Genomic DNA, 115343 nt, shown 5'->3' with positions numbered 1-115343 from the left:
CCCGTAGTATGGCCCGAGCAGGGACACGTGGAAGCTGAGCGCCGTTTCGTCAGTGAGCCAGATGCGGGCCGAGTACGCCGGGTCGCGTCCTCCCGCCAACAGGTGGAGCGACTCGTTCTGAAGGCCGTATCGATCCCCCAGGCGGCGGATCATCGCTTTCCACGTTGGATACTCCGCTCGCCCTCGGCTTGCGGCTTCCACCAGGCGGCGGTGCTCCTCCGTGTCGTCGTAGAAGGCCTCATCAGGAGGTACGTTGCTGCGATGGGTGCAACGTACGCCCCGCGGGTAGAAGTGATAGACGACGTCGAGCAGCTCGGAGCGAGTTATCATCTTCATTTCGCGAGGCGCGTCGCGGTGCCAGCCTGGAGCCACCCGAAGTTGATTCCGGCGTTCAGCTCGGATGCGTCTGCCTGCATCGGAACGACACCGAGGACGAGCGCGAGCACTGTCGCCGTTCGGATGTGCCGGCCTGTCGTCTTCATCGTCCCCTTCCTCTTCCGCGACGTGCGAACAACCTGCCGACGCAGGCCATTCTTCTGATCACGGGATCGGCGTCAAACGGAATCTAGATGAGCCATCACGCTGACCAGGGGTCGCACCGTCCAGAGCGTGCGCCAGCGGGAAGCTCCCTGCGCGGCTCCAGCCCGTGTCGACGTCCTGGCGCCAGCGGCCTGTCGCGCCGCCGCAGGAGCGCGCGACCGGCCACAGGCCCCGCGCCGCGCGATGTCGGCTGGACGCTCGATCCAGCGCGGCGCCGTGCTCAGGCAGCGGTGGCCGCGCGCTGTGACGGCCGCGCGCGGGGCGCCGCATGACGTCGCTCGGGCGGCCACGCCGCCCGCGAGCGCGGAGCCTGGCACCTGGCGGTGGCCTGCGCGCTCAGCGACGGCGACGCGTGTCAACCTGCTGGCACCGGCGTCCTGTTGACGTCGCCGTGAGAGGGCACGGACGGCCGCGCCCCCTGGGCTGCATGACGGCGCCTGGGCGGCAGCTTCCTTGCCGTCGCGACCTGTCGCCGCGCCCTGAGCAGGCGGCCTCGCTGCCCTCGCCAGCGGCGCCGCGCCTTCTGCCGGTGCACGTGGTGGCCGATACACCGCCGGCGGCAACGGAACCGATAGAGATCGCGCTGCCCAACGGCCGGGTGGTCCGTGTTGGTGAGCCTACTGCGCTGCCGGTCTGGGCGTTCCGGGGAACATGCGCTGCAAGGCGGGTCCTCCAGGCTTCCCGTTCACCGTGAGCGTCCCGTCCGCTCCGCGCACGATGGTGGGGGGCGCCACCTCGGGAAGCTCGAGCCGCCGGAACGCGGCAGGGTCCGAGCGCGGTCCGGCCTCTGGTCCGGCATACCATCCGATTTGCCCGCTCGGCAGCTTGCGTGCGACAATGACTCCATCACCGTCGGTGGGCCATTCTTCTGGCTTGTAAACACCGGTCGTCCCGTCCGGGAGCTGGACGATCACAGCCTCGGTATAGCTGTCCAGGAGCTCGCGATTTCGCCGGATCTCCGCTGCGGTCGGCGCGCGTTGGGGATCGACAGGATCGAGCTCCGGAGTGTCTCGCTCCGATCGCTCGGGGACGCTGGACGGCTCGGTCTTGCGGACGGGCGCGACGAAGGCCATGCAGATGGCCAGCTGCGCCTTGGTCGAGGCCAGCTCGGTCCGTTCGGCCCTGCAGCCTTCTCGCGTGGGCGCCGCGGCCGCGGGCGACGACGCCTCGGTGGACGACGAGGGCGATGCGCTGTCATGCGCCTCGGCGACCGATGTACCGCGCGGCATGGCGCGTCCGATGAAGACGCCGGCGATGCCGGCGAGGAGTGCGACCAGGATAGAGCTGCGCATGGTCATACAACGCCTCGCCGCTACAGCGGACACCCTGGCGGCACGGGCTGGCAATAGTCGTGATCTTGATTCGGCCACTCCTGAGGAAAAATCTCAAGATGGCAGGGCGTCAGAAAGAACGACAGATCGGCCTTGGGACAAACCTGGTTTCCATTCAGCTGCTCTTCCGTGGCGCGATTCATCACGGTGAGCTCGAACAAGAGCTCCCTGTCTCCGGCCGATATGTGGCTGCACGCGGGCGTGAACGCGATCAAATCGACGTTCTGGCAGTATGCGGCGCAACCGACCGGCGGGTCGGTGTAACAGAAGGGCTTACTCGAAGATGGAAGCGGCTCCCCGTTTGTCGGGGTGCATTTCTTTGCCCCAATCGAGCACAGAGCAAACACGAGCACCACCATGGTGTGCAAGACCGATCGTTTCATGGACTCTCCTTGGAGGTCAAGCCCAGGTCACGCGGCTCGTACGTTTCGCGACGAGCGGCAAGGCTTGGCCCTGCGCGGCTCGCTGTCGTCGGCAGGCAGCAAGGCTGCGTCTGCGCACGACGCGCGCACCTCGGTCACCGCGTTCTTAGGAATACATCCGGATCTCACGTATTCCGGATGTGGCGACCATCTTCTCGACACAGCGCGGCGTCAACATGTAATTTAGAGCACAGCTTACGTCCGTACGAGACGATCGTCGGATCCACGCCAACGGCGCGGGGAAACGAGCTTTCCAGCAGGGCCACGGGGGGCGTCGCGGCTCGACGGCAGGGAGCGGGAGCCAAACCCAAGGCATCGAGCCCGGCAACCATCTCTGGCGCTGCAGCCCCAGCGCCCCCTGACCCGCGCAGGTGTCCGCGGGAGCCGCCACGGAAGCCGCGGTCAGCCGGTCATGATCGGAGGCAAGTGCCCGCTGCGTAACCTGGCGGGCGGCAGCAGGGGCTGGCGGCCACCAGGCGGCTACCCTCGCGAGCGTGCCGGAGCCAGGCCTCGGCGGCTTGCCTTGGGCCTCGTCGCTTGATCGGCGGGGGCGGATGGGGCAGGAGGCGGGGATGCGGCGGCGCGGCGGCGGCCGGCGCCGTTAGTGGCCTGGCCGTTCTGCTCGCGCTCGGCGCGGAGGCGCTCGAGGAGGACCGAGGCGGGCTCGTCGTTCGGGTCCTGGGGGACGAGCTCGCCGCGGAAGGCCTTGGCGAGCAAGCATTGTTCTTGGAGCTTTAGGCTCTGCACAGCTTGCTCGATCGTTCGCTGGATACGTATGCTTCGCTCCAGGGCGTACCGAGCACGTCCGCTGATCACCGACTGCTCTTGTAGCGGCGCCAACGGGAATGGAAGCGGTCGAAGGCGCTCAGAAGTGAGGTGCGCGATATTGGTCGTAAGCGACGCCGCTCTACGAAATACTCCGGTGAACAAATGACTCAAAAAGACGAGCTGAGAATACTCCGTAGAGACACCAGGTCTATATGGCCTGAACCGGTGAACCGTTGCCTGAATACACAAATCCTCGTGACCCCCGTCATATACAGCACTCTGCCCGACCAACTCTGGACTTTGCCCCTCACTCAGGATGATATCCCCAGGCTTAAGGCGATAAATGGCCAGCTCATCGTCATTGAACGGCATACGAAGGACATCGGAGAGGTCTAGCCGATCCCGTTTTACGTTCGCAACACGAACATACGGTCTCAGTACACGCCCATCCTCACCCTCGACATACTCTGGAGCACGTCGCCTGCCGAGCAGCAGATGTCCGACGGTCTCAATCGTCGTCCAGCACCAGCCCTCGGGCAATTCCGGCAGCTCGCTCGCATCTAACGGCTCCGGCTCCTCGTACTTCTCCTTCCACCGATCGTCGCCCGGCACCTTCCCCTTCGCCCGCATCTTGGCGAGCTCCGCCTCCTCCCAGCGCTGGCGCCGCTCGGCGCGGATCCGCTTGAGCAGCTCCTCGGCCGGCTCCACGTCGGGGTTCTTCTCCCGCCAGTCTGCCGTGAGATCGCCGCGGAAGGCGGCTGCGAGCACGGACTGCCGGAAGCGATCGAGGAGCGGGGGGATGGCGTCGAGCGCCTCCTTGGCGCGGCGGCTCTTGGCGGTGAGCGCGCCGATCTTGGCGACAATTCGGCGTTGCTCAGCGAGCGGAGCCAGCCTCAGCGCCCAAGTGGATATGCGATCAGCGCCCAGGTGATTGATTCCGATGCCCTTACCTGCATCGGCGAACCGACCCGAACGAGCATCACTCAAGAAGTGGTAATAAATATACTCAGGCAGGGGAGCGTGAGAACGGACACGAATCAACGTATTCTGGAAGCAGGCACCCTCGATCTCCCCGTACCAGACGGCGGGTTTACCTACTTCGCTCGCGCTACCTGACGCCTCATTCAACAACACGTCACCCGGACGCAGCCGATATACCTCGAACTCCCGAGGATCGAAGTTCATCTCCTTAACGTCGGAGAGATCGAGACCGCCCCACGTGACATTTGCTGCGCGGAGATAGGGTCTAAGGTAATCTCCCGTCGCTTTATCAGGTGAGCGCTGCCTCCCGAGCCGCACTTCGGCAACTTGGCTCACGCTCACGGAGATCCAGCCGGGAGGTAGATCCGCTCTGTCGTTCACGCCTCCACCCCCAGCTCCGCCCTGAGCGCCTCCATCTCCTCCGTCGCCACCCGCAGCCTCTCCAGGATCTCCGCCGCGATTTCATCCGGCTCCGGCAAGTCATCCACGCCATGGACACTCTCGTCCTTGAGCCAGGCGATATCGAGGTTATCCCCCCGCGCCTTGATCTCCTCCCGCGTGAATCTCCGGAACCGCCCCTCCGCCCCCTGGTCCTTCCGCCGGCTCTTCCCGTACGGATCGCTCCCGAACGCCTTCTCGAACTCCGCGAAGTGCTCCTGCCCGAGCCGCGTGCGCTTGCCGAACGACGGCATGTTCGCCCGCAGGTCATACACCCACACCGCTTTGGTGTTGCCCTTGTCCTTCCGCTCCTCCCCGCGCGTGAAGAACAGCACGTTCGTCTTCACCCCCTGCGCGTAGAAGATCCCCGTCGGCAGCCGCAGGATCGTGTGCAGATCGCACTTGTCCATCAAGTCGGCCCGGATCTGCGCCCCGGTGTTCTCCTCGAACAGCACGTTGTCCGGCAGCACGACCGCCGCCCTGCCGCCCGGCTTCAGCCCGCGGTAGATGTGCTGCAGGAACGCGAGCTGCTTGTTCGAAGTCGGGTACGTGAAGTCCTTCCGCGACGGCAGCCCGCCCCCTTTCTTCGTCCCGAAGGGCGGGTTCGTCAGGATCACGTCCGCAGGCTCCAGCCGCTCGCCATCGGACGCGAGCGAGTCCCCGCGCACGAGGTTCGCCTCGATGCCGTGCAGCATCAGGTTCATCAGCGCCAGCCGGTGCGCGTCCTCCACCAGCTCGACCCCGTAGAACGCCTTCTTCCGCTGGAACTCCTGCTCTCGCTGGCTCAGCGCATACATCTTGTCATCCGCCTTGATGTACCGGTCCGCCGCGATCAGAAATCCCGCCGTCCCCGCCGCCGGGTCCTGCACCAGCTCCCCCGCCTTGGGCTGGACCAGCCGCACCATGCAGTCGATCAGCGCCCGCGGCGTGAAGTACTGCCCGGCGCCCGACTTCTTCTCGCTCGCGTTCCGCTCGAGCAGGTCCTCGTACATGTTGCCGAGGCCCTCCTCGCGCGCCGAGTACCAGTCGAGCCGCTCGATCTCCTTCACGAGCGTCTCCAGGTTCCTCGGCTGCTTGATCGACGTCTTGGCGTTGACGAAGATCGCCTGCACGCGCCCCGACGCCTCGGTGCCCAGGTGGAGCAGCGTGGCGCGGTAGAAGGTGAGTAGCCCAACCCCCGTCTTGCTGGAGAGATCGTCCCAGCGATACCCCTTGGGCAGCTCCTTCTCCGTGCCCGTCTCCTTCGCCATCTTGAGGAAGAGCAGGTACGTCAGCTCGGTCAGGTACTCGTGGTAGGTGATGCCGTCGTCCCGGAGGACGTGGCACAGGTCCCAGAGCTTGCGGACGATGTCGGCGGTGGTCATGGTCGGCGCGCCCTCCCTATCACAGTCAGCCCGCTGCCTTCTCCCAGATCGCCTCCCTCAGGTCGCCAAGCACCTTCTCGAGCTGGCCATCGAAGATCTTGTCGATCCGCTGGAAGCCGCCGTCGGCCTGGAACTGCCCGCGATCGAGCGCCGCCCGGTCCACCACCTCGTCGGCCTTGATCTGCTTGCCGATGCGCTCCAGCCAGCGGCGCTGCACCGGCGTCCACGCGCGGCTCTGGACGATCTTCGCCACGGCCCGGTCCACCCGGTCGCCGTACGGCACGAGCGGGTCGCCGAGCGCCGCCCGTCGGATGAAGCCCATGATCGACGCGGCGATGTCGGCGTTCGTCTTGTCCCGCCACGCGGTCCGCAGCACCGACTCGCTGTAGCCCGCCCCGTCGAGCGCGAGCTTGAGCTCCCGGAGCTGCTCCCGCGTCAGATCGCGCGGGCGCTGCGTGACCACGATGAGCGCCGGGTGCGTGTTGAGGTGGTCGCGGACGTAGGCAGCAAAGCTCTCCAGGTAGTCGTCCGGCCGCGGCGCGTTGCCATAGCCGCGGCCCACCTCGATCACCCGGTCGGCGTGATCCGAGACCATCAGCTGCCGGCCAACCTCGACCCTCTCGTCAAGGAACGTGACGAGGTACCCGTGCTGCGCGAAGAACGCCACCGCCGCGTCCGGCGTCCCCGCCTTGAGCTGGCGGGCGACCTCGGCCGGCGACATCCCCGCGACGTTCTCGAACCGGGCGAGGCGATCGCCCTTCAGCACCTGCCGCTTGCGCTGGAGCTTCGCGATGAGCTGCTCCAGCACCACCGCCCGCACCTCGGCGTCCTTCTGCGTCTGGAGCTCCTTCACGAGCTTCTCGAACGAGAGGCTCACGTCGTTCACCACCGGCGTCATCGAGGTGAGCCGCTCGAAGTTCTCGTGAAGCGCCACGGCGTCGAAGACGCGAAAGCTCGTCTTCTCGATCTCCGGGCAAAGACGCGTGGCCCGGCCCATCATCTGCTCGTAGAGGATGCGGCTCTTGACCTGCCGCAGGAAGACAAGGTTGCAGATCTTCGGGACGTCGACGCCGGTGGTGAGAAGATCCACGGTGACGGCCACGCTCGGGAGCCGCTCGTTCTTGAAGTGCCGGATGAGCTGGAGCGGGCGATCGACGCTCGGATGGCCAGTGATCTTGACAACCGTCCCCTCGTCGACGTCGCCGTACAGCTCGCGGAACGCCCTCTCCAGGAGCAAGACGACGAGATCGGCATGCGCGTCATTGACGCAGAAGATCAGCGTCTTGCCCGGGAGCGTCGGGTCGATGTGCCGGGCGAGCTCGGCGCACACGGCCTCGTTGAAGCTCCGGGTGATCACCTTGCTGTTGAACCCGTCGATGTCGACCTTCACCTCGTCCTTCACGTCGACGAGCTCCTCGGCCGCGGTGCGCGGGTTGAAGAGGCGCATCGTCTCGCCCTTCTTCCAGAGCATCCCTTTCTTGGCGAGCTCGGTGACGATCGATATCACCGGCTCGTAATCGACGAGGCAGCCGTCGATCACCGCCTCCCGGTACGAGTAGAGGAAGACCGGCGGGCCGAAGATGTCCTTCGTGTGCGACGCGGGCGTGGCCGTGAGGCCGATCTTCACCGCGTCGAAGTGATCGAGCACGCGCCGGTACCTGGAGACGTAATCGTCGAGGCTGCGGAAGCGCAGCTCGACGTCGCTCATCTCCTGATCGAGCGTGTACCCGCGATGGCACTCGTCGACGACGATGCAATCGTACTGGTCGACAGGCGGCACCTCGCCCTCTCTCCCCTCCTCCTCCTTCGAGGCGAGGACGCGCTTGACCATGCCCTGGATCGTCGCGACGTGGAGCTTCGTGCCCGCGTCGGGCCGCACGTCGTCGAGCCCCTTGATGTTGTAGATCTCCGCGAACGGCTGCAGGTTCTCGAGCCGCACGTCCTTCAGCGCGTCCACCGTCTGCTCCCCGAGCGCGCTCCGGTCGACGAGGAAGAGCACGCGCCGGAACCGCTGGGCCTTGATCAGCCGGTAGACGAGCCCGATGGCGGTGCGCGTCTTGCCCGTGCCCGTGGCCATCGCCACGAGGCACGCCCGCTTCCCGTCATCGATCGCCGTCTCCACGGCCCGGATGGCGCGGATCTGGTAGTCGCGCAGGTCGAGGTAGCCCGTGGGCTCGCTGTCCAGCCGGGCGTGGGCGGCCCCGATGTCCTGCTTGAAGAGCGCGACGAGCCCCTCGGGCGTGTACCAGCCCTCGAGAGCGCGCGCGAGGTTCGTTGAACGCCGCGCGTCGCGGAACCAGATGCCGCTCTTCGTCTCGATCTGCCGGAGATACGCCCGCCCGTTCGTCGCGAAGAGGAACGGCACCCGGTGCCCCTTCTCCCACGGACCGCCCGCGAACCTGGCGTCGCCCTCCAGCGTGAGGCCACGGCTGTAGCGGACCGTCTGCTGCTTGATGACGCTGGCGACGTCCACGCCCATCTTCTTCGCCTCGACCACGGCGAACGCCTCGAGCCCGACGAACAGCACATAGTCGACCGGGCCGGTCTCCGTCGGCCACTCGGCGATGGCGAGGTTCCTTCCCTTCTGCGGCCTCGTCCCCCGCCTGTAGTGAAGCGCCTCGGAGTCGGCCTCCCAGCCGGCCTTGCGGAGCTGCTCGTCGATGATCCGGCGGGTGGCGGCCTCGTCGAGCTGGATCGCCTGCGCCGCCTCGGCGGCGCGGTCGACCGTGGCCTGGAGGACGGCAGCGGGCGCCGCCGCGGCCTGCGCCTGGAGGGCGGCGAGATCGGCGGCGAGCTGCGCCTTCTGGCGCTCGTAGGCCTCGGCGTCCTTCGCCCGCCGCTGCTCCGACTCGGTGGCGAGCGCCTCCCAGAGCGCCCCGTCCTCGGCCGCCTTCCGGGCGCGCTCCTCGGCCGTGAGGCGCTTCCTTGCCTCGTCCTCGGCGGCGGCGCGGACGGCCTCGATGTCGACCTTGCTCCTGGACAGCTCGCCGCGCAGCCGCTCCAGCTCGGCGGCGAGCGCGGCGTCCTGCTTCGCCGGGTCGGGGGGCGGCACGAACGGGCCAGGGTCGAACCTCCTGTCGTTCCCGAACGAGCGCTGGAACCAGACGCCGAGCTCGCGCGCCATCTTGAGCTGGTGCAGCGCCTCGCGGTGGTCGCCGCGCAGCTCGTGGGCCGCCTTGTTGCCGGCGAGGCGCAGGTCGTGGAAGAGCTGCCGCGTCGTCGCGTCGAGCGCGCCCCTGTCGCGGAGGCGCTCGATCAGCGCGGCCTGGTTCTCCGCCGGCGACGCGTAGAGCCCGAGCCGCGCGGCGGCGCGCTGCGCCAGGATCTCGCCGAACTGCCGCAGCTTCACCAGACAGGTGATCGGGTCGTCGGCGAAGTAGCGCTCGGCCTGCGTGCCGAGGACGACCAGGCGCGGGTCGTGGCGGTCGAGGAAGACGAAGTTGGTTGAGGCAGGAGGGGGCACGGATCGGGCTCGCGCGTGGGTTGGGGGGACGGTTCCATGAAACACCAGCGCGGGGTGCCGGTGGAAGCGGAACGACACCATCCCGGACGTGATCGCGTAAGGCGCACGAACTCAGGAGCGCGCGACCGAAGGGCACCTTTCCGGACGATGTGCGCGAGGACTGACGGCAGGGGCGGTGGCGCGAGCCTGGGGTGATGCCGCGCCACGGAAGGACCGCCCGGACGCCAGGAGCGCCGGACGAGTCCCAGCAGCCCTCGTCTACTACCGGGGTGGCTCGTCACCGCGCTGAAGGCGCGAGCCTCCACGTCATGGAGGTCATCGCCTCCAGCCGGCGCCGGCGGCGGCCACACCCGGGCTCCGGCACCTCCCGGGCCTCGCCCCGAGCCAGCGCCCGCGCCGCGAGCAAACCCCTTGTTTCCCGGCCCATGTCGACAAGCTCGCGCCGATCGCTGTCGCGATCTGCCCCCGGTCCGCCCTGTCATCGGGGCCTGGAGAGCATGGACCTGAAGTTGCAATTCGGCAGGTCAGCAGGTCGGCAAATCAGCAGGTCAGCAGGTATCCACGGAACCAGAGGTGAACTCATGAGACTGACGCGCAACAGAACATCGATGACGCTCGTCTTCCTCGCGCTGCTCGCGGGCTGCGCTGCCCCCGCCGAGCCGGATCCGGCCGAGGACACGGCGGAAGAGTCGCAGTCGCTCGAGTGCGACAGGGAGTGCATCCAGGCGATGGTGAACAGGCACCTTTCGCTGATGGGAGAGATCGGGGACGAGGCCCCCTACGAGAGGTCGCTCCGGGAGCTCCGGGCCATCGGCCCGGCGGTCGTCCCTGCGGCCGTCACGGCCTACCGCACGTGGTCGCAGTCGGCCCCGCCGGACCCGGAGGAGCCGGCGCGGCCCGGCGAGATGCGGTGGCGCGCGACACACCTGCTCGGCGCCCTCGGGTTCCGCGAGGCCATCGCCTCGCTCGGCGCGATCGCCGGCTCTTCGCTCCCCGAGCCCGGCGCCGACGAGCAGCTCTTCGGGGACGAGGTCCGCATCCGCCTGCGCGCCATCGCCGGGCTCGAGAAGCTGGGCGCCACTGCCGAGCTGCGGGCGATCCACGCGCGCGGCGACCTCCTGCGCACGCCGGCGGCCGCGAGCCTCCACGCGCTCGGGATCGACGTCGGCGTCCGGTTCGTCGACATGCGGACCGCGCTCGCCGAGGACGTGGCCGACACCACCGACGCGAACCCGAACGCCGGCAGGCCGCCGCAGCCGGATACGCCCGGATCTCGCGAATTCCGTGTGACGCCCAGGAACGACACCCCGGCCATTGATCGATGAGGGAATGACCATGAGAACGACGACCAAAGCGACCCTTGCGCTCTGCCTCCTCCTTGGCCTCTCCTCCGAGGCCCGCGCCCAGACGTGCGACACCATCAGGAACACCGAGCCCGCCGTGCAAAAGAGCTTCTGGTGCACGCAGCCGTGGATCGACTTCTTCTGGGACGCGTACGACTTCGACAAGGGAGACTGGGACGGCGGCTTCGGCTGGGAGGCCGCGTGCGACCTGAAGCGACCGCTGGCGCGCACGTTCCAGGCGATCCAGCTCCTCAGCTACGCGTCGCCGAACCAGCCGACGAAGACGAACGATTTCAAGGGGAATATCCTGCGCTGGGGCGGCAACTACGCCATGCGCGAGATCGACGAGCTGGACGGGCGGTGCGGCGACGGGACGGCGCGGGCGCGGACGACCTGGGGGGTGTTCGTCGACAACCGCACCGAGCTCTTCATGCCGTTCTTCTTCAACGAGAACGTCGTCGAGCGCGCCGGGACGCTGATCCACGAGGCGCGTCACGCGGACTGGTGCGGTCACAGCGGCAACGACGGCAGCAACGCGTGCCCGGCGAAGAGCGAGTCGTGCGACGAGAAGTACCTGGACGGCTGCTCGGGGGTCGGCTCGCCGAGCGGGCGGGGCGCGGCCGGCTACCAGGTCCTGTGGCTGTGGTGGTATGCCTTCGAGGCGGACGCGGCGCACAGCTCGTCGACGATGCGGGACTTCGCGAGGGACGAGGCGAACCGGATCTTGAACACGATGTTCGACGTCGACCCGTGCTTCAACATCACGAGCAATGGCGGCAAGATCATCACGTGCTAGGAGGGCGGCGCTCGCGGGCTGCCTGTGGGGCGCGCTGTGCGCGGCGGGGTGCGCTGGTGGCCATCGCGGCTCGGACATCCCGCCGGCGCCCTGGGCGCAGCTCGAGGTGAGCCGCGGCGCCGGCGAGCAGACGGTCGTCTGGATCGACCTCGGCGGGACGTTCGAGGGGTACCAGGGGAACGCGGCGCTGCGCGGCGCGCTGGGCCCGGAGCAGATCGCGGGCCTCCGCGCGCTGTTCGGGGACGAGCGGATCGCGATCTACACGCGCGACGCGCTCCCCACCGACGGGAGCGTCGATCTCGCCGGCAGCGCCGACCGGCCTGTCTTCCGCGTGGTCGTCCGCGAGGAGAGCGCGCCGATCCAGCCGGGCTCGGAGAGGCTGTCCGCGTACTTCGCCGAGCGGTCGCAGCACGCCGAGACGGACGAGATGCTGGCGGAGGTGAAGAAGATCCTCGCCGCGGCGACCGACGCCCGTTAGCGGCACAGACCGGCGGCGTGGGCGGCCCGAGCGCCGGGCCGCGCCACGCTCGCCGGGCGCCTACGCCCCCGCCGGGCGCCTACGCCCCTGCCGGGAACCGCTCGGCCATCCACGCCTGCCACGCCGGCTCGGCGCGCTCGGCCGCGGCCCTGGCCCCGTCGCCGTACAGATAGACGCGTACCGGCAGGAAGACCTGCCCCGCCATGGGCAGCGCGAACAGGTGCGCGATGCCGGGCGCCGGCGCGTCGAGCCGGAGGAGCAGGCCCGGGTACTCGCTCGGGAAGACCTGCTCGGCGACGCCCGCGAGCGGCGGCGCGCCGGCGGCCGTGCTCACCCGCTGGCCCTCGACGGCGCCCGCGAGCCCGAGCGGGCCGACAAGCGCACTCCACGTCGCGGCGGTGGGCTGGGGCCCGGCGCCCATCAGCTGGAACGACACGCAAGGTTGGCCGCGGAAATGGGCCAGGTAGAGCCGCAGGAGGCGGAAGAAGACCGCCCAGCCCATCTCGTGGGCCTCGAACTGGTTGTCCCAGTCGTCGGTGCTCGCGAACCAGCTATGCACGACGCGCACGACGCACGTGCCGCCGGACTGCGCCTCGACGATCCACTCCGTCGCCACCGTCGGCGTGCCAGGGCCCATGTCCTCCGGGCTCTCGGCGGTGAACCGGCGCGGCGGATCCCAGGCGGTGATCTTCGCGACCGAATCCATGCTCGATCCCGGGCCGAAGTGAGAGACGGTCGTGCCGCCTTCGCGCTCCTCCACCTCGCTCGGCACGAACCACGACGAGATCCCGGGCCCTGTCGCGATGGCGGCCCACACCTCCTCGGGGCTGCCGGGGACCTCGACCTCGGCCTGTACGTGGCGGCGTCCGGATGCGTCTTTTCTCACGGGCATGTCGGCTCCTTTCGAGATACCCGTACCTAACCTTGACAACTTTTTTTGTCAATGGTCACCGTTCACCCCTTCCCCGGCGCGCCGCTGGGCCCCGCCCGGCCTCGATGCGCCGCGCCGCCGGCCCCCTGCCCTGCCGATCGGCCCGTCATCGCGGTGGGGCCCGATCCCGCCATCACCGCATCGCCCGCCGAGCCGGCACCTTGCGCCGTCAGGCCCCTCGGCAAAGCTACGAGGGAGCCCGGGTGGGCAAGGGTGATGACCGCTCCGCTCCGGGATGAATGTTGAAACAGGAGACCAGGAGGCGTTTCCGTGTGGCTTAGATCCTCGGTAGTGCTCGTGACAACGGTCCTCTGCTCGGCGTGCGCGTCCGAGCCGGCGACGATCGCAGCGGACGCGTCCGCGCAAGGCGCCTTGATGAACGACCTGGCTGCGCAGGCGAGCGAGGCGCTCGGGCGCTCCGGCGCGGTCCGTGAGATCGAGCGAGGGCCAGGGTGGGCTCGGGTTCAGATCGAGGTGCACGACGAGGCCTATCCGCTCGTCGTGGACGTCGTGGCGAGCACGCGCGCCGCGCCTTCCAGGGTTATTTACATGCTCCCCGGGGGCGGGCTGAACTTCGAGAGCAACTTCTTCACGCCGCGCGACCGGAACATCGCGCACTTCATGCGCGACCACGGTTACCTCGTCATCGGCATCTCGCCTCGGGAGGACAGCCTCGACCCAGCGTCGCCGGCGCCGGGCGACGCCGCGCTCGAGGGCTGGGGGCTCGCGAAGCGCAAGCAGGACATCCGCGACGTCATCGCCGCCGTCGACCGGTGGCTCGGGCTCCCGCACGACCTCCTCGGGCACTCGGCGGGCGGCGCGCACGCGCTCGACGTTGCCGCGACGTACACCGACGGTCCGGGCAAGGTGATGGTGCTCGACACCACCGGTCCCTATGATCCCGTCACCGAGCCGGCTTACGCCGCGAACGCGCAGGCGACGCTGGATGCGTATGCGCAGCTCCTCGCCCAGGGCCAGCTCACCATCGACTCGGCCAGCGGGCTGAGAGCGCTCCTCGCCGCGGCGGCCGACGATCCGCTGGGCGACTCCGGCGTCCCCCGCGCGATCGCCGGCGGGCCCGCCGGGACGTTCACGCGGTCCGGGCTCGTGCACTACGGGCTCATCCACACGAACCGGCTCCCGGGGCCGACCACGCCGCTGACGGGGCTGCCGCAGAACTGGTTCTACGAGCAGGGCCACCTCGCGGGGCAGTACACGTTCGCCGCGGCCCCGCAGCAGGATCGGTTCGGCCTGACCCACACGCCCCTGGCCGTGTTCGAGGACGCGCTCGACGAGCTCGGGAGCGGGCTCGTCCCCACCGCGACCATGCGCGATCTGCTCGCCGTCTGGGCCGGCGCGCCCGCGTACACCATCGACTGGAGCAACATCGACGCACAGGTGGTGTGGGTCAACACCGAGCTCGGACGGGGCGATCACCCGCGGGGCGCGCAGCTCATCGAGGAGGGCGGGAACGCCGATGTCCGCTTCAGCGTCGTCCCGGGGTACGGGCACGCCGATCCGGTGTTCGGCCAGCGCGCCCACATCGACGTCTGGCCGCTGCTGCTGGAGTAGCCGGACGCAGCGGCCCGCACGCAAGGACGCGCTCGGGGCTCCCGGTCGCATCCCCGGGGATCTTGGGCGAGCGTGACGACGGGTCGCACCCCCTCAGGAGGCATCGGCTCATCCCGGGCCCCAGGGTCAAGCCCGGGCCTGGGGAGCGCGGCGCCACGCGCGGGCGAGCATCCCGTCCGCGGCGAGGACGTCGGTCAGAACTGCTTGAAGAACTTCCACGACTCGATGGGAATCCAGTTCGGATTGCCGTCGATGTTCGTGTGCCCGCCGCCGAAGGTGCACACCCGCGTCGGATGCTCCGGATCGCAATCCTTGAAATCGTAGCAGCTGTACGCGCCGTTCGAAGTCGGGATCTCGTCCGGGATCGTGCAGCCGTTGTCTTCGGCTTTTTCGAGGGCGATGAACTTGGCCCCTTTCTTTTGAGCCTCGTTGTTCACCCAGGGGCAGGTCCCGTCGTTCATGCCCGTCATGTGCATCCAGGCGATGGGCTCATGTGTCTTCTCAGGCAACCAGATGTTGTAGTTGGCAGGGGCGATGCCCACTGCCGCACGGATCTCCGCTTGATGGTTCGTCGACAGCGAGTAGGTGATCATCCCCCCGAAGCTGAAGCCGGTCGCGAACACGCGGGTCGTGTCGTAACAGACATTTTCATTCATGAACGCCATGATGTCGTCGAACAGCGCGTGGTCCTTCTCTTGCCACGTCGCGCCGTCCGAGGAGGGGGCCACGAAGATGGCCTGCTCTCCGTCGGCCTCCAGCTGCGGCTTGAGAAAGTAGAAATCTTGCCCCTCGACGTCTTGCCAGCGGCTGCCGATCCAGTGTGAGGTGTAGAACAGCCGGTAGGGCTTGTTCATGTCGTAGTTGCGGGGCATATCGACGTAGTACACGCGATTTTGGCCCGAGCTCGAGATCGTATACTCCCTGGTCGTCAACGTGGTTGCCTTGCCGCACCCCGCGCTCGGCACAGGCGCGTTCCCCATGGGAATGGCTCCTTCGGGCCAGCCGCCCGTGCCAGCACCGCCGCTGCCGGTCGGCTCAGCCCCGCCACTCCCGCCGCTGTTGTCACCGCCGGTCCCAGCCGCGGTGGTGCCGCTGGAGGTCGCAACGCCGCTGCCGCTCGCGCTGCTGACGGAGGGCGCACCGCCGCTGCCGCTCGCGCTGCTGACGGAACCGGTCGCCGTCGATCCGCCCCCTCCGTCGTCGTTCGAGTCGGACTCGGCGGGGGCGCACGAAATCGCGACCCAGCTCGCAAGGGTGACGCAACAGGCGAGTCGGCCGAACGTTTGATCTTGCATCACAGGTCTCCTACGTACCGGGATCAGGTAAAAAGGAAACAATACGATTCGAGCGTATCCAGGGCGACTCGCCACAGCCGTCGAACAAGCGAGGGTCGTCGCGTCCTCGGCTGGATCGCTCTTGGCAAAACGCCGATCACCATCGTTCAGCGATCGCTTCCGCGACGACCGAGCGAACAGGATCGGTGTAGAAATCGACCGAACGGATCCGATTGACGAAGAGCTCGGTACTCGGGTGGACCCGAGCAAACCGAAACAAAAGGAGGGCCGTCGACCGGAATGTGAACGCTCACATGGCCGGTGTCAATTCCAATCGACCGGCCCGCGGGTATCGTCGGGCCCGAGGGAGGACATGGCTGGCAGGGCTCCCTCGGAGCGCCGCGTTAAGAGGGGTGGTCGCCGGACCGCGGCCATCGCCGGACTATCCGACCACCATCGTACTGCCAGCATGTCGTGTTGCCGCGGCCGATGCGGAACCGAGCGCGCTCCGCGTCGCGCGTCATGGAAGCGGCTTCGCGCTTGACGATCGAAACCGGCTTCGGTGAGATCGTGCGATCTTCGCCACAGGAGCCCTCATGCGCCACCGTCTCTCGGTCGTCGCCGCGTTGACCGTCGTTTCGCTCTCCCTCGGTACGAGCGCCCGCGCCGATGACGGACAGGACGAAGTCACGCTCAAGAGCGGCGGCACGATCCGGGGCACCGTCGTCTCGTCCGAGCCCGGGGTGAGCGTGAAGATCATCGAGCTGGGTGACAAGGAGGTGCGCGTCATCCCGTGGGCCCAGGTGTCGGACGTGGAGCGCGGGAAGTTCGCGCCGAAGAGCGCCACGCAGCCGGGGTCCGCGGGGCCGGGCTACGGCGCCGCACCGCCGCCGCAGCCGCTCCCGGCGCCGGCACCGACGCTCGGCGCGCCCGGCGTGGTGAGGCTGCACGTCGAGAGCCCGGAGCCCGTGCGGGTGATCGAGGAACGCTCCACGACGGTCGGCGCTTACGGCGGCTACGGCTTTGCCGTCAAGCAGTTCCGGCCCGTCTGCGTCTCGCCGTGCGACAAGGTGATCGACGGCAGCGACGGGCGCCGGTTCTCGCTCTCGCCGGAGGAGATGCCGCCGCCGGACCCGTTCTCGGTCTCGCACATGACGGGCGACGTCACGCTCCACGTCGCGCCCGGCAGCTACGGGCGCCAGACCGCGGGGATCTGGCTGACTGCCCTGGGTGCCACCGCTGCGGCCTTGGGAGGCACCTTCCTCCTCCTGGACTCCATCAGCCCATCGTACGAGTACGACGACGCGGGCAACGAGATCCCCGACGACGGTGGGGTCTCGACCCCGCTCCTCGTCACGGTCATCGGCGGCGGCGTGACGCTCGTCGGCGGCATCGTGCTGCTCGCGACCTCGGGCACGTCGGTCACGCTCGAGCAGCGCGACGGGAAGCCGCCTGCCAGGGCAGCGCAGGTCAAGCCGCGCTACTGGCTGGGCGAGTTCTGATGCGTCCGCGCCGGCTCCACGGGCTCCTCGCGCTCTCGCTCGGCGCGGGCTGCGGCCCCGGCGCGGCGCCCGCCGGCCCTCCGCGCAGCGCCGAGCAGCCCGCTGCGCCGGCGCCGCAGGCGAGGTTCACGCTCGGCGATCGCGCCATCGAGGAGGTCGTGCGCGCGGTGAGCACAGCGCGGCAGCTGTCGCCGAGGAGGCCGGTCGTCGTCGAGCGGCTCGACCATGAGCGCTTCGTGGAGCGCCTGTTCGCCGGCCGCCACGCGGAGCCTTCGCCCGAGGGGGCGCTCAGCGCCGAGGCCGCGTTTCTGCTCGGCTTCAACTTCCTCCCGCAGCCCGGAGAGCGCGGCGGGCTCTCCACCGTCGACGAGGTGCTGAAAGAGCAGGTCGTCGGCTTCTATAGCCGCAAGGCCGACAAGGTGTTCATCCCCGACGTGGCCCTCGCGTCCGCGGACGAGCTGCTCGAGCAACAGGCGGTGCTCGCACACGAGGTGCAGCACGCGCTCCAGGCGCAGGTCTTTCCGCCCCCGCCCGAGGCGAGCAGCGCGGACGAGGCGATCGCGCAGCTCGCGCTCATCGAGGGCGACGCGATGGTGGCCATGGGCGCGTGGCTCGGCGCCGAGGCCGGCGCGCCGGTGGGGCGCACGCTGCGGCGGATCGTGGAGGTGACGAGGCGCGTCCCGCTCGCGAGCGTCACGCGCGGCGAGGCGGACACCAAGCTCGACAAGGCGCTCGACCTGACGAGAAAGCGCCTCGAGTTCCCCTACCGCAGCGGGATGCTGCTGGTCACCGACGTGTATCGCGCGGGCGGCTTCCCGCTCGTCGACAGGATGTACACGCGCTTCCCGCGCAGCACCGAGCAGGTGTTGCACCCCGAAAAGTACCTCGCGGGCGAGCCCCCGCGACCGTTCGCCGATCCGCGGCCGCCGCGGGGCTACGCGCTGTCCGCCGCCGACACGCTCGGCGAGCTCGACACGCGCATCCTCCTCGAGCGCTGCGTCGACGCGGAGATCGCCGAGCGCGCGGCCGCGGGCTGGGCGGGCGATCGCTTCGGCGTGTTCGCCGGGCCGGAGCGGCGCCTCGCGACGGCGTGGATCAGCGGGTGGGACACCGAGAAGGACGCGGAGGAGCTCGAGGCGGCGCTCGGCCAGAGCGCGGCCTGCTGGCAGAAGAACGCGCTCGGGCTCGAGCAGGGCGACTACACGATCGCCGCCAGCATCACCGTCCGCCGGCAGGGCAAGCTCGTCGCGTTCGTGCGCGGCTTGCCCGAGGGCGACGGGGCAGCGCTCGCGTCGCAGCTCTTCACGCTCGCCGGGCCGGAGCCGAAGCCCACGCCGCTCACCGATCTCCTGATCCCGCCGCGCGTCCCCCTCCCCGAGCCTGAGCCGGGCCGCATCGAAGGCGACGTGTACCGCAACGGCTGGCTCGATGTCGTCGGCCGCGTGCCGCCGGGCATGCTCGGCCATGTGGGCGGCGACGTCGAGTTCGTCGTCGAGCGGCCCGACACGCTGGTGCGCGGCGGCATGTCGGTGTCCACGCGCATCACCAGCGACGCCGAGAACGACAAGACGTTCGGCGAGGTGCAGGAGTCGTTCGTCCGCGATGTCGCCGCGCTCTCCATGCACGTCGAGGCGCTCGGCGGCGGCCCGGTGACGACGGCGCTCGGCGCGGGCGTCGCACGAACGTGGCGGGTCGCCGGCACGCCGGTGGAGCTCCGGCTCGTGCTCGTCCCGATCTGCGCTGGTACCGGGTCGATCGTGTTCGTCCAGGCCTATGGCGATCCCTACGCGCGCGCCGTGCTCGACGGATGGATGGACAGCTTCCGCTGGACGAACGGGCGCAACCTCACCGCGTGTGACTTTCTCGATCCGAAGTAGCCGCCGCGTGACCGCGGAGAGGCTGCGGGCCCTCTCACTGCCTGCCGTCGAAAGGACCGATATTATGGCCGAAGATCAGAACGAAGAACGAGCGATCCAGAGCGTCATCACCCGTTCCTCCCACAACGTCGACCGGCGGCGCTGGGCCGAGGTCCGCGGCCTCTACGCGGATGTCGTCGTGAACGATTTCACGTCGATCCTCGGCGGCGAGGCGCTCCCGCAGAAGGCGGACGACATGCTGGCGGGGTGGAAGAAATTTCATGAGGCGATCGATCTCTCGCAGCACTTCCTCGGCCCTATCGACGTCGAGGTGCGCGGGGAGGAGGCTTCCGCCGAGTGCCATGTGCGCGCTTACCACCGGTCCGCGCGCGCGCCCGGCGGCGAGGAGTGGATGGTCGCGGGGCACTACCGCTATGGGCTGATAAAGCAAGCGGATGGCTGGAAGATCAAGCAGGTGACGTTCGAGTTCGCCTACCAGACAGGCAACACGAACATGTTCGCCGAAGCCGGTCAGTGATGGCCGCGAGCGCCGCCGGCGGCGCTCAGGCGGGCGGCGGCGCGCTCCCCGCGCCGAGCGTCGCGCCGCCGCCCGCGCCAGCGGCGCCGGCCGCGCCCGCTCTTGCGGCGGCCCGCCCTCGGTCACGCCGGACGGCTCCGGGGGCCCTCACGGACCGGAGCCGCCTCGAGCTTCCTCGGCCCCCTCCGGCTGAACCCTGAAGTGGCCGAGCACGGTCCAGGCGTCGAGCGCGTCGTCCTCGCTCGGCCTCGGGCCGATGTTGTGGAGGACGAGCGGGAGGCCGCGCGGGCCCTTGCGATCGCTGACGATGCCGACGTGATCCGGCGAGCACGGAGGGCACGCCTTCAAGGCCCACACGACGATATCGCCAGGCTTCCATGTGCTCAGCGCGGCCTCGTCGAACGTCGTCGGGAGCCGCGTGGCGTGGGCGCGCAGGTAGGTGAGCATCGGTCCGACGCGGCGATGATCGATGTTGCGATCGGGGCGCTCGACCGTCGTGTAGGCGGCGCGGCGCGCGAGGACGTCCTCGTGAATCATCTTCTGGAGATCGACGCCCGTGGCGCGGACGGCGCGGATGACGACATCGGTGCAGACGCCGCGATCGGGGGCCGGATCGCCGCCCGGGTAGCCGATGGCGACCCAGGCCGGGTCGTAGGTGACGCCGCGGGCGACCTCGAGGCGCGCGCGGGCGACGATGGCGTTGGAGGACGCCGCGGCGGGGGCGGGCCCGCCGAGGGGCGCTGGAGCAGGCGCGGGCGCGGAGGTCCGCCCGGGCGCGGACTTCGCCGCGGGCACGGGGGTCGGCACGAGCGCAGGCGCAGCGGCCGGCGCGACGCGGATCTCGCGGGGAGCGAGCTCTGGCGAGCTACAGGCCAGGAGGGGGACCGCGGCGACGAATGTCCAGAAGCGTGAGCTCATGACCCATCCTCGGCCGAGGAGGACGATCTGTGACATGGCAGGGCGCGACGCGGGTGCGGCGGCCTGGAGATCATCGAAGCGATCCGGGTCACGGTGGCAGCGCAGGCGTGCCTCCTCCTCTCGCGCCGCGAGACCGACGGCTACCCCGAGCTCGAGGTCGTCCTCGCCTAGAACAGCGATCACGTTGAGCGATCGAGAAATGAACCGCCAAGACGCCGAGGACGCCAAGAAGAAGACAACCTCTTGGCGTCCTTGGCGCCTCGGCGGTTCGAAATTCTGCTTACCCCTGCTTCCTGGCACGGCTCGCCCCTCTCCACAACCGGGGCGCGCCATGCATGCAGGCAAAAATCCCAGATCATGTCGAGGTTTCAATCATGGCCGCAACGTGAAGAACGTGTTTCCGGCCAACGTACGAAATCTCGCGAATCTGGGCCCTGGACTTCCAGTCCCTGCGGCTCTCCACGCGAACAAGACTGTTGAACTCGGGTCCCGGACGGCGACCCGCCCCCGAGCTACATCAATAGCATTCTGTATGAAAATTCGAAAATCCGGCTGCGCTCGATCATTGTCATTGTTCGCGAGATGAACCATCTGCTGCAGCCGACGACGAACCCCCTGATCGTAGTTCGGATAGTCGGAGAACCCATCAAACTGGTTGGGGGCGCGAATGATGTCGATCAAATTCTTCGCCCCGCGCGCCCCGAATTGAGCAGGATCGCTCGCCAATCGATTCTCCAGAACCCGCTGCATCCACATCATGCTGTCCAATGTGTCTGCTGCCACGTAGTCTGCGTGGGAAGGACCGCGAGCCTCCGACATCAACAGTCTGGCGACAGCTCCAGCTTCAGTAGCAGGATCCGGCAGCTCTATCGCAGCGTCAACCACCACCCTTAGAGTCGCCTGCACTCCGGACCGTGTGGCCGCGGTCACCGTTACAGCGCCACCACCTGATGTCGTAGCAAGCGCGCTGAGGTAAAACGAGAAATTGCCAACGGCGCGTATGCGAGGTCGGTCATCGACGCTAACCACATCAGGATCACTGCTCGTTATGCTGGGAACACCATCCGAGCGTGGAACATCGGCGATCTGGATGCTGGCCGGAGAGTTCCCTTCGGTGCTCGATATGTGAATCGTCACATCCGTAACATCTGCTCCATGTCGCCGAAAACGCATATATCACCTTCATATAGCACAAGGCCCATATCGACGCCTGTATTCGTCGGGGAGCTCGCCACCGGCGGGGTAAGGCGCGCGTCGGCTCACCGGGATGTGGGTGTGCTCGGGGAGGTAGAGCGAGGCGAAGCCGGGCGCCGCTACGGCGCGCGCCAGCGCTACGACGCCGATACCGCGATCGATGACGAAGTGGGTAATGCCGAAGCGCATAGGCTCTCTTGCCACGTCGCCGTCGCGCACAGCGCAGGGAGAGGACGCGGCGCTCCTGCGGCGCTCGCCGAGGCGCTCCGCTTCAATCCTTCAGGGCGCTCTAAGCCCCAGGCATCTTGATGCCGCGCTCGTCCATCACGGCTTTGTTGCGCGCCTCGCTCCTCGCGTACGCCGGGCGGGCCTTGACCCGCGCGGCATATCCGGTGAAGCTCGGGCGCGGCTCGAGCATCTTGAAGTCGAGCATGTACGCGATGGTGCCGCCGAAGATGACGTCGGCCATCGAGAACTCCTTGCCGAGGACGAAGTCACGGCCAGAGATGGCCGATTCCATCGTCGCGATCATGTCGTCGTAGTTGCCCCAGCCGGCGGAGCCGGCGCGGAACTCCCAGTTGCCGGCCTTGGCCATCGAGCCAGGCTCGATGACCGAGGGGGCGAAGAGCGACCAGCGGAAATAAGTGCCGCGCGCCGCGTCGTCGAGCTTCGGCGCGAGGCGGCCCGGGGCATAACGATCCGCGAGATAGAGGCCGATCGCCGCGGATTCGGTGACGACGGTGCCGCCGTCGACGAGCAAGGGCAGCTTGCCCATCGGATTGAGCTTCGTGACGTCCTCCTTCTTCTGGTCGCCGGCCATGATGTCGACGAACTTGAGCTCGTACTCGACGCCGACTTCCTCGAGCATCCACACCGTGTTGGCGGCGCGCGAAAACGGGTGGTGGTAAAGAACGATGGCCATGGTGGTGTCTCTTTCTCCGTTCGTTTCCGCCGGTCGGTCGGCGGCGCGACGGAGGCTACCAGAGGCCGGCCCCGTTGGGCGCGGCGGGACGAGCACGCGGGCCTGCGCCGCAGGCTGGGGGAACCTACCCGCGCGGCGCGCTCACCCGCCGCCGGCGCCCGGGAGGCCGCTCGCCTCGATCTGCCGGTAGATCGCGGCCAGGCGGAGCGCCCAGGCCTCGACGCCCTCGGCGCTGAGCAGGCCGTCCTGGCGGATCTCGAGGAGCACGCACGGCAGGCCGCGGGCCTCGCCGTGCACGGGGATCCCGTAATCGCCGCCCTCGCTCACGCGGTACGGCTCGTTGTCGCCGACGCAGAGCCCGGGCTCGCGCCGCAGCGCCTCGATGAACGGCCCGGCGAGCCGCCGGTCGCGCCCGTAGAGGACGGCCGCCTGCCAGGGGCGCTCCTGGCCGGGCATCGACGGCGTGAAGCTGTGGACGCTCAGGATCGCCGTGGGCTGCCGGCGATCGCGCCGCGCGTCGAGCAGCCCGGTGATCGCGTCGTGGTAAGGCCAGAAGCACTCGTCGGCCCGCGCCGCGGCCTCCGCGGCGGTGATCGCGTTGGCGGGGATGGGCACGCCGCAGCTCACCACCGGGATGGAGCTCGGCGCGCCCAGCGGCCGGTTGCAGTCGATGACGAGGCGCGAGTAGCCGGAGAGCACGAGCGGCGCGTCGAGCAGCGCGGACAGGCGGCGCGAGAGGCGCGCGGCGCCGATGTCCCAGCCGGTGTGCTCGCGGAGCGCCTCCTCCAGCAGGGAGAGCTCGGGGAGGCTCCGCGGGACCGCGTTGGAGGCGTGGTCGCAGAGCAGGACCGCGCTGGAGCGGCCGTCGGGGTTGACCACCTCGAACGCGGGCGGCTCGTCGGGCGCGAGGATGCGCAGGGCATGCGGAGGGGAGCTCATGGCGTCTCGCCGGAGACATAGCAGACCCGGGCCCGACGCCGCGCGCGCAGGGCAGGGCGCCGCGCGATCACGACGTCATGCAGGCCCGCAGCGCGAGCTTCGCGCGGTGCAGCAGGACCGCGACGTGGCCGGCGGAGATGCCGAGCGCCCGCGCCACGTCCTCCCCCGGCTGCTCCTCGAGCATGCGCAGCGTCACGACGGCCTTCTGGATCTCGCAGAGCTCCTCGACGCACGCGCGCAGGCGGACGTGCTCCTCGGCGCGCGCGATCGCCTCGTCCGTCGCCGGGGCGTCCCCCGCGGCCTCCGGGTGCGCGTCGACGTCCTCGTGCGGCCGGGCGCGGAAGTGACGGCGCCGCCGGTTGCGCGCGGCGTTGCGCACCATCGCCGCGAGCACGCCCCCCCACGCGCCCGCGTCCTCCGGGAGCCCGCCCCGCTGCGCCGCCGTCAGCAGCGTGCAGAGCCCCTCCTGCACGCAGTCGACCGCATCCTCGGGCGTCACCCCCTCCGCGCGCGCCAGCGCGGCGAGCGCCGAGCGCTCCGAGCGCACAAGGTGCGACACGTGACCCAGGATGTCGTCCGCGTCCTTGATGGCGTCCATGGTCTACGGAGGTCAGGTCTCGAGCCTCGCCCACATTACAGCGCTCGAGCGCTGTAATGGATGCCGATCTCGAGACCTGGCAAGGCATGGAGGATCGCGCCATGTCCACGAACCCTGTCCACGAGATCGACGAGCTTGGCTTCGACGCCGAGGTGCTGGAGGCCGGGGTGCCCGTCCTCGTCGAATTCACCGCCACGTGGTGCCCGCCGTGCCGCGCGCTCGCGCCCATCCTGCACCGGCTGGCCGAGGAGGGCGCGGGGCGCCTGAAGGTGGTGGCGGTCGACGGCGACCGCTTCCCGGCGCTCGCCCGCCGCTTCAACGTCCGCGCGTTCCCGACGGTCGTCGCGCTGGACGCGGGCAAGGAGGTGGCGCGCCACGTGGGGCTGACAACGAAGGAGAAGCTCCTGAAGCTGGTGGAAGGGCGAGGCGCCGCGGCGGCGCGGGGCGACCGGGCGCCCTCGCCGGCGTGACGGCGTGTCGGCCGAGCTCGATCATCTGGTGAGGCCGCGGCGGGCGCGCGCTCGGGCTCGCCCGCGGCACGCGCGGCGCGCGGGCGGCAGGGGCCGCGGGCGCGCTAGCGTCGTCCGCGGTCGCGGTCGCGCTGCGATTCGCGGTCGCGCTGCGATTCGCGGTCGCGCTGGCCGCCACGCTCGCGGTGCGTGCCGCGCTCCCGCTGCGACTCGCGCTGCTGGTCGGCGGCGGGGAAGCTGACCCTGCGCGTCGTCTGCTCGTCCCCGGAGACCTCGAACGGCCCGACCGCGAGCGGCTCGCTGACGGCCTTGCCGTTGTCGTCGAGCAGCGTGATCGTCCCGACGTAGTCATCCGCGGCGACCTGCACGCTCGTGTCGAACCGCTGGCACGGGACGACCTGCCGCGTGACCTGGTTGTTCTCGGTGTTGATGAGCACCAGCTCGACCGCCTGCGCGCCGTAGGCTTTGCACTGGTCGGCCTCGGTCCTGTCCTCGATCGCCCACTGGACGGTGACGAACCCCATCTCCTGGGGCTGCGCTTCGTCAGGCGGTGTCTCTCCCGGCTGTGTCCCGTCGGCCCCATGGTCCATGCACGCGACGAGCGTCGCTGCACAGACCGCTGCCACAGAGTAGATACTTCGCATTCCTACCTCGCTGTGCTCGGCGCAAACTGCGGCGCCGCGCTCCGCGCCAGCAACGCGGGTGCCACGCGGATCCCGCGGCGCGGCGGCGAGCTCGGCGCGCGCGGCGCGCCCGGCGCCAGCGCGGCGAGCGCGGGATCGCCCGCGATCCGGCGCCGCCGCGCGCGCCGGGCGCGGCCCGGCGGGCCGGCGGGCGCGGGGATCGAGCGACGCGCACGCGCTGCGCGGCGGCGGACGCGAGCACGGCGGATGTCGGGCGGCCGCGCGAGCGGGCCAGTCCGAACTGCCCCTCTTCCGGGAGCGGCCTCCCGTGTCGCCGCCCGCGGCGCGGCCGCAGCCGCCGCGCGGGCGGCGCGGCGCGGCCGCAGCCGCCGCACGGGCGGCGCGCACAGGAAGAGCTTGAAAACCCCGGGAAGGTTCGACATCTTCGCCGCCGGTCAGGCGCGGGCGGCGCCGCGGCGCGCCGCGAGCGTCGCGCCACACCGAAGGGCCCCCACCGTTGATGCGCACGCCCGACAACGCTCGCGACAGCCGCCGGGAGGCCGCCCTCGGCGTCGTCTACGGCGTCGCGGCGTACAGCGCCTGGGGCGTCGTCCCCGTCTTCTGGAAGCAGCTCCGCCACGTCGGCGCTGTCGAGATCCTGGCCCACCGCACGGTGTGGAGCCTGCTCGCGTTCGCGGCGCTCACGCTGGCCACGGGGCAGCTCCGCGCGCTCGTCGCGGCGCTCCGCGACCGGCGCGTCGTCGGGGCCATGGCAGCGACCGGGGCGCTCGTCTCGGCGAACTGGGTGCTCTTCATCTACGCCGTCTCGGTGGGGCGCGTGCTCGACGCGAGCCTCGGCTACTTCATCAACCCGCTGCTCAGCGTCCTGCTCGGCATGGTCTTCCTGCGCGAGCGGCTGCGCCCGGCGCAGTGGCTCGCGCTCGGCCTCGCCGCCGCGGGCGTCGCGCACCTCGCCGTGCGCGCGGGCGCCGTGCCCTGGATCGCGCTGGCCCTGGCCGGGACGTTCGGCGTCTACGGCCTGCTGCGGAAGGTCGTCGCGGTCGACGCGCTCCCTGGCTCCACCCTCGAGACCCTGTTCATCGCCCCGCTCGGCGCGGCCTACCTGGCCAGCGTCCACGCCCAGGACGCGGGCGCCATGGGCCGCGTGGACCTTCGCACCGACGTCCTCCTCGCCGCGACGGGCATCATCACCGCGCTGCCGCTCGTCTGGTTCACGAACGCGGCGCGCCGCCTGTCGCTGACCACCGTCGGCTTCCTCCAGTACCTCGCGCCGACCGGCCAGTTCCTGCTCGCCGTGCTGGTCTACGGCGAGCCGTTCACGGCCGCGCAGGCCGTGAGCTTCGCCTGCATCTGGACCGGGCTCGCCGTGTTCAGCGCCGACGCCGCGCTGCGCGCGTCGGCCGCGCGCGCCGCCTCCGCGCCGACGAGACGGTAGCCCGCCCGGAGCGACGCGGCGCCTGGCCAGGCGGGACGCGGCAAAGCGGCGCGCGCCTCGCCCGTGCGGCGCCGGCAGCATCGCGCTGCGGATCCGGTGCTCCCGGAGCAGCAACGCGGGGCGCGGCCCCCGGAAATACGAGGCTTCCGGGAGAGCGGCACGCCCGCTGCATTGCGAGCGCGCCATGCAACGACGTCAATTCTTGGGGGGCGCTGCGGCCGTCGTATCCGGAGCGTTCTTCGCGGGCAGAGCCCACGCTGCTGGGCCGAGTGTGATCCGTGTCGGCGTGCCCGGCGTGGGCGTGGGCAATCGCCCCGTCACCGGCGGCAGCTTCTTCTCCTTGCTGCACCTCCAGGGCAGCCTCGCCGAGGAGTTCAAGAAAGACGGCATCGAGGTCAAGTGGAACTTCTTCCGCGGCGCCGGCCCGGCCGTCAACGAGGCCGTCGCGAACAACCTGCTCGACATCTGGACGCACGGGCACCTGCCGTCGGTCGTCGGCCGGGCGAGCGGCTTGAAGACGCGCCTCCTGGGCAGCTCCAACCGGCGCGGCCACGCCTACCTGGTCGTGCCCTCCGACTCGCCGATCAACGGGGTCAAGGACCTGCGCGGCAAGAAGGTGGCCTTCCAGAAGGGCACGGCAACGCAGCTCTCCGCGAACCGGATCCTCGAGGGCCACGGGCTGACAGAGCGGGACATCCGCGCCATCAGCATGGACTCGTCCACGGCCAAGGCGGCGATCGCCACGAAGGACGTCGACGCGGTGTTCGGCGGCACCGACTACCTCTCGCTGCGGGACCAGGGGATCGCCAAGATCGTCTACACGACGAAGGGCGACTCGCCGACCTACCCGAGCAACACGGGCATCGTCGCGCGGGAGGACTTCATCAACGAGCATCCCGACGTCGTGCAGCGGATCATCACGCTCGCGGTCAAGTCCGCGGCGTGGCTCGCCGACGAGAAGAACCGCATCCAGGCCTTTCAGCTCTGGTCGAAGTCGGGCACGCCCTTCGCGAACTACAAGGAAGCGCAGCAGGGCGAGGACATGAAGCAGAACGCGAGCCCCCTGCTCGACGAGTACATCATCGCCCGCTACAAGGCGGCGGTGGCCGACTCGAAGAAGTTCGGCCTGATCAGGAACACCTTCGAGGTCGAGCCCTGGACCGACAGGCGCTTCCTCAACCGGGCGCTCAAGGACCTCGGCCTCGAGCGCTTCTGGGCCGAGTGGGACGCGCACGGCAAGCCGAAGGGCTGACCGCGCGGCGCCGCGGGCGCGCGGCGCGTGCGCCCCGGCCCGTCCTGCGATAGACGTGCGCTCCGGCGCGCGCCCCCGGCGGAGACGCCCCGCGCGTCGCGACCGGAGGCGAGACGATGAGCTCCGAAGACGCCGCACAGACGTTCGACATCTCGCACATCCCCCCGTGGATCGAGGGCCCCGCGGCCTGGTACGGCCCCGCGATGGCGCAGGGCGAGGGCTGGATCGAGCACCTCACGCCCGCGGAGGTCGAGGAGGTCGAGGCCGCCGTCCGCCGCTTCGCCGCGACGGGCAAGGGCCCGGCGCAGATCCGCAGCGAGGATTTCCCGCTGCCGTCGCTCGCCGCGCGCCTCCGCCGCGTGCTCGCCGAGGTGCAGGGCGGCCGCGGCTTCGCCCTGCTCCGCGGGCTGCGCGGCGCGTGGCTCGACCGCCTCGACGGCGACGGCCTCCGCGCGGCCGCGATCGCGTTCCTCGGCATCGGCAGCCACCTCGGGAGCGCGCGCTCGCAGAACGCGCGCGGGCACGTGCTCGGTCACGTGAAGGACCTCGGCCTGTCGAGCCAGGACCCGAGCGTGCGCGTCTACCAGACGCGCGAGCGGCAGACGTTCCACACCGACTCGTGCGACGTCGTGGCGCTGCTCTGCCTGCGGACCGCGCGGGCGGGCGGGCTCTCGGCGCTCGTCAGCTCGGTCACGCTGTACAACGAGATGCGGCGCGCGCGCCCGGACCTCGTCGAGGCGCTGTTCGCGCCGATCGAGACCGATCGCCGGGGCGAGGTGCCCGCGGGCGAGAGGCCGTATTTCCGTATCCCCGTGTTCAACTGGCACGCTGGGCTCCTGTCCGCGATCTACCAGCGCCAGTACATCGAGTCGGCGCGCCGCTTTCCCGACGTCCCGCCGCTCACGGCGCGTCAGGTCGAGGCGCTCGACCTGTTCGACGCCCTCGCCAACGACCCTGCGCTCCACATGACCATGGAGCTCCGCCCGGGCGACATCCAGCTCGTGCACAACCACACGCTGCTCCACGACCGGACGGCGTTCGAGGACTGGCCCGAGCCGGATCGCCGCCGGCACCTGCTCCGCCTCTGGCTCGCCCCGCCCGGCGCGCGGCCGCTGCCGCCGGTGTTCCGCGAGCGCTTCGGCGCGCTGACCCCGGGCGACCGCGGGGGCATCGTGGTGCCGGGCACCCGCCTCCACGCCCCGCTCGACGCGGCCCCGCTCGACGCGGCCCCGCTCGACGCGGCCCCGCTCGACGCGGAATGAGCGCCGGGGATCACGCGCGCGCGCCTGCCGCCAACCCGGGCAGCACGCGCGCGCCTGCCGGCGCTCAGGCGGCGTGCCCGCTGGCGCTCACGGCAGCCGGTCCGGATCCGGATATCCCCACGTGAGCTCCGGCTCGCCGAGGAACTCGGGTGTCCCGACCACCTCGATGAGCAGCTCACGCAGGTTGCGCCCCGACCTGGCGAAGGCCGCTGCCAGCGCCTCGATGCGCGGCCCGAGCCCCGCCGGGGCGCTGTCTCTGGCGGCCGATAGAGGATCGATCGCGTAGTGCATCGCCAGCTGCGCGATGCAGGCGTGGACCTCCGGGAGCTCCTTCACTATCTCGAGCAGCTCACGGACGTCCCCGTATCTCGGCTCGCCCGGCACGCCGGGGATCCAGCCGGAGGTGTCGAAGGGATCGCCGCCGTCGTCCGCGAGCTCGCGGCCCATGCTGTCGAACCGGAGAAAGGCGAACCCGGGCGGGTTGAGCTGGCTGTGGCACACATCGCAGCTGCGCGGGGCGGTGGCCTCGATCATCTGCTCGCGGATCGAGCGACCGAGCACGGGCTCCTCGCCCGGAGACTGGTCCGGGAGCTCCGTGCAGAGGAACGCAGCGAGGACGAGCCAGCCACGCTTCGCGGGCCAGGAGACGGGATACGGGCTGCGGAACGTCCGCATGATGGCGGCGCTGGTGAAGAGCCCCATCCGGTTCGGCGAGCCGTACGGCGCGCGCGTGGGCTCGTCGCCCTCGACGCCGGTCATCCCGTAGTGCTCCGCGAGGCGCGCGTCGACGAACGTGTACGGCGCGAACATCAGCGTATCCAGGGTGCCGTCCTCGTCGAGGACGACAGCGCTCCCGTAGGCCGCGACCTCCTTGCGCATCGAGGCGAGCAGCGGGTCGTCGACGGGCTCGCCCTCCGGGCTGAACGCCCTGAGCAGCTTCGAGCGCAGCCACCATTGAAAGAAGCGCCCCACGCCGCCTCTGGCGCGCGGATCCTGGAGCATCTCGCGCGCGAGGTCCCGGGCGGCCTGCGCCTCGACCGGCGCGCCGAGGCGCGCGGCGATCTCGCCGGCGGCGGCGCCGTCGTTCCACAGGAACCTGGCGAGGCGCTGCGCGACGACCTCCGGGGCAGCCGGCGGGACGTCGGCAAGCGCGGAGTCCGCGCCCCCGCCGCCCGACGCGCCTTCGCCCGAGACGGCGCCGTCCGAGGCGCCGCCGCCCGGATCACCTCCGCTCGCGGCGCCGCCGCCCGGCGCGCGCTCGACTGGCACCGAGCCGCACGCGGCGAGGCTGCCCGCGGAGGCGGCGAGCAGCGCCGCGGCCACGGCGCCGAGCCTGACAGAGGCCCATCTCCCAACCTGCGACGATTCACGGTGCAAGCAAGCCATGAGATGGAGCGCAGTCTCCCATGGATCTCGGCCGAGGAGGCGACCGAGAGGGCGAAGAAGGCGTGCTCCTGACGGACGTCTCGCCCCCCGGCTCGCTCCCCCTCGTGCGGCGCGCGGGCCCCGGGCTTCTCGGCATAAGGCCACCGAGGCCGACGGCCACGAGGCCGACAGGGGCTCCTGCGACGTCGCACCGAGCGCTCACGTCGAGCGCGCTGCGCGCCCACGACGCGTGTGCGGCGCAACAGTTCCCGCCGCGGCGTGCGCACGCCGCGCGCACACGGCGCCGGCACGCGCCTCGCAGTGCAGGCCCTTCCCATGTCTCACTTACCTCCGGCCCGAGCGGCAGAGGGATGCCCCGGCGGCGACGCCGGGCGCACGGCCGGCGCGGAGGCGCCCTTCCCCGGCCCGCCGGCCGCCCTGAGCGCCGCCGCGCACGCCCTGAGCGCCGCCGCGCCGCCCGCCGCCGCGCCGCCCGCCGCCGCGCCGCCGGCCATCGCCACCTCGCCGGCCGCCCGGCGCGCCGCCGCCCGCCGCGCGCGGCGCCGGGCGCTGCTCCACGTGGCGCTCGCGGGCTTCGGCATCGCCGCCCTGACCGCGCTCATCCGGCACGTCGGCGCGGCCGAGACGCTCGACGCGCTGGCGCGCGCCGCCCCGCTCCTGCCGCTGCTCATCGCGCTGGAGGCGGCGCGCCTCGGCTGCGAGACGCTCGCGACGGGCGCGCTCTGCCCGCGGCGGAGCGTCCCGCCCGCGGAGCTCGTTCGCATCCACGTCGTCTCCTACCCCGTCATGACGCTGATGCCGGCCGGCCGCGCCGCCGGCGAGGCCGTGAAGGCGGCGCTGCTCTCTCCCCACGTCGGCGCCCCCCGCGCGGCCGCGATCGCGGCCGCCAACCAGTCGCTCGCGCTCGTCGCCGCGAGCCCGCTGTCGTTCCTCGCCGCCCTGGCCATCGGGCGGATCGCCGGCGGCGCCTCCCCGCTCGCCCTCGGCGTGCTCGCGCACGCCGCGCTCCTCGTCGCGAGCGGCCTCGGCGTCGCGTACGCGGCGCGGCAGCGCGCGGCCTTCGCCTGGCTCGCCCGGCGGTTCGCCCGCCTCGGCCACGCCACCGCCGCCTTCCAGGAGGCCGTCCGCGAGCGCCCGCCCGTGCCGGCCCGCCCCTTCGCCTTCTGCGTCGCCGGCCGCGCGCTCCAGGCGGCGCAGTACGCCGTGCTCCTCGCCGCGGTCGGCGCCGAGAGCGGCCCCGTGCGCGCGCTCGCCGCGTACGGCGTTGGCGCGGCCGGCACGGCGGTCGGCGACCTCATCCCGGCCCAGATCGGCGCCACCGACGGCGCCTTCGCGCTCGCCGCCCCGCTGCTCGGGCTCACCGCGAGCTCCGCCATCGCCATCTCGGTGCTTGTCCACCTGCTCCAGGCGACCTTCGCGCTCGTCGGGATCGCCGTCACGCTCGCGTGGCGCCGCAGGCCGCCCGCGCCGTGAGCCCACCACCGGAGGGCGTGGCGACAGCCTTCGCGCCGCTCGGCGCCGTGCGGTGCCAAGGGTGACTTGCCACGACGCGTCAGGTGAAAGAAGGTCTCTTCGCGGTCCGACTTCCCCCCTGAAAATTACATCGTATCAACAATTTAGCGCCGACACTACCCGACGGGCGGGCTGCAACCTCGGAACAATCGGGTGCGATGGCGACGACGCCTGCACGGAGCGCCGCGCCGGTGTATACCCCCCCTCGACATGGTGCATTTGGACGAGAAAGTTGAGCCCCTTTTCGAGCAGATCGTTCGCCGCAACCCCGGCGAATCCGAGTTCCACCAGGCGGTCCGTGAGGTCCTGGAGTCCCTCGGCCCGGTGCTCTCGAAGCACCCCGAGCTGACGCGGCAGAAGATCATCGAGCGCATCTGTGAGCCCGAGCGCCAGGTGATCTTCCGCGTGCCCTGGGTCGACGACCGCGGCGAGGTGCAGCTGAACCGCGGCTTCCGTGTGCAGGTGAACAGCGCGCTCGGCCCCTACAAGGGCGGCATCCGCTTCCACCCGACGGTCTACCTCGGGACCATCAAGTTCCTCGGCTTCGAGCAGGTCTTCAAGAACGCGCTCACCGGGATGCCGATCGGCGGCGGCAAGGGCGGCGCGGACTTCGACCCGAAGGGGAAGTCCGACGGCGAGATCATGCGCTTCTGCCAGAGCTTCATGACCGAGCTCCACCGCCACCTCGGCGAGTACACCGATGTGCCGGCGGGCGACATCGGCGTGGGCGAGCGCGAGCTCGGGTACATGTTCGGGCAGTACAAGCGCCTCACGAACCGCTACGAGTCCGGCGTGCTCACCGGCAAGGGCCTCGCGTGGGGCGGCTCGCTGGTGCGCAAGGAGGCGACCGGCTACGGCGCCGTCTACTTCGTCGCCGACATGCTGCGGGCGCGCGGCGAGAAGCTCTCGGACAAGACGGGTGTGGTGTCGGGCTCGGGCAACGTCGCGATCTACGCGATCCAGAAGCTGGAGCAGCTCGGGGCCCACGTCGTCGCGTGCTCGGACTCGAGCGGCTACGTGCACGACCCCGACGGCATCGATCTCGCGCTGCTCAAGCAGGTGAAGGAGGTCGAGCGCGCTCGCATCAGCGATTACGCGACGCGGCGCGGCCGGCGCGCGCGCTTCGTGCCGGGCGGCAACGTCTGGGAGGTGCCGTGTCAGATCGCCCTCCCCTGCGCGACGCAGAACGAGCTGAACGCGCGCGACGCGGCGACGCTCGTGAAGAACGGGTGCCGCGCCGTCGCCGAGGGCGCGAACATGCCCACCACGCCCGAGGGCGTGCGCGTCTTCCTCGAGTCCGGGGTGGCGTTCGGCCCCGGCAAGGCGGCGAATGCCGGCGGCGTGGCGACCTCGGCGCTCGAGATGCAGCAGAACGCGAGCCGCGACTCGTGGTCGTTCGAGCACACCGAGAAGCGGCTCGCCGAGATCATGACGAACATCCACCGCACCTGCTACGAGACGGCGGAGGAGATCGGCGTGCCGGGCAACTATGTGGCGGGCGCGAACGTCGCGGGGTTCCTGCGGGTCGCACGCGCCATGCTCGCGCTCGGCGTGATCTGACGGCGGGCCGCGAGGGAACGCGAAGGAACGAGCGCCGCGCGCGACGCGGCCAGACGAGCCCGGACGACGGAAGCTCGAAAGACGCCAGCACATGAACACGCCACTACCGCCGCCCGGAGCGGAGCGGACCGACGGTTCATCCGTCCAGATCGGCGCACTCGTTCCGCTGACTCGGCCCGGCTGGGTCGAGGCAGGCCGGCACTTGCTCGCTGGACTCGAGCTGGCCGTCCGCGAAGTCAATGACGCTGGCGGGATCGTCGGAAGACCACTCGAGCTCCTGGTCCGGGACACCGCGGCGGATCCGCAGAGGGCCGCCGCGGCCGTCGATGAGCTGGCTCGTCTTGGCGTGGCCGCCTTGGCGGGGGAGTATCACAGCGTCGTCGCTCGCGCCGCGGCCGCCAGGGCCGACGCCCTCGGCCTGCCGTTCCTCTGCTCGTCAGCGGTCCTCGACGCGCTCACCGAACAGCCGACGGAATGGGTCGCGCGCCTCGCCCCGGCGCAGTCCCACGGCTGGCGGATCTACGCGGACTTCCTCCTCGGCGCGGGCCACAGGCGCATCGCCCTGGCCGCCGACTCGAGCGCCTACTGGGCGTCTGGGGCCCGCGTTCTGCGGGACCACCTCGCTCCGCGCGGCGGCGCCGTCATCGAGCTCGACATGCGCGCGCTCGCCCCCGCGGCCGTGTGCGACGCGCTCGTCGACGCTCGCGCGACAGCCCTCCTTCTTCTCGTCGGCTACCCGGAGCCGGCGGTGTCGATCGTCAAGGCTGTCCGCCGCGACCAGCGCCTCGCCGAGATCATGATAGGTGCTCCGGCCGGGCAACCGGAGCTCGCCGGATGGGCCACGTCGCTGGGCGGCGACGGCGCCGCGATCCCGTTCTTGCGCTACCTGCCCGAGCGCCTCGGCCCACGCGGCGCCCGCGTCGAGACGGCCCTGCGCGAGCGGCTGGCCGAAGCGCCCTCCTTCGTCGCCTTCGAGGGCTACGACACGATCGCCGTCCTCGCCGATGTGCTGCGTTCTCACGGCGCCGACCGGGCGCGCACCGCCGGAGCCTGGGCGCGCGTCGCCGTCGAAGGCACCCGCGGGCATATCCGGTTCTCCCGCGCGCCGGGCATCAGCGTCTGGCAGTGGGCCTGGCCGCCAGTCCAGGTCGTCGATCGAGATCCGGCGGACCCCGATCGCTTCCGGATCCTTCACGCCGGCTGAGCGGCGACGATCCGGTAGGAGAGGCGGCCGAGCGCGTACTCGAGCCCGCGCTCGAGGCTGCCGCGCGTCGTGATGCGGCCGAGGTCGACGTCGAGCCCGACCAGGGCCTGCGCCGCGGCGGGGCCCATGCCGACGAGCACGCTCTCGCAGCCGAGCAATGCCGCGGCTTGCACGGTGCGCAGCAGGGCCTCGGCGGCCATGGTGTCGACGAGCGGGACGCCCGTCACGTCGATGATCACGAAGCGCGCGGAGGCGTCGCCTACCGCGGCGAGGACGCTCTCGGTGACCTGCGCGGCCCGCTCCTGGTTCAGCGCGCCGACGAGCGGCAGGAGCAAGACGCCCTTCCAGATGCGCACGACCGGCACCGCGAGCTTCTCGAGCAGCGCGCGCTGCGCCTCGATGATCCCGAGCTGCGCGCGATTCTCAGCCTCGAGCCGCTCGGCCGCGACGAGCTTGCCCTTCATGTTCGTGATGTCCGTGATGATGCCGCAGAGCCCGACCACCTGCCCGGCGTCGTCGCGCATGGGGTACTTGCGTGTCCACATCGTCCGCTCGACGCGGTCGGCGCCGGTGACCACCTCCTGGTTCTCGTCGGGCTCGCCCGTGTTCACGACGAGATCGTCGTGCTCCCAGAAGACTTCGACCTGCTCGGCGGGCCAGAACCCCGTGTCGTCCTTGCCGATGAGCTCCTCCCGCGGATACCCGATGAGCTTACAATACCCCTCGTTGACGGCGATCCAGCGATGCGCCCGATTCTTGACAAAGATGGGGTCAGGCAGGCTGTCGATGATGCGCTGGAGCAGCTCGACGCGGCGCCAGGTGAAGGGATCGAGGGGGACGTTGGTCATCGCAATTCCATGCACCCCCGCCAAAAACGTACGCTCCGATCATATCAAGGAACGCCCTCCGGCTCAAGGGCTGCTCCGGCCGCCCGGCGACTCCGGCTTCGCGCTCACCGGGCTCGTGGGGGCGCTCACGCCGAGCGGGTCTCGCGCGCGGACCACGCAGTGATCCGGCCACGAGACGATGATGAACGCCGTGCCCCTCTCGATCTTCAAGCAAGGCGAGCTCGCGCCTCCTGGGGGCTAGCTCGCTTCATCTCGGAAAGTCCGTCGACTCCGAGACGGCGCGCCACGCGGCGAGCTCCTGTGCGACGAGCGCGTTCTTCGCCTCGATCGCGGCGATGGCGTCGCTGCCGAGCGGGAGACGGAGCGGGGGATTCTTCGCGCGGGCGAGCTCGACGACGACGCGCGCGAGCCGCGCCGGGTCGCCGGGCTGCTGGAGGCTGACCTCCTTCGCGTAGCTCCGGACCTTGCCCGCGGTCTCCGCATAATCGGCGATGGCCTTTCCCGTCTCGACGACGGACTTCGCCTCCAGGAACTCTGTTCGGAAGTAGCCCGGCTCGAGGACCGTGACCGCGATGCCGAGCGGCGCGAGCTCGGCGTGGAGCGCCTCCGAGATCCCCTCGACGGCGAACTTCGTCGAGCAGTAGATACCGAACCCGGCTCCCGACCGGTAGCCGCCGACCGACGAGAGGTTCAGGATCAAGCCGGCGCGCTGCTTCCGGAGCTGCGGGAGCACGGCGCGCGTCACCGCCAGCAGGCCGAACACGTTCGTCTCGAAGACGCGCCGCACCTCGTCGCCCTGGGTCTCCTCGACCGCGCCGACGACGCCGTAGCCGGCGTTGTTCACGAGAACGTCAATCCGGCCGAACCGAGCGATGGCCGCCTCGACCGCGGCGGCCATCGACGCCTCGTCCGTCACGTCGAGCGCGACGGGGAGGAGCGCCTCGGGCCGCCCGAAGCGGTCCGTGATGCTCCTCGGATCGCGCGCGGTGGCGACCACCCGATCGCCGGCGGCGAGCGCCGCCTTCGCGATCTCCGCGCCGATGCCGCGCGACGCTCCCGTGATGAACCACACCCGCTCGTTCTTGCTCGTTTCCATGGGGATCTCCTCCTCGTCGCCCGGGGCGCTGCGCCCCTCGCACGACCGAAGATGTCGCATCCCGAGTATGAAGAAAATACGCAAAACGGTTGATGCTTCATGAACTCAGAGTTCATAATCGAGCATGACCGACGCGCTCGACGGGCTCACGACGTTCCTCGCCGTGGGCCGCCACAAGAGCTTCACCGCCGCCGCCGCCGCGCTCGGCGTCACCCCCACCGCCGTGAGCCAGAAGATCAAGCTCCTCGAGCGACGGTGCGGCGTTGTGCTGTTTCAGCGGACGACGAGGCGCGTCGCGCTCACGGAGCCGGGCGAGCGCCTCTTTCAGCGCTTGCAGCCCGCGATCGCCGACGTCGAGGACGCGCTCGCCGCGCTCGGCGACTACCGCGGGCGCCCCTCCGGGAAGCTCCGCATCACCGCGCCGCGCATGAGCGGCGCGTGGCTCCTTGCGCCGCTCGTGGCAGAGATGCGGGCGGCGTACCCGGAGCTGTCGATCGAGATCTCGCTCGACGACGCCTTCGTCGACCTCGTGGCGTCCGGCTTCGACGCGGGCATCCGGCTCGGCGACGCTGTCGAGAAGGACATGGTGCGGGTCCCGATCACGAGCCACTCATCGTGGTCGATCGTCGGCTCGCCGGCCTACCTCGCGAAGGCGGGGCGACCGCGCGCGCCGGAGGACCTCGTCCGCCATCGCGCGATCCGCCAGCGCCTCATCGCGAGCGGCGTCGTCTATCGCTGGGAGCTCGAACGCCGGGGCAAGACGATGACGGTCGACGTTCCCGGCGGCATCGTCGCCGATGATGTCGGGCTCATCGTCGCGCTCGCGTGCGCGGGGGCGGGCCTCGCGTACGTGCCCGACCAGGCCATCGAGCGCGACCTCTCCGAGGGACGACTCGAGCGCGTGCTCGAGGCGTTCATCACGAGGGGACCTGGCTTCTGCCTCTATTTTCCCGCGCGCACGCAGGAGCAGCCGAAGCTCCGCGCGCTGATCGAGACGGTCACGGGCTTCCGTGGGCAGGAGGCCAAGCGGGAGGCCGCCGGCTCCCGCCCGCCGCGGCCGGCGCGGCGCCGGTGAGGGGGAGATGACGCTGCGCCACGTTCGACGTTCCATCGCGCGAACGCTGCCGTTCCAGAACGCCACCTCGCGTCGTCCCGGGCCTCTTCGTATACTCACCCCCGTCGATCCACCTGCCGATAGCGCGCCGCTGGCGGGGGAGCGCCCGCCGACACGACGAGCAGCGATGGTGTCGCGCGCTGTCATGCTCCCGCCGTCGATCCCGATGAACGAGCTCACCCGCTCGTAGGGTAGTGTCGACTCCACGCTGGAGACATCATCATGGACAACGATAAGCCCCAGAACCCCGCCCCTTCCCTCACGGACCTGATGGGCGCGATGGTGGCGGCCCAGGCCGCGCAGGAGCCGTTCTTCCTCGGCCGCCTCCACGGGCACTTCGGCGCCGACCCCCGCGCCCTGCCCATCGTCACCGAGGAGTTCCCGGTCTCGGACCACCCGAACTTCCAGCTCGCGATCGAGGCCCACCTCCGCGACGGCGGGTTCACCTCCGAGCTGCTCGGGGTCTCCGGCGGCGACATGTTCCGGGGGGTGAGCCTTCCCGATCTCCTCTCGCCGCCGCCGGCGATGCCCGGGGTCGGCGGCGCGCCGCCCTCGCAGGGGCCCGTGCAGTACCGCAATGTCCGCCTCGACGAGGATCGCGTGATCGCCTGTGTCGCCGGCGGCATCTACCTCGTCGGCCACGGGGACGACCGCTTCGCGCTGCTTGTCCGCGGCCCCAGCGACGTCGGGTTCCGGCGCAGCCAGCTCACCGTCGAGGTGATGGCGAGGGACAGCGAGCGCGCCCAGCGCCTCCTCGCCGAGCTCCGCGTCCTGATGCGCCGGCTCAACGTCTACCGCAGCCGCGTCGTCACCCTGAGCGAGGCCACGGACGTCTTTCCGGCCACGACCAAGATCGAGATCCAGAGCCTCCCGCGGATCGCGCGCGACGCGCTCATCCTGCCCGAGGCGCTGCTCGCGCGGCTCGAGCGGTCGACCATCGGCTTCTCCCGGCACAGAGAGTCCCTGCTCGCCTCGGGGCGGCACCTGAAGCGCGGGCTGCTCCTCTACGGGCCCCCGGGCACCGGCAAGACGCTGACCGCGATGTACCTGGCGGGCCAGATGCGGGAGCGCACGACCCTGCTCCTCACCGGGCTCGGGGTGAAGCTCCTCAAGGAGGCGTGCATGATGGCGCGGTCGCTCCAGCCCTCGCTCGTTGTGCTCGAGGACGTCGACATCATCGCCCAGGATCGCGAGAGCCCGGACGGGAGCTGCCGCTCTCCGCTGCTCTTCGATCTCCTGAACCAGATGGACGGCCTCGCGGAGGACACCGACGTGATCTTCCTCCTGACCACCAACCGCCCTCACGCCCTGGAGCCGGCGCTGGCGGCGCGGCCGGGGCGGATCGATCTCGCGTTGGAGATCCCGCTGCCGGACGCCGACTGCCGGCGGCAGCTGCTCGCGCTCTACGGGCGCGGCCTCTCGCTCAAGGGTGACGACCTCGCGCCGCTCATCGCGCGGACCGAGGGGGTGAGCGCGGCGTTCATCCGCGAGCTCCTGCGGCGGGCGGCGCTGTTCGCGGCCGACGCGGGGTGCGGCACGGCGGTCGGCGAGGAGCACCTCAAGGAGGCATTGCACGAGCTCCTCGTCGTCGGGGGGCCGCTCACCCGGAGCCTCCTCGGCGCCCAGGCCCACCGCCCCTCGTGATCACCCCCGGCCGCCCGCCGGCGCGCACGAGCGCTGCGAGCGGATGCTCCCGCGAAGGACGGACGGGCGCGGCGACCGCCCTCACTCCACGAGCTGCGCCAGCGTCGCCTTGGCGAGCATTTCAGTGGCCAGCGTCGACTGCGGATCGAGGGCCAGCTCCCCGAGAATCTTGATGGCGCCGTCGCGGTCGCCGCGCCGGTCGAGGATCAGCGCCTTGTTGAGCAGCAGCATCCCCTTCGTCTCGCCGTCGGGCTCATGCTCGAGCCCTCGGGTGATCGCCTGGAGTCGTGCGTCGTCGTCATCGAGCAAGCGGCTCAATTCCTTCCAGGCGGCGGGAAACGCCGGATATTTCGCTACGATCCCCTCGAGAATGGCCTTCTTCTGCGCCTTGTCCTCCATCCATTCGAGCAACGCGAACGCCTTGCAAAAGCCCGGCGGGAGAGCTCCCGTACGCTCGCGACGGAGGCAATCGAGCGACCTCTTGGCCGTGAAGAAGCCTCGCGGGGCCATACGGTCGACCTCCGCGTAGCGTTCTTCGGCCTTCGCGGAGTCGCCCATCAGCAGGTAAGTGAACGCAGCATCGTACACCGGGTAGGGCCAGCCGGGCGCGAGCGCATGAGCCCGATCGAGCATCTCTAAAGCGCGCGCATGCTCACCCCGCCCGCCCGCCTCGCGCGCCTCCTGGTGCAGACGGGAAGCCTCGGGAGGGATTGCATCGGCGCCGATGAGCTCCCAGCGCACCTTGCCCGAGACGCCTTCGAGGTCCTTTGTGGTCAGCTCGCGGCCAGCCGCGTCTTTGAAAATGAGGCGTGCGCCCATGGGTTGCTCCTCCTGAGATGCAATGGCCCGCTCGCCCCGCCCGCAAGCGGCAAGGCCCACGGCGACGAGCACGAGCACGAGCCGAGCGCGAGAGGCGAGGTGCATCGGACGCAGGTTACACGATCGGGTTCGCTCACCGGCGAGCGCGCGGCCGCATCGCGCCCCATGGAGTCGTGCCCCTTCGCACGGCTCCCCACGGCAGCCCAGGTTAGAGCCGTCAGGAACGGATCCTGCGCGCTTGCGTGGAGTCCCCCCGGCCGCAGGCCGTGTCAGAACTGGTACAGGCCGCCCGCCTCGACGCCCCAGCCCACGCGGTCGGCGTCCTGCTGCGCCGCCGGATCGAGCTTGTGGCGCGTGAGCATCAGCAAAGGCTCGAGCACGATCGAGAGCCCCTTCATGGGCGCGTAGGCGTACCCCGCGCGCAGGGTCACGTTGCGCTCGATGCCGGGACCATTGCCGCCCGCGCGCGTTGGCGCGGTCGCCGGCGCCCCGTCCGTCGCCGGCGTGCCGGGGGTGTAGCCGAGCAGCATGTCGTCGGCGCTGGGCACCATCGCGGCGCCCGCGACGAGGTGCACGGCGTGCTTGTCGAACGAGAGCTTCCCCGACACCCAGCCGCCGACCTCGGCGACGTCGTTCGTGCGGTAGCCCTGCGCGAGCGTCAAAAGGCCCAGGTTGGCGAGGTTCTGGCCGCCGTACGCCTCGGCCCGCAGGTTCAGCGGGCCGGACGTGACCTCGGCGAACAGGTTGCCGCCGAACGCCATCCGCCCCTCTTCCGTCGGCAGGTTCGCGTCGAATTTGAGCCGCGTGCCGATCAGCGAGGCGCCCACCCACGCGGCCTTCTCGGCGCGGTAGCTCGCGCGCAGCGCGACGGTGGGCGTGCGCGAGTACTCGACGTTGTTGAGGATGGCCGTGACGTTCTGGCCGACGAGGCCGAGCGCGGCGCCCACCTCGAGGCTGCCGAGGCTCGCGACGTACATGAGCTGGTGGCGCATGAAGCCCGAGTTCCCGGACTGAAAGAGCGTGCCAACGATGTTGTACGTGTGCGTGTTCAACGGCGAGAACAGATCCCAGACCTGGCCGAGCGTGAGCTTGTGCCCCTCGGAAGGAGTCCAGTCCAAGAACGCCTGACGCACGCGGATGCCCGTCCCCTGCGCCGGCGAGGACTTCGCGAAATCCACGAAGTCGACCTCGATCTGCGCCTTCACGGGCGTGCCCTCCCCGACGGCCACGCCGACGCGCGTCTGCTGCGCCTGGAAGCTCAGCCCGACGGCGTCCGGATCGGTGAGGAACAGCGGATTCGCCGCGGCCGTGGGGGCGACGTAGTTCGGGTTGCCGAAGGACTCGAGGCCGTTGCCCACGACGATCGTCGGCTTGACGATGCCGTAGAAGCGCACGAGCGGCTTGTCGTCGGGCTTCTTCTCCTCGACCGGCGGCGCGGGCGGCGCGGGGCGAGGGTCCACCCCGGGCGGCGCCACGGTCGCTGACGCGGGCGCCGGCGTGGGCTCGGCCGGCGCTTCCTGCGGCGGCGGAGCCGCCGTTTGCGCGAGGGCCGTGGCCGGCGCGGCGACGCCGGCCAGCGAGAGCGAGACGACGAGAGTTGCGCTGGGCGTCTTCCAGGTGCTCATGAGACAATCTCCTCTGCCCTCTGGATGGCGATGAGCAGGAGCATCCTTCGGATACGCCACCTTTCATTCGGTTTCAGGTGGGGCTCCCGAGAGCATGGTCCGCGCAAAGCGACGTCGACACGCCGAGGAATTCCCAGCCAAGACCGGAGGGATGACGCCCCCCATACACCCGATCGGTCGGACGGCCAACAAATGCGTCTCATCGCAACGGGCGATGCGTCTCCGCGCCCTTGCGTTCACATCTCTTCCGGGGTCCCGGCGCGTTCGCACGGCGAGACAAGGCCGGGCGGCCGCGGGCCGCCTGCGGTCGCGAGCGTTCGTCGTGCGAGGTCAGCCGCGCTCGCGCTCGACCGGCGCGCTCTCCATGAGCCGAGCATGGCGAGCCCGCGCGCGCGCCCCACGGCACGCGCCCGGCCCGGCACGCGCTCGGGCTCGGCCTCGACCGTCGGGGGCGCCCCAGGCCGCGTCGGGCGGCGCCGCGCTTCCCCGCTCGCGCTCTGATCTGCGGTCCGGAGGGGTCCCGCACCCCCGCCTGCGCTCTGCGCTGCGCCCCGGGAGGGGTCCCGCACCCCCGCGAGCGCTGTGATTTGCGATCCGGAGGGGTCCGGACCCCCCTCGTGGCACAACGAGGAGCGCGTTCGCGGGGTCGATGGCACGGAATTCCGTCAAGGAACGCGTCTTTTGGCACAACTCGGCCGCCAGATTCGCTCCGCCGAGCGTCCTCGAGGGGTCCGGACCCCGGTGTGTCGCAATGCATTGCGTTTGTGCCGGTGCCGGACCCCCCCTCCGCTGGCACAGAAGGGCGCCGCGCTGGCACAGATCGTACGCTCCGCCCCCCGCCCGGCGCCGGCGATCTCGACCATGGCACAGATGCGCTGGCCACCCTCCGGCCGTTCGTCCTAGGGTGTGCACGCATGACGGCGGAGAAGACCGGTGGCCCTGGACGCGACGTGCTCACCCAGCGGGAGGCCGAGGAGCGCGCCGCGCGCATCGGCAGCGCGCGCTACGAGCTCTCGCTCGACCTGTCGCGCGGCGGCAGCGGCTACCGCGGCGAGGCCGTCGCCTACTTCGACGTCCGCGGCCACGGCGACACCTTCATCGACTTTCGCGGCCGGCACATCGAGCGGCTCGAGATCAACGGCGTCGAGGTCGAGCCCGAGTGGGCCGACTGCCGCATCCGCCTGCCGGGCAAGCTGCTCGACCCGGAGACGCGCGTGCGCGTCGTCTACGAGAACGACTACGACCATACAGGCGACGGCTTCCACCACTTCCGCGACCCGGAGGACGGCGAGGACTACCTCTACACAGACCTCGAGCCGTTCAGCGCCCACCGCCTCTTCCCCTGCTTCGACCAGCCCGACATCAAGGCGAGCTACCGGCTGTCCGTCACCGCCCCCGAGGACTGGGAGATCATCGGCAACGCCCGCGTCGCCCGCATCACCTCCGCCGGCCCGGGGCGCGCGAAGCGCGTGTTCGAGGAGACCACCCGGTTCAGCACCTACATCTTCGCGCTGATCGCCGGCCCGTACAGCGGCGTCCGCGACGAGCACCGCGGCACCCCGCTCGGCCTCTACTGCCGCAGGTCGCTCGCGAGGCACCTCGACCCCGACGAGCTCTTCACCATCACGAAGCAGGGCCTCGACTTCTACCCGGACTTCTTCGACTACCCCTACCCGTTCACGAAGTACGACCAGGTCTTCGTCCCGGAGTTCAACGCCGGGGCGATGGAGAACGCCGGCGCCGTCACCCACAGCGAGCGGATGATCTTCCGCGACCCGCCGACCGACCAGCAGCGCCTCACGCGCGCCGAGGTGTTCCTCCACGAGATGGCCCACATGTGGTTCGGCAACCTCGTGACCATGCGGTGGTGGAACGATCTGTGGCTCAACGAGAGCTTCGCCACGTACATGGCCTTCCTCGCCATGGAGCAGGCGACCCGGTTCAAGCCCGCCGCCTGGAAGGCGTTCAACGTCATCAAGAGCTGGGCCTACCGGCAGGACCAGCTCGTGACGACGCACCCCATCGCCGGGGAGCTCGCGGACACGGACCACACCTTCCTGAACTTCGACGGCATCACGTACGGCAAGGGCGCGGCCGCGATGAAGCAGCTCGTCGCGGCGATCGGCCTGCCCGCGTTCCGCGACGGGATGCGCCGGTACTTCAAGCGCTACCAGTACGGCAACGCGACCCTGCGCGAGTTCCTCTCCGCGCTGGAGGAGGGCTCCGGCCGCGACCTCGGCGAATGGTCGCGCGTCTGGCTGGAGCAGGCGTCGCTCAACACGCTGACGGCCGAGTGGGAGCCCGACGGCGACCGCATCGGCCGCCTGCGCGTCGTGCAGACGGCGCCCGAGGACTACCCGACCCTCAGGCCGCACCGCATCGACGTGGCGCTCGCGCGCGAGGAGGGCGGCGCGCTCGTCGTCGACTCGGTGCCCGCCGAGATCGACGGCGCGGCGACCGAGGTCGCGGCGGCGCGCGGGCAGCGGGCGCCGCTCCTCGTGTTCCCGAACCACAACGACCTCACGTTCGCGAAGATCGCGCTCGACCCGGGGTCGCTCGCGTTCGTGCGCGAGCACATGGGCCGCGTGGAGGACCCGCTCCTGCGCCAGCTCCTCTGGGCGTCGCTCTGGGGCATGGTGCGCGACCAGAAGCTCGCCTCCCCCGCCTACCTCGCGCTGGTCCGGGACAAGCTGCCCGCCGAGCCGGACCTCTCGCTCCTCGAGCCCGTGCTCTCGAACGCGGTGACGGCGCTCGCGCGCTACGTGCCCGACGCGATGCGCGAGGCCGAGGCGAGCGCGTTCACGGGCCTCGCGCTCTCGGCCCTGCGGGCGGCGCCGCGCGGCGACGCGCAGATCGTCTGGGCGCGGGCGCTGCTCAACGCGGCCTACTCCGCGCCGGATCTCGCCCTGGCCGCCCGCCTCGTGGACGGCGAGATCGCGGTCGAGGGGCTCGAGATCGACCAGGAGATGCGCTGGACCGTCGCCGTGAAGTGGGTCGCGCGCGGCCTCACGGGCGCGGCCGAGCGGCTCGCGGCCGAGCGCGGGCGCGACCCGTCCGACCGCGGCCAGCGCGCCGCGCTGCGCGCCGAGTCGGCGCGGCCGGATCCCGCGGCGAAGGCCGAGGCGTGGGAGCGCTTCCACGAGGGCGGGTACGGGTCGCTGCACATGACGAGCGCGGCGATGTCGGGCTTCAACTGGTCGTTCCAGCGCGCGCTGCTCGATCCCTACGTGGCGGCGTTCTTCGAGCGGGTGCAGCACGTGTTCGAGACGAGGACGCACGAGCTCGCGTCCGCGTATTTCACCCACCTGTTCCCCTCCTACCGCGTCGATCGCGACCTGCTCCGCCGCGTCGAGGCGCAGCTCGCGGCGCTTGTCGGGCCGGCCCCGGACGGCGCGCGGCCCAGGGCGCCGAAGCTGCCCATGCTGGTCCGGCTGCTCCGCGAGGCCGGCGACGACCTCGCGCGGGCGATCGCCTGCCGGGAGCTCGCGGAGTCGAGCGAGGTGCGCGGCGCGAGCGGCGCGGCCGGCGACGCGCCCGCGGGCGAGGCCCGGAGCGCGCGGACCTGAGCGGGGCGGCGGGGAGCGCGGCGCGAGGCGACGATGATCGTGCAGCTCGGCAAGGCGTCGCAGACGTGGACGCGGGCGGACCTCGAGGCGAAGCTCGAGGGCCACGCGCGCGTCCTCATCGACGTGGGCACGGGCGATGGGCGCTTCGTGTACCGCCAGGCCGGCGCGCACCCCGACACGTACTGCATCGGGGTGGACCCGGCGGGCGAGCGGATGCGCGAGGTGTCGTGGCGCGCGGGCCGCAAGGTCTCCCGGGGTGGGCGGCCGAACGCGCTCTTCGTCGTCGCGTCGGTGCAGGCGCTGCCGGACGAGCTCACCGGGCTCGCCCACACGCTCACCGTGAACTTCCCCTGGGCGTCGCTTCTCTCGGCGCTCGTGCTCCCGGAGCCTCCGGTGCTCGAGGCGCTGCGCCGCCTCGTCCGGCCCGGGGGTGAGCTCATCGCGCTGCTGAACCAGAGCGTCTTCGACGACCGGCCGTACGCGGCGCGGCTCGGGCTCCCCGAGCTGTCGGACGCGTGGGTGGAGGAGACGCTGCGCCCCGCCTACCGCGCCGCGGGGTTCGAGCTCCGGGCGAACGAGATCGTGGACGGGGACATGCCGCACCAGACGAGCTGGGGACAGCACCTGACGCTCGCGTCGGGCCGGCGGACGCGCCTGCTCACGGCCGACGCCATCGGCTGAGGGCGCGCGGGCGGCGCTGGTTCCCAGCAGTCCGGCCTGGGAGCGGGGGAGAGCTCAGCGCAAGGGCGCAAGGGCGCAGAAATAAAACGCTTGGAACCAGCAGAATTCGAACCGCCAAGACGCCAGGTTGTCGAGAGCTCTTCGGGCAACGCGCGCGCATCCACGACGACCATCGGGTCCGTTCCCACGTGACGCGCCCGTGGCGCTTGCCCCTCGCAGGAGAATATCAGTGCATCGCGGCCCTCCTCGCCACGGTGCTGCGTTGGCGTCGGCGACGTGATTGCAATCCTCGTTGCCTGAACGTGATGCAACGACGCGCCGGGCGTCCGCGGTGCGAAAGACCACCGCGCAGCAGCGCGCGCCGTTCGATACCGTGGCCGCGCCTCAGGGGGCTCGCTCGCCGAGCCGGCGCTCCCCATGGCGCGCATGGCGCCCTAAACTGCCCTGGGGCCAACGTCATGAGCTGGAGATCCGGAACCTCCATCGAGATTCACCGCTGCCGGTATTTTGTGATCTCCAGACACACGATGAACGGCAGGACGGCCGTCCGCAAGAGCGTCCTTCCAGGCCCATCGTCGACGCGAGCGACCGAGCTGCTGCGCGGCGAGCACGGCATCCTTCTCGCGCTCGACGTTCCCGGGGTCGTGCGTCCGCTCCGATGGGAGGATGAGGAGACGCCGACGCTCGTGCTGGAGGACGCGGGCCCCGAGGACCTCGAGCAGCGGCTCGACGCGGGCCCCCTGCGCGTCGACGCCTTCCTCGACATCGCTTCCGAGCTCGCGGACATCTGTGCCCGCATCCACGCAAAGAACGTCGTCCACCGAGCGATCGCGCCGTCTCGCGTGGTGCTCGGTCCGGGCGGGAGGGTCACGCTGATCCACTTCGTCGAGACGTCCGCGCGCACGAGCCTCGCCGGAGATTTCGATCTGGAGCAGACCCGCAAGCTCTCGTGGATCTCGCCGGAGCAGACGGGGCGGATGAACCGGTTCGTCGATTGGCGCTCGGACCTCTACGCGCTGGGAGCGACGTTCTATGCGGCGCTCACCGGCTCCCCCCCTTTCCGCTCCTCGGATCCGCTGGAGCTCGCGCACGCACACATCGCGCGAATGCCGGTGCCCGCGTCGATCGTGAATCCGCGCGTCCCACCGCTGCTCGCCGATCTCGTGCAGAAGCTCCTCGCCAAGACGCCGGAGCAGCGATACCAGAGCGCCGAAGCCGTCTCCGCCGACCTCCAGCAGGCGCGGCGGCAATGGCTCGCGTCCCGCACGATCGAGCCGTTCGAGCTGGGCCGGCTCGATCTGGGCAAGGAGCTGCCGCTCGCGAAGCGCCTGTATGGCCGCGAGCGCGAGCGCGCCGTGCTGCGAGACGCCCTCGCCCGCGTCTCGACCGATGGGACCGAGCTCATGCTCGTCGCGGGAGATGCCGGCGTCGGAAAGACCACCCTCGTCGACGCGATGCGCGACGCGGTGCTCGCGCGAGGCGGCTGGTTCGCCTCCGGCAAGTGCGACCTGCGCGCGGCGAACGTGCCCTATGCGCCGGTATCGGAGGCGCTCCGCGCCCTCGCGCGCGCGGTCCTCTCCGAGCCCGACGCGCCGCGAGCGCAGGAGCTTCGGCGCCTCCGGGAGGCCGTCGGAGCCAACGGTCGCGTGCTCGCAGCGCTCATCCCGGAGCTCCGGGAAGTCATCGGTGATCTGCCTGAGGTGCCCGCGCTCGCCCCGATGGAGGCGGAGAACCGCTTCCACCTCGCGCTCCAGACCTTCGTGCGCGGCGTCGCCGCGCTCCGGCCCCTCGTGTTGTTCCTCGACGACCTGCAGTGGGCGGACGCGGCCTCGCTCCGGGTCCTGCGCGCCCTCGCCACGGACGCCGAGAGAGCGCGCGTGCTCCTGCTCGGCGCGTTCCGGCCGCGGGCCGTCGGCCCCGATCACCCCCTCGCGCGAGCGCTGGACGAGCTCCGGATGGCGGGCGCTGTCGTCACGCGCCTGGACCTCGGCCCGCTCGGCATCGATGCGCTCGTCGCGCTCCTCGCCGACCTCCTCCGCTGCAGGCCCGATCGCGCGAGCCCGCTCGCAGCGCTCGTCCTCGCGAAGACCGGGGGCAATCCGTACTTCGTCTGCGCGCTGCTCCGCTCGCTGCACCGCGACGGCCTCCTCGCCTTCGACAGCGCGCGAGGGACGTGGACCTGGAACCTGCGCCGGATCGAGCGGGTCGGAATCACCGAGAACGTGATCGAGCTGACGACGACAGCCATCCGCAGGCTGTCCGAGCACGCGCAACAGCTCCTCCAGCTCGCGGCATGCATTGGCAAGCACGTGGATCTGCGAACCCTCGCGGCCCTCTGGGGCAAGTCCATCGACGAGACGACCGCCTCGCTGGACGAGGCGATACGCGAGGGGCTGCTCGTCCCCGAAGACGAGCACGGGTCGAAGGACGCGGGGCTCCGCGCGCGGTTCGTCCACGATCGCGTCCAGCAGGCGGCCTACGCGCTGCTGCTCGAGGAGCAGCAGAAGAAGCTCCATTTGCAGCTCGGACGCAGGCTCCTGGAGCTCTTTCAGGGCGACGAGCTCGAAGAGAGGCTGTTCGACGTCGTGGACCAGCTCGATCTGGGCCGAGACCTGCTCGCGGGGGTCGAGCGGGTCGAGCTCGCGAGCTTGAACCGCCGCGCTGGGGTCAAGGCGCGGCGCGCCGCGGCGTTCGAGCCCGCGCTCGCGTACTTTCGGGCCGGGCTCGGGTTGCTGCCGGACGGCGCGTGGCGCTCGCATCACGAGCTTTGCTTTGCCCTCCACTGCGCCGCGGCGGAATGCGCCTCGCTGACGGGCGACCATGCGCTGTGCAGGGCGCTCGTCGAGGAGGGGCTCGCCCACGCCGCCTCCCTGCTCGACGAGGTGAACCTCCAGGAAATTCGTATCGCGAGCGCGACGACCACGGGCGAATACAAGACAGCGCTCGAGTGGGGAAGGGCGGCTTTGCAGGCGGTCGGCATCGAGCTGCCGCGGGAGGATCTCGGCCGCGCCGTTGCATCGGAGCGGCAGACGATCCGGGCCCTGCTCGGGGATCGCTCCCCGGCGGTGCTCGCCGGCGCTCCGCACGCCAAGAGCACCGACGAAGACGCCTCCCAGCGGATCCTATCGGCCATGCTGCCGCCCGCCTGGTTCGCCGATCGCGCTCTCTTCGTGCTGGTCGCGGCCACCGGGGTCCGCTGCGCGCTCGAGCGCGGCCAGGGCGCCTATCCCATGGCGTACAGCTGCTATTCCATGTTCCTCGCCTCCGTCGGCGAATTCGCGGAGGCCGAGCGACTCAGCCGCGTCGCCCTGGAGCTGGCCGAGAGATCCGGGGACGCCGCGCGGCAGGTCGAAGCTTCCCACTGCCACAACGCCTTCGTTCGTCCCTGGCTGCAACCCTTCGCCTCCTGCGCGACAGCGAGCTACAACGACTTCACGCTGGGGCGGCAATCGGGCCAGTTCCGCATGGCCGCCTACGCCAGCAGGGCGGTGGTCGTCTATTCGTTCGCAGCGGGGATAGAGCTTGACCGGGTGCTGGCCCAGCTGGACGACGGTCTGTCATTCTGCCGGAGGGCCGGCAATCAGGGCATGGCTCTCTGCCACCTCGCCTACCGGCAGGCGATTTGCTGCCTGAGGGGGGCGACGCACGGACGCAACACCTTCGACGACGGCGAGTTCGACGAGGCGACGTTCCTCGCTTCTGTCTCGAACGAGCCGACGGTGTCGTGCCTGTATTGCATCCTGCGCCTCGAGACCTCGTACCTGTTCGGCGAGATCGGGGCGGCTCGGAGGTGGTCCGATGCCGCGCTCGTCCACATCGACCTTCTGGGCGGATTTGGCCCCGTGGCGGAGCACGCGCTGTTCACCGCGCTCACCCTGCTGTCGCTCCATGACGGGGCCACGGCCACGGAGCGGACCGCGCTCTCGGCGCGCGTCGCCGGCTTGCAGGATCAGATGCGACGGTGGGAAGAGAGCTGCGCCGAGAACTTCCGCCACAAACGCCTCATCGTGGACGCGGAGATCGCGCGCGTGGAGGGGCGTTTCCTCGCTTCCGCCGAGCTCTACGACCAGGCCGTCGAGGAGGCGGCGAGGGCGGGATTTCTGCAATATACGGCGCTGGCGAGCGAGCGCGGCGGGCGCCTGCTCCGCGCGTTCGGCCGGAGCCGCGTCGCGAACGCCATGTATTTGCGCCCAGCTGTGCAGGCCTGGGCGCGGTGGGGAGCTCTGGAGAAGGCGCGCGCGCTCGAGCAGGAGTTCGCCCTCGACAGGGCGACCGCGGCCTCCAGCGTCGCCGACGAGCCCTCCCCCGGGCAGATGCTCGACGCGCTCAGCCTGCTCAAGGCGGCGGAGGCCATCACGAGCGAGATCGTGCTCGAGCGCCTGCTCGGAAAGCTGATGGAGACATGCATCCAGGCGGCCGGCGCCGAGCGGGGCGTGCTCGTCTTCGAGGAAGAGGGCGCTCCCTTCGTCCGGGCGAGCGGGCGAGCGGCCAGGCCGACATCCATCGAGCGGACGCCGCTCGATGGCGCGCAGCAGGTCCCGCGGGAGATCATCGAGCACGTGCGCAGGACCCGGAAGGTCCTCGTGCTGGACGACGCATCCATGGACGGAGGAGCGTTCGCGTCCGACCCCTACCTGGCCGATGGAAACGTGAAGTCGCTCCTCGTGCTCCCCATCCAGCGGAAGGAGTCGCTGCTCGGCACCTTCCTCTTCGAGAACGACCTGACGACCCACGCCTTCACGAAGGAGCGCGTGCGGGTGCTGGAGGTCTTGTCGGCCCAGATCGCCATTGCGATCGAGAACAGCCTCCTCTTCGAGAAGCTCAGGGTGGAGGTCGACGAGCGGACGCGCGCGGAGCAGGCCGTGCGCTTCCTGGCCAGCGCGAGCGAGGCGCTCGCCGCGTCGCTCGACTATCCGACGACCCTGCGGAGCGTCGCGTCGCTCGTCGTCCCCACGCTCGCCACGTGGTGCTTCATCGACGTCATCGAGGAGGACGGGCAGATCCGACGCGTGGCCAAGAAGCACGCCGACCCGGCGAAGGAGATGGCGATCCGCGCGCTGGAGGAGCGGTATCCGCCCGACTGGACCTCGCCCCACCCGTCGACCGGCGTGCTCACCTCCGGCGTGCCGATCGTGCTGCCGGAGCTCACGGAGGCCCTCGTGCGATCGCGTACCCGGGACGACGAGCACGCGAGGCTCCTCTGCGAGATCGGGGTGCACAGCGCCATGGTCGTGCCGCTCGTCGCTCGGGGAAGGACGCTCGGGGCCATCACCCTGGTCACCGCGGACCCGGCACGATCGTACGGACCTTCGGATCTGGCCGTTGCCGAGGAGCTGGCGCGTCGAGCCGCGATGGCGGTCGACAACGCCCGTCTCTACCGCGACGCCCAGGAGGGGGTGCGCGTCCGCGAGGAGTTCATCACCGTCGCCTCCCACGAGCTGAGGACCCCGATCGCCACGATGAGGCTCGCCATTCAGGGGCTGTTGCGCCGGAAGCGGGAGCCGGCGGCCGAGGAGCAGATCACGCGAGCCTTGCGGACCACGGAGCGGCAGATCGAGCGGCTCCTGCGCCTCATCGACGAGCTGCTCGACGTCTCCCGGATCGGTGCCGGTCGGATCCCTCTCCACCTCGAGCAGGTCGACCTCGCCGCGGTGGTGCGCGACGCCGTCGAGCAGCTCCGCGAGCGCATCGCGCAATCCCGCTCGTCGCTCCGCGTGCGTGCCGAGGAGCCCGTCGTCGGGATGTGGGATCGGTTCAGGCTGGAGCAGGTGATAACGAACCTCCTCGACAATGCCCTCAAGTTCGGCGCCGGCGAGCCCATCTCGATCACCGTTGCACGGAGGAACGGCATGGCGCAGCTCACGGTGGAGGACCGTGGCATCGGGATCCCGCCCGAGCGGCTCGCCCGCGTGTTCGAGCGCTTCGAGCGCGCAGTGTCGACGCGCAACTATGGAGGATTCGGGATCGGCCTCTACATCGTTCGAAGGATCGTGGAGGGGCTCGGCGGCGCGGTTCGCGTCGACAGCACGTTGGGCGCGGGATCGAGGTTCTCCGTCGATCTGCCCTGCGCGGGGCCGCCCGATCCGGGCGCGCGCGCGGCTGTCTTCGAGTAGGATGCGCGCGACCTCGAGGCCTCGATCCACGGGATCAGGCCGTCGCGAGCATGGCGGTGCTCGGCGCCTCCCGCGTCGGCGTGGTGGTGCGGTACTTGCCGCGGACAGCGCCACAGAGGGTCGAACCGCCAAGACGCCAAGGTCTCGTCTTCTTCTTGGCGTCCTTGGCGCCGTGGCGGTTCATTTCTCGCTCGATCGATGTATTCTGTGTTCTAGGCCGGTGCCGCTTCGGCCGGCTCGACGCGGACCGGGACGCCGTTCAGCGCGGCGGTGCCCGAGAGCGCGTCGATCGCGAGGTGGTCGGTCAGGTCGTTGACGCTCGCGCCCGCGTGCTGCCTCGCCGTGCCGAGCTGCACGCCGTCGCGGCCGTGGCCCCAGCCGTGCGGGACGCTGACGACGCCGGGCATCACCGCGTCCGTCAGCTCGACCTCGAGCTCGATGCTCCCGACCCGCGAAGAGACGCGCACCCGCTGCGCGCCCGCGATGCCGCGGCGGGCGGCGTCCTCCGGGTGCATGAGCAGCGTGCACCGGTTGCGCCCCTTCACGAGGCGATGGCTGTTGTGCAGCCACGAGTTGTTGCTCCGGAGCTGCCGCCTGCCGATGAGCTGGAGGTCGTACGCCGCCCCGGCGCGCTCCGCCGCCGCCCCCGCCCCGCCCTCCTCGCCGCCAGGCGCCCCGGCCCCCTCGCGGCCGAGCGCCCCGCCCTGCCAGCGCCCGAGCGCCGCCCGCGCGCGGTCCAGATCGGCGACGAGCACCTCCGGCGCGAGCTCGATCCGGCCGGACGGCGTGAACAGCCGCTCCGGCAGGCAGGGCTTCAGCGGCCCGAGATCCACGCCGTGCACCTCGCGCTCGAGCTTGCGCAGCGACAGGCCGCCGGACAGCGGGTTCATGCGGTCGCCGTGAGGCCCGAAGCGGAGCGCCGCGTCGAGCAGCCGCGTCGGCGGGAGCACCCGCGACAGCGCGCGCGCCGCGCGGCCCGCGAGCCCCGCCGCCCGCCCGGGCGCCGCGAGCCGCGCCGCGAGCTCGACCAGGATCTGCCAGTCGTGGCGCGCGTCGTCCGCCGGGGCGAACAGCGCGGGCGCGTACTTGGCGGTGTTCCGGATCGCGAACACGTGGAACGCCAGGTCGTAATGGTCGCGCTCCAGCGGGCCCGCCGGCGGCAAGATCACGTGCGCGTGCCGGGTCGTCTCGTTGATGTAGAAATCGACGCAGGCAACGAAATCGAGGCTCGCCAGCGCCCGATCGACAGCGCGGCCGTTCGGGGTCGACAGCACCGGGTTGCCCGCCATCGTGAGCAGCGCCCGGATCTGCCCCGGCCCCTCCGTGAGGATCTCCTCGGCCAGCGCGGCCACAGGGTACTCCCCGGCGAACGCGGGCAGCCCGCGCACGCGGGTGCGGCTCCGGCCGAAATCGCCCCGCTGGCCGAGCAGGCCCTGGATCGCGACGGCGTCGACGGCCGGACGGGCGAACATCGCCCCGCCCGGGCGATCCAGGTTGCCCGTGACCGCGTTGAGCACCGCGACGAGCCACGTGGTCAGCGCGCCGAACTCCTGGAGACAGGCGCCGATGCGGCCATGGCAGACGGCCGAGGGCGCGGCGGCGAAGGCGCGCGCGAGCGCGCGGATCTCCGCCGCCTCGATGCCGACCGCGGGGGCCACGCGCTCGGGCGTGAACTCGCAGGCGATGCGCTCTATCTCATCGATTCCATTGATGAAACTACCGAGGTGCCCCGGCGCCGCGAGGCGCTCGGCGAACAGCGTCGAGAGCATCCCGAGCACGAGGAAGACGTCGGTCCCGGGCCGGATGAAGTGGTGGCGATCGGCGATCTCCGCGGTCTCGGTGCGCCTCGGGTCGACGACGACGACCGTGCCGCCCCGCGCGCGGATCGCCTCGATCCGCCGCGGCATGCCGGGGGCCGACATCATGCTGCCGTTCGACACGACCGGGTTGGCCCCGAGGACGAGCAGGAACGAGGTGCGGTCGAGGTCGGGCACCGGGATGAGGAGCTGGTGCCCGAAGAGGAGCGTCCCGATGAGGTGGTGCGGGAGCTGATCGACCGAGCTCGAGGAGAAGCAATTCCGCGTGCGGAGCGCCTCCAGGAACGGGATGAGGTAGAGGAGCGACGCGTAGTTGTGCGCCCTGGGATTGCCCAGGTAGACAGCGACCGCGTCCCGGCCGTGGCGCGCCTGCGTCTCCCGGAGCCGCCCGGCGACCTCGTCGAGCGCCTCGTCCCACGAGACGCGCTGGAACCCGGCGGCGGTTCGACGGACGGGGTGCCGAAGGCGGTCGCGGTCCTCGTGGAGATCCTGGAGCGCGAGCGCCTTCGGGCAGATGTACCCGCGGCTGAACGGGTCGCGCCGATCGCCGCGGATCGAGGCGATGCGGTCGCCTTCGACCTCGATCGCTATCCCGCACATCGCCTCGCAGAGGTTGCAGGTGCGGTGGTGCGTGCGCGTGGTCCCCTGGCCCGGCGTGGCGCTCGGCATGGCGGCCGAGCTTATCAGCGCACCCCGGGCGCCGGGGCCCACGAACGGCTACGCCCGGACCCCGTGGGCCGCCTCCCGCTGCTCGGTCACCCGGCGGACGGTCTGCGCGGTGTTCCTGTCGTCCTCGCGCTGCGCGATGTCCGACAGGCTGATGACGCCCACGAGCCGGCCGTCCGCCTCGGTGCACAGGACGCGCGACTTGTGGTGCTGCCCCATGAGCTGCTCCGCGCGCAGCACGTCGTCGTCGGGCCGGCACGCGACGACCTGGCGCGTCATCACGTCGCCCGCCCTCGTGCTCAGCGGGCGGTTGTCGGCCAGCACCCGGATGGCGAGGTCGCGGTCGGTCAGCGTCCCGAGCACCCGGTACGCGGCGTCGCAGACAGGGAGGAACCCGACGTTGGCGTCGCGCATCTTGCGCGCGGCCGTACGGATCGTGTCGTCGGCCATGATGCACTGGACTTCTCTCGTCATGATCTCCCGGCACAGCATGCTTGCCTCCTCAGCTTCCCTGGCGGCCCACGCTCGCGTCGCCGCCCACGGGTGGACCTTGGGAGAGCCGACGCCGGCAGACGAGGAGCAGCGAGATGAATGCGGCGTCGGGCGCCGCTGGACAGACATTCCCAGACCCACCACATCATGCCGGTCGTGCAGGCTCCAGCCGGCGGGCGCGCCGGAGAGCACGACGGCAGCGCGGCGCAGCGCCGCGCGGTGCACCCTGGGGCGCGAGGGACCATGTCGCAGCGGATCACGAGGGCGGTCATCCGCCGGGCAGCGCCGGAGGACGCGGGCGCCATCGCGCGCGTCGAGGTCGACTCCTGGCGGGCGGCCTACCTCGGCCTCGTGCCGGCGTCCGATCTGAACGCCCTCTCCACGCAGGCGCGCGCGGCGAGCTGGCGGCGCATCCTGAGCCACGCCGCCGCGACGGGCACGCGCGCCTGGACCCTCCACGCCGAGGACGCCGTGCTCGGCTTCGCGAGCGCCGGGCCGACGCGCGACGAGGACGACGACCCGACCGAGGTCGGCGAGCTGTACACGATCTACCTGCTGCCCGCCGCGTGGGGCCGCGGGCTCGGCGCCGCGCTGCTCGACACAGCGCAGGCCGATCTCGCGCGGCGCCGCCACCGGGTCATGACGATCTGGGTCCTCGAAGGGAACACCCGGGCGCGCCGCTTCTACGAGCTCTCCGGCTTCGGCCGCGACGGCGCGCGGCGGCCGACGCGCGTCGGCGCGGGGAGCCTCCCGGAGGTCCGCTACCGCAGGGCGCTGTAGCGCGCCGGCGGCCCGCCCCGGCAGCGCCCCGGCTCAGCGTGCAGCCTGGACCTCGGCGGCCGAGCCGAAGCGAACGACGATGCTGCTGTAGCCGCCCCGCGGGTCGTACTCGGACGAGATCTTCCCCCACGGGTACTCGTACGGCGGCGCGCCGAGGATCGATTCGAGCCACGCATCGTGGCTCTTCTTGCGCTCCGCCTCCTCCTTTTCGGACCAGTCGTTCCAGAACGCCTTCGACTCGGCGCCCACCTCGAAGAGCTCGACCGACGCGAGCTTGCCGCTGCAGAAGTGCAGCGTCATCCGGAAGGTCCGGAAGCCGATGCGCTGGCGCGACGTCCGGTATCCGCTCCACGGCTGCGTCTGGCTCAGGGCGTTGGCCATCCGCGCCAGCGGCGACGAAAGGAACTGCGCTTCCGAATACGAGGGGCCGATACGAACCCCGGTTGAGAGCTCGATCTCGCCCGTCTGTCGATGGATCATCCAAGCCTCCGGCCGGTCGCAGCAGCATACACCACGGATCGACGGCCCGCGCGGCCCAGCCGGGCGAGGCCGACGGCCGGGCGCGGCGGTGGCACACGGGCGGACTCCGCCTCTCCAGTCCGCCTCTCCAGCGTGGGTGTTCTACCGAGCGCCCGCGCCCCGCGCTGCGCGGCGCTGCCCCGCGCAGCGCGGCGATCTCCGCAGCGCCGCTCGCGCGCACGACAGCCGCCCTTGTCCTCCTCTGTCCACCCCTGTCCACACGACACCCACGCTGTCGCGCGCGATCTGCCGCGGTGTGCTTTTGCTGTGGGCGTAAGTGGACGCGGCCCGACGTCGGCTTTTCTCATTCATCATGACCGGAACCCCGGTAATATCGGTCACCTCTCGAGCCGGGCGCATCCGAGCCATCCGAGGTCTTCTTGCCACGCTGCCCATCCTGTCATCGCCGACTTGCAGCCCTCGCCGTCTGCTCCGCGGACGGCGCCACAGCGCCACGCCACGCCGCGCCTGTCGATCTCGGCGCCGAGGCGCCGCCGTCCCTCGCGGGCTTCCGCGTCGGCGTACCGCTCGCGGCCGGCGCGTTCTCGGTCCTCTGGGACGCGACGCGACTCGACGACGGCGCGCCCGCGGTGCTCAAGGTCAGCAGGGCCCACACGCTGCTCGCGCGCGAGCGCTTCCGCTGCGAGACGTGGGCGCTCGAGCAGCTCGGCCCCCCGGTCACGCCGCGCCTGCTCCAGAACGGCGTCCTCGAGGACGGCCGCGCGTACGTCGCCATGGAGCGCCTCGAAGGCGAGACGCTCGCGGCGCGCCTCGAGCGCCTGCCCGCCGCGCTCGACCTGCGCTCCGCCCTCGACGTCGCGCTCGGCGTGCTCGGCTGCCTCCAGGCGGTCCACGAGCGCGGCCTCGTCCACGTCGACCTCGCGCCCGAGAACGTGTTCCTCGAGGCCGGCGGCGGCGTGCGGCTCCTCGACTTCGGCCTGTCGCAGCGCGAGCGCGGCGTCGTCTGCCACCCCGCGGACAGCGCGCTCACGACGCTCGGCGCCATGCTCGGCACGCCCGAGTACGCGTCGCCCGAGCGGCTGCGGGCCGAGCCGATCGACGCGCGCGCGGACCTCTACGCCTTCGGCGCGCTCCTGTTCGAGCTGCTCACGCTGCGCGCGCCGTTCTCGGGCGACCGCGCGAGCGTCGCGCAGGGCCACCTGGGCCGGCGGCCGCCCCGGCCGGGCGAGCTCGCGCCCGTCCCCGAGCCCGTCGAGGCGCTCGTCCTCGCCTGCCTCGCCAAGGAGCGGGCGCTCCGCCCGCGCGACGCCGCGTCGCTGCGGGCCGCGCTCGCGGCGGCGGGCGCGGCGGCGCTCGGCGAGCCCGGCGAGATCGCCGCGGCCGAGGGGGACGACGCGGCCTCGAGCTCCGGGGACCGGCACGACACGGTGGTGCTCGCCCTGGAGGCCCGCGGCGCCGAGGCCGAGGTCCGCGCCGCCGTGGCCCGGCACGGGGGGCACCTCGCGCGGCAGCGCGGGTACCGCTTCGTCGCGATCTTCCCCGGGCCGAAGGAGGCGGCCGCCGAGCGCGCGCTGCTCGCCGGGCGCGAGATCGTCGCGTCCGTCGGCGCGCCGCTCGCGATCCACGTCGCGCCGCTGAAGCTCCGGCGCGAGGCGCGAGACGCGGACAGCGCCCAGGTCGTCGCCGGGCTGGCGGTGGAGCGGCCCGAGTCGTGGCTCCCCGCGGAGCCGTGGCGCGGGATCGCGCTGAGCGCCGAGCTCGTGACCGCCCACCCCGGCTTCGACGTCGCCGCGGCGAGCGAGGACGGCCGCTACTTCTTCGCGCAGGAGGCGCCGCAGGCCGACGGCGACGCCGCGCGCGCCGCGCCGCCGCTCGTCGGGCGCGACGGCGCGCTGAGCGCCCTCGAGGGGAGCCGCGAGCGCGCGCTCGCCGGACTCGGGCCGGGCCTCTGCGCGCTCGTCGGCGAGCGCGGCGCCGGCAAGTCGCGGCTCGCCGAGGAGATGGCCGAGCACAGCCGCCGCGCGCACCCCGGCGCGCTCGTCATCGCCCTGCGCGCCGAGCCGGAGCTGCCCGGGCGCGCCGCGCGCGCGGGTGGCCCGGGCGGCGGCCGCTTCGGGCAGACCGCGGCCGCCCTGCTCGCCGCGGTGCTCGGCGCCGGCGCGGGCGCCGCGCCGGGCGACGCGCGCGCGCTCTGCGTCGACCGGCTCGGCGACGCGCTCGGCGGCGAGGTGTGGCCCGCGGTGGCCGCCTGCCTCGGCTGGCCCGCCGGCGCCCCCGACCGGCCGCCGCCGCCCGCGCGCCGCGGCAGCGTCATCCGCGCGCTGGCCGAGGGGCTCCGCCGCCGGGCGACGGAGCGGCCCGTGATCGTGATCCTCGACGACGCGCACCTCGCCGACGGCTTCACGCTGGACGCGCTCGACCTGGCGACGCGCCGCGAGGCGCCGCTGCCGCTCTGGGTGCTGCTCGCCGGCGCGCCCGAGCTCGCGGCGCGGCGCCACGCGCTGAGCGCCCGGCAGAGCGCGCGCGATCACGTCGCGCTCCCGCCGCTCGACGACGACGCCGGGCGCCTCCTCTGCGCGGAGCTGCTACGGCCCGCGGAGCCCCCGCCGAGCGCGGTGCTCCGGCGCATCTGCGCGTGGGCCGGCTACAACCCCCGCTGCCTCGTGGAGCTCACCCGGGCGCTGAAGCGCGGGGGCTTCGTGCGGCTGCGGGCGCGGTCGAACAGCCACCAGCTCGCGACCGCCGACCTCGAGAAGCTCCCGCCGTCGCCCGCGTGGCAGTGGTTCGCGGCGCGGCAGCTCGCGGCGCTCCCGCCCGAGCTGGCCGCGTGCGCGACGCTCTGCGCGGTGCTCGGCTTCGAGCTCTCGGAGGACGTGGCCGCCGGCGCGCAGCGCTCGCTCGAGCGCGAGGACGCGGCCGCGCCGCGCGTCGACGTCCCGAGCGGCCTGCGCGCGCTCGTCGCGCGGGGGATCCTCGCGCCGCGCGAGGCGGCGCGGGGCGAGGACACGCCGTGCGGCGGGGCGCGCTACGCGTTCCGGAGCGCGCTCCTGCAGGAGGCGATCTACGCGCTCCTCACCGAGGAGCAGCGCGCGCGCATCCACCGGCACGCGCTCGCCGTCTGGGAGTCGCTCGCCGAGGCGCGGCCGACGGCGCCGGAGCTCCTCGAGCCGATCGCGCGCCACGCCGCGGCCGCCGGGGCGCGGGCGCGCGCGGCGCACGCGTACCTCATCCTCGGCGATCTCCAGCGCGACCGGCACAACAACGCCGTCGCGGACGGGCACTACTCGTCCGCGCTGCTCTGGGCCGACGGCGACGACCAGCGCCTGCGCTACCAGGCGCTGCTCGGCCGCACGCGCGTGCGCTACCGCGTCCTGCGCACCGGCGAGGCGCTCGACGACATCCGCTCGGCGGGCGCGCTCGCCCGGACGATGAAGGACCCGCGGATGATCGCGGTCGCGCTGCTCGAGGAGGCGACGGCGCTCGACTGGGCCGGCGCCTGGGAGGAGTCGGCGGCGCGCGTCGAGGAGGTGCTCCCGCTGCTCGACACCGGCGAGGGGCCCGCAGACCCGACGCTCCTCGCGCGCTTCGAGATCGCGGTCGGCCGCTCGTCGTTCCGCAAGGGCAACCTGGAAGACGCCCTCGAGCGGCTCTCGGCGGGCGTGGCGCTCGCCCGCGCGTCCGACCACGACACGCGCGTGACAGGCCTGACGTTCCTCGCGTGCGTCCTCGCGCGGTGCGGCCACCTCGACGAGGCCGAGCAGCGCTTCGACGAGGCGGTGCGCTGCTGCGAGGAGCGCGGCGACAGGGCCCACCTCGGCGCGGCGCTCGTCCGCCGGGCCGAGCTCTGGCCGGCCCTCGACGCGCCGGATCGCGGGATCGCGGATCTCCGGCGCGCGGTCCAGCTCGCGCACGAGGAGGCCAACGCCTGGGCGGAGCGCGAGGCGACGATCAAGCTCGCGGAGCTGCTCTACCTGTGGGGGCGCGAGGACGAGGCGCTGCCGCTCGTGCGCCAGGTGCGCTCGCTCGACGAGCAGTTCACGGATCGGCCGGTCTACGGCAGCGCGCTCTTGCTCGCGCGGATCCACGCGATGCGCGACGAGCACGCGGAGGCGAGCCGGCAGCTCCGGTGGCTCAGGGCGCAGGGCGCTGTCGCGGATCTCCCGCACTACGCCCAGGCCCTGCTCGGCGTGATGCAGCTCGCCGTGCGCGACCCGCGGCACAGCATGGAGGGCGCGCGCACGCGGTCGGCGCTCCGGGACGAGGGCGAGCCCGGCGGCGAGATCGGCGGCGGGCTGAGCGCCGATCAGCGGGTCGAGCTGCTCTACTGGCGCGCGCGCGCGCTGCTCGACGCCGGCCGCCCCGACGACGTGGCGCTGCTGCTCACGCGCGTCGCGCCGCTGCTCGCCGAGAGCCGGGCCTGGCGCCCGCGGTTCGCGAAGCTCCGGTCGAGCTACGGGCAGCTCGCGGGGTAGGCGGGCGACGCGGCGTCTGCGCGCGGCCGGCGCGCGGCGCCCTTGCCGGCGATCTCGCCGGATCACCTCGGGTCGATGCGGAACACCTCGCCCGTGAGCATGACGACGTAAAGCTCGCCGGCGGCGTCCTCGCCGAACGAGGCGGCCGGCAGGCTCGACGCGAAGTCCGCGGTGATCTCCACGTGGTCGCGCACGGCCGCGCCGTCCCACCGCAGCGTCCAGAAGCGGTGCGTCCCGTAGTCGCCGTAGACGTACCTCCCCTGGAGGCACGGGATCGCCGTGCCGCGGTAGACGTATCCGCCGGTGATCGAGCCGCCCTCGCCGCTCGAGTGGCTGTGCTCCACGGCGGGCGCGACCCCGACCCGGGAGCACCCGGCGGAGACGCAGTGGTCGCCCTCCATCGTCGGCCAGCCGTAGTTGCGCCGGCCGGTGCGGGCCGGCTCGATGTTGAGCTCCTCCCACGCGTTCTGCCCGACGTCGGCGATGTAGAGATCGCCCGTGCGCCGGTCGAAGCTGAAGCGCCACGGGTTGCGCAGGCCGTGATCCCAGACGAGCGGGTTCACGCCGGCGCCGGAGAGATTGCCGGCCGGACCGAGCCCCGTGTCCACGTCGATCCGGAGGATCTTGCCGAGCGGCGACGAGAGGTCCTTCGCCGGGGAGGTGGAGTACGGGGTGACGGCCGCGTCGCCGACGGAGGCGTAGAGGTGGCCGTCCGGCCCGAAGGCGAGCGTGCCGCCGGCGTGGTTCCAGCCGCCGTGCCGCGCGTCGAGGAGCTTGCGGACGGGCAGGCTCGCCGCCGACGTGTCGGCGACGTCGGGGTTCGAGGCGGAGCGGCGGAACTCGCCGATGGTGACGTTGCCCCGCGGCGCGGCGGTGTAGAAGAGCCAGAACCGGCCGTTCGTCGCGTAATCGGGGTGGAACGCCATCCCGAGGAGCCCGCCCTCCGCGGTCGGGCCGGGCGTGCACACCAGCGGGTGCGCGCTCGCCGGACGCGAAGGCGGGCACGAGGTCCCACCCCGGATGTCGAGGAACGGCGTGGACTGGAGGACGCCGTTCTTGATGAGGCGGACGCGCCCGTCCTTTTCGAGGACGAACATCCGCGAGGTGTCGCCGGGCGGGCTCGTGAGGAAGAGGGGCGCCTCCAGGCCGGAAGCGACCTGCGTGAGCTTCAGGCGGGGCACCCCGGTGCACGCGCCGCCGGCGCCGCTGCCGGGGCTCGCGCCGCCGCCGGGGCTCGCGCCGCCCGCGCCTCCCCCGCCGCCCGCGCCGGCGCCATGGGTCGCGCTGCTCGCGCTGACGCCGTTCGCGCTGACGCTGCTCGCGCTCGCGCTGCTCGCGCTCGCGCTGTTCGCGCTGCTCGTGGCCGCGCCGCTGTTCGCGCCGCTCGCCGCCCCGGCCGGCGGCTCTAGCCCCGCGATCCAGGTGCGGACCGCCGCGAGGCCCGACGGGTCGACGGCATCCGACGCGATCGGGGGCATCTGCGCCCGGGTGCCCCGGTGCGCCATCCGGCGCGCGACGGCGCTCGACCCGGGATCTCCCGCCGTGATCCGGTGGACCACGCCGGACTCCCAGAAGCTGGGCGTCACGCCGACGCCGGTCGCGTACGTGTCGGTGCTCTCCACCGTGGTGTTCGCGGCGAGCAGCCGCGTCCGCAGCGTCGCGACGCCGGTGCTGTTGTGGCAGTTGCCGCAGTTCGCGTGGAGGTAGCCGAGCGCGGCGGCGGCCTCGGCGTCGCCCGGCGGGCGGACCCCTCCGGGCCTCGGGACGGTGAGCCACCCGGCGCGGCTCAGCGACGCCATGGTCTCGCCCGGTCCGTCGTGGCTCAGCTGCAGCGCGCTGAAGCCGAGGATCCGCTCCGGGAGCTTGCCGTGGCACTCCCAGCAGTCCGCCGTCCGCGGGATGTCGTGCCCGGTCCCGAGCGCGTCCTCGACGCCGTCCTCGACGAGGAACGCGTCGTTCCTCGACGGGTCCCACGCGTACGCGGCGAACAGCCAGTCGTCGAGCCCGGGCCCGAACCGGTGGATGAGCCGCGTCTCCACCGTCACGCCCCCGGCGCGGAACTCCTTCCAGAAGCGCGTCCCCACCGGCAGCGACCAGTGATCCATGTCGCTCGTGTCGACGGTCGAGCAGCGGGGCAGGTACACGAAGCGCCGCTTTGTGGCCCCGTCCGACCAGAGCTCGAACGCGGGGCGGAACTCGCGCGTGTTCGCCGCGCGCGACCGGGTCGCGATGTCCACGTAGAGCCCGGTCTCGGAGAGCCGCTCGGGCGGCGTCGGATCGGGCGGCAGCGCGTCCGGATCGGCGCACGGATCGGCCGTCGCGCTCGAGGCGCCCGTCGAGCTCGACGTCGCGGTCGTCGACGCGGCGGTGCTCGACGCGCCCGCCGTCGCGCCGACGCACGGCGCGCAGTGCGGGCCTCCGCAGTCGACGCCCGCCTCGTGGCCGTTCATCACGCCGTCCGAGCAGGTCACGTAACAGACATCGAGCCGCGGGCGCTCCTCGGCGCGGCCGATCTCGCTGCTCCTCAGGTTGGTGCTGCGCGCCGGCGCCTCGTCGAGGAGCACGCCGTGGTTCTCCGCGGTCCCGAGCACCCATGATTGCGCGAGCGCCGACACATCGGTCTTCCGGAGGCCGGCGCCCGCCGCGGCGACGATCGTCGCCGCGCTCTCCGCGTCGAAGCCGCCGTCCTCGAGGCTCCGCCACGTGACGGTCCGCTCGTCCCACGGCGCCGTGACGCGGTGGACGCTGATCGCGCTTCCCTCGAGCTTGTGCGTCTGATGGAAGCCCAGCGCGGCAGAGACGATCGTCGCGCCGGGGGGCACGGGGGAGAGATCGAACCGCACGACGGACCGTCGGTGGCCCGCGCTCGGCACGACGCCAGTCGAGAGGTTGGGAGACGTGGAGTCGTTCCAGGATGGAGCGTTTTGCCACAGTGTCGCATCTCTCACCGTGCCGCGCGTCCCACGCTGGAGGGTGACACAGACCATGCCGTCGCTCGCGAGGGGCAGAGACGCGGCCCCGAGCGCGGGCGCCTCGTCCGCCCCGACATCGCTGTCGTCGGCTCCGCGCGCAGGGTCGCGCTCCGCCTCGGGCCCGCCGCTGCAGCCGAGGGCCGCGGCCGCGGCGCCGGCGAGGACGCCGCGCCTCACGAGGGGGTGAACGGCCGAGCTCACCGTGGATCGATGAGGGCCGCGCCGCGGTCGTCCGGGCGCAAAGGACCGTCGTTGCATACAGCGATAACCTCCTTGTGGGGTCGACCGCAGGGGGCTCCCCGCGGCGGACGGCGGATGTGCGCGAGGCGATCGGCGGCCGCGCCGGATCCACGGGCACACCTCACCGCCGGTGGGCGCCTGGATCACTTCAACGAGCGTGCCACCAGGCTCATCGCCGCGCACCGCGTCACACATGCACCCAGACGCGCGGTGCGGCGCGCGGCCAGGAGAGGAGAGGACCCCGCGGCGAGGGAGCCGGCGAGAAAGAAGAAGCGCGAGCGATGATTCATCGAGCCGCTCGAGCCGGTCCACGATCCTGCGTTGTCGATGGACATGCCCCTACATGAAGGGCCGCGGTTGCGCCCCTCACGGAAGTAGTGGTTGGATCCAGCGCGGGAGCGGCGTAGGATGACATGTTGTGTCATCTCCCGAACCGACGCAGAGCGCCTCGCTGTTCCTCTGCATCACCTTCTTTCCGAGCGAGCGCCTGGCGACGGCGGTGCTGCGGCTGGTGTCCAGCTTCTGCGGCGCCGTGCTGGACGACGCGAACGTGAGCTCGCGGTTCTACATGGCCGCGCACGAGCTCGCCGAGAACATCACCAAGTACTCCACCGGCCCTCGCGTCAGCCTCGAGCTGGCGCTCGAGGAGGACGAGCGGTCGCACATCATGAAGATCCGCGCGCGCAACGAGGCCTCCCCGGAGCGCCTGAGGGAGGTCGAGAAGCGCCTGCTCGATCTGAAGACCGCGGCCGACCCGCTGAAGCACTACGACGAGCTCATCACCGAGACGGCGATGGTCGAAGGCGTCTCCGGCCTGGGCCTCGCGCGCGTCCGCGCCGAGGGGGGGCTCGACGTCGATTACAAGATCGAGGGGAACGAGCTCACGATCATCGCGCACGCGCCGCTCGAGCGGTGGAGGACGAATGAACGGCTTGAGGGTTGACCCCGTCGTCATGGACAGCTTCGGTATCGAGCCGGCGCTCCGAGGCGACCGCCTCAGCATCAAGCTCACCGGGACGGGCGACATGGCGGCGGCCGCGCCGCTCGGCGGTTATTGCAAGGAGGTCCAGGCGGAGGTGAGGCGCCTCTCGCTGGCCGCCGTCGAGTTCGACATACGGGCCCTCTATTTCCTGAACTCGAGCTGCCTGAAGGCGTTCATCGCCTTCATCTGCGGCATCTCCGCCCAGGGCCTCAAGTGCGAGATACGGTTCGTGACGGACGGGAGGCTCGCCTGGCAGCGGCGGAGCCTGACGGCCCTCGAGCGCATGTCCCCGAGCCTCGTGTCGATCGACGAGAAGACGAACTGACAAGATGAGCTGAGAGCGACACCATGCCGGCGAGGCGCCCAACGATCGCCCTCCTGACCGACTATCTCACGGGCGAATACCAGTCCGAGGTGCGCTTCGGTGTCGAGCGCGCCGCCGAGGAGCACGACGTCAACCTGCTCGTCGTCTTCGGCGAGACGCACGCCCGCGCGGGCTACTCGATGATGCCGAAGGCCACCATCTACCCGCTCATCAGCGCGGAGACGGTCGACGGTTTGGTGATCCTGTCGTCGGCGCTGACGAACCACCTCGGCATCGAGGGCACCCACGCGTTCTGCCGGTCGTACGCGCCCCTGCCCCTGTGCAGCGTGGGGCTCGCGCTGGAGGGCGTCCCGAGCGTCCTCGTCGACAACGCGCGCGGGGCGGAGGCGGTCGTCGCGCACGTGCTCGACGACCACGCCTGCCAGCGCGTCGCGTACATCAGCGGCCCGCCGAACAACGAGGAGGCGACGCTGCGCGCCGACGCGTACCGGCGGGCGCTCGCGGCGCGCTCGATCCCCCACGACGAGCGGCTCTTCGTCGTCGGCGACTTCCTGATCGAGGGCGGCCGCCGGGCGATGCGCGAGCTGCTCGCGCGCGGGGTCGACTTCGACGCGGTCGTCGCCGGGAACGACAACATGGCCCTCGGCGCGATGGAGGCGCTCAAGGCGCACGGCCTCGACGTCCCGGGCGACGTCCTCGTGTGCGGCTTCGACGACGTCGCCGTCTCGCGCGTCACGAGGCCGTCGCTCACGACCATCCGCCAGCCGATCAAGCGGCTCGGGGCGCTCGCGCTCACGATCGTCGTCCGCATGATCCGCGGCGAGCGCGTCCCGGACCGCAGCCTGCTCTCGGTCGAGCTCACGCGCCGCGAGTCGTGCGGCTGCGGCTACTACGCGACGCTCCCGCGCCCCTCGGCGCGCGCCGTCGCGGCGTCCCCGGCCGCGGACGGGGCGCCCTCCCTGGCCGGCCAGCGCGAGGACGTGGAGCGCGCGCTCGCGGGCGCCGTGACCTTCCCGGGCTCGCCGGAGCGGGCCTGGCCCGCCGAGCTGCTCTCGGCGCTCGAGGACGAGCTCGCCGGGCAGGAGGGCCGCTTCCTGGAGGCGCTGAAGGCCGTGCTCGACGACGCGACGCGCGAGGGCGTCGCGCTCGACCAGTTCCAGGGCGTCGTCACGCTCCTCCGCGCGCGGCTCCGCCGGGCGTCGCGGGGCGCGCAGCGCGAGGACGTCGAGCGGCTCTGGCACGCCAGCCGCGCCCTGATCGCCCACGCCTCCGCGCGCGCGGAGGCCGAGCGGCGGCTCCACCTGGAGCTCGCCTCCGTCCACCTGAGCTGGACGGGGAGGTGCCTGTCGACGTGCCTGAGCCTGCCCGTGCTCCGGCGCACGCTGGCGACCGAGCTGCCCGGCCTCTCGCTCACGCGCGCCGCCGTGTCGCTCTACGATGATCCGCAGCGCGCCACCTTGAGGCCGTTCTTCCTGATGGAGGACGGCCGCGACGTGGAGCCGCCGCGCGCGAGCTTCCCGGCGCGCCGCATCGCCCCGCCCGGCTTCCTTGGCTCCGCCGAGCGCTGGAGCGTGTACGCGATGCCGGTCACGTTCGGCGACGCGGAGTACTACGGCATCGCGGCGCTCGGCAGCGGGGCCAACGAGGTGGTCTACGACACGCTGCGCCTCCAGCTCGGCTCCGCGCTGAAGGCCGCGGCCATGCACCGGGAGATCGTCCGTGAGGTGGAGACCCGCGAGCGGCTGGAGCAGGAGCAGCGCAACCAGGAGAGCCAGGTCGCGCAGCACATCCAGACAAGGCTGGTGCCGCCGCACCCCGCCATCGCGGGGCTCGATCTCTGCGCGCACCTGAGGCCCGCGGCCGAGGTGGGCGGCGACTACTACGACGTCATCGCGACGCCGGAGGGCGGCTGGCTCGGGATCGGCGACGTCGCGGGGCACGGCCTCGCGGCCGGGCTCGTCATGCTGATGATCCAGAGCATGGTCGCGGCGATGACGCGCAGGACGCAGGCCGGGAGCCCGGCCGAGATCGTCTCGGCGCTCAACCAGGCGATCCACGACAACGTCCGCGGCCGGCTGAAGCGCGACGAGCACGCGACGCTCGTGCTGCTCCGGTACGAGCGCAGCGGCCGCGTGACGTTCGCGGGCGCGCACGACGACATCATCGTGTGCCGCGCGCGCACGCGGCGCTGCGTCTGCATCCCGAGCTCGGGCGTCTGGGTCGGCATCCTGCCCTCCATCGACGCGATGACGCGGGACGCCGAGTTCTTCCTCGAGGAGGGGGACGTGCTCGTGCTCTACAGCGACGGGGTGACGGAGGCGCGCAACGCCCACCGCGAGCAGTTCGGGCTGGAGCGGCTCTGCGCCGCGATCGAGGTCGCCCAGGCCGAGCCGGTGGACGCCATCCGCGACAGGATCCTGAGGGACGTCGAGGGCTGGTGCCCGAGCCCGGACGACGACATCACGCTCGTCGTCGCGCGGTACCACGCGCCGACGGGCACCCTGTAGGCCGGCGCCCCGGCCTCGATCTGGGCGAGCTCAGCGGCGCGCGGGGCCCGGGCGCGCGGCGGCCCGCGCCTGGGCGAGGGTGCTCTCCACGGCGGCGGCGAAGCGCGGCGGGAAGAGCTCGGGGTCGGTGAACCACGACGCCACGCTGCTCACGGCGCAGCGGATCCCCGAGCGCTCGTCCGCGACCGCGCCGGCGAGCAGCCACCCGGTGCCGAGCGCGAGCCGCGTCGGCGGCAGCCCCGCCTCGCGGACGAACCACCGGCAGAGCGCGCGGACGTCGTCGTCGGCCAGGTGCGCGCGCCGGGCCTCGAGCAGCAGCGCGGCCGCCTCCAGCAGGCGCGCGTAGGACGCGGCGCGCCTCGGGATCGCGCGGCACAGCACGCGGTGGAGCACCCGGAGGTGCTGCTCCAGGAGCACGCTGGGCATCCCGCGGTTGGAGAGCAGGCCGGCGAGCCAGCGGATCTGGCGCTCCACGACCGGGAGCGGGTGGGTGGCGAGCGTCACGAGGAACGCGCTGTCGCTGCTCGTGAAGCGCCGCCCGCGCTCGCCGTAGCGGAACCCGTAGTAGGGCGAGAGCTCCAGGGAGAGCTCGCCGGCGCGCAGCGCCGCGGCGACCTCGCGCGGATCGTCGGGGACCGGGGTCGAGCCGGCTTCGGGGTTGAGGGGGTGCCCGGGCATCGCGAGGAGCAGCGGACCGCCGGGCCTGTCAGCCGGTGACGCGCCCCTCGATGATACCCCCGTCCGCCGTGATGGCGACGACGACCTCCGAGTCGACGAACAGCGACACGACCGGGCCGACCCAGGTGTCGTTCTCCCAGACGCACTCCCACGTCCCGGCCATCGGCGGGACGCCGCCGCGCCGCACCCAGATGCGCCCGGCGCTGCCCGCCCACGCGCGGCCCTCGCTGTCGATCGTCGCCGCCGAGAGGGCGCGCCGCGGCTCGATGTTCTCCGTGAAGACGCTCTGCCCGTAGCGCCAGACGACGCTCCCCTCCGCGCCGACGGCGATGCCGAGCCCGAGGTCCGGCCGCCCGGCGCACGCGACGAACGCGCGCACCGGCGGGGCGGGGATGCGCTCCAGGTGCCAGTCGAGCGGGGCGTAGAGCGCGACGAGCCCCTCGCCCGTCGTCGACCGGCCGACGACGAGCCACCGCTCGTCCTCGACGCGCGCGACCGCGGCGAGGAGCGCGACGCCCTCGGCCGGCATCGGCCGCAGCCACCGCTTGGCGATGAACGCGTGGAGGAGCGGCCGCGGGTCGTTCTGCGTCGCCGAGACGAGGATGCCCATGTCCTCGAGGTCGCCGCTCAGCGCCACGTGGCACTGCGGCTCGCCCGGCAGCTGGAAGACGCCCGTGACGCCGCCTGTCGTGTACACGGCGAGCGTCGAGGCGTCGCCGCCGATCAGCCAGCGGCCGGGCCCGATCCGGTGCACGAAGCGCACGCCCTGCGGGCTCGGCAGGCCGCCGGACGACGCCTCGCTCCAGCCCGTCCCGTTCCAGAAGAGCAGCCCGCCGGTCGCCGCGGCGAGGCACCGGCCGTAGCCGTCCCAGGCCACGCTCCGGATGACCGAGTCGAGGCTCGGGTGGTGGAGCACCGTCCACGTCCACCGCTCGACGATCGACACCTGCGACCCCCGCTGCGGCGGCTCCCTCGAGGCGCGCGGCGGCGGCGCGGTGATGAGCTCGGCCTCGATCGCGCGGTCCGGGCTCGGGCGATCGGCGGCGTTCGGCCTGCGCGGCGAGAGCAGCGTCTTGCCGAGCTCCCCCTGGATCTGGACCGGCTCCTTCATGTGCGTGGACGGGATGGTCATGGGGGCCATCTCCTCCGCGGCGCGCGCGCGCTGCTCGCTCGCGCTGGCGACCAGCCGCTTCTCCAGCGCGGAGACCGGCGAGGCGGGGCGGAGGTACGGCGAGAGCATCGCCGCCACGGCCACGGACTCCTGGAGGCGCTCCTGCGCCTCGCCCGCCGACGCCCAGCGCAGCGCGAAGTCGATCGACTTGCACGCCTGGTCGTTCGCGCGCAGCGAGGGGTGGAGCCACCGCGTGTCGAGGATGCTCCGGCGCGTGCGCGCCATCGCCGCCATGAGCGCCTGCGCCTGCGACTCGGCGACGATGTACTCCTCGCCCGTGAGCACGAAGAAGATGACGCACGCGAGGTTGAAGATGTCGGTCCACGGGCCGATGGTGCCCGGATCGGCGGACAGCATCTCCGGCGGCGCGACCCCGGCGTTGCCGACCACGCCGGCCATGATCGTCTCGCGGATGCCCCGCGGCCGCGCCAGGCCGAAGTCGCTGATCTTGAACAGCTCCTCGTCGCCGGAGCCGCAGCACAGGATGCTCTCCGGCGTGAGCTGCCGGTGGATGACGCCCACGTCGTGCACCGCCGACAGCCCGCTCGAGATGCACTCGATCGCGCGCGTCGCGCGGGCCGGGTCGAACGCGAAGCCCGTGGCCTGGATGGTGCCCTGCACCCGCTGGCGGAGCGTCACGCCCTGGATGCCGCCGTGCACGTACTCGATGGTGATCCAGGGCAGGTCGAGGGTCTTCGTACCGCGCCGCACCGCGAACGTGCCGGTGTCGATCAGCCGGACCACGAAGGGCGTCGGAGGGACCTGCTCGTTGAGGCGGCCGAGCGACACCGCCTCCTTCTTCACGATCACCGCCGCGGACGGACCTAGCTGCCTGAAGAGCGACGGCCGGAGGATCTTGACCACGACCGGGGTCTCGCCCTCGGGCGCGGTGCGGACCGCGTAGTACGAGACGAACATCGCCCCGGCCCCGGCGCGCGACACGATCCGGTAGCCGATGCTCGGCGCGAGGTCGCTGCCGATCGTGGCCCCCTGCAGCGCAGCGAGGGCCTCTTCATCGCTGGGTATTGTGAGCACGTGAACGACCATAGCGCACCCGGCGCGCCGTGGAGCAACTTGCCGCGGGGCGCGAGGCCGCCCCGCGGGCTCGGCGGTCGTCGACCGCCGAGCCCCGCGCCGACCCGCGCCGCCGCGCCCTGTAAGCCGGCGCTTCCGTCGCGCGTTGCACGGGCATGAGGAACCAGAGCTCCCTGTCGCGCCGGCTGTATCTCGCCGGGTTTCTGCTGTCGACCGCGCCCCTGCTCGCCGCCTGCGCGCCCCAGGCGGCGCCCCAGGCCGTGAGCCCCGAGGTCAACACGATCACCGTCGTCGGCCGGGGCGAGGCCAGCGCGAAGCCGGACGTCGCCCGCGCGCAGCTCGGCATCGAGGTCATGGCGCCCACCGTCGCGGAGGCGACGAGGACGGCCGCCGCGCGCATGAACGAGATCCTGGCGGCGCTCAGGCAGGCCGGCGTCGCCGAGAAGGACATCCAGACGAGCAACTACTCGATCCAGCTCGTGCGGCAGCCCGACGTGCCGCCGTGGGCGCCCGCCCCCCTGGCGCTGCCCCAGGGGGCGTCCGCCGCGGCGTCCGCGCCGGCGGTCGCCTCACCCGCCGCCGCGCCCGCCACGCCTCCCAACGCGCCCGCGGCGCGCGGGCCGAAGGCGGCGCCGCCGCCCGACCTCGCGCCGGCCAGGCCGGCCCCGCCGTCGCACGTGTACCAGGTGAGCAACACGGTGACGGTCGCCATCCGCAACCTCGATCAGGTCGGCCCGGTGCTCGACGCCGTCGTGGCCGCCGGCGCGAACAACGTGTGGGGCGTCTCGTTCGGCCTCGACAAGACCGACCCGCTCGAGGCGCAGGCGCGGGAGAAGGCGATCGCGGACGCCCGGTCGCGCGCCGAGGCGCTCGCCAGGCTCCAGGGCGTCTCGCTCGGCCGCGTCGTCGCGATCAGCGAGATCATCGATTCGGGCCCCGTCTACGGCCGCATGGCCATGGCCGCCGGCTCCGTCGGGGACGCGGGCACCCCCGTCGCGCCCGGCGAGGTGCAGCTCGGCGCGCAGGTGAAGGTCGTCTACGCGCTGGACAGCGCGCCGGCCGGCGCGCGCAAGTGACGTCGCGGCGCGAGGGGCCGCGATCCCCGGCGCCGCTTCCGCCGGGCCCGTCCGAATGCAGCTCGATCCACCGCGCGCCGCCCGTGTAGGTACAGTTCCAGCGTCCGGCTCGGGCCGCGCGCCCCCGGCCCCTCGCACCGCGCCACCATGACCGCTCCGCCCTGCCCTCCCCTCCCCCGCGCCGCCGCCCTCGCGGCGGGCCCGCGCATCGCCGCCGCCGTCGCTCGCTCGCTCGCAGCGGCGGCGCTCGCCGCGTCGACCGCAGGCTGCCTCGTGATCTCGCCGCCCGAGTACGATCACCCCCCGACGACCGCGCCGGTGCTCACCGCGGTCTTCCCGCCGCCGTACCTGCCCATCCACGTCGACGGGCTGGACGCCAGCCAGGATTTCAGCGCGACGGTGCTGTCCGAGGACAACGGCGACCCCGTTCTTCTCGCCTTCTACATCGATTACGGGAGGCGCAGCCCCGGCGGGAACCCGTATCGAAGGTTCCAGCCCGTGCCGCACCAGGTCGCGGCGGCGACCATCGCCGGCGGACCGCGCTCCTTCACGGTCTCGTGGACCAACGACGGCCTGCCTCTCCCGACGGACGGGGTGACGCCAGAGCGGGAGTGCCACACCATCACGCTGATGGCGTCGCACGCCTTCAACCCGTGTTATTGCCCGGCCGATCCGGACGACATGAGCTCGCTCACCTGGCAGTTCATCAACTGCGACCCGAACGACCCGGCGTGCCCCGAGTCGTGTCCTGCGCTGGACTGCGAGACCACCCCGTGCCTCTTCTGCGATGACCCCGAGTTCCAGGCGGAGTGCGCGGATCCCTGACGCCGCGGCGGCGTGGTACATGGGGTCGGATGATCGCTCCGACTGACGTGCAGCTCGACGCCCAGCCACCCCCCGCGCAGCGCGGCGGGGTCGTCCGGCCCGCGCGCCGGCCGCCTGGGTGGATCGTCCCCGGGCCGCGGCCCGTGACGCCTCCGGACAGGCCGGAGGTCTGGCCGGGCCCCGGCGAGGACCTCTGCTACCTCTCGGGCGACTTCCGCATCCTCCAGCGGCTCGACGGGCACCGCTGGTCGGCCGACGACCAGGTGACAGCGTGGTTCGCGGCGGAGCGGGTCGCGCACGCGCCCCCGCGCCGCGCGGTCGACCTCGGCTGCGGCATCGGCACGGTGCTGCTGTTCACCGCGTGGCGCTTCCCGGACGCGCGCTGCGCGGGCGTGGAAGCGCAGGAGGTGAGCGCGGCGATGGCCCGGCGGTCGGTCGGGTGGAACGGCCTCGACGGCCGCTGCGAGGTGCGCCTCGGGGACCTGCGCGATCCGGCCTCGGTCGAGGGGCTCGGCCCCGCGGATCTCGTGACGGGGACGCCGCCGTACCTGCCTGTCGGCACGGGCATCGAGTCCGTCCGGGTCCAGTGCGGGCCGTGCCGCTTCGAGCACCGCGGCGGCGTGGAGGACTACTGCCTCACGGCGGCTCGGCTGCTCGCGCCCGGCGCGCCGTTCGTCGCCTGCGCGTCGGCGCGGCAGCGGGGGCGGGTGGAGGCCGCCGCGGCGGCCGCGGGGCTCGCGCTCGAGGCGTGGCGCGATGTCGTCCCGAAGGAGGGCAGGGCGGCGCTGTTCTCGGTCTATGCGCTGCGCCGCGCCGGGGAGGCGGCGCCGCCCCGCGACGAGCCGCCGCTCGTGCTGCGCGGCCAGAACGGCCGCTTCACGGAAGAGTTCGACGCGCTCCGCAGGGCGATGGGAACGCCGGTGTGACGCCAGCTCCCGTGGACTACGGTTCTCGGAGATCTCCAGACTGCGCCTCGGAGGCCGGCCGCTTCGGCGTGGACTGCGGCGCAGGGCCGCGGTAGTCGTTCGCGATGGGCCTTCGGATCACCCAGGTGGATGCGTTCACGGGCAAGCCGTACCGCGGCAACCCGGCGGCCGTGTGCATCCTGCCCGAGGCGCGCCCCGCGGCGTGGATGCAGGCCGTGGCGCGCGAGATGAACCTCTCGGAGACGGCCTTCCTCGTCGGCCGCGACGACGGCGGCTACGATCTCCGCTGGTTCTCGCCGGCCGTCGAGATCGCGCTCTGCGGGCACGCCACGCTCGCGAGCGCGCACGTGCTCTGGGAGACAGGCATGCTCGGGCCGGACGAGCAGGCGCGCTTCTCGACGCAGAGCGGCGTGCTCACCGCATCTCGCCGCGACGACGGGTGGATCGAGCTCGATTTCCCGGCCAAGCGCCAGGAACGGGCGGAGCCGCCGCCGGGCCTCGAGCAGGCGCTGCGCGTGGAGCCGCTCTACATCGGCCGGAACGCGCTCGACTACCTCATCCTGGTGGGCTCGGAGGACGAGGTCCGCGCCGCCAGGCCCGATTTCGGCCTGCTCGCGACGGTGCCCGCGCGGGGGGTCATCATCACGAGCCGGAGCTCGTCCAGGGACTTCGACTTCGTCTCGCGCTTCTTCGCGCCCGGCGCTGGGGTCAACGAGGATCCGGTCACCGGCTCTGCCCATTGCTGCCTGACGCCGTTCTGGGCGGCGCGCCTCGGCAAGACCGAGATGGTGGCGTATCAGGCCTCCGCGCGGGGCGGCGTCGTGCGCGTGCGCCTGCGGGGCGAGCGCGTCGATCTGGGCGGACAGGCCGTCACCATCATGGAAGGTGAGCTTCGCGCGGAGCCGAACATCCGGGGCGACAGCGCGCCGCCTTCCGATATACCACCTTCGCGATAGCGCATCGTCGAGAGGCCTTCTGGCCTGCCCGGCCCGATGCGAGGGTGTTCGTGGCGCCTGCGCCTTCGCGGCGTCAGCTCGGCTGCGAGACCAGCGGCAGCGTCTGCGCCTGGAACAGCGGGATTCCCTCGCGCGGGACGAGCGCGCCCTTCGCGGGCGAGGCAGCGCGCGGGCGAGCCGGACGAGCGGGCTTGTCCCCGGGCGCGGGCGCGGGCGTCGCAGCCTGCGCGGGCGCGTCGGAGAGGCGCTCGACCGGGGCCTCCCACGCGTTCCGGGTGCCGCCGGCCTCGTTGGCCTGGAAGAACACGGCGCGGAGCGCCCGCCCCTCGACGTCGGTCTCGACCGCCATCATCCAGAACCAGGGGCCGTCCGGCTCGGTCTCTTGACCCATGAACGAGAACGCCATCTGTCGCGGCTCGGAGCGGCGGTTGTGCTCGATGCGGGCCGCGTCGAGGTGTCGCTGGGACGGTCTGTCGGCCGGGCCTCGGTACACGCGCACGGCGATCCCCTCGATGTGGGGCATGAAGAACAGCCCGTCCCGGTGGACGGAGAGCCAGGGGTGTTTGCCGCTCTCCGACAGCTTGCAGAGGGCATGACCGAACCGCTCGTGCGCCTTGCAGCCGATTCCCCAGCTCGTGTCCCCCTCTTCGCGGTTCGCCTCGCCGAACGCCTTGTTGCGGACGTCGACCGCTGTTTGCGCCAGGAGGAGGAGCCGGCTCTGCTGGAGGACGGGGTTCAGCTCCCAGGGCAAGGTCGCATCCATCGGGACTGGCACGGTACGCGCGTTCACTGAAAAGTCAATCGGATCCGGCCCTTGCGCTTGGACGGGGGACGGCGCCGCGCGGGTGCCCTCCAGCACGGCTCCGCGCGGCGCCGCCGTGCTAGAGGGCGCCGCGCGCGCGGCGCATGCGCGCGCAGGAGGTGTCCTGTGGGAGGAGCGTTCGTCGGAGGGAGCGCCGCGGAGCGGCCGCTGGTGGGCGTTGGCGTCATGCTGGTGCGCGACGGCCGCGTGCTGCTCGCGCAACGGCGCGGCAGCCACGGCGACGGCAGCTACTCCTGGTGCGGAGGCCACCTCGAGCTCGGCGAGTCGTTCGAGGCCTGCGCGATGCGCGAGGTGCGCGAGGAGAGCGGCCTCGTCGTGAAGAAGCTCTCCTTCCTCTGCCTCAGCAACATCGTCGCTTACGGCAAGCATTACGTGGACATCCAGCTCCTCGCGGAGGAGTTCGAGGGCGAGCCGGAAGATCGCGAGCCCCACAAGATCGCCGGCTGGGGCTGGTACCCGCTCGACGCCCTGCCCACACCCCTGTTCCGCCCCGTCGAGCTCGCGATCGCGAGCTACCGCAGCGGCCGCCGCTACAACCCCTGATCCCGCCACGCCCCCCTTCCCCGCGCACTATTGAACCGCGTTCAACACTATTGACTCCAGTTCAATAACTGGTATGGATGCGCTCGGCGCCCGTCTTCTGGCGCACGCCGGCGCGCCGGGCGGGGGCTCCGCCTGCGCCGCGGCCGGCGCCGGAGGGCACCTCGGGAGAGCGAGCACCTCGCGAAATCACCGCGAAGAAGGAGAGCACGATGGTCACCGAGCAGCCGTCCCTCAGACCGCGCAAGCCGCCCGTCGCGTTCGAGCAGGGGCTCACGCGCCACTGGCTCGGCGGGGCGGCGGTGCCGACCCACATCGCCAACGCGGTCAACCTCCTGTTTCCCGCGGGCGAGCGCTTCTTCATCCGGAGCGTCGCGCGCTACGCCGACCGGATCGACGACCCGGCGCTGCGCGCGCAGATGAAGGCGTTCTTCGGACAGGAGAGCCACCACGCGAAGGCGCACGAGCGGTTCTTCGATCTGCTCCGCGGGCAGGGCTACGCGATCGACGGGTTCCTCCGCGTCTACGAGAAGATCGCCTACGACGGCATCGAGCGCCTCTGCTCGCACGAGCTGCGCCTCGCGGTCACCGCGGCGCTCGAGCACTACACCGCGATCCTCGCGGAGGACGCGCTCCAGGCGGGGACGCTCGACCTGGCCCACCCGACGGCGCGCGCGCTCCTGCTCTGGCACGCCGCCGAGGAGATCGAGCACAAGACCGTGGCCTTCGACGTGCTCAAGGCGGTCAACCCGAGCTACGCCCTCCGCCTGCTCGGCTTCGCGGTCGCCACGATCACGCTCTCGATGTTCTGGCTCGCCGCCCTGCTCGTGCTGCTCGTCCAGGAGATCCCCCGCCGCGACGAGCCTGGAGAGCGCCTCCCCTTCCACAGGCCGCGGACGATCGTGAAGGACGTGTTCCTCCGCGGAATCCGCGAGTACGTGCGCCGCGACTTTCACCCTTCCCAGAACGACAACATCCACCTCGCGAGGGCCTACCTCGCCGGGATCGGCGCGCCATGAATGCTGCCCAGAACGCGGACCAGAACGCGGACCAGAACGCGGACCAGAACGCGGACCAGAACGCGGACCAGAACGCGGACCGAGCGCTGGCCCCGTGATCGCAGGAACGATGTCATGAGCGGCCGCGCGCACGGGCACCACCTCACCGGCGCTCCGCCGCGGCGCGCCCCAGGTGCTCCGCGCGGTGCGCACCGGCGAGCGGCTGCTGCAGAGGCTGCCAGGGATCGACCGTCCCCTCGCGCGCCTCGCAGGCGGGACCGGGCCGCGCGCGCAAACGCTGCGCAGCCCACAAAACCAGGCGCGCTGAGCCGCGCTTTCTCCCGACACTTCCTCGATATCGCGCTCGACGCCGCGCGGTCGCGTGCTCAGCAGTGCCCGCGTACCGTGACGCTCCTGCGACACGCCCTCCGACGGCCGCGTGCACGGCGCTTCGCATCGGCGACGCGTGTCACTCGTCATTGATAGGCATGAGCAGGGCACGTATCATGCGCTCCATGGCAGACGCGGCGGGCGGCCCGCCTGGCTTCAGCTCCGGAAGCGAGAACGGCGGCGATCCCGCTGCGCCGCTCGTGCCCGACGTCGCAGATACGCTGCAGGGCGTGGACACGGTGGTGCGCGACCGGTCCCCCGTGCGCGTCGGGCAGCCGGTCGACAGGTACGACGAGAGCTCGACGCTGAGCGACGAGGACCTCGCGCTGGCCGCCACGCGCTCGAGCATGCACGACGGCGGGAGCCCTGTTCAGGTACCTCCCGACGGCACGATACTTGGTGGAGTCTATCGAATTCTCGGACGTCTCGGAGAAGGCGCGATGGGCGTCATCCTTCTGGCGCGCGACGAGCAGCTCCAGCGGGACGTGGCCATCAAGCTGCTCCGCCCCGAGCAGCTCGACAACGCGCAGATGCAGGCCCGGCTGCTCGCGGAGGCGCGGGCGATGGCGCGCGTCCACCACCCGAACGTCGTCGAGATCTACGCGTTCGGGGAGTACGGCAACGCGCCGTATTTCGTCATGCAGTACGTGCCCGGCGTCACGCTCGACAGCCACGTCCACAGCAAGGGCGGCCGGCTCGGCCTCGACGAGGCGCTGAGCATCCTCGACCAGGTCTGCCTCGGCGTCTCGGCGATCCACGCCTCGGGCATCGCGCACCGCGACGTCAAGCCGAGCAACATCCTCGTCGGCCACGCCCTGCGCGTCGTGGTGGCCGATCTCGGCCTCGCGAAGCGCATCCCCCGCGGCGACCGGATCGAGCTCGCCTTCTCCGGCACCCCGGCGTACCTGGCGCCCGAGGTCGCGCTGGGCCGGCAGCTCGACCCGGCGCTCCTGCCGCGCATCGACGTCTACGCGCTCGGGGTGGTCGCCTACTACCTGCTCGCCGGCCGCCTGCCTTTCCAGAGCACCAGCACGGTCGATCTGGTCATGCAGCACGCCTATCAGCCGCCGATCCCGCCGAGCGAGCTCTGCCTCGACCTCCCGTCGTCGTTCGACGCGCCGGTGCTCGCGGCGCTGGCCAAGGAGCCGGACCAGCGCACGGCGAGCGCCGACGCGCTGCGCGAAGCGCTGCTCGACGCGCGCAGCGCCATGCCGACGTACGCGCGCTCGACGCGCGTCATGGTGGCGGACGACAGCCCGTCGTTCCGCGCCTTCCTCGTCAGCGTCCTCGCGCAGGCGCTGCCCGGCGCGATCATCGAGACAGCGCCCGACGGCACGGCGGCGCTGGCCGCGATCGAGGCGAACCCCCCGTCGCTCGGCGTGTTCGACCTCGACATGCCCGGCCTCGACGGCATCGCCCTCACCGCGGCGGTGAGGAAGCTCCCAAAGGGAGGAGACTTTCCGATCATCGTGGCGACCGGGACCGGGGGCGCGGCCGACTGGCAGTGCCTGTCGCGCCTCGGCGCCTCGGCGTTCCTTGTCAAGCCGTTCGACGCGGGTCAGCTCATCACCCTGGCGCGCGCGTTCGTGGGCGTCGCCGACGAGCAGAAGCGCAAGCAATGATTACAAGAGCGAGGGCCGCGGCCACGGCTCCCCGGCGGGCGGCGTGGCGCGGGGCCGACCGGCGCGAGGGCGCCGGGGCTCCGCCGGGTCGGCGATGTCGAGGCTCCCGATGAACGACAGCGAGATCAAGGTCCTTCTTGTGGATGACGACGAGGTCGATCACCTCGTCACGCGCCGGCTCCTCCGCGAGGTATCCCGGACCCGCTACGACGTGACGTGGCTGAGCACCTCGGACGAGGCGATCGAGGCGCTGCTCGCCGGCGGCTACGACGTCTGCCTCCTCGACTTCCGGCTCGACGCCCGCACCGGGCTCGACGTCGTCCACGAGGCGAACCAGTTCGGCTGCGCGATCCCGATCATCATGCTGACGGGCGTCGGCGACGAGGCGATCGACATGGCCGCGATGAGCGCGGGCGCGGCGGACTACCTGGTGAAGGGGCGGTTCGACGCGCAGATCCTCGAGCGCACGATCCGCTACGCCATCGAGCACAAGCGGAGCCAGCTCAAGCTCAAGCAGTACGCCGACACGCTGGAGGAGAGCAACCGCCAGCTCCTCCAGATGCACGAGGAGCTCGCGGCGAAGAACGCGGAGCTCGTCCGGCTGAACGAGGAGAAGAACCGCTTCGTCGGCATGGCGGCCCACGACCTCAGGAACCCGCTCGGCGTCATCCTCGGCTACAGCGACTTCATGCTGATGACGCACCGGCGCGGCGAGCCGACCTCGCTGCTCCGGGAGGGCGGCGTCGAGATCATCGAGATGATCAGGAGCTCGAGCAAGTTCATGCTCTCGCTCATCAACGACCTGCTCGACGTCTCGATGATCGAGCTCGGCAAGCTGAACCTCGACCGGAAGAGCACGGATGTCGTCCAGCTCGTCGAGTCGAACGTCGCGCTCAACATGGTGCTGGCCGGGCAGAAGAGCATGAAGCTCGTCGTGGAGAGCGACGAGAGCGTCCCGCGGGTGGACGTGGACGTCCACAAGCTGGAGCAGGTGCTCAACAACCTCATCAGCAACGCGATCCACTACTCCCCGCCGGGCACGACGATCCGCGTCCGGGTCCAGAGCGCGACCGACCCCGCGGGCGCGAACGGGGGCGGCGGCGAGGTCATCGTGTCGGTCCAGGACGAGGGGCCCGGGATCGCGCCGGAGGACATCGGCAAGCTGTTCCGGCCGTTCGGCCGGGCCAGGACGGTCAGCACCGGCGGGGAGCGCTCGACCGGCCTCGGGCTCGCCATCGCGCAGCGCATCGTCGAGGGCCACGGCGGGCGCATCTGGGTCGAGAGCGTCGTCTCGAAGGGCGCGACGTTCTCCGTGGCGCTCCCGGTGTCGCAGCCGCCGGACGCCGAGGCCGCCGCCTGACGCTCAGCGGGGCTCCGGGAGCTCCTCGTAGTCGAGGTAATCGAAGTCGGCGGGCAGGCTCTGGCCCGTGAGATCGTGCGCGCAGAGCGCGGCGAAGGCGCCGGTGAAGCCGATGCCGAGCGAGGTGCGCTCGTCCGACAGGAGCGACGCGTCGAGCACCGGCCCGAGCGCGTCGAAGCGCTCTCCGTCCCGCGACCACGAGAACTGGAGGTCCTTGCCGGAGAGCTCGAAGCGGAGGTGGAGGCGCGGGGCCGAGACGGCGATCGGGCGCGCGAGCCAGGTCAGCTTCCCCAGCTCGCTGCCGAGGAGCGCGACCGAGGGCCCGAGGCGCTCGTCGTGGCTGAGCAGCGCGTAGAAGAAGTTCTCGTCGTCGTACAGGCACATGAGCCCGGCCATCTGCTGGAACGAGGTCGGCTCGAACTCGAGGCAGGTCTCGACGCGGCAGCGGATCGACTGGATGCGGCGCCCGACGACGCTCTGCCGGTGCAGCGACTGCGGCGACTCGCGGCCCCGGACGCGCAGGTGGCCGGGGCGCTCGCGCAGCGACACCCAGCTCTCGTCGGGCACGTCGCGCAGCGCCTGGTAGTCGACGCCGAGCGACGCCCGGTCGAAGTGGTCCCGCACCGGCGGCGCCTCGACGGGGTGGGCCGGCAGCCGGGGCGCCGGCACGCGGACGGCGGGCGAGCGCGGGCTGCCTGTGCCGTCGAGCGCGAGCCACCCGTCGTCGGTCCAGCGCACCCGCTGGATCGCCGTCTCGCGGCCGAGGATGCAGCGGCGCTCGCCCGGCAGCGGCCTCCCGCACAGGTGGGCGAGGTACCACTCGCCGGTCGACGTCTCGACGAGAGAGCCGTGTCCGGCCTTCTGCAGCTCGAGGCCCGGGTCGTGGCGCGAGGTCAGGAGCGGGGTGTTCGGGTCGACCTCGTAGGGCCCCTCGATGCGCCGGGAGCGCGCCAGGGTCGCGGCGTGCTCGTAGCCGGTGCCGCCCTGAGCCATGAGGAGGTAATAGTGGTCCCCGCGCCGGTAGAGGTGCGGTCCCTCGGTGAGGCCGAGACCGCTGCCACGGAAGATCCAGCGGCGCTCGCCGACGAGCCGGCGCTGCTGGAGGTCGAGCTCCTGCAGCACGATGCCGGGGAACTGGTCGTTCCCCGGGCGGTGGTCCCACACCATGTTGGCGAGCCACATCCGTCCGTCGTCGTCGTGGAACAGCGAGGGGTCGAAGCCGCCGCGGTTCAGCGCGATGGGCTCGGACCACGGCCCCTCGATGCGGCTGGCGGTGACGACGTAGTTGTGCGCGTCCACGAAGCCGCGGCCCCAGCATTTGACGTCGGTGTAGACGAGGTAGAACACGCCGCGCGCGTGCGTGAGGCAAGGCGCCCAGACGCCCCCCGAGCGCGGATTGCCGAGCAGGTCGAGCTGGGAGCGGCGGTCCAGGGCGTACCCGATCGGCCTCCAATGGCGGAGGTCGCGGCTGTGGTGGAGCCGCACCCCCGGAAACCACTCGAAGGTGGAGGTGGCGATGTAGTAGTCCTCCCCCACCCGGACGATGGATGGGTCCGGATGAAAGCCCCGGAGAATGGGGTTCTCGATGAAGGTCGGTTGGTCGGTCATCGCTGTCACCGCGGTCCCCGGGAGTGAGCCCGGAAGTAAACGGAAGCCCATGAGGCGCTGCTCGGGTGGCGCTGGATGCTGCTCGCGAGGCCACCCCGGGCGCGCGCGGGATGTCGTGCGTGCGGGCATCTTGCAGCGGACGGGCTGGCCTGTGCAACGAAACAGGACGGAGGCCGGCGCGCCGGTGCTTCGCAGACAACGGAATCCAGCGCCGCCCGCGCTGTAGGGGGGCGGCTCCCCGTGTGAGCAACCGGCGCTCCGCTCCGGTCACCTGCCGCTGCGGTATGTCGCCCGAAGAACCGCATCTTCTCCCCTTCCTTCGCCGGATTCCGCATTGAGCAGGCCATCCAGAAGGTGGATAATCCGCTCGATGCAACTTCACGGTCCATGGTAGCGCGAGACCGCGATGACCGACCGATCGCGGGCTGCGCCGTGCCGGACGCGCCCACGACCGCTCGCAGAGACACGCGGTGCCGTCGCCCTTGGACCGGGACGTTCTGACCGCGGCAGAACCGTAGACGACACATCGATGTGCGCAGGCTCCGTACCTCGCGCGAGGTACTAGGGAGGAGTAGGCAGTGGCGAAGAGAGCGCTAGTGAGAGGCGTGCTGACAGCGCAGGCCAGCGTGATGGCTGCGCTCCTGTTGCTGTTCGGACAGGGGTGCGGGGGCGACGACAACCAACCCGAGCCCCAGGAGCAGACCCCGCCGGAAGGGGAAGATAACGAGAACCCGCCCGACGAGGAGGAGCCCGACGAGGAGGAGCCCGACGAGGAGGAGCCCAACGAGGAGGAGCCCAACGAGGAGGAGCCCAACGAGGAGGAGCCCGAGGGGCAAACCGAGTTCGTTTCGGCCGACGATCCCTTCACCGAGGGTTTCCTCGGCGAGGAGGAGGAAGAAGAGGAAGAGGAGGAGGAAGAAGAGGAAGAGGAGGAGGAGAACCGCGAGCTCGAGGAGGGCGACATCTACCGCGTCCTCGGCAACGGGCAGCTCCTCAACCTCAACCCCTACCGCGGCCTGCAGGTCATCGACATCCAGGACCCGACGAACCCGAAGTTCCTCGGCCAGATGCAGATCGCCGGCACCCCGGTCGAGATGTACGTCGTCGGCGATCGCGCGGTCGTGCTCCTGAACGACTGGGCCGGCTACCAGCTCAAGGCCGACGGCCTCACCGTGGAGCGGCGTACGGGCGCGACCGTCCTGTTCATCGACATCGCCGATCGCACGGCGCCCAAGCTCCTGTCGCAATACCCCGTCACGGGCGCCATCATGACGAGCCGCCTCGCCCGCGGCGAGACGGCGACCTCGCTCTACGTCGCCTCGAACGGATCGGAGCTCGCCGAGATCGCCCCCGGGCAGTACCAGTGGGTCGCCAAGACCCGGGTCAGGAGCTTCGATGTGGGCGCCGACGCGCTGATCGAGCGCAACGAGATCGAGCTCGGCGACGCCGTGACCGCCATCCACGCCGAGGCGGACGTGCTCCTCGTGGCCCGCTACAACTACCGCTGGTCGGAGGAGGCGAGCCAGATCTCGATCATCGACATCTCGAACCACGACGGGTCGATGGTGGAGCGCGGCAGCGTCAGCACGGCGGGCTTCGTGCGCTCCCAGTTCCACATGGACTTCCGCGACAACATGCTGCGCGTCTTCTCCGGTCCGCGGTGGGCCGACGGGACGCCCAGCTACCTCGAGACGTGGGACGCGACCGACCCCGAGAACCCGGTGCCGATCGACAGCGAGGACTTCGGCGCCCAGCAGTCGCTCTACGGGGCCGTCTTCCTCGACGACCGGGCGTTCGCGGTCACCTACCGGAACCAGGACCCGTTCCACGCCTTCTCGATCGATCCGGACGGCAACATCACCGAGGAGAGCGAGTTCATCGTGTCCGGGTGGAACAACTTCTTCCGCCCCGTCCTCGGCGCGACGCGGCTCATCGGGATCGGCGTCGACGACGCGAACGGCCGCCAGCTCGCGGCCAGCCTCTACGACATCACCGACCTCACCAACCCGACGCCCATGATCGCGCGCTCGACCGTCGACAGCGTCGCCCAGGGCTGGAGCTGGTCCGAGGCCGACTGGGACCACCGCGCCTTCACCGTGCTCGACAACGCCGTGGACGCGGTGGCGCCGACCGGCGAGGCCGAGACAGGCCTCGTGCTGCTGCCGTTCTCCGCGACCCGGTACGTCGACAACTACTACCGGCCGTTCTCCGGCGTGCAGATCTTCACCTTCTCGGGCACCACGTTGACCCGCCGCGGCGTGATGGAGCACGGCACCCCCGTGCGCCGCACGTTCCGCGCGGGAGACGAGGCCACCGCGAACGTGTCGGACGAGGCGCTCACCCTCTACGATCAGGACGCGCTCGACACCCCCGACCAGCTCGGGAAGCTCGAGCTCGCCCCGGACTACACGCGGGTCCTCGCGTTCGGCGATCACCGCGTGCGCATCAAGGTGCCTTACGACCTCTACTGGACCCCGCCCGCGAACCGGAAGCTCAAGGCGGAGGTCGTCCCGAGCACCGGGCCCACCCAGCTCGCGCAGCCGGTGGCCAGCTTCGACCTGCCGATCAACGCCCAGATCCACCAGGTCGGGGACCTGCTCGTGTCGCTGACCACCACCTTCGAGAACTGGGTCGGCAAGGTGACCCACATCGAGGTGATCGACCTGTCCGATCCGACGGCGCCGCGGCGCGCGGGCACGCTCGACACGAGCGACCTGCCGGCGACGTCTGTCTATTACGGCGGGTCCCGGTCGTTCCAGACCGTGCACCCCGCGCGCGACGCCCTCGCCTTCCTGCGCGTCATCGGCCACACCGAGGACCTCGGGGTCGGCTGGAGCTGCCGGACGAACACGATCAGCCAGCCGAACTGCTTCGGCCAGGAGGGGTGCACGTACGTCGCCGGTGAGCGGACGTGCCGCAGGATCGGCGGCGACGAGTACTGCAACGGCGGGTTCGCCGAGTGCGTCGACCACCCCGGCGCCGACACCACCTGCACGCCCATCGAGGTCGGCCGGGAAGACATCCCGAACGTGACGTCGACGTACTGCTACGAGTACGTGCCGCGCCGGAGCTGGGCGCAGATCGAGGTCCACGTGGTCGATCTCTCCGACCCGGACAACCCGACCCTGGCGCCGGCCATCGCGCTGCCGGACGACAGCGAGACGGTCAACGTCCTCAACGACAACGGCGAGCTCTACTTCAACATCAAGCGCTCGCTCGGCGCGCCGGACGACCCGCGCCCGCACACGCAGTACTTCCTCACGCACCTCAACCTGACCGATCCGTCGCAGCCCGCGATCGATCCGGGGATCAACGTGCCCGGCGAGATCCTCGCGATCCAGGGCAACTCGATCTACTCGAGCGACAGGGTGTGGGGCGACCAGTTCATCGAGACGGCGATCGCCCGGCTCGAGCTGCAACAGGGGCTCGCCTACCTGAAGGAGTACCAGCGCTTCCCGAACCGCCTCGTCAACACGATCTCGATCGACGGACGCGGGCTGCCCGTCCTGACCCACGGCCTGATCTGGCGGCCGACCTACGGGATTTACTACGGCTGGGATCCCAACCAGAAGCTGACGACGCTCTCGCCCTGGGCCCCGGGCGAGGCGCCTACTCCGCCGCCGGATCCGGAGAACGAGAACCCCGCGCCCCCCGAGTTCGACCAGCTGTCGACCGTCCGCATCGCGTCGTGGGCGTCCCTGCGCGCCACCGCCGACATGCGCGCGTTCTTCGAGGTGCCCGGCGGCGCGCTGGCGATCTCCCTCGAGCAGCCGGAGGCGCCGAAGGCGCAGGCGTTCTTCCACCTCTGGGGCTGGCCCGAGCGGTTCGTCGTCAGCGGGGAAGAGGTCATCTTCGCGGCCGGCCGCTACGGCATCCACCAGATCGACCGCGAGACCGTCAACCTCGTCCCCTACCTCGGCGAGTAGCGACACACCGGGACAGGCCGGCCAGGGCTGAGCGCCCAGGCCGGCTTGCCCGAGCCCGGAGCCGCCGCGACGTGGCCGAGCGGCCACGCCGGCGCGGCAGGGCGATCAGCTCCAGGAGATAGAACCCGCCCCACGGCACATCGGCCCCGCCGTCGCCCGGGCCATCCGCGCAGCGCAGCGCGGCGCGGCGATCGCCGGATCGCGCGCGCAGGAGCCGGCAGTACGCGGCGCGACGCGCTCCGGCCAGCCCCCCGCGCAATCCGCGCAAGAAGACGCAGGGCGCGCAGGCATTTCGCGCGCGCGGCAGGGCGCGCCGAGACGGCCGCGCGCTGGCCGGCCATCCTGGCCGCCTGGGAGGCCACGGCCGCGGGACAGCGCCGCGCGGAACAGCCGTATGTCCGGAGATCACCGGGCACGGCAGCAGGCCGAGATCTTGCAATGATTCCCGTCAGCTCCCGACGCTCGCGGGACGATCAAGGCGAGCGCGGTCGAGTTCTTGGCCCACGCATGTACGCCGATGTAGGCAAACGTGGGAAGAGGTTAACGTGCGAACCCTGGGCATCACAGCACTCATGACACTTCTCGGCGTCGCGGCCTCGAGCTGCGGCAGCCAATCGCACACGGAAGAAGGCGACGCCCGGACCGTCGACATGCGCGAGGGATCGGGGGGGATGTCCGGCCTCCCGGAGATCGCACCCCAGCAGGAGGCCGCGCCTGCGCAGGAGGTTGCCTCTGCGCAGGAGATGGCGTCTGCGCAGGAGGTCGCGCCGCAGCATGAAGTCGCGCCGCAGCAGGAGGAGGGCGCGCCGCAGCATGAGGTCACGCCCCCGCAGGCAGAGGCCGACGAGCCGCAGGAGGATCCCGCGGCGACCGAGGCGCCGGTCTCCTTGCCGGGATCGACCGAGGGCTGCCCCGACGGGATGGTGCGGGTGGAGGGCGAGTATTGCCCCGCCGTGGTGCAAGAATGCCTCGAGTACCACCCCGAATGGACGAAGCGCCACGGCGAGCCGGGCGTGGCCGCGCGGTGCTTGCGTTTCCGTGAGCCGTCGCGCTGCGTCGCAAAGAAGACCGAGAGCCTCTCGTTCTGTATGGATCGGTACGAGTACCCGAACGTTCCGGGCGAGCTGCCGCGGACGCTTACCTCGTGGGAGCAGGCCGCCGATCTCTGTGCGGCGCAGGGCAAGCGGCTGTGCACCGAGGCCGAGTTCAACTTCGCCTGCGAGGGGCCGGAGATGCAGCCTTATGTCTACGGCTACGAGCGGGACGCCGAGACGTGCAATCAGGACCGGGAGTACCGCTTTCCGGACCACTCGCAGCGGCTGCTCCATCACGAGGCCTGCCAGCAGAACGCGCGGTGCGCCGCCGAGGTCGCGCGCCTCGACGGCCGCGAGCCGGCCGGCTCGCGCGCTGCGTGCGCCTCGTGGGCAGGCGTCTTCGACCTGAACGGCAACGTCAACGAGTGGGTCGTGCGCACCGACCAGAAGGCCCCCTACCGCAGCGGGCTCAAGGGCGGATGGTGGGGTCCGATCCGGAGCCAGTGCCGTCCGATGACGACCTTTCACAAGGAAGACGACTACGGCTACGAGGTCGGCTTCCGCTGCTGCGCGGACGCCGAGCCGCAGGCCGAGGAGTGACCGCGGCCCTCCCCGCGCCGCGCGACGTCTCCTCGGGCCTCCCCTCTTCGCAGGAGCAATCCCAGAAGCAATCCACGCGGCCGCAGGCCTGCGCCGCCGGGGCGCAGGCCCCGCGCCGAAGGTGCAGGCTCAGCCCGGTCCCGTGTACGTGAACTCCAGGATCGCTCCCGGGTTGCTCAGGGCCGTCGTGGATCCACCTGTCGGTCCGCTCGTGTTCCCCGACGTGTCCGTGATCACGTAAATTGTCCGGCCATCCGGGCTCAGCGCGAGGTCGCGGTAGCGGTTCGTGGTCTTGAAGTGGACGACGGGCTCGCCAACCGGGGGGTCCTCTGTCGCGCTCAGCTTCACCCGGTACACCGCGCCCTTCTTGAGGGTGGTCATCAGCAGCGAGTCCTCCCAACCGGGGATGCCGGACTCAGCAACATAGGTGTGGAGCGAGGAGGGCGCGATCGTCGGCCAGCAGATGTAGCCGCTCGACCCGCACGCCGGATCGCGGAAGTTGTGGTCGTTGCCGACCGTGTAGAAGGTGGCGAGCGGCGCCGTGAAGTCGGGGTGGCTCCACGCGCTCTCCTGCTGCTGGGGGACCGAGGAAGGGGGCGAGTAGTCGTCCCACGGGAGCGACGCGCAGGGCGTCGGGCTCGAGGCCGACCAGTTGGCGTACGTGTAGGCCTGGTTGTCCTGATAGCCGGCGACGTGCGGCCAGCCATAGTTCTTGCCGGGCTGGATGAGGTTCAGCTCGTCGTCGCTCTTCGGCCCATGCTCGTTCGAATAGAGCGCGCTGCCGTGGAAGGTGAGGCCCTGCGGGTTGCGGTGGCCGTACGAGTAGACATGGCTGCGGACGCCGGCGATCTGCGGGTTGTCGGACGGGATCGAGCCGTCGAGGTTCAAGCGCAGGATCTTGCCGGCGTACTTCGACCAGCTCTTCGCCGCGACGTCGGTCGCCGTGGGCAGATCCTGCGAGCCGACCGGGAGGCACTTCCTGTTGAACTGGTTGTTCCCCTGATCCCCGACGGTGTAGTAGAGCTTCTGATCCGGGCCGATCAGGAGCCGCGCGGAGTTGTGATCGTCGCTCCCGGGCAGGCCCGTGATGATGTCGACAGGGCTCCCCAGGGTCTTCGTCGTGGAGCTGTACGTGTAGCGACGGATCTTCGTCCTGCGGTTCACCGCTGAGCCCGGGTCGGCGTCATAGGTGTAGGAGACGTACACGTAATCCCTGCCCGTGCCCTGGAGCAGCTCCGGGTGCAGCGCCAGGCCCAGCACCCCGTCCTGCCCCCCCGACTGGTACGCTTCCGAGATGGTGATCGCGGTCGTCCTCTGACCATCCGACGGTCTCACACGCACGACCCGCTTCCCCACGCGCTCGGTCAACCACAGATGGCCGTCCGGCCCCCAGACGACCCGGTTCGGAAACGACAGCCCGCGCACGACCTCGCGCGAAGCGAAGGTCGCTTCCTCGTCAGCGAAGTCAGCAGCGCCCGCCCCCTCCGCGGCGGAGGGCTCGCTGGCGCCGAGGGGATCTTCGTGGGCTCCGAGCGGACCATTCAGCGGATCCGTGGGGCCGCATCCGATGAAGATCCATGAGGCCGTGGAGAGCAAACCAACCTGAGCCAGGACGACAGTTGAGCGGCGTGAGAGAAAGGCGGACATACGACTACCTCGCTGTTTGTTTTGAATGACGGCGCTGACCAGGTAGCGCCGTCCCAGGGCCCGGCGGACACGCTGAGCGAGCTTCCGGCGTGAAACGCGGATCGCAGGGCGTCCGTTGCGTCGTGCCTTGGTAAGACAGAGGTCTTTACTATGAGCAGCGATTGTCAAGCCGAATCTGGATCACGATGCGAATGGCTCAGCGCGCGAGTCGACGCTCGCCCGAGGACATGTCAGGTGATCGAGCCATGGCAGGTCAGGTGATCCAGTAGACGGCAGCCAACGGACGCAAAGGGAGCTGTCGCATAGACCTCCGCGATTTGCGAGCGGCTCATCGACTGGAATGTCGTTGAGTTCGCCGGGGATGCTCGCTTTGCAGGCAGGGCTCGTTGTCCACCTCGCACCGGCGCAGGTTCGTCCCTGGAGGGCGCCGGCCTGGACCTGCTGCGCCGCGGGTGCCTGCGCCTCGGGCTCGCTCCGCCCGCGGCTCGGTCGCGCGCCGAACGTACGGAGGGATCCGGTTTCGCGGAGCGCCGGACAACGCTATGGAGCAGGCCCATGGTCGAGCAAAGCACAGCGGACAACGAGGAGCGGCAGCCGGAACGCACCGAGCCGGTCGACGGGCGCGCGCCGGACGAGAGCGCGACGGAGGCCGCCGGAGAGGCGGCGGAGAGCGGCGCGGCGGCCTCATCCGAGGGCGCCACGGCGGCGGCCGGGGACACGGCGGCCGCGGCGACGCCCTCCGGCGCGGCGGCTGCTGACGCGGCGGCGAGCGCCGCGACGACCGCCGCCCCCGCGACCGCCGGCGCCTCCGGCGCGGGCGCCGCTGGTGCGCGGCCGCGCAGGGTCATCGACATGCGGCGGCCGCGCACGCCGGCGCCCGCGCAGGAGGCTCCGGCGCGGCGCCCGGCGAGCCCCGGGGCGAGCCCCGGGGAGCGTGGGCCCCGCGAGCGCCGGGCGCGCGATGCCGGGGCCGCCGAGCGCGGCGCTCGCGAGGGACGAGCCGCCGATCGCGAGGCGCGCGACGGCGGGCCTGCCGAGCGGCGCTCGGCGGACGGGACGAGGGCGCCGCGGGACGGGGCGGCACAGCACGGCCGGGCAGGCGCCGAGGGCGCCGGCGGAGGCTCCAAGGAGCGGGCGCCCGGGCCGCGCGCTGCGACGGCAGCCGCCTCGCGGGACCGTCGCGCGCCGGCCGCAGGGGCTCCCGCCCGGCGCGACGAAGGGCGCACCGCCGCGCCCGCCAAGGAGAAGGCCGCTCCCGCCGCCGGAGAGCCCAGCGCACCCCGCAAGACAGCCCGGCAGCCGCAGCGGGCCGAGGCGCAAGGCGCGGCGCCGGCGCCGCCGCCTCCGCAGGAGCCGGAGACGACGGCGGCTCCGGAGCCGCGCCGGCAGACCGCGTGGGTGCCTCCCCCGAGCGCCGCGTTCCCGCGAAAGAAGAAGCCGGCGCTCACCGCCAAGGAGGCGATGAAGGCCAAGGTCCAGGCGCGCTCCGGCAAGAAGGCAGCGAAGCCCTCGCCGGACGGGGAGGCCGACCGCGCAACGGACCGCGCCGCGGACGCCGGGAACAACAAGCCTGGCGACGCGGCGAACAACACCCCCCACGAGGCAAGGAACAACAAGCACCGTGACGCCGCGAGCAACAAGCCTCGCGATGCGGCAAGCAAGCCTCGCGACGCCGCCAGCAAGCCCCGCAACGCTGCCGCGACGACGTCCCCCGACGCCGCGCCCACGTCCGCACGCCGCAGCCAGGAGCAGGCGGCGAACGCGCCGGCCAGGAAGCCCGGGCTGCTCCGCCGCCTGCTGAACCTGTTCCGGCGATCCGGATAACGGCGCTGCCGTCACCCATCCAGCATCACGGGCCGCGCGTCCCCCGGCGCCTTCCGCCCGGCACACAACAGCTCGGACTCCTGGTCACGGCGCCCAGGTCACAAGGTGGCGCGCGCGCCGCGGCGGCACCGCAGATTCAGGAACCGCCCGGTAGGCCTCCTCGACCGCATGCCTCATCCTGGCTCGCGGGAGGCGCCCGCATGAACAAGACTGACGTGAAGAAGCTGAACGAGCTCATCCAGCTCGACGCCGACGCGGTGCTCGCTTACCAGCAGGCGCTCGACGCCTGCGAGGTCTCCGAGATCCGACGGAAGCTCAAGAGCTTCCAGGACGATCACCAGCAGCACATCAACGATCTCGCCGAGATCGTCCGCGCGAGCGGGGAGGAGCCGAAGATCAAGCGCGATCTGAAGGGGTTCTTGATCGAGGGCTTCACCGCGATCGCGAGCCGAGGGGACCGCAGCGCGCTCCTCTCGATGCTCGGCAATGAAGAGCTGTCGAATCACATGTACGAGGCCGCGCTCAAGGCGGATCTCCCGAAGGAGGCGCGCGCCGTCGTCGAGCGCAACCGCGGAGACGAGGCGCGGCACCTCGCGTGGATCAAGGAAGCCATCGCCGCGCGCCTCTGGGAGACGAAGGAGGGCGCGGCCGCCGTCGAGCAGGACGAGCACCGCAAATAGCGCGCCCGGGCGGGCGGCGCGCTGGACAGGTCCTCCAGCGCGCGAGCGACGCGGCGCGAGGCGCGCGGCCTCAGCCGGTTTGCCCGCGCCCGACCGTCGCTCCGGGCAAGCCCGCGCCCGACCGCGAGGGCGCGATCAGAGCCGGCGCACCTGGATCGCGTGCGGATCGGCCCGCTCCACGCCGGCGCCGTCCTGGTTGGTGATCGGCGTGATCGCCTTGAGCTTGCCGCTCTTCCCGGCCTGGGTCACGTGGATGACGCCGACGCCGGGCGTGCTGCCGACCGAGGCGTGCGGGTCGCCGCTCAGCGGCGTCGGACCGCGCAAGGTCACGAAGACGCGGTTGCCCGAGGGCGACATGGCCATGAGGTCGGGCGCGGGATCGCTCGAGTACGGGCCCTTCAGGTCGACCGTGCCGAGGTGCGCGCTGGTCTTGACGTCGAAGACCTCGGCCACGCCCTGGATCCGGTCCAGCACCCAGACGGCCCGGCCGTGCTTCGTCAGCAGCATGCCGTGGGCGTCGCGGTCCGGCGAGGCGTCGGTGAAGACCACCTGCGGCGGCGGGGTGTTGACCGGGTTGGTCGGCGCGTAGCCGTCGAGCGGGAACCGGTACACGTCGAACTGATCCAGGTTCGCCGCCGTCCCACCGCCGGAGTCGATGAACATCGAGGCTCCGGCCTCCACGCCGCCGCAGCCGTTGCCGTGCACGGTGGCCGCGTCGTACTCGCCCACGATCTGCATCGGCGTCGCCGTGGGGTCCACGACGAACAGCCCGCCTCCCCGCAGCGTGATGAAGCCGTAGGAGCCGGTGGAATCGATGATCGGGCAGATGGGCGCGTTGTCAGGCCGGATGCCCGGGAACTGGCAGGGATCCCCGCTCGGCGCGATGCAGCTGACCAGGTTGAGGGTCGCGGCGTGGTCCCACGCGAACGTGCCCGCGGCGTAGTCCGTCGTGATCCGCTCGATCAGCTTGCCGTTCTGGTTGGCCACGAGGATGTACGAGTCGTCCGGCGCCGGCACCGCGGCGTGGGCCTGCCGCGCCTCGTCGGCGCCCGGCGAGGAGCGGAGGCACGCGACCGGCTCGCGGGTCGCGGCGTCGAAGATCGCGACGTGGCCGCTGGCCACGAACGAAAGCACCGCGTGCGTGTGGGCGGCGTTGAAGAAGAGCATGTGCGGCCGCACCGGATTGGCGCCGGTCTGCTCGAAGCACAGCGTCGCCGTCTCGCCGCCGAGGTCGATGACCTCCGAGGCGACCTGCTGGACCCCGTGGGCGCCCGTCAGGCTCTGACCATTGTAGATGTAGAGGGTGCCACCGTAGGTCAGGCCGCTCGTGTTGGACTGGTCGACGGCCCAGACCTCGAACGGCTGCTCCTCGGTGGACGCCCCGAGCTCGGTTTCTGTCGCGGCCTCGCTGGCCGCGAGCCCGGTGGAGCCGACCGACTCGACGCAGGCGGGTAACAGGCATAGACCGATCGTCACCCCGAGAAAGGGGCGAAGTGACATCCTCATGACGTGCTCTCCCAGCTTTGGTGAAGGCCGAAGCCTCTCATCGACCGGCCCGCGAAGGACCGCGGCCGGCATCGGACACTGGGCTCGAGCATTGCATGGCGCACAGTTGTGCCGCAAGCGCGGGCTATCGATATCGCACGGCGCCGCCGCGGCGCTGGTCAGGGCCGCGCTTCGCCCTCGTCAGTCCCGTCAGTGCCGTCAGCCCTGTCAGCATTGCCGACGGGCGCCGCATCGGCCCTCGCCGTGGTGAGGTGCTCGATCACCATGCCGGCGACCATGGCCGCGGCGAAGGCGAGGACGGCGCGCGAGCCGGTCGCGAGCGAGACGAGCGCCGGCCCGGGGCAATACCCGGCGAGCCCCCAGCCAACGCCGAACAGCGCGGCCCCGGCGAAGAGGCGCACGTCGAGGCCGGCGCGGGTCGGGAGATGCACGCGGTCGGCCAGCAGGGGAAAGCGCGGCGCGCGCGCGGCCCCGGCGCGCGATGCAGCGCGCTGTCGCCCCTCTTGCCAGGCAAGGACGCGGTAGGCGAGGAGGTGCACCGAGATCGCGCCCGCCATCACGAAGGCGAGGCTCGGGTCCCAGTCGCCGGCGACGTCGAGGAAGCCGATGACCCTGGACGGCTGGGTCATGCCGGAGACGCCGAGCCCCACGGCGAACAGCGCGCCGGCGAGGAGCGCGAGCGCGGCTTGCCTCATCGCGCGGCTCCGAGCCCGTGCAGGCTGACGTAGACCGTGACGGCCGCGGTCGCCATGAACGTCATCGTGGCGCAGAGCGACCGGAACGACAGGCGGCTGAGGCCGCAGACGCCATGACCGCTCGTGCACCCGTTGCCGAGCCGCGCGCCGTAGCCGACGAGCAGCCCCGCCACGACAAGGAGGCCGAGCGGGCGGCCGTCGCCCCCGGGGGGGAAGGCGCCCGGGTGCGCGGCCGCGAGCGCGATGCCGCCGAGGAGGAGGCCAGCCACGAACGCCGCGCGCCAGACCGCGTCTCCAGGACTCCGGAGCCGGACCAGGAGCCCTCCGAGCACGCCGCTGACGCCGGCGACTCTGCCGTTGAAGAGGAGCAGCAGCGACGCGCTGAGTCCGATGAGCACCCCGCCGACGAGCGGGCCAGTCACGGTGAATTCATGCATGATGAGGCCTCTCCGATGAAGGCCGGCAGCATAGCAACGCGCGGCGACGCGCGGCGCTGGTCGCACATCTCTCCCGCAGACAGCGCGGCGCCAGAGATCGCTTGACGCGCCGCCCGACTGGGCGGGTGGGGTTGAGAGCGGACATGTCGCACCCGGCGCGGGCGGGTCGGGGGCGAGATTGTGCCGGAGGCCGGGGGTGCTGGTGTATACTCATCGGTCGATGGCCCAAGCAGGCTCGGATGCGGCGGAACCGGCTTCATGGCGCAGGATTCCGCGGGTCGGGGACATCATCGGCGGCAAGTACCGCGTCGAGCGGGTGCTCGGGCGCGGCGGCATGGGGCTCGTCGTCTCGGCGCACCACGTCTCGCTGCGCCACCGGGTCGCGCTGAAGTTCCTGCTCCCCGAGGGGCGCACGACCCCCGGCGCCGTCGAGCGCTTCTTCCGCGAGGCGCAGGCCGCGGCCGCGATTGCCAGCGAGCACATCGCGCGCGTCATCGACGTCGGGCACACCGACGAGGAGCTGCCGTACTTCGTGATGGAGTACCTGAATGGCATCGACCTCGAGGCGCTCGTCGAGACGCGCGGCCCGCTGCCCATCGAGCAGGCGGTGAGCTACGTGATCGAGGCCTGCGAGGCGCTCGCCGAGGCGCACGCGCTCGGGATCGTCCACCGCGACCTCAAGCCCGGCAACCTCTTCCTCGCGAGCCGCAAGGACGGCTCGACCCTGATCAAGGTGCTCGATTTCGGCATCTCGAAGGCGTCCGACGCGAGCGTCCTCGGCGCGAACGCGAAGCTGACGGCATCGTCGGTGGTGCTGGGCTCGCCCCGCTACATGTCGCCGGAGCACATCCGCAGCATCCGGACGGTCGACGCCCGCAGCGACATCTGGGCGCTCGGCATGACGCTCTACCAGCTCCTGACCGGGCGGCTGCCGTTCGAGACCGAGTCCGTGTCGGCGCTCTTCGTGAGCATCGTGACCGACCCTCCGGTGCCGCCGCGCGCGCACCGGCCGGAGATCCCGGTCGAGCTCGAGTGCATCCTCCTGATGTGCCTGGAGAAGAACCCGGCCCGCCGCCCCCAGACGGTCGCCGAGCTTGTCGCGCTGCTCGACCCGCTGGCGTCGGAGCCCGCGCGCCGCAAGGCGGCCCGCATCCTGCGCAGGGCGATGGGCGGCGAGACAGAGGACGCGCTCCCGGCGCCGGGCCGCCCGAGGGCTGTCGACGAGGACGCCCAGACCCTGACCGGGCCGCACAAAGCAGCGCCGGCGTCCAGGTGCGTCGCGATCGAGCGGCCGAACGGGCCCACCTCGTCGGTGCCGCCCACACAGGCGTCTCCGGGCGACGCGGCGCCGGCGACGGCGCGGTCGCCGTCGGCGCCGCCGGTGCGGGCGCCCGCAGCCAGCCCGGTGCCGGCGGTGACGATCGCGCCCCCCGCGCCGGCGCCAGCGGCCGGCCTGGTACCTGCGGCGACGCTGGCGCCGTCCGTGCCGGCGCCAGCGGCCGGCCCGCGGCCGGGCTCGACGACGGCGCCGTCGGCGGCGCCCCCGGCCGACCCGCTGTCGGAGACGGCGGCGCTCCCCGGCGAGCTGCAGGCGGCGGCCGCGCCGCATGCGCCGCACGAGCGCGGCCCTGCGGGCCATCCCGCGCGCGGGCGGCACGGCCGGCGGCTCGCGCCGGTGGCCGCCGCGCTCGTCGCGATCCTCGGGGGCGCGGCGGCGCTCGCGTGGCTCGGGGGCGCGGCGGCGCCTGTCGCGCCCGCGCCGCCCGCCGCCGCGGCGGCCGCGCCGGTCGCGCCCTCGGCCGACGCGCCTCCGGCGCCCGCGGGCGCGGATCCCGTGCCCTCGTTCCTCCCGCCCTCCGCGACCCTCCTGCCCCCCGTGGCCGCGGCCGCCGCGGCGAGCGGGTTCGCCGCGGCCAGCGCCGCGCTCGCGCCCGTGAGCTCGGCGAAGCCGACCCGCCCGCGCGCGACGCTGCCGGCGGGCAGCGGCGAGGCGGCGGCCGCCGGTGAGCCCGCGGCCGCCGGCGGCGAGCCGGCGCCGGCGAGGTCGGCGCGCCTGCGCGAGCACCGCTAGAACAGCATCACGTTGAGCGAGCGAGAGATGAACCGCCAAGACGCCGAGGACGCCAAGAAGAAGACAATGTCTTGGCGTCCTTGGCGCCTTGGCGGCTCGAAATTCTGCTCGTTTCAGGCGGGTTCACCCCGTTTGTCGCGCTAGCCGCATGCGTCGAGCGCCCTCGAGCACGCGCGAAGGCCGTCCCACGCGCGCTCGCCGGTGGAGGCTCGCGGCGGTGCCCTTCCTCGTTGGCGCGCTGCTCCAGGCCTCCGCCGCCCGCGCCGAGGGCGAGGGCCAGGCGGACGAGGCCGATCTCCACTTCGAGATGGGCCGCGACAGCTTCAAGAAGGGGCAGTTCCACGCAGCCCTCGAGCACTTCCTCGCGTCGAACCGGCTCGTGCCGAACCGCAACGTGGTCTTCAACATCGCGCTCACGTACGAGGAGCTCGGCCGCTTCGCGGACGCGCACCGGTACTACGACGACGCGCTCGAGGGCGAGACCGACCCGCAGGTCGCCGCCGAGGTCCGGGCCGCCCTCGAGCGGATCGCGCCGCGCGTCGCCGTGCTGCACATCGTCACGTCGCCGCCGGACGCCCGGATCTACGTCGACCGCAAGGACCTCGGGGTGCGGGGCAAGACGCCGCGCCGGCTCGCCCTGGCCGAGGGGCGCTACAGGATCCTCGTCGAGCTCGCGGGCCACGAGCCGATGACGGTGGACGGGCTCGATGTGAAGCTCGGGCGGACCCGGGAGGTGCTCGTCGTGCTCCGCCGCATCGTCGGCACGGTGCGGGTGGACGTGCGCGGCGCGAGCGAGGCCACGGTGCACGTCGACAGCGAGGGCGCGCCGCCCGCCTGCACCGCGCCCTGCGACCTCGACCTGCCGCCGGGCCGCCACGTCCTCTATTTCGCGCGCCCTGGGTACCAGGCGGCGCCGCAGCCGCTGACCGTCGACGCGCACGCGACCGTGCCCGTCACCGCGACGCTCAGCCCGCTCACCGGCTCGATCCTCGTGCGCGGCGGCGAGCCCAACGCGCTCGTCGAGATCGACGGCCGGCCGATGGGCTTCACGCCCTCCGTGATCCAGGGCGTCCCCGTGGGGCAGCGGCGCGTCCGCGTCAGCCTGCGGGGCTTCGCGCCCGTCGAGCGGACGATCGAGGTGACCGCGGGCCAGCAGGCGGAGCTGCGCGACGTCGCGCTGGAGCCGCTCCGGGAGGTGACGTCGGCCTCGCGCGTGCTGGAGCGCATGGAGGACGCGCCGGCCTCGGTCAGCGTCATCGATCAGCAGGAGCTGCGCGCCTTCGGGTACCCGACCATCGCCGAGGCGCTGCGCGGCACGCGCGGCGTCTACCTCTCGAACGACCACGTCGTCTACTCGGCCGGGATCCGCGGGCTCGGCGAGCCGCTCGACTACGGCAACCGGCTCCTCGTGCTCTCGGACGGGCACTCGACGAACGACAACACCCTGAACGCCTCGTTCGTCGGCTCGGACGCGCGCGACGACCTGCACGACGTCGATCACATCGAGATCGTCCGCGGCCCGGGCTCGCTGCTCTACGGCACGGGCGCCCTCTCCGGCATCGTCAACCTCGTCCCGCGCGGGCGGGACGAGCCCACCTCGGTGCACGCGGCGGCCGGCGCCTACTACGACAGCGTGGGCCACGCGCGCGCCGGGTTCCACTACAACGCCGGCAAGGACGCCGGCGTGCGGGCGAGCGTCTCCGCGGCCCGCTCCGACGGCTTCGACGTGCCTGTCGCGCCGAGGGACCCCAGCGGCGGGCCGCGCGCGCAGATCGCCGAGCACACGGAGGCCTTCCGGGCCGGCGGCACGTACGGGCGCGCCTGGTACGGGCCGCTGACGGCGCAGTGGATGGTCCACACGCGCGAGCAGCTCGTGCCGATCGGCTACGTGGGCACGCGGCTCAACGACCGGAGGACGAGGTACGAGGACACGCACATGCTGGCCGAGGTGCGCTTCGAGCCGCAGCTCACCCCCGACCTGCGGCTCATGGCGCGCGCCCACGTGAACCGCTTCGTCTGGCACGGCCATTACGCGTTCGACGAGCTGATCTCCGAGAGCCAGTACGGCACCTGGATGGGCGTCGAGGCGAGGGCGGCGTGGACGCCGCTCCCGGAGCTCAGGCTCACCGCGGGCGGCGAGGTGCAGGCGCACCCCGAGGCGACGCTGCACAACGTGCGGGAGGACCCGCACTTGCTGATCCTGGACGAGCGCAGGCCCTACGGCTTCGCGGCCGGCTACCTCATCGCCGACAGCTCCCCCGCCCCGTGGCTGCGCCTGTCGGCCGGCGCGCGCGTCGACGCCTACAGCACCTTCGCGCCGATCGTCGTGCCGCGCGCGGCGATCATCGTCCGGCCCGCGCCCGGAGGGGTCCTGAAGGTCATGGGCGGCCGCGCCTTCCGCACCCCCAGCATCTCCGAGCAGTACTACCAGGACGGCCAGACGCAGGTGGCCGCCGTGGATCCGGCGCGGGGGCGCACTCTCTCGCCGGAGTCGATCCTCTCGGGAGAGATCGAGTACGCGCAGCGCCTCGGCGACGAGTGGGTCGCGCTCGGCGCGGTCCACGCGAGCCGCGCCTCGGATCTCATCACGTTCACCGAGGACCGGCCCGGGGTGGTGCGTTACGCGAACAGCGGGTCGGCGGCGATCGTGGCCGGGGCCGACCTCGAGCTGCGCCGCGAGTGGCGGCAGGGCTGGATGCTGTCGGCGAACTACGGCTACCAGCGCGCCCAGCGCGCGGGCGGCGAGCGGCTCATCAACGTCCCGGAGCACCTCGCGTCGTTCCGCGGCGTCATCCCGGCGGTCGACCGGCTCCTCTCGGCCGGCCTGCGGATCAACCTGGAAGCCCCGCGGCGGATCCCCCGCGGCGGGGACGACGCGACGCGGACGGCGATCGTCGCGGATCTCACGGTGTCCGGGGAGATCCGCCGCTTCCACACGCGCTACGTGCTCGGCCTCTACAACGCGATGGACGCGCGGTACGACTACCCGGTCGCCGAGACCTACCTCTCGTCAACGAGCCGCCAGAACGGCCGGACCTTCCTCGGCGAGATCACGGTCAGCTACCCGTAGCCGGGCGCCTGCGGGTGCTCACGACATCAGCCGCGGAGCCCTCCCGGCCGCGCGCTCGCGAAGATGGCGATGTTTCGCGGCGTCACCTCGGGCTCGAAGACGATGGCCGCCTCGACCTCGTGCCCCCGCTCGAGGAGCGCCGTCGCCCGATCCAGCGCGACAGCGACCTCGGTGAGGCGGGCCAGGAGGTAGCGCGGCAGCGTGAGCCGGCGCATCCTGCCGAACGCCGCGCGCGCCGCCGCCTCGCGCTCGCGGAGCTCGGCCTCGGTCGCCGGGGGCAGGCCGCGCAGCGCGAGCGCCCGCGCCGCGAGCTCGCGCAGCCCGCCGTGCGCGCGCCGCCGGTTGATCCCGCGCATCTCCTCGCCCAGGGCGACGTCGAGCCCGCGGCCGCGGAGCAGCGAGAGCAGCGCGTGCCGCCGCTCGCGCGCCGCGAGCTCCTCGTCCAGGCTGGCCTCGACGCCGGCGCGCCGCGCCGTGAGGTTTGTCAGGCCGAGCGCCTCGCGCCGGAGGACGAGCCCCGCCGCCCTGCCCGCGGCCGAGAGCGGCGCGCGGACGGGCGCGCCGATCTTCTGCAAGCAGCACGACACGAGCGCGAGATCGCAGGGCGCCTCGGCCGCCGCCGTCACCATGCGGTCCCCGAGCTCGCCGCACGCGTGAAGGCCGACCGGCAGGTCGTCCGGGGTGAACGCGAGCGCCTCCTGGCATGCGTCGAACGCGACGAAGCGCGCCCGGCCCCCGGCGGCCAGCGCGGAGGCTGTCGCGACGCGATCGAGCTCGCGCTCCAGGCCGATCGCGTCGCGGTCGAAGCGCGCGGCGGCGAGGCGGGTGAAGTGCCCGCGCCCCGCGCCCACGTCCACGAGGCGGCGGGCGCGGGCGGCCATGGGCGCGACGGCGCCGAGCAGGGCCTCGAGCTGGAGCCGCTTGCGCGCGGGGACCGCCCGCAGCTCGTCGAGGGACGCCGGCGGGAGGGGCTGGACCGGCCGCCGGGGCAGCCTCGCGGCCTCGTCCGCGGCGCGCGCCAGGGCCGTGAGGCTGGGCGGCGCGCCGTCGAGCCCGTCAATGCACGCCGCGAGCCCGTCGGCCTCGCAGCGGGCGAGATCGCTGTCGGAGAGCGCGAGGAGGAAGCCGGTCCACCCCCGGGCCTCGCACCAGGCCGGCGGCGCGCCGTCGTCGACGCGCGCCTCCACGATGTCGAGCGCGGGCACGAGCACCTCGAGGGCGCGCTCGAGGCGCTGGGCGACGGACGGAGGTCGGGTCGACGGGGACATGCGCGGGCGAGGAGGGGGCCAGCACTACCGGATCGTCGCGTCGCCCGGAAGACGCGTCGCCCGGAAGGCGCGTCGCCCGGATGACGCGTCGGCCGCGGGCGCCGTTCGGGCAGCCGGGGGGGCTTGCGGGGAGGTCCCCCCGCACCATGAGAGGCGCATGGATAACCAGAACAAGCAGGGCGCACAGGCGACCGATCAACGGCAGCAGCCCGTGGACGAGCGCACGCAGCGGCGCGCCGGCGAGGCCCACCGCGGCGGCAAGAGCTCGCAGGAGAGCGCGGAGGCGTACCAGAAGGGCGAGAACCCCGGCGGGACGCACCAGGGCGGCGACACCGAGGGCGCCGTGGGCGCGACGCACGGCCACGGCGACTTCGGCGGCAAGGGCGCCAAGGGTGGCGACGAGGGCGAGGGCCGGGCGAACCCCTACGAGGACATCGGCGTGAAGAAGGGGCGGGACTGATCGCGGCCGGCCGAGCGCGCCGCCGGAGGCCCCCGGCGGGCGCAGCCTTCCGCCGGGCGGCGCATGGTAGCGTGGGGGCGTCATGCGCCTGCTCGCCTTCGCGCTTCTCTGTCTCTGGATGTGCGGCTGCGCTCCGGCCCTCTCCACGTTCCAGCCGGCCCACGTGGCCGACAAGGGCCATGTCCAGGCCGAGCTCGGGTTCGACGTCTCGATTCCGACCGGCGCCATCGCCTCGCTCATCGACGCCGGCATCGTGCTCGCGGACGTCGCGGAGTCCCGGGAGCTGTCCGAGCGCGAGCGGCAGACGCTCTTCGAGGCGGGCGGCGCGCTCGCGCTGAACCCGCCCTCGGCCACGCCGCACGTCGGGATCGGCTACACGGCCCTCGACCGCTGGGAGCTCAACCTCCGTTACACGACGAGCGCGCTTCGCCTGGGCACCCGCTATCAGATCCTGAAGCGCGCCAGGGACGGCGTCGATCTGACGGCCGGCGTCGGCGTCGGGCGCTACGTGCTGGGGTTTCCTGTCGTGAGCGTCCTCGACATCGTCGAGCTCGATGACTTCACGCGATGGCAGGTCGATCTGCCGATCCAGATCGGGACGGCGGGCACGTGGTACCGGGTCTGGGGCGGCCCTCGCCTCATGTTCACGACGTTCGACGCGGGGCTCACCGTGAACCTGCCCGAGCTCACCGGCTACCCGGGCGAGCGCGAGATCGCCTCGATGTCCGGCACCGGGCTCTACGTGGGCGGCCAGGCCGGCGTCGCGTTCGGCTACAAGCACGTGTTCCTGGGCATCGAGCTGACGCTCGCGGAGCTCTTCACGGGCGGCGAGCTCTCCGTGCTCGGGGAGCGGGAGGTCGAGGTGGATCTCGACAGCTTCGTCGTCTACCCGACGGTGGGGCTGATGGTCGAATTCTAGACGGCGGGGTTGGTACAGCGTTCCGAGGGACGCCCGCGTTGGCCAGATCCGCGATGGAGAGAGGATGGGAGAGAATTTGAACCACAGAGGCACAGAGGAAGAGAGAACAAATTGAGAGAACAAATCAAAACGAACGCAGGGGCACACAGAGAGGACAAAAAATCATCTCTCCCTCTCTTTCTTCCCTCTGTGCCCTCTGTGCCCTCTGTGGTTCAAATTCTCTCATGAACCAGGGATCAACCTGGGCCGCCATCGCAACGCGCCTCAGGGGAGAGAGCCCATGTCCGTTCGCCGACTGACCGACGCAGACGCCGCCCCGCTCCGGGCGCTCAGGCTCCGCGCGCTCCGGGAGGAGCCCGATCCGTTCCTGACCACGTTCGAGGAGGAGCAGGCGCGGCCGCTCGAGGACCTGGTCGCGCGGCTCCGGCAGCAGAGCGACACCTCGGACAGCGCGGTGCTCGGCGCGTTCGAGGGCGAGGCGCTCGTCGGGATGCTCGGGTTCTACCGCGACGGGCACCGCAAGGCGCGGCACCGCGTCGGCTTGTGGGGCATGTACGTCGCGCCCGAGGCGCGCGGGCGCGGGCACGGGCGCGCGCTGCTCGACGCGGCGATCGCCCGGATCGGCGCGATCGCAGGCGTGGAGCAGGTCCACCTCGGCGTCTCAGCGTCGAGCGGGGCCGCGCGCGAGCTCTACCTGTGCGCGGGCTTCCAGGTGACAGGCACCCTCCCCCGCGCGATGAAGGACGGCGACCGGTACATCGACGAAGAGCTCATGATGCGACCGCTGTAGCAGCGCATGACCAGAAGGGGTCGCGCGACGGCGCCGCCCGGAGGCGCGCCCCTCTCCTGCTCGGACTCGACGCCAGCGCGCCAAGATGCATGCGCTGCGTGGGGCGCATGGCGCGTCGCCAGGGCGGTCGCGCGCCGGGCGCCCCGCCCGCTCAGGATCCGCCGAACAGGAGGAGCCCGTACTCCCCGACCAGCGTGAAGCCGAGCGCCTCGTAGGCGGCGATCGCCGCGCGGTTCCCGGCGCCCGTGAAGAGGATCGCGCGCGACGCGCCCTCCTCCCGCGCCAGGAGCAGCGAGCCGGCGACCGCCGCGCGCGCGTGGCCCCGCCCGCGCAGCTCCGGCGGGGTCCACACGCCGCCCACCTGGACGATGTCGGGCAAGCGCGCGTTGAAGAACGTGCAGGACACCAGCGCTTCGCCGGCGACCAGCACGAAGGCGTGGCCGTCCTCGTGCTGGCGCGCGATGTCCTCGCGCGACGACGCGTCGAGGGCGGGGCCGGGCTGGCGCGCGAAGAGCTCGACCGAGTACGCGGCGCGCCAGCGCGCGAGCCGGTCGACGTCGGCGGGCGCAGAGCGGCGGCAGATCACCTGGCCCGAGGCGAGCGGGCCAGGCACCCGCAGCGCCGGCAGGTCGAGGGCGAACAGCTTCTCGCGGCCGCCGCCGACGACGCTGTCCTCGGGATGGCCGAGCGCGTCGCGGGCGCGCACGGCCTGCTCGTACGGGCCGGCGATGCCGAACCGTCGGGCCCGGCCGGAGCGCTCGACGGCGGCGCGCGCGACGACCTCCGTGTGGACGGGCGCCTGGACGATCAGCAGGCCGTTCCAGCAGTGCGCGGCGACGGCGACGACACGGCCCTGCTCGAAGGCGGCGACATAGGTGGCCTGATACGGGCTGCCCTCGTCCACGAGGCCGGCGGCGCGCACGTTGGAGCGCAGGAACATCGAGCTGTCGGCGTGCTGGACGAGGAACGCCTCGAGGGCGGCCTCGTCGCCGGGAACGAGGGTGCGGAGGTCAGGCATGACCGCGAGAGCATACAAAGGCCGGCGGCCTCCGCGGCAAGGCGCCAGCACGAAATACCCCCTCCGGGCCACGGTGCGCGCGCTGGACGCGGGCGGCTGCGCGCTCGTCCCGGGGAGGCGCACCCTGCTCGACACGCTCGCCGCCTGGCTCGCGAACAGCGGCGGCGGCGCGCAGCGCGGTCCGGCAGGACGGCCTGGGCGTTACGACAGCTTATCGCCCCCGGAAAAGCGGAGGAAACGGGCGCCGGGAGACAATCGCTGGGTCCCGCGGCGGCCCGCGCCGCAGGGCGGTGTCCTCGTCCACGGAGGTAGTCCACGTGGTGACCTCTGCCGATCTCGCCATCAAGGATCTCGGCCCCTGCCGGTACCCCTCGCCCGTCGCCGAGAAGCTCGGCGAGAAGGCCACGGTGTACGTCGGAGATGCCGACAAGGTGCTGTTCGACGACCGCCTGTCCGCCGTCCTCGAGGGCGCCTCCGATCCGCGGCCGCCTGCGTTCGAGCTGGCCGGGCCGCGCAACCGCGTGTTCTGGGATCCGAGGTCCCCCTCGGACAGCGTGTATTGCTGGAACATGGCCCGGAATGCGGTCCACGCCGCCATGGCGGGCAACACCGAGATGCTGATCGGCCGGTGGCACGGCCGCTTCGTGCACGTGCCGATGCCGCTCGCCGTCCGCATGCGCAAGCAGGTGGGGCCGACGGACGATCTTTGGATGGCGGTCGTAGAGGCCACGTGACAGCCGCTGTCGTTCGATGAGCCGCCGCTCGGGCCGGGGGCGCCATGGCGGTGTCCCACGTTCGACCACGCGGCGTCGCCCGTGGCATGATGGCCGCCATGACAACCTCGTCGCTCTCGCTCTCGCTCTCGCTCTCGCTCTCGCTCTCGCTCGTCGGCCTCTTCGGCCTCCCCGGCTGTCACAAGGAAGCCCCGGCCCCCGTGTCCCCCGAGGCCGCCGCCGCGCCGTCGCCGCCGGCCGAGGCCGCGCCCGCGACGCCCGCGGGGACCGACGCCGCCTCCGGAGACCGCGCCGCCGCGCCGGCGCCCCGGTGCGCGACCGACGCCGACTGCGTCGTGTCCTGCGCCCGCGCCGGCGAGTGCTGCGACCAGCTCTGCCCGCCGTGCAACCAGGCGTTCCACCGCGACGCGCTCGCGGCGCACGAGCAATGGCGCGCCCAGAGCTGCGCCGCCACGAGCTGCCCGGTCGCGAAGTGCATGGCGCCGAAGGAGGACTCGATCGCGCGCTGCGCCGCGGGGCAGTGCGTCGTCGAGCGCGTCCCGGCCACCGAGCCGAAGTGAGGGCGCGCGCCGCTGCGCCATCCCGAAACAGCGGCGACACCGGCCAACCAGGGACCACGCTGCGTTTTGCCACAGGCCGCCCCCCCGCCACACCGATCGGGCTCGACGGGCGCGGGGCAGCGCACAACCAGGAACATACCCGCTGCGGCGGGGCGCCTCCCGCCGAGCTCGCCGCCCCTGGCCTTGCCTTTGCAGTGCGCAAGTCCAGGCAGGAAGATCACGATCTCGGCGGCGCGCGCGCTCCGCCCACGGCCGGAGCCCGTATCGAACAGCGGATCAGCTCTCGCCGGGATCGCAGCGGGAGGTCCCTTGGGCATCGAGATCCAGCAAGACCATTTCAGGACCGTCGATTACGGGCTGTTCAAGGCGCGCCTCCAGCAGCACCTCACGGCGCTCGAGATGGTGCTCAGCCGGCCGGGGTTCGGCCTGGGAGAGACGACGATCGGCACCGAGCTCGAGATGTTCCTCGTCGACCGCGAGGCGCGCCCCGTGCCGATCGGGCCGGAGATCGCGAGCGCGGCGGCGAGCCCGATGATCACGCCGGAGATGGGCGCGTTCGACATCGAGCTCAGCACGCAGGCGGTGCCGCTCGCCGGACGTCCGTTCTCGGCGCTGCGCGAGCAGATGCGCGCGACCGCCGAGGCGATCCGCGAGCGCGCCGCGGCGCGCGGGGCGCGCGTCGTCCCGGTCAGCATCCTGCCGACGTTCCGCCGGCAGGACTTCAACCCCGGGGCGATCACCAACCTGCCCCGGTACCGCGCGCTCGCCGCGGGGCTCTGCCGGCTGCGCAAGGCGCCGTTCCACATCCGGATCGACGGGGCCGAGCCGCTGGAGCTGATGTCGGACGATCCGGCGATGGAAGCGGCGAACACGGCGTTTCAGGTCCACCTCCGGGCGGCGCCCGACGCGTTCGCGCGGCTGTTCAACGCGGCCATGATGATGACCGCGCCGGTGCTCGCGGCGTCCGGCAACTCGCCCATCTTCCTCGGCCACCGGCTGTGGCACGAGACGCGGGTCGCCGTCTTCAAGCAGGCCGGCGACGACCGACCGCCGGACCGCGAAACGGACTGGAAGATGCCGGCCCGCATCGGCTTCGGGACCGGCTGGGTGCGCGACGGGGCCGCGGAGCTGTTCATGGAGAGCGTCGCGCTTCACGAGCCCATCCTCCCCGTGTGCAGCGACGAGGACGTGCTCGCGTGCGCGCGGGCCGGCGGCGTGCCCCAGCTCCACGAGCTCCGCCTGCACCACGGCACGGTCTGGAACTGGAATCGACCTGTCTACGATCCGGCCGGCGGCGGTCACCTGCGGATCGAGCTCCGCGCCCTGCCGTCGGGCCCCACCCTCGATGACATGCTCGCGAACGGCTGCTTCCTCCTCGGAGGCATCCTCGCGCTCGCGCCCTCCGTGACAGAGCTCCTCCCGTCGTTCCCCTTCGGCCTCGCCGCGAGGAACTTCTACCATGCCGCGCAGTTCGGCCTCGACGCCGAGCTCGTCTGGCCGACGGCGCCGGGGGCCCCGCCCCGGGGGGTCCGCGCGCGCGATCTGCTCCTGTCGCTCCTGCCGGGGGTCGAGGAGGGGTTGCTCACCGCCGGGGTGGACGGGGCAGAGGCCCGCCGGTTCCTGGAGGTCTTCGAGCGGCGCGTCGCCAGGGGCGTCACCGGGGCCGTCTGGCAGCTCCGCACGCTCGACGCGATGGAGGCGCGCGGGGCGCCGCGCGACGAGGCGCTCCGGAGGATGCTGGAGCGGTACATGGCCGAGGTCGATTCCGGACAGCCCGTGCACGCCTGGACGATCCCCGGCGCGGGCGCGGCGTGAGGTCGCCATGAACCGGGACGCGACGACGCCCCTCGCGGAGCAGATCGACGCGCAGCTCTCCGCGCCCGGCGCGATCGACGCCGCGCGGTTCGCGGCGTTCCTCGAGGGGCAGCGGGAGCTCGGCCTCGTCCACGGCGCGCGCGCCCTGTGCCGCCACCTGCGGCCTTACCTCATCGCGGAGCAGGACTACGCCGCCGTCGCCCGCGCCGCCGAGCGGGTCGCCGCCGCGCTCGAGCGCGTCGCCCGGCGCGCGCTCGCGGATCCCGCGATGGCCGACGAGCTGGGGTTGTCGGCGGACGAGCGCGCCCTCGCGGCGCTGGATCCCGGCGAGGGCCCGTTCCTCACGGTCGGGCGCCTCGACATGCTCGTGACCGACGGCGGCTTCTCCTTCATCGAGCTCAACGCCGACTCGCCCGCTGGCATCACCGATCAGCTCCTCATCGAGCAGACGTTGATGGAGCTCCCCGCCCTATCGCCCTTCCGCGGTCGGCCGGGCCTGCGCACGCCCGCTCCGCACCGGGGGCTGGTCCGCGCGCTCCGCGAGGGGTACGCCGCGTGGGGCGGGCGCGCGCCGCGGCCCACCGTGGCGATCGTCGACTGGGCGGCGGTCGACACGTCGGCCGAGTTCAAGGTGCTCGCCGGCCTGCTCACGGCCGACGGGCACCGCGCGATGGTCCTCGACCCGGACCAGCTCGAGTACGACGGAGCCCGCCTGTCCGCCGGGGGAGAGCGGATCGATCTCGTCTACCGGCGGGTGATCACGCAGGAGCTCATCGGGCGGCGCGGCCTCAATCACCCGCTCGTCCGCGCGTACCGGGACCGCGCGGCGTATGTCGCCAACTCGTTCCGAACGAAGCCGCTCAACAAGAAGGCGGCGTTCGCGGTCCTCAGCACCCCCGACTTCTCGGGCCTCTTCTCGCCCGAGCAGCGCGATGCCATCGCGGCGCACGTCCCCTGGACGCGCCGGGTGAAGGCGGGTCGGACGGCGTGGAGGGGCCGCGAGGTGGATCTCGTGGAGCTCATCCTTTGCGAGCAGGAGAGCTTCGTGCTGAAGCCGAACGACGATTACGGCGGCAAGGGCGTGCTGCTCGGCTGGCAGACGCCTCCCGACGTGTGGAGGGAGGCGGTCCGCGGCGCCGAGGAGCAGCGCGCGATCGTCCAGGAGCGCAGCCGGGCGCGCACCGCGCGCATGCCGACGTTCCGCGACGGCATCGTGGACGAAGAGGTGTATTTCGATCTCTGCCCCTTCGTGTTCGCCGGCCGCATGGAAGGCGCGATGGTGCGGCTCTCGGCCTCGGCGGTGAGCAACGTCTCCGCGGGGGGCGGGGTGACGGGGCTCTTGATCGTAGATGACGCGGTTTCACCGCGGGAGGATTCACGCCATGTGTGAGCTCCTTGGCATGGTCTCGAACGTGCCGACGGACATCGTGTTCTCGTTCACCGGGCTCGCGCTCCGGGGCGGGCAGACGGGGCCGCACGCGGACGGCTGGGGCGTCTCGCTCTACGACGGGCTGTTCGCCCGGACGTTCCTCGAGCCGCACCCCGCGTTCTCGAGCCCCCTCGCCCGGTTCATCCGCGAGAACCCGATCCACACGGCGCTCTCCATCGCCCACGTGCGCAAGATGACGCGCGGCGGCGCGGCCCTGAAGAACACCCATCCTTTCATGCGGGTTCTCCACCGGCGCCACATCGTGTTCGCGCACAACGGCACCCTGCCCACGGTCCGGGATCGCCAGCTCCACTTCGAGACGCCCATCGGCGACACCGACAGCGAACATGCCTTCTGTGTCATCCTCGAGGAGCTCCGGAGCGCCTACGGCGCACAGTACCCGAGCGACGGGCGGGAGCTCGGGCGAACGCTCTACGAGCTCGGGAACGAGCTCGGCAGCGATGGAGTCTTCAACTTCCTGTTCGCGGACGGAGAGCACCTCTTCGCCCGCTGCGGCGACAACCTATCCTACATCCTCCGCCACGCCCCCTTCGGCGAGGCGACGCTCGTGGACGCGGACCTCAAGGTGAACTTCAACGACGTCCACGGCATGAGCCCGGACGCGCGCATGGCGGTCGTGGCCACCGAGCCGCTCACGCGCGACGAGCTCTGGAGCAAGGCGACGCCCGGCACGCTGTGGGTCTTCCGCGCCGGCGATCTCCTGGCGACGTTCCCCGAGATCCCTGCGGGGCGCGACGCGACCGCGGAGATCGCCGAGCGGGCGCCCCCCGGCTGAGCTGCGCCGGCAGAGGCGCGTGCGCTGCCGGCAGAAACAGGCGTGCGCTGCGCCGGCAGACAGAGGGGTGCCAGTCGGCCGCCCCCCCGGGCGGCGGCGCGCTCTCAGCCGCGCGGCCGCGCGAAGAGGCTCCGGAAGAAGTCGCCCAGCGTGTGTTCCTTGTAGTCGCTGAACTCGCCGGCATCGAGGTAGACGCCGCCGCACACGCTACAGGTCTCGTACCAGATGTGCGGTTGCTGCGGGTCGACCATGCGCACCATCGGCGTGGTGCAGCGGGGGCACGGCACCTTCCGGATGTCGTTGTTCTTTCGTCCGACCGAGGGATCGCCGGTGTCGATCTGGTGGGAGCCCTCCAGGGCCTTGAGCGACTCCTTCTCGTGGCTGTCGAACCAGATACCGCCGCACGCGGTGCATCGGTCGACGTCGATCCCGCCGAAGGTGACGATGGCCATCGAGGCGGTGCATTTCGGGCAGTTCACGTCGCGCTCCAGTGCGGCCGGCGCCGCGGTCTCTGGCGAGGCTACCAGAGGAGCCGGATCGGGTGAAGCGCGGAGCGCTCGGGCCGGCGCGCGCGGTCAGGCGTACGACGCCGGCGAGAGCCGCACCTGCTGGATGAGCTGCGGGTCGTGGCCGAGGAGGAGCCTCGCGCCGCGCTCCCGCGCGATCCGCTTGAGTCGGCGGATGCTGGCGAGCGCGGCCTCGTCATCGACGCTCTCGCCGGGGAGGACCTCGTCGGCGAAGTTCTCGACGAGATCGCCCGCGTCGCCGACGATCACGACGCTGCCAGTCTCCTTCAGCGTGACGACGACGGACTGGTGGCCTGGCGTGTGCCCGCGCGTGAGGACGACCTCCACGCCGGGCAGCGCCTCCCAGTCCCCGTCGACGAGGTCCCAGCGCAGGCCCGGCAGGTCGTAGTCGCGCTCGAACCAGGCGGGCCCGTGGTCGGGGCTGAAGGCGTGAGCGTGCTCCGCCCGCTGGACCGAGACGCGCGCGTCCTGGAACATCGCGAGGTTCCCGGCGTGGTCGAGGTGCATGTGCGTCAGGATCACGTGGCGGACGTCCTGCGGCCGCACCCCGATCTGCGCGAGCTGGTGGGCGAGCTCGTGCTCCGGGAGGATGACGGGCGGGCGAATCCCCTGCTTCGTGTAGTGCTCCTCCCGCAGCGCCGGATCGTGGACGAGCGCGCTGTTCAGCCCCGTGTCGACGAGCACGTAGCCCCGCGCGGTCTCGATGAGGTACGCCGAGACCGGCTCGGCGAGGATGAAGCGCCCCCCGCGGTCGCGCGTCGAGACCGTCTTCTCGAGGATCTCGAAGCCGCAGAGCAGGACATGGAGCCTCAGGGCCTCTGTGTTCATTGCGCCGTTCTACCAGCCGATCGGGCCGGGGGCAGCGTCGACCGCCTCGCCGGCGCGGCGTCGACCGCCTCGCCGGCGCGGCGTCGACCGCCTCGCCGGCGCGGGCCGGCGGCGCGCACGCGCGGCGGACCTCCTGCAGGTCGCCGCCGATGTCGCGCCGCCGGGCGTCATTTCGACTTCATCTTCTCCTTCACGATCTTCTGCAGCTCCTCGAAGTGCGGGCTGTCGCGCCGGATGGCCATGCCGAACTGCGACGTCCCGAGCTTCGCCTTCGAGTAGGAGACGTACCCGGACATCGCCGGGTGGGCCTCCAGGTCCGCGATCATCTTCTCGTAGTGGGGGTGAGGCATGTAGATGATGTCGGGCTTGTAGGCCTCGAAGAACTTGTCCGCGGAGAACGGCTCGAGCGCGAAGCGCCGGTCGTTCAGGCCGGCCATGTCGATGATCGACTTCCCGAGGTTCATCGCGCCGATCATCCCGACCTCGGTCGTGGCCATGACGACGTCGTCGGGGAGCGTCGAGACGCGATCGATCGCGAACCAGTATTTCTGCGGCCCCGAGGTGCTGGCGAGCTTGACCACGTTGAAGTGCCCGAGCCGGTTGGCCGCGGCGGCGCCCGCGAGGTCCTTGCCTGCCGTTGCGAGCGGCGTGGCGAGGTGAAGCCAGAGGATCGCCAGCGCGGCGACGCCGGCCACGGGCGCGGCGGCCGGCGCGGGCTGCCCGAGCGCGTCGGAGAGCGTCCGCGCGAGCCGGACGGCGCTCCTGCAAGCGAGATACACGAGACCTGGCAGCGGCGCGTAATAGAACCTCTGCGCAAACCCCATGATCGGGACGACGAAGAGCCACGAGTAGGCGAGGCAAATCAGCGTCGCGGCGAGGACTCCTTTGTCGAACGCCGGGGACGCCGTCCACCACGCCATGGGACCGGTCCTCTGCCGCTCCCCCGCCGGCGCCCCGGGGGCCGGCGCCCCTGGGGCGGCCTGGCGCGCCCCGAGGCCCACGAGGATGTCGAGCGCGATGACGGCGAGGAGCGGCCAGAAGAAGTCGAGCCAGTCGAAGAGATCGATGGTCGGTCGGCCCCGGTAGGCCTTGAGGATCCCCGATCCGTAGAGGTTCGTCGACTTGGCGTAGAACGGGAACGGGACGGGCGAGCCGAAGTACAGCTTGGCGATCCCGAGGTGGAGGGCGAGGACGGCGCCCGTCGCGGCGAGGGCGACGAGCCCGAAGCGCCGGCGGTCGCGGTCGCGCTCGAGCACGGCGACCGCGAGCGGGACGAGGACGGCGAAGGCCGTGAGCTCTGGCCGCACCGAGAAGGCGAGCCCGCCGAACGCGCCGAGCGCCACCCCGCCGGCGACGCGGGCCTTGTCGAGCAGCCGCAGCGCGAGGAGCAGGTACCCCGTGAGGAAGCAGAGGCCGAACGACGTGTCCATGCCGCTGACGAAGTGGTCGACCAGCGTGGAGCGGGCGACGCAGAACGCGACGAGCGCGAAGCAGGACAGGCGCGCGACCTTGCCGTCGCCTGCCGCGCGCAGGACGAGCAGGACGAGCAGGACGAGCAGGACCGGCCCGCAGATGAAGCTCTGAAGCATCGCGGCGAGGCTCGTGTTGCCGCCCGTGATGAGGTAGAGCGGCACGGCGAGGACGAGGAAGGCGAGCGACGTGAGCCCGTAGGCCGGCGGCCCGCTCGGGTTCCACGAGATGCCGTGCCCGGCGACGATGTTGTGCGCGTAGCGCTGGAACATGTACGCGTCGTCCCAGAGCGTGGTCAGGTCGAAGCGCATCGCCGTCTTGAAGGTCATGAGCACGAGGCAGAGCGCCATCGTGATCCAGAAGGACACCGAGACGAGCCTGCGCACCGCCTCACGCGGCATCGAAGGGAGGCGTTGTGCCGCGTCCGCTGCAGCGCCCTGCCCTGCCGGCGCGTCCGCGGACAGCTCGGCCCGCTCCCTCCCGGGCAACGTGGTCTCTATGTGCGTTGTCATCGTGCTCGGCGCTCACTTTCGGCTTCCGGCCCAGAGGTCCGCTTCCGCCGACAGGTTCGCGCCATGGCGCCGAGCCTCGTGCGGAGGCTCGAGGCGCTCGGCTTCCCTCGCGACATGACGCACCGCGCCATCCACGTGGGCCGCTTCCTCAGAGGCCGCATGGGGCGAACATAGTCCCAACCGCAGCGCGCCGTACATCCGGAACCGGCGTGGTAAAGCTGCGCAGTCAGGGGCCCCTGGGTCCCATCGAGCTCGCGCGAGGCGTCGCGCACGGCCGCGCGGCCGTCCGCCGGCGGGTACCTCAACGGGGCAGCCGCAGGCCCGAGGAGACCCTGTTCTTCGCGCGGCGCGGGGAGGGCCGAGGCTCCGCGGGATCCTCCAACGGGGCAGCCGTAGGTCCCAGGAGACCCTGTTCTTCGCGCGGCGCGGCGAGGGCCAATGCTCCGCGGGATCCTCCAACGGGGCAGCCGTAGGCCCGACGAGACCCTGTTCTTCGCGCGGCGCGGGGAGGGCCGATGTCTGAGCCCATTTGACCTCGCTCGTCAGGCGCAGCCTGGCGAGCGAGGTCTCAGGCGAGTCCGGCGGGGCCCCCGCGCCGCGCGAAGAACAGGGTCTCCTCGGGCCGGACAGCTCAGCAGGGCCTCGAGGCCCAGCTCCGCGCCGCGCCGCGCCCCGCGGACAGACCGCAAGGCGGACAAACGCAAAAAGCCCGCATGACGTCCGCCATGCAGGCTCTTTGTTCTTGAAGCGTCGCGTCGCTGCGTCGCGCTGCTCACACCCGAGCACCGGGCGCGAATCTCGTCACGTTCCATGGAGTATGGTCAAGCCGCACGACCTATTAGTACCGGTTAGCTCCGCCGATTGCTCGGCTTCCACACCCGGCCTATCAACCTCGTGGTCTACGAGGGGTCTTTAGGGGCCTTGCGGCCCGGGACACCTAGTCTTGAGGCCGGCTTCCCGCTTAGATGCTTTCAGCGGTTATCCGTTCCGTACATGGCTACCCGGCTATGCCCTTGGCAGGACAACCGGAGCACCAGAGGTACGTCCACCCAGGTCCTCTCGTACTATGGGCAGCTCCTCTCAAGTGTCCTACGCCCACGGCAGATAGGGACCAAACTGTCTCACGACGTTTTAAACCCAGCTCGCGTACCGCTTTAATCGGCGAACAGCCGAACCCTTGGGACCTGCTCCAGCCCCAGGATGCGATGGGCCGACATCGAGGTGCCAAACCGCGCCGCCGATATGAACTCTCAGGCGCGATCAGCCTGTTATCCCCAGAGTACCTTTTATCCGATGAGCGATGGCCCTTCCATACAGAACCACCGGATCACTAACGCCTGCTTTCGCACCTGTTCGACCTGTCGGTCTCACAGTTAAGCTCCCTTGTGCGTTTGCACTCTACGCCTGGTTTCCAATCAGGCTGAGGGAACCTTCGCACGCCTCCGTTACTTTTTAGGAGGCGACCGCCCCAGTCAAACTGCCCACCAGGCAGTGTCCCCGACCCAGTTCATGGGCCCAGGTTAGATTTCCAGAATACCCAGGGTGGTATTTCAACGTTGGCTCTGCCGAACCCAGAAGCCCGGCTTCATAGCCTCCCACCTATCCTACGCAGAATATCCCGAAAATCACTGCCAAGTTGCAGTAAAGGTTCATGGGGTCTTTCCGTCTTGCCGCGGGTAGAGGGTATCTTCACCCCCGATACAATTTCGCTGAGTCCCTGGTCGAGACAGCGGGGATGTTGTTATGCCATTCGTGCAGGTCGGAACTTACCCGACAAGGAATTTCGCTACCTTAGGACCGTTATAGTTACGGCCGCCGTTTACTGGGGCTTCGGTTCAGAGCTTCGCTTGCGCTGACTCGTCCCCTTAACCTTCCAGCACCGGGCAGGCATCAGACCCTATACGTCGTCTTACGACTTCGCAGAGTCCTGTGTTTTTAGTAAACAGTCACAACCCCCATTTCTCTGCAACCACCTCACGCTCCAGGCGCAAGCCCTTCACGCAAAGCGGCACACCTTCTCCCGAAGTTACGGTGTCATTTTGCCGAGTTCCTTAACCAGGGTTCTCTCACGCGCCTTGGGATACTCACCCCGCCCACCTGAGTCGGTTTGCGGTACGGACACCAAAGAGACTCTGTACGCGGCTTTTCTTGGAAGTCTGGGATCACCGAGTATCCAGGGCCGAAGCCCCGACCTCATCACCTCTCGGGCTAACGAGCCGTCGTTTGTCCCTATCGGGTCCTGACGACTCACCCTACCGGCTTGAACACGGAAGCCATCTACCGTGCTCGGCCTACCCTTCTCCGTCCCCGCTTACTTCAACGTCACCCTTGGTGGTGCAGGAATATTAACCTGCTTCCCATCACCTACGCCTCTCGGCCTCGGCTTAGGATCCGACTAACCCATGGGAGGATTATCCTTCCCCAGGAAACCTTGGGCTTACGGCGACCGAGTTTCTCGCTCGGTTTATCGCTACTCATGCCTGCATAAGCTCTTCTCAAGGCCGTTACCGGTCGTCACCGTCCGGCGTGTATCTCCTTGAGAATACTCCCCTACCGCTTCGTTAGAAGCCCGTGGCTTCGGTACTGA

Annotated in this window: 87 protein-coding genes, 1 rRNA gene and 1 pseudogene (2 of these 89 cut by a window edge); 47 read left to right on the top strand and 42 right to left on the bottom strand. The window is 71.7% G+C overall.

What is annotated here, in order from left to right; genetic code table 11:
• The 7 genes from WMF24_RS11370 to hsdR form a co-directional block, all read right to left on the bottom strand.
• Window positions 1-336: the 5' portion of a hypothetical protein gene (locus WMF24_RS11370; protein WP_437736412.1), read on the bottom strand. It extends 210 nt beyond the left edge of the window; only the first 336 of its 546 coding nucleotides appear in the window; the start codon lies at window positions 334-336; its stop codon lies off the left edge, out of view.
• Complete coding sequence (locus WMF24_RS11365; RefSeq protein WP_437736411.1) at window positions 333-482, bottom strand: hypothetical protein; 150 nt, start codon at window positions 480-482, stop codon at window positions 333-335. Before WMF24_RS11365 ends, WMF24_RS11370 begins: the two co-directional genes overlap by 4 nt.
• A 675-nt stretch (window positions 483-1157) precedes the next feature.
• Window positions 1158-1838 (bottom strand): hypothetical protein, encoded by a 681-nt coding sequence (locus tag WMF24_RS11360; protein ID WP_437736410.1) that lies wholly within the window; start codon window positions 1836-1838, stop codon window positions 1158-1160.
• Window positions 1839-1852: 14 nt separating this feature from the next.
• Window positions 1853-2254, bottom strand: a complete 402-nt coding sequence (locus tag WMF24_RS11355) for a hypothetical protein (RefSeq protein ID WP_437736409.1) — start codon at window positions 2252-2254, stop codon at window positions 1853-1855.
• Between the two features lie 519 nt (window positions 2255-2773).
• Window positions 2774-4246, bottom strand: a complete 1473-nt coding sequence (locus tag WMF24_RS11350) for a hypothetical protein (RefSeq protein ID WP_437736408.1) — start codon at window positions 4244-4246, stop codon at window positions 2774-2776.
• Window positions 4247-4419: 173 nt separating this feature from the next.
• Window positions 4420-5844, bottom strand: coding sequence for an N-6 DNA methylase (locus WMF24_RS11345; RefSeq protein WP_437736407.1), 1425 nt, complete (start codon window positions 5842-5844; stop codon window positions 4420-4422).
• A gap of 25 nt (window positions 5845-5869) precedes the next feature.
• Window positions 5870-9307, bottom strand: a complete 3438-nt coding sequence (gene hsdR, locus WMF24_RS11340; protein WP_437736406.1) for a type I restriction-modification system endonuclease — start codon at window positions 9305-9307, stop codon at window positions 5870-5872.
• Between the two features lie 581 nt (window positions 9308-9888).
• Here hsdR and WMF24_RS11335 point away from each other — a divergent pair.
• The 3 genes from WMF24_RS11335 (at window position 9889) to WMF24_RS11325 (ending at window position 11924) form a co-directional block, all read left to right on the top strand.
• Window positions 9889-10632, top strand: a complete 744-nt coding sequence (locus WMF24_RS11335; protein WP_437736405.1) for a hypothetical protein — start codon at window positions 9889-9891, stop codon at window positions 10630-10632.
• A gap of 10 nt (window positions 10633-10642) precedes the next feature.
• The gene (locus tag WMF24_RS11330) at window positions 10643-11446 is read left to right on the top strand and encodes a hypothetical protein (protein ID WP_437736404.1); all 804 of its coding nucleotides are present in this window, start codon (window positions 10643-10645) and stop codon (window positions 11444-11446) included.
• Between the two features lie 106 nt (window positions 11447-11552).
• Window positions 11553-11924 (top strand): hypothetical protein, encoded by a 372-nt coding sequence (locus tag WMF24_RS11325; RefSeq protein ID WP_437736403.1) that lies wholly within the window; start codon window positions 11553-11555, stop codon window positions 11922-11924.
• A 79-nt stretch (window positions 11925-12003) separates the two neighbouring features.
• Here the strand turns inward: WMF24_RS11325 and WMF24_RS11320 are convergent, their stop codons facing one another.
• Window positions 12004-12816, bottom strand: a complete 813-nt coding sequence (locus WMF24_RS11320; protein WP_437736402.1) for an SRPBCC family protein — start codon at window positions 12814-12816, stop codon at window positions 12004-12006.
• A gap of 414 nt (window positions 12817-13230) precedes the next feature.
• Between WMF24_RS11320 and WMF24_RS11315 the strand changes: the two genes are divergently transcribed.
• On the top strand, window positions 13231-14427 hold the full coding sequence (locus WMF24_RS11315) for a hypothetical protein (RefSeq protein ID WP_437736401.1): 1197 nt from the start codon (window positions 13231-13233) through the stop codon (window positions 14425-14427).
• 194 nt (window positions 14428-14621) lie between these two features.
• Here the strand turns inward: WMF24_RS11315 and WMF24_RS11310 are convergent, their stop codons facing one another.
• Entirely contained in the window at window positions 14622-15722 is a 1101-nt protein-coding gene (locus WMF24_RS11310) for an alpha/beta hydrolase family esterase (protein WP_437736400.1), read from the bottom strand.
• 575 nt (window positions 15723-16297) lie between these two features.
• On the opposite strand from WMF24_RS11310, the gene WMF24_RS11305 reads away from it, so the two are divergent.
• The 3 genes from WMF24_RS11305 (at window position 16298) to WMF24_RS11295 (ending at window position 19597) form a co-directional block, all read left to right on the top strand.
• Window positions 16298-17203, top strand: coding sequence for a hypothetical protein (locus tag WMF24_RS11305; RefSeq protein WP_437736399.1), 906 nt, complete (start codon window positions 16298-16300; stop codon window positions 17201-17203).
• Window positions 17203-19080: a hypothetical protein gene (locus tag WMF24_RS11300; RefSeq protein WP_437736398.1), complete on the top strand. Its 1878-nt coding sequence runs from the start codon at window positions 17203-17205 to the stop codon at window positions 19078-19080. Before WMF24_RS11305 ends, WMF24_RS11300 begins: the two co-directional genes overlap by 1 nt.
• Before the next feature lie 64 nt (window positions 19081-19144).
• Window positions 19145-19597: a nuclear transport factor 2 family protein gene (locus WMF24_RS11295; protein ID WP_437736397.1), complete on the top strand. Its 453-nt coding sequence runs from the start codon at window positions 19145-19147 to the stop codon at window positions 19595-19597.
• 147 nt (window positions 19598-19744) lie between these two features.
• Here WMF24_RS11295 and WMF24_RS11290 read toward each other — a convergent pair whose 3' ends face one another.
• A complete protein-coding gene (locus tag WMF24_RS11290; protein ID WP_437736396.1) occupies window positions 19745-20515 on the bottom strand; it encodes a DUF1287 domain-containing protein in 771 nt (256 codons plus the stop codon).
• Window positions 20516-20566: 51 nt separating this feature from the next.
• Here WMF24_RS11290 and WMF24_RS11285 point away from each other — a divergent pair.
• Window positions 20567-20680: pseudogene (locus WMF24_RS11285) on the top strand (zinc-dependent peptidase); the annotation flags it as partial.
• A gap of 207 nt (window positions 20681-20887) precedes the next feature.
• Here WMF24_RS11285 and WMF24_RS11280 read toward each other — a convergent pair.
• From WMF24_RS11280 to WMF24_RS11265, 4 genes are all read right to left on the bottom strand, one after another.
• The gene (locus tag WMF24_RS11280; protein ID WP_437736395.1) at window positions 20888-21688 is read right to left on the bottom strand and encodes a hypothetical protein; all 801 of its coding nucleotides are present in this window, start codon (window positions 21686-21688) and stop codon (window positions 20888-20890) included.
• A gap of 310 nt (window positions 21689-21998) precedes the next feature.
• Window positions 21999-22631, bottom strand: coding sequence for a glutathione S-transferase family protein (locus tag WMF24_RS11275; protein ID WP_437736394.1), 633 nt, complete (start codon window positions 22629-22631; stop codon window positions 21999-22001).
• A 141-nt stretch (window positions 22632-22772) separates the two neighbouring features.
• Entirely contained in the window at window positions 22773-23570 is a 798-nt protein-coding gene (locus tag WMF24_RS11270; protein ID WP_437736393.1) for an N-formylglutamate amidohydrolase, read from the bottom strand.
• A gap of 67 nt (window positions 23571-23637) precedes the next feature.
• On the bottom strand, window positions 23638-24168 hold the full coding sequence (locus WMF24_RS11265) for an RNA polymerase sigma factor (protein ID WP_437736392.1): 531 nt from the start codon (window positions 24166-24168) through the stop codon (window positions 23638-23640).
• A 101-nt stretch (window positions 24169-24269) separates the two neighbouring features.
• Here WMF24_RS11265 and WMF24_RS11260 point away from each other — a divergent pair, with 101 nt between their 5' ends.
• A complete protein-coding gene (locus WMF24_RS11260) occupies window positions 24270-24638 on the top strand; it encodes a thioredoxin family protein (RefSeq protein WP_437736391.1) in 369 nt (122 codons plus the stop codon).
• A gap of 104 nt (window positions 24639-24742) precedes the next feature.
• Here WMF24_RS11260 and WMF24_RS11255 read toward each other — a convergent pair whose 3' ends face one another.
• Window positions 24743-25264: a hypothetical protein gene (locus tag WMF24_RS11255; protein ID WP_437736390.1), complete on the bottom strand. Its 522-nt coding sequence runs from the start codon at window positions 25262-25264 to the stop codon at window positions 24743-24745.
• Window positions 25265-25781: 517 nt separating this feature from the next.
• On the opposite strand from WMF24_RS11255, the gene rarD reads away from it, so the two are divergent.
• From rarD to WMF24_RS11240, 3 genes are all read left to right on the top strand, one after another.
• The gene (gene rarD, locus WMF24_RS11250) at window positions 25782-26717 is read left to right on the top strand and encodes an EamA family transporter RarD (protein ID WP_437736389.1); all 936 of its coding nucleotides are present in this window, start codon (window positions 25782-25784) and stop codon (window positions 26715-26717) included.
• Window positions 26718-26988: 271 nt separating this feature from the next.
• A complete protein-coding gene (locus WMF24_RS11245) occupies window positions 26989-27969 on the top strand; it encodes an ABC transporter substrate-binding protein (RefSeq protein WP_437736388.1) in 981 nt (326 codons plus the stop codon).
• A gap of 116 nt (window positions 27970-28085) precedes the next feature.
• Window positions 28086-29231 (top strand): TauD/TfdA family dioxygenase, encoded by a 1146-nt coding sequence (locus WMF24_RS11240; protein ID WP_437736387.1) that lies wholly within the window; start codon window positions 28086-28088, stop codon window positions 29229-29231.
• A gap of 87 nt (window positions 29232-29318) precedes the next feature.
• Here WMF24_RS11240 and WMF24_RS11235 read toward each other — a convergent pair whose 3' ends face one another.
• The gene (locus WMF24_RS11235) at window positions 29319-30554 is read right to left on the bottom strand and encodes a DUF1592 domain-containing protein (protein ID WP_437736386.1); all 1236 of its coding nucleotides are present in this window, start codon (window positions 30552-30554) and stop codon (window positions 29319-29321) included.
• A 378-nt stretch (window positions 30555-30932) separates the two neighbouring features.
• Here WMF24_RS11235 and WMF24_RS11230 point away from each other — a divergent pair, with 378 nt between their 5' ends.
• The 3 genes from WMF24_RS11230 to WMF24_RS11220 all read left to right on the top strand — a co-directional run bounded on the left by WMF24_RS11230 (window position 30933) and on the right by WMF24_RS11220 (window position 34893).
• Window positions 30933-32090, top strand: a complete 1158-nt coding sequence (locus WMF24_RS11230; protein ID WP_437736385.1) for a lysylphosphatidylglycerol synthase domain-containing protein — start codon at window positions 30933-30935, stop codon at window positions 32088-32090.
• A 249-nt stretch (window positions 32091-32339) separates the two neighbouring features.
• Window positions 32340-33689, top strand: coding sequence for an NADP-specific glutamate dehydrogenase (gene gdhA / locus WMF24_RS11225; RefSeq protein WP_437736384.1), 1350 nt, complete (start codon window positions 32340-32342; stop codon window positions 33687-33689).
• Window positions 33690-33780: 91 nt separating this feature from the next.
• The gene (locus WMF24_RS11220) at window positions 33781-34893 is read left to right on the top strand and encodes an ABC transporter substrate-binding protein (RefSeq protein ID WP_437736383.1); all 1113 of its coding nucleotides are present in this window, start codon (window positions 33781-33783) and stop codon (window positions 34891-34893) included.
• Here WMF24_RS11220 and WMF24_RS11215 read toward each other — a convergent pair.
• From WMF24_RS11215 to WMF24_RS11205, 3 genes are all read right to left on the bottom strand, one after another.
• Window positions 34881-35741, bottom strand: a complete 861-nt coding sequence (locus WMF24_RS11215; protein ID WP_437736382.1) for a PAS domain-containing protein — start codon at window positions 35739-35741, stop codon at window positions 34881-34883. The two genes, WMF24_RS11220 and WMF24_RS11215, sit on opposite strands and share 13 nt — an antisense overlap.
• Window positions 35742-35804: 63 nt before the next feature.
• Complete coding sequence (locus WMF24_RS11210; protein WP_437736381.1) at window positions 35805-35951, bottom strand: hypothetical protein; 147 nt, start codon at window positions 35949-35951, stop codon at window positions 35805-35807.
• 37 nt (window positions 35952-35988) lie between these two features.
• Complete coding sequence (locus WMF24_RS11205; protein ID WP_437736380.1) at window positions 35989-36837, bottom strand: oxidoreductase; 849 nt, start codon at window positions 36835-36837, stop codon at window positions 35989-35991.
• A gap of 124 nt (window positions 36838-36961) precedes the next feature.
• On the opposite strand from WMF24_RS11205, the gene WMF24_RS11200 reads away from it, so the two are divergent.
• Window positions 36962-37912, top strand: a complete 951-nt coding sequence (locus WMF24_RS11200) for a LysR substrate-binding domain-containing protein (RefSeq protein ID WP_437736379.1) — start codon at window positions 36962-36964, stop codon at window positions 37910-37912.
• A 261-nt stretch (window positions 37913-38173) separates the two neighbouring features.
• Window positions 38174-39595: an AAA family ATPase gene (locus tag WMF24_RS11195; protein ID WP_437736378.1), complete on the top strand. Its 1422-nt coding sequence runs from the start codon at window positions 38174-38176 to the stop codon at window positions 39593-39595.
• An 81-nt stretch (window positions 39596-39676) separates the two neighbouring features.
• On the opposite strand, the gene WMF24_RS11190 is transcribed toward WMF24_RS11195, so the two are convergent.
• Both WMF24_RS11190 and WMF24_RS11185 read right to left on the bottom strand, forming a co-directional pair.
• Window positions 39677-40414, bottom strand: a complete 738-nt coding sequence (locus WMF24_RS11190) for a tetratricopeptide repeat protein (protein ID WP_437736377.1) — start codon at window positions 40412-40414, stop codon at window positions 39677-39679.
• A gap of 269 nt (window positions 40415-40683) precedes the next feature.
• Complete coding sequence (locus tag WMF24_RS11185; protein ID WP_437736376.1) at window positions 40684-42039, bottom strand: hypothetical protein; 1356 nt, start codon at window positions 42037-42039, stop codon at window positions 40684-40686.
• Between the two features lie 914 nt (window positions 42040-42953).
• On the opposite strand from WMF24_RS11185, the gene pepN reads away from it, so the two are divergent.
• The 3 genes from pepN (at window position 42954) to WMF24_RS11170 (ending at window position 52399) form a co-directional block, all read left to right on the top strand.
• Complete coding sequence (gene pepN, locus WMF24_RS11180) at window positions 42954-45605, top strand: aminopeptidase N (protein ID WP_437736375.1); 2652 nt, start codon at window positions 42954-42956, stop codon at window positions 45603-45605.
• Between the two features lie 33 nt (window positions 45606-45638).
• Window positions 45639-46286, top strand: a complete 648-nt coding sequence (locus tag WMF24_RS11175) for a class I SAM-dependent methyltransferase (protein WP_437736374.1) — start codon at window positions 45639-45641, stop codon at window positions 46284-46286.
• Window positions 46287-46591: 305 nt separating this feature from the next.
• Window positions 46592-52399, top strand: coding sequence for a sensor histidine kinase (locus tag WMF24_RS11170; protein ID WP_437736373.1), 5808 nt, complete (start codon window positions 46592-46594; stop codon window positions 52397-52399).
• A gap of 34 nt (window positions 52400-52433) precedes the next feature.
• On the opposite strand, the gene WMF24_RS11165 is transcribed toward WMF24_RS11170, so the two are convergent.
• The 3 genes from WMF24_RS11165 to WMF24_RS11155 are packed head-to-tail and all read right to left on the bottom strand — an operon-like array spanning window position 52434 to window position 55356.
• Window positions 52434-52583 (bottom strand): hypothetical protein, encoded by a 150-nt coding sequence (locus WMF24_RS11165; protein ID WP_437736372.1) that lies wholly within the window; start codon window positions 52581-52583, stop codon window positions 52434-52436.
• Window positions 52584-52611: 28 nt separating this feature from the next.
• Complete coding sequence (locus WMF24_RS11160; RefSeq protein ID WP_437736371.1) at window positions 52612-54885, bottom strand: molybdopterin oxidoreductase family protein; 2274 nt, start codon at window positions 54883-54885, stop codon at window positions 52612-52614.
• A gap of 48 nt (window positions 54886-54933) precedes the next feature.
• Window positions 54934-55356 (bottom strand): CBS domain-containing protein, encoded by a 423-nt coding sequence (locus tag WMF24_RS11155; protein WP_437736370.1) that lies wholly within the window; start codon window positions 55354-55356, stop codon window positions 54934-54936.
• Between the two features lie 261 nt (window positions 55357-55617).
• Between WMF24_RS11155 and WMF24_RS11150 the strand changes: the two genes are divergently transcribed.
• Window positions 55618-56154, top strand: a complete 537-nt coding sequence (locus tag WMF24_RS11150) for an N-acetyltransferase family protein (RefSeq protein ID WP_437736369.1) — start codon at window positions 55618-55620, stop codon at window positions 56152-56154.
• A gap of 33 nt (window positions 56155-56187) precedes the next feature.
• Here the strand turns inward: WMF24_RS11150 and WMF24_RS11145 are convergent, their stop codons facing one another.
• On the bottom strand, window positions 56188-56634 hold the full coding sequence (locus WMF24_RS11145; protein WP_437736368.1) for a hypothetical protein: 447 nt from the start codon (window positions 56632-56634) through the stop codon (window positions 56188-56190).
• 419 nt (window positions 56635-57053) lie between these two features.
• Here WMF24_RS11145 and WMF24_RS11140 point away from each other — a divergent pair, with 419 nt between their 5' ends.
• Window positions 57054-61106 carry a serine/threonine-protein kinase gene (locus tag WMF24_RS11140; RefSeq protein ID WP_437736367.1) on the top strand — a complete coding sequence of 1351 codons (4053 nt, stop codon included), beginning with the start codon at window positions 57054-57056 and terminating at the stop codon, window positions 61104-61106.
• A gap of 62 nt (window positions 61107-61168) precedes the next feature.
• Here WMF24_RS11140 and WMF24_RS11135 read toward each other — a convergent pair whose 3' ends face one another.
• Both WMF24_RS11135 and WMF24_RS11130 read right to left on the bottom strand, forming a co-directional pair.
• Window positions 61169-64279: a PQQ-dependent sugar dehydrogenase gene (locus WMF24_RS11135; RefSeq protein WP_437736366.1), complete on the bottom strand. Its 3111-nt coding sequence runs from the start codon at window positions 64277-64279 to the stop codon at window positions 61169-61171.
• A 182-nt stretch (window positions 64280-64461) separates the two neighbouring features.
• The gene (locus WMF24_RS11130) at window positions 64462-64653 is read right to left on the bottom strand and encodes a hypothetical protein (RefSeq protein ID WP_437736365.1); all 192 of its coding nucleotides are present in this window, start codon (window positions 64651-64653) and stop codon (window positions 64462-64464) included.
• Between the two features lie 83 nt (window positions 64654-64736).
• Here WMF24_RS11130 and WMF24_RS11125 point away from each other — a divergent pair, with 83 nt between their 5' ends.
• The 3 genes from WMF24_RS11125 to WMF24_RS11115 are packed head-to-tail and all read left to right on the top strand — an operon-like array spanning window position 64737 to window position 68132.
• Window positions 64737-65261 carry a hypothetical protein gene (locus WMF24_RS11125; RefSeq protein ID WP_437736364.1) on the top strand — a complete coding sequence of 175 codons (525 nt, stop codon included), beginning with the start codon at window positions 64737-64739 and terminating at the stop codon, window positions 65259-65261.
• Window positions 65242-65625 carry a hypothetical protein gene (locus WMF24_RS11120; protein ID WP_437736363.1) on the top strand — a complete coding sequence of 128 codons (384 nt, stop codon included), beginning with the start codon at window positions 65242-65244 and terminating at the stop codon, window positions 65623-65625. Before WMF24_RS11125 ends, WMF24_RS11120 begins: the two co-directional genes overlap by 20 nt.
• Window positions 65626-65648: 23 nt before the next feature.
• On the top strand, window positions 65649-68132 hold the full coding sequence (locus WMF24_RS11115) for a SpoIIE family protein phosphatase (RefSeq protein ID WP_437736362.1): 2484 nt from the start codon (window positions 65649-65651) through the stop codon (window positions 68130-68132).
• Window positions 68133-68162: 30 nt separating this feature from the next.
• Here WMF24_RS11115 and WMF24_RS11110 read toward each other — a convergent pair whose 3' ends face one another.
• A complete protein-coding gene (locus tag WMF24_RS11110) occupies window positions 68163-68810 on the bottom strand; it encodes a hypothetical protein (RefSeq protein WP_437736361.1) in 648 nt (215 codons plus the stop codon).
• A gap of 28 nt (window positions 68811-68838) precedes the next feature.
• Window positions 68839-71016, bottom strand: coding sequence for a serine/threonine protein kinase (locus WMF24_RS11105; protein WP_437736360.1), 2178 nt, complete (start codon window positions 71014-71016; stop codon window positions 68839-68841).
• Between the two features lie 155 nt (window positions 71017-71171).
• Between WMF24_RS11105 and WMF24_RS11100 the strand changes: the two genes are divergently transcribed.
• From WMF24_RS11100 to WMF24_RS11085, 4 genes are all read left to right on the top strand, one after another.
• Complete coding sequence (locus WMF24_RS11100; protein ID WP_437736359.1) at window positions 71172-72092, top strand: SIMPL domain-containing protein; 921 nt, start codon at window positions 71172-71174, stop codon at window positions 72090-72092.
• 147 nt (window positions 72093-72239) lie between these two features.
• On the top strand, window positions 72240-72917 hold the full coding sequence (locus WMF24_RS11095; RefSeq protein ID WP_437736358.1) for a hypothetical protein: 678 nt from the start codon (window positions 72240-72242) through the stop codon (window positions 72915-72917).
• A 29-nt stretch (window positions 72918-72946) separates the two neighbouring features.
• Entirely contained in the window at window positions 72947-73843 is an 897-nt protein-coding gene (locus WMF24_RS11090) for a tRNA1(Val) (adenine(37)-N6)-methyltransferase (protein ID WP_437736357.1), read from the top strand.
• Between the two features lie 104 nt (window positions 73844-73947).
• The gene (locus WMF24_RS11085; protein ID WP_437736356.1) at window positions 73948-74799 is read left to right on the top strand and encodes a PhzF family phenazine biosynthesis protein; all 852 of its coding nucleotides are present in this window, start codon (window positions 73948-73950) and stop codon (window positions 74797-74799) included.
• Window positions 74800-74872: 73 nt separating this feature from the next.
• On the opposite strand, the gene WMF24_RS11080 is transcribed toward WMF24_RS11085, so the two are convergent.
• Complete coding sequence (locus WMF24_RS11080) at window positions 74873-75562, bottom strand: hypothetical protein (protein ID WP_437736355.1); 690 nt, start codon at window positions 75560-75562, stop codon at window positions 74873-74875.
• 165 nt (window positions 75563-75727) lie between these two features.
• Here WMF24_RS11080 and WMF24_RS11075 point away from each other — a divergent pair, with 165 nt between their 5' ends.
• On the top strand, window positions 75728-76165 hold the full coding sequence (locus WMF24_RS11075) for a nucleotide triphosphate diphosphatase NUDT15 (RefSeq protein WP_437736354.1): 438 nt from the start codon (window positions 75728-75730) through the stop codon (window positions 76163-76165).
• Window positions 76166-76226: 61 nt separating this feature from the next.
• On the opposite strand, the gene WMF24_RS11070 is transcribed toward WMF24_RS11075, so the two are convergent.
• Complete coding sequence (locus WMF24_RS11070) at window positions 76227-76382, bottom strand: hypothetical protein (protein ID WP_437736353.1); 156 nt, start codon at window positions 76380-76382, stop codon at window positions 76227-76229.
• On the opposite strand from WMF24_RS11070, the gene WMF24_RS11065 reads away from it, so the two are divergent.
• The 3 genes from WMF24_RS11065 to WMF24_RS11055 all read left to right on the top strand — a co-directional run bounded on the left by WMF24_RS11065 (window position 76375) and on the right by WMF24_RS11055 (window position 80532).
• On the top strand, window positions 76375-77181 hold the full coding sequence (locus WMF24_RS11065; RefSeq protein ID WP_437736352.1) for a metal-dependent hydrolase: 807 nt from the start codon (window positions 76375-76377) through the stop codon (window positions 77179-77181). The genes WMF24_RS11070 and WMF24_RS11065 overlap by 8 nt on opposite strands.
• Window positions 77182-77666: 485 nt before the next feature.
• The gene (locus tag WMF24_RS11060) at window positions 77667-79172 is read left to right on the top strand and encodes a protein kinase domain-containing protein (RefSeq protein WP_437736351.1); all 1506 of its coding nucleotides are present in this window, start codon (window positions 77667-77669) and stop codon (window positions 79170-79172) included.
• A 109-nt stretch (window positions 79173-79281) separates the two neighbouring features.
• Window positions 79282-80532, top strand: a complete 1251-nt coding sequence (locus WMF24_RS11055; RefSeq protein ID WP_437736350.1) for an ATP-binding protein — start codon at window positions 79282-79284, stop codon at window positions 80530-80532.
• A 3-nt stretch (window positions 80533-80535) separates the two neighbouring features.
• On the opposite strand, the gene WMF24_RS11050 is transcribed toward WMF24_RS11055, so the two are convergent.
• Window positions 80536-82140, bottom strand: a complete 1605-nt coding sequence (locus tag WMF24_RS11050; RefSeq protein WP_437736349.1) for a glycoside hydrolase family 43 protein — start codon at window positions 82138-82140, stop codon at window positions 80536-80538.
• Between the two features lie 605 nt (window positions 82141-82745).
• Between WMF24_RS11050 and WMF24_RS11045 the strand changes: the two genes are divergently transcribed.
• Window positions 82746-86066: a beta-propeller domain-containing protein gene (locus tag WMF24_RS11045; RefSeq protein WP_437736348.1), complete on the top strand. Its 3321-nt coding sequence runs from the start codon at window positions 82746-82748 to the stop codon at window positions 86064-86066.
• A gap of 572 nt (window positions 86067-86638) precedes the next feature.
• Window positions 86639-87700 (top strand): SUMF1/EgtB/PvdO family nonheme iron enzyme, encoded by a 1062-nt coding sequence (locus WMF24_RS11040; RefSeq protein WP_437736347.1) that lies wholly within the window; start codon window positions 86639-86641, stop codon window positions 87698-87700.
• Between the two features lie 129 nt (window positions 87701-87829).
• Here WMF24_RS11040 and WMF24_RS11035 read toward each other — a convergent pair whose 3' ends face one another.
• Window positions 87830-89296, bottom strand: coding sequence for a glucose/sorbosone family PQQ-dependent dehydrogenase (locus WMF24_RS11035; protein ID WP_437736346.1), 1467 nt, complete (start codon window positions 89294-89296; stop codon window positions 87830-87832).
• A 606-nt stretch (window positions 89297-89902) separates the two neighbouring features.
• Between WMF24_RS11035 and WMF24_RS11030 the strand changes: the two genes are divergently transcribed.
• Both WMF24_RS11030 and WMF24_RS11025 read left to right on the top strand, forming a co-directional pair.
• On the top strand, window positions 89903-91171 hold the full coding sequence (locus WMF24_RS11030) for a hypothetical protein (RefSeq protein ID WP_437736345.1): 1269 nt from the start codon (window positions 89903-89905) through the stop codon (window positions 91169-91171).
• A 200-nt stretch (window positions 91172-91371) separates the two neighbouring features.
• Window positions 91372-91851, top strand: coding sequence for a DUF2383 domain-containing protein (locus tag WMF24_RS11025; protein ID WP_437736344.1), 480 nt, complete (start codon window positions 91372-91374; stop codon window positions 91849-91851).
• 135 nt (window positions 91852-91986) lie between these two features.
• Here WMF24_RS11025 and WMF24_RS11020 read toward each other — a convergent pair whose 3' ends face one another.
• From WMF24_RS11020 to WMF24_RS11010, 3 genes are all read right to left on the bottom strand, one after another.
• The gene (locus tag WMF24_RS11020) at window positions 91987-93357 is read right to left on the bottom strand and encodes a hypothetical protein (protein WP_437736343.1); all 1371 of its coding nucleotides are present in this window, start codon (window positions 93355-93357) and stop codon (window positions 91987-91989) included.
• A gap of 158 nt (window positions 93358-93515) precedes the next feature.
• Window positions 93516-94052: a DUF6691 family protein gene (locus WMF24_RS11015; protein WP_437736342.1), complete on the bottom strand. Its 537-nt coding sequence runs from the start codon at window positions 94050-94052 to the stop codon at window positions 93516-93518.
• The gene (locus WMF24_RS11010; protein ID WP_437736341.1) at window positions 94049-94489 is read right to left on the bottom strand and encodes a YeeE/YedE family protein; all 441 of its coding nucleotides are present in this window, start codon (window positions 94487-94489) and stop codon (window positions 94049-94051) included. Before WMF24_RS11010 ends, WMF24_RS11015 begins: the two co-directional genes overlap by 4 nt.
• 220 nt (window positions 94490-94709) lie before the next feature.
• Between WMF24_RS11010 and WMF24_RS11005 the strand changes: the two genes are divergently transcribed.
• Window positions 94710-96560, top strand: coding sequence for a protein kinase domain-containing protein (locus tag WMF24_RS11005; protein WP_437736340.1), 1851 nt, complete (start codon window positions 94710-94712; stop codon window positions 96558-96560).
• 217 nt (window positions 96561-96777) lie between these two features.
• The gene (locus WMF24_RS11000; RefSeq protein ID WP_437736339.1) at window positions 96778-99630 is read left to right on the top strand and encodes a TonB-dependent receptor domain-containing protein; all 2853 of its coding nucleotides are present in this window, start codon (window positions 96778-96780) and stop codon (window positions 99628-99630) included.
• A 26-nt stretch (window positions 99631-99656) separates the two neighbouring features.
• Here WMF24_RS11000 and WMF24_RS10995 read toward each other — a convergent pair whose 3' ends face one another.
• A complete protein-coding gene (locus tag WMF24_RS10995) occupies window positions 99657-100898 on the bottom strand; it encodes a methyltransferase (RefSeq protein WP_437736338.1) in 1242 nt (413 codons plus the stop codon).
• 157 nt (window positions 100899-101055) lie between these two features.
• Between WMF24_RS10995 and WMF24_RS10990 the strand changes: the two genes are divergently transcribed.
• The 3 genes from WMF24_RS10990 to WMF24_RS10980 all read left to right on the top strand — a co-directional run bounded on the left by WMF24_RS10990 (window position 101056) and on the right by WMF24_RS10980 (window position 103067).
• Entirely contained in the window at window positions 101056-101358 is a 303-nt protein-coding gene (locus WMF24_RS10990; RefSeq protein ID WP_437736337.1) for a hypothetical protein, read from the top strand.
• Between the two features lie 82 nt (window positions 101359-101440).
• The gene (locus WMF24_RS10985) at window positions 101441-102277 is read left to right on the top strand and encodes a hypothetical protein (protein ID WP_437736336.1); all 837 of its coding nucleotides are present in this window, start codon (window positions 101441-101443) and stop codon (window positions 102275-102277) included.
• A 280-nt stretch (window positions 102278-102557) separates the two neighbouring features.
• Window positions 102558-103067, top strand: coding sequence for an N-acetyltransferase family protein (locus WMF24_RS10980; protein ID WP_437736335.1), 510 nt, complete (start codon window positions 102558-102560; stop codon window positions 103065-103067).
• A gap of 151 nt (window positions 103068-103218) precedes the next feature.
• Here the strand turns inward: WMF24_RS10980 and WMF24_RS10975 are convergent, their stop codons facing one another.
• Complete coding sequence (locus tag WMF24_RS10975; RefSeq protein WP_437736334.1) at window positions 103219-104085, bottom strand: GNAT family N-acetyltransferase; 867 nt, start codon at window positions 104083-104085, stop codon at window positions 103219-103221.
• 317 nt (window positions 104086-104402) lie between these two features.
• Here WMF24_RS10975 and WMF24_RS10970 point away from each other — a divergent pair, with 317 nt between their 5' ends.
• From WMF24_RS10970 to WMF24_RS10950, 5 genes are all read left to right on the top strand, one after another.
• The gene (locus tag WMF24_RS10970; protein ID WP_437736333.1) at window positions 104403-104819 is read left to right on the top strand and encodes a hypothetical protein; all 417 of its coding nucleotides are present in this window, start codon (window positions 104403-104405) and stop codon (window positions 104817-104819) included.
• 98 nt (window positions 104820-104917) lie between these two features.
• Window positions 104918-105379, top strand: a complete 462-nt coding sequence (locus tag WMF24_RS10965; protein WP_437736332.1) for a hypothetical protein — start codon at window positions 104918-104920, stop codon at window positions 105377-105379.
• A 309-nt stretch (window positions 105380-105688) separates the two neighbouring features.
• The gene (locus tag WMF24_RS10960) at window positions 105689-107194 is read left to right on the top strand and encodes a glutamate-cysteine ligase family protein (protein WP_437736331.1); all 1506 of its coding nucleotides are present in this window, start codon (window positions 105689-105691) and stop codon (window positions 107192-107194) included.
• A gap of 7 nt (window positions 107195-107201) precedes the next feature.
• Complete coding sequence (locus WMF24_RS10955; RefSeq protein WP_437736330.1) at window positions 107202-108584, top strand: hypothetical protein; 1383 nt, start codon at window positions 107202-107204, stop codon at window positions 108582-108584.
• The gene (locus tag WMF24_RS10950; protein ID WP_437736329.1) at window positions 108577-109419 is read left to right on the top strand and encodes a class II glutamine amidotransferase; all 843 of its coding nucleotides are present in this window, start codon (window positions 108577-108579) and stop codon (window positions 109417-109419) included. Before WMF24_RS10955 ends, WMF24_RS10950 begins: the two co-directional genes overlap by 8 nt.
• Before the next feature lie 104 nt (window positions 109420-109523).
• Here the strand turns inward: WMF24_RS10950 and WMF24_RS10945 are convergent, their stop codons facing one another.
• The 4 genes from WMF24_RS10945 to WMF24_RS10930 form a co-directional block, all read right to left on the bottom strand.
• Window positions 109524-109898, bottom strand: coding sequence for a zf-TFIIB domain-containing protein (locus tag WMF24_RS10945; RefSeq protein ID WP_437736328.1), 375 nt, complete (start codon window positions 109896-109898; stop codon window positions 109524-109526).
• 96 nt (window positions 109899-109994) lie between these two features.
• Entirely contained in the window at window positions 109995-110774 is a 780-nt protein-coding gene (locus WMF24_RS10940; protein WP_437736327.1) for an N-acyl homoserine lactonase family protein, read from the bottom strand.
• Between the two features lie 167 nt (window positions 110775-110941).
• Window positions 110942-112645, bottom strand: coding sequence for a hypothetical protein (locus WMF24_RS10935; RefSeq protein WP_437736326.1), 1704 nt, complete (start codon window positions 112643-112645; stop codon window positions 110942-110944).
• Between the two features lie 928 nt (window positions 112646-113573).
• Window positions 113574-115343 (bottom strand): 23S ribosomal RNA (locus tag WMF24_RS10930) (it continues 1235 nt past the right edge of the window).

This window comes from Sorangium sp. So ce1335, from assembly GCF_051521615.1.
In the GTDB taxonomy this organism is placed as follows: domain Bacteria; phylum Myxococcota_A; class Polyangia; order Polyangiales; family Polyangiaceae; genus Sorangium.
The sequence above is the reverse complement of the archived record's forward strand: the minus strand, read 5'-3'. Positions and strand labels throughout refer to the sequence as shown.

What these genes read in the sequence shown, in the direction of transcription:
- WMF24_RS11365 (WP_437736411.1), bottom strand. Translation starts at nt 482, where the DNA reads ATGAAGACGACAGGCCGGCACATCCGAACGGCGACAGTGCTCGCGCTC.
- WMF24_RS11360 (WP_437736410.1), bottom strand. Translation starts at nt 1,838, where the DNA reads ATGACCATGCGCAGCTCTATCCTGGTCGCACTCCTCGCCGGCATCGCC.
- WMF24_RS11355 (WP_437736409.1), bottom strand. Translation starts at nt 2,254, where the DNA reads ATGAAACGATCGGTCTTGCACACCATGGTGGTGCTCGTGTTTGCTCTG.
- WMF24_RS11350 (WP_437736408.1), bottom strand. Translation starts at nt 4,246, where the DNA reads ATGAACTTCGATCCTCGGGAGTTCGAGGTATATCGGCTGCGTCCGGGT.
- WMF24_RS11345 (WP_437736407.1), bottom strand. Translation starts at nt 5,844, where the DNA reads ATGACCACCGCCGACATCGTCCGCAAGCTCTGGGACCTGTGCCACGTC.
- WMF24_RS11335 (WP_437736405.1), top strand. Translation starts at nt 9,889, where the DNA reads ATGAGACTGACGCGCAACAGAACATCGATGACGCTCGTCTTCCTCGCG.
- WMF24_RS11330 (WP_437736404.1), top strand. Translation starts at nt 10,643, where the DNA reads ATGAGAACGACGACCAAAGCGACCCTTGCGCTCTGCCTCCTCCTTGGC.
- WMF24_RS11320 (WP_437736402.1), bottom strand. Translation starts at nt 12,816, where the DNA reads ATGCCCGTGAGAAAAGACGCATCCGGACGCCGCCACGTACAGGCCGAG.
- WMF24_RS11315 (WP_437736401.1), top strand. Translation starts at nt 13,231, where the DNA reads ATGAACGACCTGGCTGCGCAGGCGAGCGAGGCGCTCGGGCGCTCCGGC.
- WMF24_RS11310 (WP_437736400.1), bottom strand. Translation starts at nt 15,722, where the DNA reads ATGCAAGATCAAACGTTCGGCCGACTCGCCTGTTGCGTCACCCTTGCG.
- WMF24_RS11305 (WP_437736399.1), top strand. Translation starts at nt 16,298, where the DNA reads ATGCGCCACCGTCTCTCGGTCGTCGCCGCGTTGACCGTCGTTTCGCTC.
- WMF24_RS11300 (WP_437736398.1), top strand. Translation starts at nt 17,203, where the DNA reads ATGCGTCCGCGCCGGCTCCACGGGCTCCTCGCGCTCTCGCTCGGCGCG.
- WMF24_RS11295 (WP_437736397.1), top strand. Translation starts at nt 19,145, where the DNA reads ATGGCCGAAGATCAGAACGAAGAACGAGCGATCCAGAGCGTCATCACC.
- WMF24_RS11290 (WP_437736396.1), bottom strand. Translation starts at nt 20,515, where the DNA reads ATGAGCTCACGCTTCTGGACATTCGTCGCCGCGGTCCCCCTCCTGGCC.
- WMF24_RS11280 (WP_437736395.1), bottom strand. Translation starts at nt 21,688, where the DNA reads ATGCGTTTTCGGCGACATGGAGCAGATGTTACGGATGTGACGATTCAC.
- WMF24_RS11275 (WP_437736394.1), bottom strand. Translation starts at nt 22,631, where the DNA reads ATGGCCATCGTTCTTTACCACCACCCGTTTTCGCGCGCCGCCAACACG.
- WMF24_RS11270 (WP_437736393.1), bottom strand. Translation starts at nt 23,570, where the DNA reads ATGAGCTCCCCTCCGCATGCCCTGCGCATCCTCGCGCCCGACGAGCCG.
- WMF24_RS11265 (WP_437736392.1), bottom strand. Translation starts at nt 24,168, where the DNA reads ATGGACGCCATCAAGGACGCGGACGACATCCTGGGTCACGTGTCGCAC.
- WMF24_RS11260 (WP_437736391.1), top strand. Translation starts at nt 24,270, where the DNA reads ATGTCCACGAACCCTGTCCACGAGATCGACGAGCTTGGCTTCGACGCC.
- rarD (WP_437736389.1), top strand. Translation starts at nt 25,782, where the DNA reads ATGCGCACGCCCGACAACGCTCGCGACAGCCGCCGGGAGGCCGCCCTC.
- WMF24_RS11240 (WP_437736387.1), top strand. Translation starts at nt 28,086, where the DNA reads ATGAGCTCCGAAGACGCCGCACAGACGTTCGACATCTCGCACATCCCC.
- WMF24_RS11230 (WP_437736385.1), top strand. Translation starts at nt 30,933, where the DNA reads ATGTCTCACTTACCTCCGGCCCGAGCGGCAGAGGGATGCCCCGGCGGC.
- gdhA (WP_437736384.1), top strand. Translation starts at nt 32,340, where the DNA reads ATGGTGCATTTGGACGAGAAAGTTGAGCCCCTTTTCGAGCAGATCGTT.
- WMF24_RS11220 (WP_437736383.1), top strand. Translation starts at nt 33,781, where the DNA reads ATGAACACGCCACTACCGCCGCCCGGAGCGGAGCGGACCGACGGTTCA.
- WMF24_RS11215 (WP_437736382.1), bottom strand. Translation starts at nt 35,741, where the DNA reads ATGACCAACGTCCCCCTCGATCCCTTCACCTGGCGCCGCGTCGAGCTG.
- WMF24_RS11205 (WP_437736380.1), bottom strand. Translation starts at nt 36,837, where the DNA reads ATGGAAACGAGCAAGAACGAGCGGGTGTGGTTCATCACGGGAGCGTCG.
- WMF24_RS11200 (WP_437736379.1), top strand. Translation starts at nt 36,962, where the DNA reads ATGACCGACGCGCTCGACGGGCTCACGACGTTCCTCGCCGTGGGCCGC.
- WMF24_RS11195 (WP_437736378.1), top strand. Translation starts at nt 38,174, where the DNA reads ATGGACAACGATAAGCCCCAGAACCCCGCCCCTTCCCTCACGGACCTG.
- WMF24_RS11190 (WP_437736377.1), bottom strand. Translation starts at nt 40,414, where the DNA reads ATGGGCGCACGCCTCATTTTCAAAGACGCGGCTGGCCGCGAGCTGACC.
- WMF24_RS11185 (WP_437736376.1), bottom strand. Translation starts at nt 42,039, where the DNA reads ATGAGCACCTGGAAGACGCCCAGCGCAACTCTCGTCGTCTCGCTCTCG.
- pepN (WP_437736375.1), top strand. Translation starts at nt 42,954, where the DNA reads ATGACGGCGGAGAAGACCGGTGGCCCTGGACGCGACGTGCTCACCCAG.
- WMF24_RS11175 (WP_437736374.1), top strand. Translation starts at nt 45,639, where the DNA reads ATGATCGTGCAGCTCGGCAAGGCGTCGCAGACGTGGACGCGGGCGGAC.
- WMF24_RS11170 (WP_437736373.1), top strand. Translation starts at nt 46,592, where the DNA reads ATGCAACGACGCGCCGGGCGTCCGCGGTGCGAAAGACCACCGCGCAGC.
- WMF24_RS11165 (WP_437736372.1), bottom strand. Translation starts at nt 52,583, where the DNA reads ATGAACCGCCACGGCGCCAAGGACGCCAAGAAGAAGACGAGACCTTGG.
- WMF24_RS11160 (WP_437736371.1), bottom strand. Translation starts at nt 54,885, where the DNA reads ATGCCGAGCGCCACGCCGGGCCAGGGGACCACGCGCACGCACCACCGC.
- WMF24_RS11155 (WP_437736370.1), bottom strand. Translation starts at nt 55,356, where the DNA reads ATGACGAGAGAAGTCCAGTGCATCATGGCCGACGACACGATCCGTACG.
- WMF24_RS11150 (WP_437736369.1), top strand. Translation starts at nt 55,618, where the DNA reads ATGTCGCAGCGGATCACGAGGGCGGTCATCCGCCGGGCAGCGCCGGAG.
- WMF24_RS11145 (WP_437736368.1), bottom strand. Translation starts at nt 56,634, where the DNA reads ATGATCCATCGACAGACGGGCGAGATCGAGCTCTCAACCGGGGTTCGT.
- WMF24_RS11130 (WP_437736365.1), bottom strand. Translation starts at nt 64,653, where the DNA reads ATGTCCATCGACAACGCAGGATCGTGGACCGGCTCGAGCGGCTCGATG.
- WMF24_RS11120 (WP_437736363.1), top strand. Translation starts at nt 65,242, where the DNA reads ATGAACGGCTTGAGGGTTGACCCCGTCGTCATGGACAGCTTCGGTATC.
- WMF24_RS11115 (WP_437736362.1), top strand. Translation starts at nt 65,649, where the DNA reads ATGCCGGCGAGGCGCCCAACGATCGCCCTCCTGACCGACTATCTCACG.
- WMF24_RS11110 (WP_437736361.1), bottom strand. Translation starts at nt 68,810, where the DNA reads ATGCCCGGGCACCCCCTCAACCCCGAAGCCGGCTCGACCCCGGTCCCC.
- WMF24_RS11100 (WP_437736359.1), top strand. Translation starts at nt 71,172, where the DNA reads ATGAGGAACCAGAGCTCCCTGTCGCGCCGGCTGTATCTCGCCGGGTTT.
- WMF24_RS11095 (WP_437736358.1), top strand. Translation starts at nt 72,240, where the DNA reads ATGACCGCTCCGCCCTGCCCTCCCCTCCCCCGCGCCGCCGCCCTCGCG.
- WMF24_RS11090 (WP_437736357.1), top strand. Translation starts at nt 72,947, where the DNA reads ATGATCGCTCCGACTGACGTGCAGCTCGACGCCCAGCCACCCCCCGCG.
- WMF24_RS11085 (WP_437736356.1), top strand. Translation starts at nt 73,948, where the DNA reads ATGGGCCTTCGGATCACCCAGGTGGATGCGTTCACGGGCAAGCCGTAC.
- WMF24_RS11080 (WP_437736355.1), bottom strand. Translation starts at nt 75,562, where the DNA reads ATGGATGCGACCTTGCCCTGGGAGCTGAACCCCGTCCTCCAGCAGAGC.
- WMF24_RS11065 (WP_437736352.1), top strand. Translation starts at nt 76,375, where the DNA reads ATGGTCACCGAGCAGCCGTCCCTCAGACCGCGCAAGCCGCCCGTCGCG.
- WMF24_RS11060 (WP_437736351.1), top strand. Translation starts at nt 77,667, where the DNA reads ATGCGCTCCATGGCAGACGCGGCGGGCGGCCCGCCTGGCTTCAGCTCC.
- WMF24_RS11055 (WP_437736350.1), top strand. Translation starts at nt 79,282, where the DNA reads ATGAACGACAGCGAGATCAAGGTCCTTCTTGTGGATGACGACGAGGTC.
- WMF24_RS11050 (WP_437736349.1), bottom strand. Translation starts at nt 82,140, where the DNA reads ATGACCGACCAACCGACCTTCATCGAGAACCCCATTCTCCGGGGCTTT.
- WMF24_RS11040 (WP_437736347.1), top strand. Translation starts at nt 86,639, where the DNA reads ATGACACTTCTCGGCGTCGCGGCCTCGAGCTGCGGCAGCCAATCGCAC.
- WMF24_RS11030 (WP_437736345.1), top strand. Translation starts at nt 89,903, where the DNA reads ATGGTCGAGCAAAGCACAGCGGACAACGAGGAGCGGCAGCCGGAACGC.
- WMF24_RS11025 (WP_437736344.1), top strand. Translation starts at nt 91,372, where the DNA reads ATGAACAAGACTGACGTGAAGAAGCTGAACGAGCTCATCCAGCTCGAC.
- WMF24_RS11020 (WP_437736343.1), bottom strand. Translation starts at nt 93,357, where the DNA reads ATGAGGATGTCACTTCGCCCCTTTCTCGGGGTGACGATCGGTCTATGC.
- WMF24_RS11015 (WP_437736342.1), bottom strand. Translation starts at nt 94,052, where the DNA reads ATGAGGCAAGCCGCGCTCGCGCTCCTCGCCGGCGCGCTGTTCGCCGTG.
- WMF24_RS11010 (WP_437736341.1), bottom strand. Translation starts at nt 94,489, where the DNA reads ATGCATGAATTCACCGTGACTGGCCCGCTCGTCGGCGGGGTGCTCATC.
- WMF24_RS11005 (WP_437736340.1), top strand. Translation starts at nt 94,710, where the DNA reads ATGGCCCAAGCAGGCTCGGATGCGGCGGAACCGGCTTCATGGCGCAGG.
- WMF24_RS10995 (WP_437736338.1), bottom strand. Translation starts at nt 100,898, where the DNA reads ATGTCCCCGTCGACCCGACCTCCGTCCGTCGCCCAGCGCCTCGAGCGC.
- WMF24_RS10990 (WP_437736337.1), top strand. Translation starts at nt 101,056, where the DNA reads ATGGATAACCAGAACAAGCAGGGCGCACAGGCGACCGATCAACGGCAG.
- WMF24_RS10985 (WP_437736336.1), top strand. Translation starts at nt 101,441, where the DNA reads ATGCGCCTGCTCGCCTTCGCGCTTCTCTGTCTCTGGATGTGCGGCTGC.
- WMF24_RS10980 (WP_437736335.1), top strand. Translation starts at nt 102,558, where the DNA reads ATGTCCGTTCGCCGACTGACCGACGCAGACGCCGCCCCGCTCCGGGCG.
- WMF24_RS10975 (WP_437736334.1), bottom strand. Translation starts at nt 104,085, where the DNA reads ATGCCTGACCTCCGCACCCTCGTTCCCGGCGACGAGGCCGCCCTCGAG.
- WMF24_RS10965 (WP_437736332.1), top strand. Translation starts at nt 104,918, where the DNA reads ATGACAACCTCGTCGCTCTCGCTCTCGCTCTCGCTCTCGCTCTCGCTC.
- WMF24_RS10955 (WP_437736330.1), top strand. Translation starts at nt 107,202, where the DNA reads ATGAACCGGGACGCGACGACGCCCCTCGCGGAGCAGATCGACGCGCAG.
- WMF24_RS10950 (WP_437736329.1), top strand. Translation starts at nt 108,577, where the DNA reads ATGTGTGAGCTCCTTGGCATGGTCTCGAACGTGCCGACGGACATCGTG.
- WMF24_RS10940 (WP_437736327.1), bottom strand. Translation starts at nt 110,774, where the DNA reads ATGAACACAGAGGCCCTGAGGCTCCATGTCCTGCTCTGCGGCTTCGAG.
- WMF24_RS10935 (WP_437736326.1), bottom strand. Translation starts at nt 112,645, where the DNA reads ATGCCGCGTGAGGCGGTGCGCAGGCTCGTCTCGGTGTCCTTCTGGATC.